Consider the following 111,398-nt stretch of genomic DNA (forward strand, 5'->3'; position numbering starts at 1 on the left):
CGTCCCCCTCCTTGGCGGCGGCGGTGGCGTGCGCGCCGAGGTGGAGCTCGACGCCGTCGGCGGCCAGCGCCTCGCCGAGCGCACGGCCGACCGCCTCCGGTTCGCGGGGCAGCAGGTGGTCCGCGCCGTCGACCAGCGCGACCGACGCGCCGAGGCGGGTGAACGCCTGGGCCATCTCGACACCCGTCGGCCCACCGCCGAGGATCAGCAGCCTGGCGGGGATCTCCTCGGCACCGGTGGCCTCGCGGTTCGTCCACACGTCCAGCTCGCGCAGGCCGGGGATCGGCGGGATGAACGCTTCCGAGCCCGTGGCGATCACGATGTGGTCGGCCGTGTGAGTCTCGTCGCCCACCGCGACGGTCTTCGGCCCGGCGATCCGGCCGTCGCCGCGCAGCACGTCGATACCGGTGTCACGGGCCCAATTCTCGGCACCCGCGTCGTCGTAGGACGAGACCATGAAGTCCCGCCACGCCAACGCCGCCCTGGCGTCGACCTGACCGGTGACCGCCTCCCGTGCGCCGGGCACGTCCCGCGCGCCGGCGACGGCCTCGCCCGCGCGCAGCAGCGTCTTCGACGGGATGCACGCGTAGAAGGTGCACTCACCGCCGAGCAGCTCGCGCTCGACCAGCGCGACGCGGAGACCTCCGTCGGCGACGGCGGCGGCGAAGTGCTCGCCGGGTGACCCGCCGCCGATGACGATGACGTCGTAGTGGGTCATCACACCCGTCCCGGCAGACGCGTCGTGACTTCCTGCAGGACCCAGCCGTTGCCGTCGGGGTCGCTGAACGAGGCGTACGAGGAGTAGCTGCGACGCTCCGGGTCAGGGCCCTCCACCCGCGCATTGGTTCCCGCGTGGTGGAACACACCGCCCTTGTCGTGGAACACCTCGCTGATCTGCACCCCACGGCTCGCCAGCTCCGCCCGCGCGGCCACGACGTCGTCGACGATCAGGTACAGGCCCTGCGCGCTGCCCGGCTCGGCGTCGGACACGCCGCTGCCGAAGATCACCGACGCTCCGGATCCCGGCGGGGTGAGCTGCACGACGCGCAGGCCGTCCTCGGCGGTGAAGTCGGCGTCCAGGCGCCAGCCCAGCGTCTTGTAGAAGTGCTCCGCGCGGTCCACGTCGGCGACCGGGATGACCACCACTTCGAGCTTGAAGTCCATCAGGACCATCTCCTTCGTTGTCGATGACACGAGACTGCTCGCGCCAGGGGGCCGCTCGAACCCGTGGAACACCCTGGTCACTCCCTGGCACGTAGGCTCGGGGCCGTGTCGGACGATCTCCTGGGCAGACGCGCTGAGGGCGAGACGCTGGACCGCCTGCTGACGCGAGCGAAGTCGGGCAGCGGCCAGGTGCTGGTGCTGCGCGGTGAGGCGGGAATCGGCAAGACGGCGCTGCTCGACCACGTGTCGGCGCGGGCGTCGGGGTTCCGGGTCACGCGGGCCGCGGGCGTGGAGGCGGAGAGCGCGTTCCCGTACGCCGGCCTGCACCAGCTGTGCGTGCCGTTCCTCGACCGGCTCGACAAGCTGCCCGCACCCCAGCGCGAGGCCCTCGGCACCGCGTTCGGCCTGACGTCCGGACCCCGGCCGACGCGGTTCATGGTGGGGCTGGCGGTGCTGACGCTGCTCGCCGAGGTCGCGGACGAACAGCCGCTGGTGTGCCTGGTCGACGACGCGCAGTGGCTCGACCCGATGTCGTCCGCGGTGCTCGGCTTCGTGGCCCGCAGGCTGCTCGCGGAACGGATCGTGCTGGTCTTCGGCCTGCGCGAGGGCAACGACCACCTGGACGGGCTGCCGGAGCTGCACGTGCGCGGCCTCGACGACACCGACGCCCGCGCGTTGCTCGACTCGGTGATCAAGGGGCCGGTCGACGGCCGGGTGCGCGACCGGATCGTCGCCGAGGCCCGCGGCAACCCCCTCGCGTTGCTGGAGCTGCCGCGCGAGGTGGCCGACGGGCTCGACGCCGGGCCGCTGACCAGCAGGATCGAACAGGCCTTCGTCCGCCAGATCGAACCCCTGCCCGCCGGCACGCGCCTGCTCATGCTGACGGCGGCCGCCGAGCCGCTCGGTGACGCGACCCTGCTGTGGCGCGCGGCCGGGCTCCTCGGGCTCGGTGCCGACCCGGCGGCCGCCGCGGTGGGCACCGGGCTGATCGAGTTCGGGGCACGGGTCCAGTTCCGGCACCCGCTGGTGCGGTCGGCCGTGTACCGGTCAGCGTCCACTGTGGACCGTCAGCGCGTGCACCGGGCGCTCGCCGACGTGACCGACCCGGCGATCGACCCGGACCGCCGCGCGTGGCACCGCGCCCAGGGCACCGCCGCGCCTGACGAGGAGGTCGCGGCCGATCTGGAGAACACCGCGTCGCGCGCCCAGGCCAGGGGCGGGCTGCTGGCCGCGGCGGCGTTCCTCGAACAGGCCGCGGTGCTCACCCCGGAACCCGGCCTCCGCGCTTCCCGCGAGCTCGCCGCCGCGCGCGCCAAACGCGACGCCGGTGCACTGGACGCGGCGCTGCGGTTGTTGTCGGCCGTCGAAGCCGGTCCGCCGGACGAGCGCCGCAGTGCCGAGGTCGAGCACCTGCGCGGGCACATCGCGTTCGACCGGCGCCGTGTCGGCGAGGCCGCTCCCCTGCTGTTCAGCGCAGCCCGCCGGCTCACCCCGTTCGACCCGGACCTGGCCCGCGAAACCCACCTGGAAGCCCTCTCCGCGACGATCTGGGCCGGTGCGCCGCTGGCCGACGCGGCCCGCACCGCTCCCCCTCCGCGCACCCCGCCGTGCGCGATCGACCTGGTCCTGGAGGCGCTCAGCACCCGCATCACGTCCGGCTACGCGGCGTCCGTACCGCACATGACCCGTGCGCTGGAAGAGGTACGCGCGCTGAAGGTCGCCGCCGAGGACATCAGCCGTCTGCCGTGGCTCTTCGGCTACCGCGCGGGAGGCATCGTCGCGACCGAGATGTTCGACTTCGAGACGCGCCACGCGTTCGCCCAGCAACAGGTGCGCCTGGCACGCGAAGCCGGTGCCCTCGTACAGCTGCAGTTCGCGTTGAACTTCTTGGCGGACAACGAACTCATGGCCGGTGATCCGGCCGCCGCGCAGGCGTTGATCGAGGAGGACAGGCGCATCTCCGAGGTCACCGGCACACCGCCGGTCGCCTACGCCGTCCTGCTGCAGGCCGCCCACCGAGGCGAGGACCTGGCCACCGCCGTTGGCGCGCAAGCACGTTCGGAAGGCCAGGGACGCCTCGCGGTCATCGCGGACTGGACCCTCGCGATCCTCCACAACGGACTGGGCCGCCACGACCTGGCCCGCGACGCCGCGGCGCGCGTGGTCAACTCCGATGCCCTCGTCTACAGCTGCCTGGCCACCACCGAGCTGGCCGAGGCCGCGTCCCGCACCGGAGACACCGGCCTGGTGACTGAGGCTTTGGAACGTTCATCGGCGTGGGTCGACACCGACTGGTCGTCGGGCCTCAAGGCCCGCTTGCGCGCGTTGAACGGTTCTCCCGACGGTTTCCGGGAGTCGATCGACTTCTTCGCCCGCACGGGTCTGCGGCCGGAACTGGCTCGCGGCCATCTGCTGTACGGCGAGTGGCTGCGCCGCGAGGGCCAACGCGTCGAGGCGCGCGATCACCTCCGCACGGCCCACGAGATGCTGACGTCCTGTGGCATGCCCACGTTCGCCGACCGCGCTCTGCGTGAACTGCAAGCCACCGGCGAAACGGCTCGCAAGCGCACCGCGGAGCCGACCGTCGAGCTGACCGCGCAGGAGTACCAGATCGCCCGGCTGGCCCGCGAGGGCTTCTCGAACCCGGAGATCGGCACGCGCCTGTTCATCAGCCCGCGCACGGTGGAATGGCACCTGCGCAAGGTGTTCGGCAAGCTCGGTGTGACGTCGCGGAGACAGCTCCGCGACGCCACGTTTCCGCTGCCTGGCTGACGACCCGCTTGAACGCCCGCTCGGGGATGCGGCCGTCAGTGCACTACCCGTTGGTGGCTCGTGGGCTCAGTTCCCCGCAGCGAACCAGTCCTGCAGGCTGGTCGGCTGCAGCTGCGCGCCCTCGTTGGGCACGAGCTGCCTGCCCGTCAGGAACGTGCCGAAGTACTTGGCCTGCGGGTCGCTCACGACCTCGCGCTCGTCCTTGCGCTGGGCCAGCACCGTGCGAATCCAGCCGTCCATGGTGAACTCCTCCGGCCCGCCGATCTCCAGCACGCCGTTGACCGGCTCGGTCGCGGCGGTCCTGCCGACCACCGCGGCGACGTCCGAGGCCGCGATCGGCTGCACACCACCGTGCGGGAGGTGTACGACGCCGCCGACGTCCGCCGAGTTCGCGATGGCGCCCGCGAACTCGAAGAACTGGGTGGCGCGGATGATCGAGTACGTGAGGCCGGACTCCTTGATGAGCTTCTCCTGCGCCACCTTCGCCCGCAGGTAGCCGGAGTCGGGCAGCTCGTCCGTGCCGACGATCGACAGCGCGACGTAGTGGCCGACTCCCGCCTTCTTGGCGGCGTTCGTCAGGTTGGTGGTGGCGGCGGTGAAGAAGTTCATGACGTCGTCGTCGGCGAACGACGGCGAGTTCGACACGTCGACGAGCACGTCGGCGCCCTGCAGGACCTCCTCGACGCCTTCGCCGGTGACCGTGTTGACGCCGCTGTTCGGTGACGCGGGCACGGCGTCGTGGCCGTGCTCACCGAGCCGCTTCACGACCTGGCTGCCGATCAACCCGGTGCCGCCGATGACAACGATCCTCATGGGTCCGTCCCTCTCGTGAGCCCGCCCGGTGCGGGTGTTCACGAGCTAAGACAGGACAGCCCGCGCCGTTGTGACAGGCCTACTGGAACGCGTTCAGCTTTTCCCGGTTGACCAGCCACATCACCTGGTCGATGCCCTCCGCGGAGGCCGTCACGGTGATCACCGCGTAGGTCGTGCCGTCCTTGCGCAACCGGACGGCGCTCAGGCCGTTCGCGTCGACGTAACCGACCTCCGCGCCCGCCCAGAACCCCGGTGCCCACGCCGCGAAGATCTTCGCCAGCGCCGCCGCGCCGAACAGCGGCCTGCCCGCCGCCCGCACCGCGCCGTTGCTGTCGGAGTAGCTCACCACGTCCTGCGCGAACAGCTTCTCGAGCGCGGCCAGGTCACCGGCCTGCGCGGCCGCCACGAACGCTTCCAGGAGCCTGCGCTGCTCGGCGCGCTCGACGGGGACCCTGCGCTCGTCGGCCAGGTGCTTGCGCGCCCTGCTGACCAGCTGCCGCGCCGCGACCTCACTGGTCTGCACGATCTCTGCGATCTCCCGGTACGGGTAGTCGAACGCCTCGCGCAGCACGTACGCGGCGCGCTCGGTCGGCGTGAGCTTCTCCAGCAGCATCAGCACCGCGAGCTCCAGCACAGCACCCTGCTCGGCACCGAGCTGCGGATCGGCGGCCGTGTCCACCGGCTCCGGCAGCCACGGGCCGACGTACGTCTCCCGCCGGGCCCGCGCGGTCTGCGACTCGTTGATCGCGAGCCGGGTGATCGCCGTCGCCAGGTAGGCCTCGGGGTTGACCACCGACGCGCGGTCCGCGAGCTGCCAGCGCAGCCAGACCTCCTGCAGGAGGTCCTCCGCGTCGGCCACGCTGCCGGTCATGCGGTAGGCGATGCCGAACAGCCTCGGCCGAGCCGCCGCGAACGCCGACTCGGCCTGCTCCAGCTGTGTCATGCCACCGCTCCCCTCGTCAGACCGCCACGTTAGCGCCGATCGGACGAGGGGATGATGTGGCGCCCCGCACGTGGGGTCAGGCGCACGTCCAGCGCAGTGGCCCGTGGCTGTACGCGTGGCTGAAGAGGCTGTCGTCGTTGCCCACGACGAACAACTCGAAGACGCCGGTGACACCGTCGGGATAGGGCAGCTCGCTCTGGAAGGCCGTGTCCCGCCAGACCGACGCGCGGCCCACGATGTCCGACCGCTCACCGGTGATCAGTCCGCCCGCGTTGACGGCGTACGCGGTTCCGCCGTCCTGGATGTCCTGGACGTTGCCGTTGCTGTCCCACAACAGCGACCAGGTCTCTCCGACGACGACCTGCGCCGCCGCTCGATGCCGCCGTCCACGCTGACGTTGCTCGGCCTCGTGCGGCACATGGCGGAGGTGGAGCGCACCTGGTTCCGCAAGGTGATCAACGGCGAGGACATCCCGCTGGTGTGGTCGGACGACAACGACTACCAGGTCGCCCACGACGCCTCGAAGTCAAGCCGCAGCGAGGCTTTCGCAGCGTGGCAGAACGAGGTCGAGCACGCGCGCCGGATCGTGCGCGAGGCCGAGTCGCTCGATGTGACGGGCTACCAGCCGCGGTGGTCCGAGCAGGTGTCGCTGCGCCTGGTCGTGCACCACCTCTGTCACGAGTACGCGCGCCACAACGGCCATGCGGACTTCCTGCGCGAGGGCATCGACGGCGTCACGGGGGCGTGACGGCCCGATCCGCCTGCGCCGAGCTCCGGTACCCCAGGTCGGCGCTGATCCGTTTCGCGGCGTCCAGCAGCAATGGCACCACATCACGCCGGATCGCCTCAACCGACGATCGCCCGACGGACGTGGAGGACGCGAGCGCCGCCACCACTTCACCGGACCGGTCGCGGACGGGCGCGGACACCGAGAGCAGGCCGATCTCCAGCTCCTCCGCGACGATCGACCACCCGTCCGACCGAACCTGCCGCAGCACGCCGCGGAAGGCGTCGGCGTCGGTGACCGTGTGCCTGGTGAGCGCGGGCAGCCCGGCCGCGATGATCTCGTCGACCACGGCGTCCGGTGCCCACGCGAGCAGCACCCGGCCCATCGACGTCGCGAAGGCCGGGATCCGGGTGCCGATCGACACGTTGATGCTCATGATCCGCCGCACCGGCACGCGCGCGACGTACACCGCGTCCCGCCCGTCCAGCTCCGCGAGCGACGCCGACTCGCCGGTTTTCACCGACAGGTCCAGCAGGTGCGGGTGCGCGACTTCGATCATCGCGTGCGACGCCGAGTAGTGCTGCCCGATGCTCAGCACCCGCGGCGTCAGCGACCACCTGCTGCCGGACGCACGCACGTACCCGAGCCGCTGCAGCGTGAGGAGGATCCTGCGGACCGCGGGACGCGACAGGCCGGTGGCGGCGGCCAGCTCCGCGAGGTTCGGGTTGACCCGCTCCTCGTCGAACGCGAGCAGCACCGCGAACCCGCGCTCGATGCTCTGGATGAAGTCGCGCTCGTCCGGATCGCTCGCCATCGCCTCATCCTCCCGTTGACAGCGCCACGAAGGCAGGGCACCCTCAATGTAACCGCATCGCGTACAAGTTGTACGCATAGCGTACATAAGAGCGGAGATGTCACTTGATCACCGCACGGGTTCGGCACCGCGCGACGGCGGGTATTCCCGCTCACGGTGGCACCTCGATCGACCGGCCTGCCGGTTGTCCAGGCGCGAGGAGCTGCTGCCCACGCCGCCGTCGCGGCCTTCACCAGGAGGTGACCGTTGCTCTTCCACGTGCGCATGGACGTCTCACTCCCCCACGACCTCGACCACAACCGGCGTGCCGAACTCATCGCCGCCGAAAAGGACCGGGCGCTGGAACTGCAGAAACTGGGTGTGTGGCCGCACCTCTGGCGGGTCGTCGGGCACCACAGCACCATCTGCGTCTTCGACGTGCCGTCCAACGACGAGCTGCACGCGCTCCTCTCGTCGTTACCGCTGTGGGAGTTCATGCGGGTCGAGGTGACGCCGCTGGCGCAACACCCCTCCGACCTGGCGGCCCAGCCATGACGGCCGTGCGCGAAAACAGCTAAAAGGAGAATTCATGCGTGACGCCGTCATCTGCGAGCCCATCCGCACCCCTGTGGGCCGCTACAACGGTGCGATCAAGGAGCGCACGGCCCAGGAGCTGGGCGCCATCGTGGTCCAGGAGCTGATGCGCCGCACCGGCCTGGATCCGTCCGATGTGGACGATCTGGTGCTCGGCCACTGCTACCCCACCATGGACGCCCCGGCGATCGGCCGCGTCGTCGCGCTGGACGCGGGTCTCGGTGTCGGCGTGCCGGGTGTGCAGCTCGACCGCCGTTGCGGCTCCGGGCTGCAGGCCGTGATCAACGCTGCCATGGCGGTGCAGACCGGTGCGCAAGACCTCGTGCTCGCGGGCGGGGTGGAGAGCATGTCGAACGCCGGGACTGAGGCTCTGGCTCGCGGCCGGGTGACCGCCGGTGGCGTCAACTTCCCGGTGCCCGGCGGCATGCTGGAGACCGCGGAGAACCTCCGGCGCGAGTACGACATCTCCCGCACCGAGCAGGATGAACTGGCGTTGCGCAGCCATGAGCGTGCGGTGGCGGCGCGGGATCGTTTCGCGGAAGAGCTGGTCGCTGTCGGGGACTTCGTGGCGGACGAGCACCCGCGGCCGGGTTCGACGCTGGAGAAGCTCGCGTCGTTGAAGACCGTCATGGACGTCGAGGGCGCGACCGTCACCGCGGGCAACGCGAGCGGGCAGAACGACGGCGCCGCGCTCTGCGTCGTCACGCACTCCGATCGTGCCGCCGAGCTGGGCCTGCGTCCGCTGGCGCGCCTGGTTTCGTGGGCGTCGGCGGGGGTCGAACCGGCGCGGATGGGGATCGGGCCGGTGCCGTCGTCCGCACGGGCGTTGCAGATCGCCGGCCTGAAGCTCGGCGACATGGACCTGATCGAGCTGAACGAGGCGTTCGCCGCGCAGGTGCTCGCGGTGACGCGCGAGTGGGGTCTCTCCGACTTCGAGCGGCTCAACGTCAACGGTTCCGGCATCGCGCTCGGGCATCCCGTCGGCGCGACGGGTGCGCGGATTCTCGCGACGATGCTGCGCGAGCTGGAGCGCCGTGACGGCAGGTACGCGCTGGAAACCATGTGCATCGGTGGCGGGCAGGGGCTCGCGGCGGTCTTCGAGAGGGTGTCATGAACAAGGTCGTGGCCTCCGCCGCGGACGCCGTGTCCGATGTGGACGACGGCGCGACCATCGCCGTGGGCGGCTTCGGGCTGTGCGGTGTGCCGAAGGTGCTCATCAACGCCTTGTACGACAAGGGTGCCGGCTCGCTCGGCATCGTGTCGAACAACTGCGGCGCCATGGACCAGGGCCTCGCCGTGCTGCTGTCCGCGGGCCGGATCGCCCGCGTCACCGGCTCGTACATCGGCCAGAACAAGGAGTTCGCCCGCCAGTACCTCGCGGGCGAGATCGAGGTGGAGCTGATCCCGCAGGGCACGCTCGCGGAACGCCTGCGCGCGGGCGGCACCGGCATTCCCGCCTTCTACACGCCCGCCGGCGTCGGCACGCTCGTCGCGGACGGCGGCCTGCCGTGGCGATACCACCCGGACGGCACCGTCGCGATCGCCTCGCCTCCCAAGGAGGTGCGCGAGTTCGACGGCCGCGAGTACGTGCTGGAACACAGCATCCGCACCGACTTCGCGCTGGTGCGGGCGGCGCGCGCGGACCGGTTCGGCAACCTGGTGTTCGAGAAGTCGGCCCGCAACTTCAACCCGCTCGCCGCGATGGCCGGCCGGGTCACGATCGCCGAGGCCGAAGAGCTCGTCGACGTCATCGACCCCGACGACGTGCACCTGCCCGGCATCTTCGTGCAACGGGTGGTGGCACTGAGTCCTGACGAGGCAACGGACAAGAGCGTGGAGTTCAGGACGGTGCGCCGTGTGGAGTCGTGACGAGATGGCCGCCCGCGCCGCCGCGGAACTGCGCGACGGCGAGTACGTCAACCTCGGCATCGGCGTGCCCACGCTGATCCCGAACCACCTGCCGCCGGGCGTCGAGGTGGTGCTGGAGTCCGAGAACGGCATCCTCGGCGTCGGTCCCTACCCGCTCGACGACGAGGTCGATCCCGACCTGATCAACGCGGGCAAGGAGACGGTGACCGTGCTGCCGGGAGCGTCGTTCTTCGACTCGGCGCTGTCGTTCGGCATGATCCGCGGCGGCCACGTCGACGTGGCGGTGCTCGGCGCGATGGAGGTGTCGGCGCGCGGTGACCTGGCGAACTGGGCGGTGCCCGGCAAGCTCGTCACGGGCATCGGTGGCGCGATGGACCTCGTGCACGGTGCTCGCCGCGTGATCGTCGTCATGACCCACACCGCGAAGGACGGCAGCCCGAAGCTCGTCGAGGAGTGCACGCTTCCGCTGACCGGCAAGGGATGTGTCGACCGGGTGATCACCGACCTGGGCGTGTTCGACGTGACGCCGGACGGTCTGCGGCTCGTCGAGCTCGCGCCGGGTGTGACCGAGGAGACGGTGCGCGAGCGCACTGCCGCACCACTAGTGGCGTGATCCTCGCGCTCGCGGCGGGTGTGACGCCGTGGAGCACACCGTTTCCGGCGTGGACACCGGCGAGGAAGTCCCGGACGAACTGGACGGCCCACTCCATGAGCTGATCCTTTCGCTGGGCCGGACCGCTGCCCCGAGCAGTCCGACGGCGGCACAGGCGAGGAAAGCGGTGAGGTGGCCGGCGTGGTCGACGACCGCACCGGTCAGCGGCGCACCTGCGGCCTGTCCGGCGGCGATCATCAGGAAGGACGTGCCGACACCGGTGGCGGGCCGGCCGGCGTGCACCCTCGTGCTCCACACCAGGACCAGCCCGCACAGCGCGATGTAGGCCCCACCGAACAGAGCGGCGGCCACGAGCGTCAGTGCCACGCTCGCCGGCCACAACGCGAGTGCCGCGGTCGCCGCGGAGAGCAGGACGAGCACGAGCGTCCACGAGGTGCGCAGCCCGATGCCGCCGGCCAGGTGCCCGCTGAACGCGCCGAGCATCCCGGCCAGCCCGATCAGCGACCACATGATCGTCGCCACGGCCGGGCCCGCCTGCACCACGTCCCGCCCGAACGTCCAGACGGCCGAGCTCGCGAGGCCCAGCAGGAACGCGGCGACGAGCATCACCGGCGCACCCGCCGGCAGCAGGCTCCCCTGCTCACCACGCACGTCAGCGCGGCCGCGCGGCACCGTCGCGATGATCCACCACGTCACGGCGGCGGACAGCACCGCGAACGTCGCCCATGCGAACCGCCAGTCGTCGAGCAGCGCCATCGCGATCGGCCCGGACAACAGCACACCGACGCCGGTCCCCGCGTTCACCACCGACTGCGCCCGGTCCTGCCGTGACCTGTCGGCGGCACGGGCGATCGCCTCGGCCATCGGCGGCGACGCAAGGCCGGTGCTCGCCCCAGCGACCAGAATCCCGACCGCGAGCATCACGCCGTTGACCGACACCGCGACCAACGCCGTGCCGGCCGCCGCGACCACCCCGGCCGCGGCCGCCACCACACGCGGCCCGAACCAGTTCGTCAGCACGAACCCGGCGATGATCGCGATCCCGTAGCCGACGTAGCTACCCGCCGCGATCACGCCGAGCAGCGTGGCGTCCAACGCGAACTGGCGCTGAAACACGGGCGCGAACAGGCCGTAAGCGAATCGCGCGAAGCCATAGCACACCCCGATGAGTGCCGTACCCGCGCAGATCAGCGATCCCAGTCCTGTACGCATCGTCCTCCACCAAGTAGAACCGTGGTTCTAGTCCTACCATAGCCACGTGTCCCTCACGGCGCGAGAGCGCATCCTCACCGCGGCCGACGAGCTGTTCTACGGCGACGGCATCGCGACCACCGGTGTGGACGCCGTCGTGGACCGGGCAGGGGTCGCGCTCGGCTCGGTCTACAACAACTTCGGCGGCAAGGACGGGCTGGTCGAGGCGTACCTGCGGCGGCGCGACCACCTGTGGCGCGCGTTGTGGGAACGGGTCGCCGCTGACGCCGCGACCCCGCGCGAGCGCGTCCTCTCCGTGTTCGACGCCCTGCTCGAGTGGTGCCGCGACCAGGCCGCGGACCAGGGCTGTGCGCAGGTCGCGGGTTTGCTGCAACTGCCGGCGGGACATCCAGCGGTCGCGGTGGCACGTACCCACAAGGAGCACCTGATGCGCCGGCTCACCGAGCTGGCCGCAGGCCTGACCGGGGTGCGCGAGGTCGCCGAGGACGTCGCGATCCTCTACGAGGGCGTCCTGGTCCGGATGCTGCTCGGGTCCCCGCCGGAGGAGGCGATCCCGCGGGCCAGAAAAATGGCGGAAACCGTGATTGCCGCTCGAAGTGGAACCAGCGCTCCATGATTTACCGGTGCCTAACCGGCGGGCGCCATCGTGAGGCATGCGCAAAACGATGTTGATCCTGCCTGCGGTGGCCCTCTCGGTGCTCGCGCTGACGGGCACCGCCCAGGCCGAGCGGGCGCCGGGCTGCGCCGACACCGTGCAGATCGGCTCCACCGGGTACGTGAAGAAGGGCAGCACAATCATCGCGTCGGTGAAGCAGTTCAAGGGTTGCGGCAAGAACTGGGCCTACACCTACGTGTGGGACTCGTACGCCTCCCAGCCGGGCGGCTTCAGCTCCAGCGCCGCGATGGTCGTCAACGGTGACCGCGACTTCAACAGCAACGTCAACGGGCGCAACAAGCAGGACGTCTGGTCCAAGGGCACCAACTCGCTCACCAAGTGCACCAGGGCGTACGGCGAGGTGTGGGGTGACGGCAACGTCTACTGGGGCCAGACCGACGAGCGCTGCTAGGGCCTGTATCGAAGTCCATGTTCGCGATAGCCGGGCCTGAGGCGCGACTCTCATCGAACGGGACTTCGATACAGGCCTAGTAGTTGCTGATCTCGACGAGGTTGCCGTCCGGGTCGCGGACGTAGACGCTGCGGATCGTCCCGGCCGCGCCCGTGCGGTCGACCGGGCCTTCGAGGATCGCGACGCCGTGCTCCCGCAGCGTCGCGATCACCTCGTCGAGCGGGTCCTCGGTGATGAAGCACAGGTCGGCGCTGCCGGGAACCGCCTGGCGGGCCTTGGGTTCGAACTCGCGGCCCGCCTCGTGCAGGTTGATCTTGCTGCGGCCGAACGCGAGTGCCTTGCGGCCGTCTTCGAACGTGACCTCCTCCATGCCGAGGACGCCGGCGTAGAAGTCGATCGTGCGGGTCAGGTCGGCGACGGTCAGCACCAGGTGATCCAGCCGGTCGATGCGCATCGTCCTAGTGTGGCAGGCATGGGGATTCGCTTGTCGGTGCTGGACACGTCGCCGATCGTCCAGGGCTCGACACCGCGAGAGGCGCTGCGCAACACCGCCGATCTCGCGGAGCTGGCGGAACAGCTCGGCTTCCACCGGTACTGGGTACCGGAGCACCACGGCATGCGCGGGGTCGCCAGCTCCGCTCCTGCCGTGCTCACCGGACACCTGGCGGCGGTCACTTCAAGAATGCGCATCGGCGCGGGTGGTGTGCTGTTGCCGAACCACCCGCCACTCGTGGTGGCCGAGCAGTTCGGCACGCTCGCGGCGCTGCACCCCGGCCGGATCGACCTCGGCGTCGGGCGGGCGCCGGGTGGGCCGCCGCACGTCGTCACCGCACTGCGCAGGAGCTCGGCGCCGTACCGCGAACAGCTGGAAGAGCTGCTCGCGTTGTTCGATCCCAGGAACACCACCGCCGTGCCGGTGCGGGGCGGCAACGTGCCGGAGGTGTGGCTGCTCGGTTCCTCCCCAGGAACCGCCGAGCTGGCGGCGGCGTTGAACATCCCGTTCGCCTTCGCGCGGCACCTCAGCCCGGACCAGGCCTGCAGGGCGGATCTGGTCAGCGTGTCGGTGATCGCCGCGGATGACGACGAACGGGCTGAATGGCTGGCCGGGCCGATCAGGACGAAGGTGCGCAGCCGCCGGGAGGGCAACCGGATCCTGTTGCCCAGCCCCGAGGACGCGGCCACGCACCTCGGCCCCGACGACGGCCGCGTGCTGACCGGCGGGCCGGAGACGATCACGCGCAAGCTCCAGGCTGTGATCGACGAGACCGGCACGGAGGAGCTGATGATCACCTCACCGATCCACCACCACGCGGACCGCCGGCGCAGCTACGAGCTGGTGGCGGCGATCGCGGGCGGCCTCAGCTCCACTGCGGCTTCCGGTGCAGCGGAGCCGTGATCTGCCGGCTGAACTGAGGCCCGCCGAGGTGCCACACGCGCTCGCCGGAAGGGCACCACCGCCCGTCCGCGGCCCGGTGGGGACCCAGTTCCTGATGGAGTCGGTCGTCCTGTGCCTGGCCGGCGTCGTGCTGGGGCTGCTGGGCACCGCCGGTTACGCGGCCGCGCACGGCTGGCCTGCGGTGATCCCCGTCGAAATAGTCAGCGCGGGGCTGGCCGCGGCCGTGCTGACCGGCGTCTACCCGGCGGTCAGGGCGTCCCGGCCCACCCCGACGGAGGCGCTCGCCGCGCCGTGAGAAAACTGTCGTGCTCGAATGTCGAGTTCCAGAGGGTTCGTTCGTCCTCGGAAGGACGACTGGAGGGCATTGATGCACTACATGTTCCTGATCTACAACTGCGAGGACCGGCCGGGGCCCGGCGACCCGCGGTTCGAGGAGATCCTCACGCGGGTCAACGCCTTCGCCGACGAGTGCCGGCGCCGGGGCGTGTTCGTGGCGGGCGACCCGCTCAAGCCCGCGAGCACCGCCACGACCGTGCGGGTGCAGGCGGGCAAGGCGATGTTGACGGACGGGCCGTTCGCCGAGACGCACGAGCACCTCGGCGGGTACTACCTGCTCAACTGCCGTGACCTCGACGAGGCGCTGGAGCTCGCCGAAATGGTTCCGCAGGCGCACTTCGGCTCCACGATCGAGGTGCGGCCGGTCGACCACATCCCCGGTTTGAACCACGGGGTGGCATGAGCGACCTCGCGTCGGCCGCGGTCGAACGGGTGTACCGCGAGCACCGGTCCCGGATGCTCGCGGCACTCGTGCGAGCGCTCGGCGACTTCGAGCTGGCCGAGGACGCGCTGCAGGAGGCGTGCTCGCAGGCGTTGCGCAAATGGCCACGTGCACAGGTGCCGGACGACCCGTTCGCGTGGCTGCTCACCGTCGCCCGCAACCACGCGCTCGACCGGCTCCGGCACGCGCGGATGGCCCGCACCAAGCTGCCCACGCCTCCGGAACCGGTCACGATGACCGAGAAACAGCTGGCAGACCTGGGCGACGAACGGCTGTCGCTGATCTTCACCTGCTGTCACCCCGCACTCAACGAGGAGGCACGGGTAGCGCTCACCCTCCAGGCGGTCGCGGGGTTCACGGCCGCGCAGATCGCACGGTCGTTCCTCGTCGCCGAACCCGCGCTGGCCCAGCGCCTGGTCAGGGCCAAGCGCAAGATCCGTGACGCGGGCATCACCTTCGAGGTGCCGGCGGACCACCTGCTGCCCGAACGCCTGTCCGGCGTCCTCGCGGTGATCTACCTGATCTTCACCAGGGGCTACACGACGGCCGACGCCGATCTGCGGCTGGAAGCGCTGCGGCTCGGCAAGCTCGTCGCCACCCTGATGCCCGACGAACCCGAGGCGCACGGGCTGGTGGCGTTGATGCTGCTGCACAACTCGCGCAGCGCGGCTCGTCTAACGTCCGACGGCGACGTCGTGCTGCTCGAAGACCAGGACCGCGCGCTCTGGAACGTCGAGGAGATCGCAGAGGGCATGACGCTGCTCGACCGCGCGCTGCGGTTCGGCGCGCCCGGCCCGTACGTGCTGCACGCCGTGATCGCGGCCTTGCACGTGCAGGATCCCGTGGACTGGTCCCGGATCGCCGCTCTGTACGGCGAACTCCTCGTGGTGGCACCGACTCCGGTGATCGAGCTCAACCACGCTGTCGCGGTCGCGATGGCCGACGGGCCGGAGGCGGGGCTCAAGCTGATCGACGGGATCGCCGGGCTGGAGTCCTACCACCTGCTGCACTCCGCCCGCGCCGATCTGCTGCGCCGCCTGGATCGGCGTGAGGAAGCCGTTGCCGCGTACCGGCTCGCGCACGAGCTGGCGGTCAGCCCCGCCGACCGGCGTTTCCTCGCCGGGCGGCTGCGTTCACTGGAGGTGCCCTGATGCGACTCACCGTGCTCGACCACGGCCACCGCCTGCCCGCCCGGATGTTCTTCGGCTTCACGAAGCTCGTCTCGCGGGTCCCCATGTCGGACGTGCCGAAAGCCCTGTTGTACCGCCCCGATTTCTTCGGCGGCGTGTTCCTCGACCTGACCGCGAAGACGATGCGAGGACCGTCGTTCTGGACGGCGGGCGAACGCGAGTACCTGGCGATGCGCACGTCCGAGCGACTGCAGTGCCCGTTCTGCGCCGTCACGCACGCCGAACTGATCCAGATCGCCGGTGATCCCTCGCCGTTGCGGCCGGAGCTGCTGGCCGCCTCGGCTTTTCTCGACGACTTCACCCCGCCCGACCTGCCGCGCGACGCCGCGGTGGACGCGCTGAACGTCAGCCTGGTCTTCCAGGTCGTGAACCGGCTCGCGAACGTGTTCGGGTTCGAGCTCCAGCCCGGCCAGCTGAAGTCCGGCACCCGCTCGCTGCACCGGTTCGGCTACCGGTTCCCGCGGTTCCTCACCGGTCCCGGCGAAGGCACCACGGCCGAACTGCGCCGCGCGGTGCTGGAGGCCCCGGCGCACACGCCGCCGGAACTACGCCGGGCCGCTGCGAGTGGCGAGGCCTGGGGTTCTTACGCCGCAACCGTTCGCACCGCGTCCCACCTCATCACCGACGACGACATCGCGCGGCTCAAGCAGGACCACACCGAGGACGAGATCTTCGAGGTCACCGTCGCGGCCGCCGTTGGCGCAGCTCTCAGCCACTACGACACCGGCAGGAAATTTCTCGGCGACTGATGTCGAGTTCCGGACCGCTCGCTCGTCCTTCGCTCAAAAGCAACGACAACCCCGAGGAGCGAGAGATGTCCGGACAGGTCAACTGGTTCGAGCTGCCCGCGGAGGACACCGCGAGGGCACGGGCGTTCTTCGCCGGCGTGTTCGGCTGGGAAACGAGCCTCATGGGCGACGACTACCACGTGATCACCAACGGCGCGTCGGGCGCGATCGCCGTCAAGGACGCGCAGCTCACCCAGCCGCGCATCTACTTCCACACCACCGACATCGACGCGTCGGTGCGCAAGGTCGCCGAGCTCGGCGGCAAGAGCGACGACGTCCAGACCGTGCCGGACGTCGGCCGCATCGCCCACTGCTGGGACGACCAGGGCACGGCGTTCAGCCTCTACGAGCCGCAGGCCTGAGCGCGTTGGGGTGGCCCGCCATCAGGTGGGCCACCCATGCACCGCTGCACTTTCAGTCCTCTTCGGACTGACGTCCCGACGCGTTACCATGCTGGGCATGTCGGACATCGGCGTGCTCTCCGCGCACCTGCTCTCGGGCTTCCAGAAGGAGCTCTTCACCCGCCTCGCCGAGGCGGGCCACGAGCACCTGCGCCCACGCCACGGCGCGGTCATGGCCTACCTCGCCCTCGACGGCAGCCGCGCGAGCGAGCTGTCCGAGCGCTCCGGCCAGCACAAGCAGGTCATCGGCACGCTGATCGACGAGCTCGAACGCCTCGGCTACGTCGCCAGGCAGCCCGATCCGGCGGACCGGCGGGCAAAACTGGTGGTGCCCACGAAAATGGGCCGCGACCAGATGGTCCAGGCCGCGAGGATCATCAAGGACATCGAGGCCGGGTTCGCCCGCCAGGTCGGCGCCGAGCGGTTCGCCGCCTTCAAGGAGGTGTTCGGCGAGATCGCCGCGCACTACCGCTAGCGGTGTGGCCGGAACGGTGCCGGGAGAATTCGCGGTCAGACGGGTGCATCGGGGGCGGTGCCGCGAGGCGCCCTGCTGAGCGTGAATCACCTCGCCACCGTTCCGGGACGCGCCACTAGCTTGAGTTTTAACCAGTGGGTTGTGGGAGGGCGCCCCTGGTTGATCATGGGTGAAGCCCTTGGTTGATCATTCTTCTTGTCTAGGGAAGAAGATCGCTACCGAGGGCTTCAGTTGATCAGTGTGCAGGATGCCGGTGAGTCCGGTGCGGGCGGGGACCTGTCCTGGTTCCGGCAGGAGTTCTACCGGTGTCTGTCGCGGCGGGCGGACGCGTTGTATGAACTGTGCGACGCGGCGCTGTGCGCGGACGGGCCGGTGCGGTCGATCGCGGAGTTGTCCTTGACCGGCGAGCACCGTCGCGGGCATGGCAGCGGCTATGCCGCGCTGTCGCGCGGCCGGGTCGAGATCGACCGGCTGCGGACCACGCTCGCCGGCACGCGGTTGCCGCGGGCCGCTGACGGCAGGCTGGTGCTGGCGGTGGACATCTGAGGTTCCCCCGAGAACTCGGAGGGGTGATTACCAGGTTCCGGTTGGGGATGCCGGGATGATAGCTGGCTCGAGTTGATCGGCGTGCCAGGCGGCCTCGTACTCGTCAGAGCTGAGCCAGCCGAGCTCTTTCTGGATGCGCTGGGTGTTGTACCAGCCGTCGATATAGCTGAAGATCACGTTCTCGGCCTCGTCGCGGGTGCGCCACGAGTTCCGATACACCAGCTCGATCTTCAACGTGGAGAAGAAGTTCTCCATCAGCGCGTTGTCGTAGGAGTCGCCGACCGAGCCCATCGACGGCAGTATCCCGTTGTCCGCCAGGCGTTGCGCGAAGCGGATCGAGGTGTAGGTCGAGCCTCGGTCGCTGTGGTGGATCAGCTGCCCGTCACGGACCTCGCGGGACCAGACGCCGTACTCCAGTGCGCCGAGCACGAGGCTGGTGTCACAGCGGTCGCTGGTCTTCCAGCCCACGATCCGGTTGGAGAAGGCGTCCCGGACCGCGGCCAGCCAGAACACGCCCTCGCCGGTGGGAATGCGGGTGGCGTCGGCGACCCACAGCCGGTCCGGCGCCGGGGCGGTGAAGTCCCGGTTGACCAGATCCGGTGCCGGTGCGGCTCGTGGATCGCGCCGGGTCGAGGGTGTTCGCCACTTCGTGCGCAGGAACGCGCCCTGCAGCTCGTGGCCGCGCATCAGCCGCTCGACCCGCTTGCGCGACACCCGGATCCCGCGGCGGCGCAGGGTGGCGTGCACCCGCGGGCTGCCGTAGGTGCCGCCGGAGATGGTGTGGATGTCCACGATCTCGGCTACCAGTTCCTCGTCCTGGCGCTGCCGCGGTGACGGGTCTGCCCGGCGCTGGACCCAGCCGTAGTAGGTGGAGGAGGCGATACCGAGGACCCAGAGGATGGCTCGACCCCGAAGCGGCCACGAAGCTGCGAGACGAGCTTCACGACCGTCGCCGGGCCGGGTCGAGTTCCGAGGCGAAAAAAGCACTCGCGGCCTTGAGGATCTCGTTGGCACGCTTCAGTTCCGCGTTCTCCCGCCGCAGCCGGCGCAGCTCCTCCGACTCACCGGTGGTCGGTCTGTCATCCCGCTCCCCGCGGCCGGCCTCGTCCTGCCGGATCCAGTTGCGCAGCGCTTCGTGATGACCCCCGAGCTGCTCGGTCAGCCGCCGGATCACCGGCTTCGGATCCGACTCCCGATACAGCCGGACCGCACGAGCCCTCAGCTCGTCGGGGTACTTCTTCGGTGGTGCCACAGACGACTCCCTTCAGGTCCTATCGGACCATGTTCGAAAGTCTCCGAGCTACCGGGGGAACCTCAGCCAGACGAAGTACCCGCGTCGCGCACGCTGGCCACGACCGTTGTCAGGGGGCCGGGTCGAGCACGACTCCGGCGCCTGCCTGCTGCGCAACCTGGCCGGTTGGCAACAGCGGCGGCCGGTGCCGTGACCGACGGGCCGGTGTGCGCGGCGCACACCGGCCCACCCCCTACGTTGGAGATCGTGAGAATGGATGAAATCGGCCTGGCGGAGTCTCTTGCGGTCGCCGGGCTCGACTACATGGGGATGGTCGCCACCACCGCCACCTACGCGCCGCCAACTCTCGTCACGTTCGCCCGCGCCGGAGGCGGCGGCGAGTTCGTGTGTGCTGAGGAAGTCGCCTATGACGACCCACAGCGGGTGGCGAAGCTGAACGCTGCCTGGATGCAGATGTGCACAGACGCGGGTCTGTTCGACAACAGCCATCGGTTCCTCGTCGGCGTCAAGATCGAGGAGAACGACGACGAGGATCCCGTGTGGTGGTGGGCTGAGGTCGCGCTGATGGACAGGTGGGACCTCGCGGGTGCTGGTGCGGCAACGGGCGTGCTCGGGACCGGAGCCGGCTACCCGGCATTCGTGATGCTGTCGTTGGACGGGAATGTGGTTGTGCGCGCTGCTCGTGAGCAGGGCGGAGTTGGCATTGGTGTACATCGCTGTCCGAACCGCATGCCCGTCCTGCGAAGCCATGGTGAGTGGATGGCCGCTTGGCCAGATTCCCCGGAATTCACTCGGAACGCGATCCGGCGGTGGCTCGACGCGCATCCGGAGTGACCCGGTCGGTCTGCTGGACGGAATCCAACGCGCGGACTCTGATCGACAGGTGCTTTGCTGATGGCCTGCCTCCACCTGGAAGCATATACAGCTCTGAAGGACGCCGCACGCAGAGCTGTGGCCGAAGTGGCGGCCCGCGCGGCCGCCATGGCAGCGATCACCAAGCGTGCCAAGGCAGCCATCGCCTACGCGGCCAAGAACAACCCGCTGCCGCTGCTGCAGGCTGCTCTGAAGCCGCGGATCGCGATGAAGGACCTGGTGTCGTCGGCGCCCAACCTGCCGGCGCGCAAGGTGTCGGCGCTGGCGGAGACGTCCAGGACGTCAACAAGACGTGGGAGATCATCAAGGCGACGGTGGTGAAGCCGGGTACCTCGGTCATCCAGACGGTGGCGGAGGAAGCGGTCTCGGACCTCGCGAACAGCCAGATTCCTGGGCTTGGGGATGCGCTGTCGTTGCTCGGGTAGAAGAAGAAGCGGAATAACGACGCCGCGAAGGACTCCGGCCGCAGCGGCCGCAGCAGTGCATGTCTCGACTCGAACAGCTTCGACGGTGCTACGACGGTTTTGATGGCTGACGGTTCCCGTAAGCCGATCAAGGACGTCAAGCCTGGCGATCGTGTCATCGCCACTGATCCGACCACGGGCAAGACCTCGGTCAAGGTCGTGACGGACCAGCGGGTGCACGAGTCGGAGCGGGAGCTCTACGAGATCTCGGTGCTGACGCTGAAGGGCGTCGGGAAGATCACCGCGACGGATGCGCACCCGTTCTGGGTTTCCTCGCTGCGGAAGTGGAAGCACGCGGAGGACCTGAAGCCCGGGTACCGGTTCACCACGGCGGACAACCGCCCGGCGACGGTGCTGGGGACTCGGTCGTTCTCCAAGGTTCAGCTGGTCTACAACCTGACGGTCGACGGGACTCACACGTACTACGTGGGTGTCGCCGGACGTGGACAGACTGCCGCTGCCGACGTGCTGGTCCACAACTGCGAGACGGGCCCCAGCAGGCCTAAGGCCACGGACCTGCTCCGTTCCTCAAGAACGATCCGTCCTCTACCGAGTCGGTTGAGAAGAACCATGCCAGGTGGAGGGAGCATTTCGGCGACAGCGCCGTCGAACCCGCTGCAGAGCCTGCACGCACCTTTATCGGGGACAACGGCACGATCACTGAAAGAGGTAGCGTCACGCTGTGGGAGTACGGCCAGTACCGGATCGACGTGGAGAACTTCCGCGGTAGAGACGGGTCTCTGCACTTCCAGGATCACGCGGACGACGAAAGAAAATTTGAGTACAACTTCGATGCGGGCGAGTTCGACGGCCTTCCTCGTGCGATCAGCAGAAGAGTCAGGAACAATCCTGGTTATCAGCGAGCCATTCACGGAGGCCTGAGGATCGTCGGCATGGACTGACGTTGCGTGGTATGAAGTAGATCTTGCGCCTGGGGGTGTCGTGGACACACCCCCAGGCATCACCCCAGGGGGGCAGTTGATCTCTGAGATGCCGAACACGCCGATGGTGAGGTATCTCCTCGCCGCAGAGCAGACGGACGTGGAGCTGCCGCGATCGCTCGCTCGAGCAGCGGCTGATGGTTGGGGGGTGCATGAGTCGGGTGCGTACCTGTTGAAGTCCAGGTACGCCGGTTACCACGGCTCAGGGCCGTCCTCCGATCTCATCGGCTACGAGGCGAGGGTGAATGCGTGGGGCATCCCCCATCACGACGATGTGAACGTGCTGGTGATCTGGTCGACCCGGTATGCACGTGAGTGCCTGCGTCAGGCTGATCGGCCGGTGAACGCGCTGGTCTCGTTCTCGGAGCCGCATGACGACGTGCCGAGAACGGCAAGAGTTACGTTCTGGAGTGAGCACCCAGGCCAATTGCCCTATGCGGACGACTTCGAGCAGTGGGACTCAGCCGCGATGCTGTTGACCACCCAGCCACGGACTTTCCTCTATCCACTCGACGACGAGCAGCGTCAACTGATGGAGGAGATGACGGGTGTGATCGTGGCGACTACAGATCTGAGGCCGGCGGAGGCGGTAGCCAGCGTCAATTCCTTCTGGGGTGACCATCGCAGGCTTCTTTACAGCGGTGCGGCAGGTCGCGAAGATGCGACGCATTGGGCCGCGATGGCTCTGAGAACGTCGTGAGCGGACTTGTGGTGCACGACGCGCGGACCACGATCGACAGGTGCTTTGCTGGGCATGCGTCCACAGGGGAGCATGCGCCAGCCGTTGGAGGAGAGCTTGATCTCGGAGAAGGCCAATTTCCGCATGCGGGCGGCACTGCACGCGATCAGGCCCGGCGAAGCACCCCTGCCAGCCTCCCTCGCCACCACAGTCGCCCACGGCTGGACCGAACACGAGTCCGGCGCCTACCTGCTGCGCGAGATGGCCGACCACAGCACCGGACCGAAGAGCGACCTGCACGCCTACGAGGCCCAGAGCAACAGCCAGGACATCCCACGCGGCGACGACCTGGCCGAACTGCTGGGCGTCTCACTGGCCTATGCACGGGCATGCCTCCGACAAGCACAAAAACCGGTCACCGCACTGTTCTCCATCTCCGAGCCGTACGACGACGTCATCCCAGTAACCACCACAGTGACGTTCTGGGCCGACCGCGGCACACGCCCAGAAGGCTTCGAGCACGATCTAAAGCCGTTGATGCTGCTGAGCACCGCGAAGACCGACTTCCTGTACGCGTGCACCGAGGACCACGAGAAGGTCATGGCCGACACCGCCGAGGCCCTCACCGCGCAGGGCTTGTCGCGTGAAGAGTCGGTGAAGCGATCCGCCTGACCAACGGGCACGTGTACATGAGCGGGAGCAGCAAGTCGTCCATCTATGTGCATCCCGCCGTCCAATCGGTCCTCAACGACGTGACGAAGAACGGTGGGCAGGAGTCCAACAACCACGGCCGCTATGGTCTGATCGCGTGTCTGTCGGATGCGATCTACCGTGAGGGGGTGGACGCGGTGCGTGGTGCTGATGTCGCTGCCTTCATCGGCAGACCGCAGGCGCATTCGAGTTACCTGAACGAAATGTTGCCCAGCTCGACCGCGGCGGGGAACCCGAGCGCCCGGAAGTCGTTGTGCGACATGGGCTCGTAGGTGACCTCCTCGGCGAGCACCTCGCTGAACGCCCGCGCCACCTCGTCCCCGGTGAGGTGCTCGGAGCCGAACCCGACCGTGTGCCCGATGGTCTCCGCCGGCCGCTTGAACACACTCGTGACCGCCTTGCCGATGTCCTCACCCGCGATCCCGGAGATCTTGCTCTCCCCCATCGGCAACGACAGCCTCAACCTGCCGTCCTCGCCCCGGTGCGGCGCCAGGTCGCGCAGCAAGTTGTTCCAGTAGAACGACATCCGCACGTACGTCGTCGGCAGCCCCGCCTGCTCGAACAGCGCGTCCGCCTCGCCACCCTTCACGTCGAAGTGCGGCACCTTGTACTTCTCGTCCAGCGTCGGCATCCGGTCGTCGTCCAGCGAGATCACCTCGCGGGTGTCCTCCAGCGTCGACCACACCACGTGCCGCAGCCCCTTCGCCGCCTCGACGAGGTTGCCGACCTCCTCCAGCTCCTTGGCCGCCGACAGGTGCGTGAAGAACGGCGTCACCAGGTAAGCCCCGTACGCGCCGTCGAACGCCCTGCGCAGGCTGTCGACGTCGTACAGGTCCGCCGCCACGACCTCCGCCCCCAGCGCCGCGAGCTCCCCGGCCGCCGCGGAGTCGGTGTTGCGGCTCAACGCCCGCACCGCGAACTCCCCGTCGGCGAGCAACGCCCGCGCTACCGCCCCGCCCTGCACGCCGGTAGCGCCCACCACAGCCACGATCTTCTTCTCGGTCATGCCTCCACAATATAGTCACCGATTAGTGACTATCAACTTGAGTGACCAAAGCGACTCCGCGCCTCCTCGATCTCGCCCAGGTACCGCGTCGTCCACGCGCACATCGCGTCGACCGTGGCCCGCAGCGCCCGTCCCGGCTCGGTCAGCGTGTAGTCGACGCGCGGCGGCACGGTCGGATGCACGACCCGCACGACCAGCCCGTTGCGCTCCAGCAGCCGCAGGTTCTGGGTCAGCATCTTGTGACTGATGCCGTCGACCTCGACCTTCAGCTCGGTGAAGCGCTTCGTCGAGTCCCCGATCGTCTCGATGATCAGCAACGCCCACTTGTTCGCGATGTCGGAGAAGATCTCGCGCGCGAGCGAGTCCGCCCGCGCCAGATCCCCGCTGAGCTGCTTGCTCACCTTCAGGTTCCCCACTCTCGAAAAAGTGCGTTCTTCCAGGTCAACCCTCACTCTCCTACGGTTACCGAGTAACCACAAGAGAGGAAGCCATGTCCATCACGCTCATCAACCCGGACGGCCTGCCGACGATCGACGTCTACCACCAGGTGGCCGTCGCGACCGGCACCAGGACGATCTACGTGGCCGGCCAGGTCGCCTGGGACGCCGAGCCGGATCTCGCCGTCCAGGTCGAGCAGGCCTACGTGAACGTGCACACCGCGCTGAAGGGCGCGGGAGCGTCGTTCAAGGACCTCGTGAAGGTCACCATCCACGTCGTGGACTGGACCCCGGACAAGATGCCGGAGCTCCTCAAGGGCATCGAGAACGCGATGGCCCGCGTCGGGGAGACCGCGAAGCCGCCGGCGACCCTGATCGGTGTGGCAGCGCTCGACGTGCCGGAGCACCTGGTCGAGATCGAGTCGATCGCCGTCATCTGACCGCGTGCGCTCAGCAGAACTCCGCGAGGCCGTCGGTCACCGTGACCGTCACCGTGGTGCGCCCGGCCGGACTGTGCCGGCCGGGCCCGTGCTCCGGCAACCGGGTCTTGTTCGCCTTCACACTCGTGTCGTAGGCCCGGATGTGCTGCGCGCACTCGCACTCGTGGTTCAAGGGCGACGGGCACGCGAAGTCCGACCGCAACCGCGAGACGTCCGAAGCCGACAGCACCGACGACCACACCATGACGTCGTCTTCCTCACCGAACACCACGAAGCCGTCATAGCTGAACGTCCGCAGCTCCCCGACATCGCAAGCCGCGCAGAACAGCACGCGCGTGTAGTCGTGCAGCTGCTCGTACGGCCCGCGCTCGCGAACACCGATGACGATTTCCTGGGAACCGCGGCAGATCAGGCAGTCGTCCGACGGCTCGTGCCACTTGCTCATCGGCGCAGGCCGACGAGCAGCGCGAGCCCGGCCGACAGAGCGATCAACCCCGAGACGACGAGCTGGTTGAGCCAAACGACCCAAACACCATCATCGTCCGCACGCAACGCCACGATGAACAGCCACACGGCGAGAGCGATCGTGATCAGCCGCAGCAACGGCACGTCCAACGGCGCCATCGCCCGCACCATGCCGACCAGCATGACGACGACCGCCAGGCCCATCGACCACCAGTAGGGCCGGAAAGCGTGCAGGGACGCGCTGAAGTGCAGGACCGGTGGCGCGGCGATCAGCCACACACCGGCCAGAAAGGCGGTGACACCGGCCCTGCTCTCGGCAGCTCGTCCGTGTAGATCCCCCACGCGGCAATTCTCACCTCCGGACGACCGGGAGGGAACACCTCATTCGTCGCGGAACGCCTTCATGTTGCGCAGCAACAGATAGGTGTCCTGCAGTTGCGCTGAGTCGCCGAGCGACCGGTAGATGCCCCATTTCGGATGCGCCTGGTCACCGCCCAGCCACGTGTCGAAACCGGACCGCGACGCGTCCACCACCGTGGTCGCCCCGTCCTTCAACGTGAAGCGCAGGCGGCCGGAGTCGGCGACCTTGAGCTCGATCGCGACGTCGATCCACTTGTTGCGCAACGACGCCAGCGGGGTGCTGCCGAGCTTCGCCTGTCCCGCACCGAAGAGCCTCATCTCGACGGTCTCCGCGGAACCGGAACGGAACAACGACATCGTCACCACGGGCGAGGCGACGGCGGTGTGCTTGACCTGGAAGATGTGCGTGAAGCTGGTGGTGCCCTTCAACGAGCTGGGGATGTACATCTGGTAGGTGAAGCGCCAGGTCTCGCCCTTCTTCATGTCGTGGCGGGTGCCGCCGGTCTGGATCGCGCGGACCTCCTGGCGCTGCCGGTCCGATCCGTCCCTGTCGGACTTGTGCATCACGAACCGGTACTGGTCCTGCTCGGCGAAGATGTGCGTGGCGGACGGGTGCGAGTTGGCGCGGTCGTCCTCGATGCCGACGAACGCCTTCAGGCCGGCCGTCGCGGGGTTCGCCGCCCACTTCTGCACGAACGCCGTGGCCCCCACGTCAGCGGACGCTACACCTGCGGCGAACGGCGTGGCCGCGATGGCGAGCGCTCCTCGCATCGCCGTGCGGCGGTTGAACAACTCCATCGGTTCCTCCTCGAACCCAGAAGTTCGAGGCGGCGGTACAGACCACTCTCGGCGACAGACCTCCGATGTGTCAAGGTCCCCACATTTGTGGAGGACTCGTGCAGATCCCGTGAAGGTGTTGCGGGAAACCGAAAACCGGCCGGTCGACCAGTTCTACGGTCCAGGCATGGACACCGTGGACGTACTCGTCGTCGGCGCGGGGCTGGCCGGGCTCAACACCGCCCGCCTGCTCGCGGAAGCAGGCCTCGACGTGGCCGTGTGTGAACGCAGGACGAGCCTGGAGACCGGCATCCGCACCACCGGGATCTTCGTCCGGCGCACCCTCACCGACTACCGGTTGCCGCACCTCGGCCCGGCCGTCCGGCGCGTGCTGCTCTACCCGCCGTCGCTGAACGAGCCGGTCGAGCTCGTGAGCGCGCGCGACGAGTTCCGGGTCGGCGACATGGCGGGCATCTACGCCCAGGCCGTCAAGGACGCCGAACGAGCGGGGGCGCAGGTCAACCTCAACGCCAGTTATCCGGCGAAGGCGACGAAGGCCCGCTTCACGATCGGCGCGGACGGTGCCCGTTCCACGGTCGCGAAGCAGCTCGGCCTGGACGTCAACCGGCAGCTGATCACCGGCATCGAGGAGGTCTACCCGATCAGGACCGGTTCGACGCCGACGTTCCACTGCGTTGTCGACCCGCGGCTCGCGCCGGGCTACATCGCGTGGGTCATCGACGACGGGGAACACGCGCACGTCGGCCTGGCCGGGCGCGCCGACCGGTTCACCGCGCCACTCCCCCAGCTGCTCCAGCGCTTCCGCGACAGCTTCCCCACGCCGGAACCCGCCGGGCCGGTCCAGCGCCGCGGCGGGCCGATTCCCGTGGGCGGGCTGTTGCGCAGGATCGTGTCGCCGCAAGGGTTGCTCGTCGGCGACGCGGCGGGCGCGGTCTCCCCGCTCACCGCGGGCGGGCTCGACCCGTGCATGCGGATGTCCGAGCTCGCCGCCTCGGTCACGTCCGACTACCTGCGCAGCGGCAACAAGTACGTCCTGGAGCACTACGACGCCGCCGCGATGCGGCGCCGCTACCTCCTCCGGTCGACGATGCGGCGCGGTCTCTCACTGGTCCGCGGGCCGGGTCTGGCCGAGTTGGCGTTCACCGGACTGCGCACACCCGTCGGCAAGGCCGTGGCCAAGCGGATTCTGTTCACCTGAGCTCCAATCGGCGGAAGCCTGGTCGCTCACGGCCAGGAGGCGCCGATCCCGGCTTGCCCGGCCTGGGCGGCGGGCCGTCAGCCGGGACGCTTCTGCTGGTCGATGTACTCCTTGATGATTGACACGGGCGCGCCTGCGCACGACCCGGCGAAGTAGGAGGGCGACCAGAAGTGCTCCCCACAGGTACCGGCGGATGTGCGGGAGAATTCCTGCCGCAGGCGTCGAGAGGAGACGCCTTTGAGACTGTTGACCAGTGTGGACAGGGCCAGGCTGGGCGGGTGGTGCACGTGGTCGGTCTCGCCGTTGAACTCGCGCAGTTCTGCGCCCAGGCCGACGCACACGTCCCGCATGATCTCCTCGCAGCGGCGCAGGATCTGATCGGTGAACGCGCCACGCCGGTACTTTGTGACGAGGATCAGGTGGACGTGAGGGTTGTAGATGACACTGCGTCCCCTGCGTATGTCGGGGTCGGGTTTCCACCGTGGTGACATGGACCAACGCTGTGGTGATCGACGTGAAACGGGTCGTGCAGGTGCGGTTGCCACCGACGCCCGAGCAGGCGTCGGCGCTGGGCGATACCCTGCGCGCCTGCAACACGGCAGCTTCCTCGCTGTCTGAACGGATGTACACCGACCAGGTGTTCCGGAAGTTCGACGTGCAGAAACGCCTCTATACCGAGCTGCGGGAACGGTTCGGGCTGGCAGCCCAACCGGCGATCCGGGTCATCGGCAAGACCGTGGACGCCTACACGACACTGCGGGCCAACCTCAATGCAGGCAACTACGGGCCCCCTGGGTCGGACCGGCGCCGAAAGGTCGAGGACACCCCGATCAGGTTCCGCCCGCAAGCGGCGCAGCCGTTCGACGCTCGCTGTCTGTCCTGGCAACTCGGTGACGCGGGCCGCGACGGGACAGTGCCGATCTGGACGGTCGCTGGTCGACTCCGCACCGTGCGGATCGTCGGAAACCCCAGGCATCTCGCCCTGCTGCGCTCCCGACCGGCGATCGGGGTAACCGATCTGCTGCACCAGAACGGGGTGTGGCTGCTGCACGCGGTCGTCGACAGTCCCGAGGCCGCCCAGTCCGAACCGGCGAACGGGTTCCTCGGAGTCGACCTGGGCATCGTCAACATCGCGACCACCTCTGACGGTGACCGGTTCTGCGGGGCGCGCCTGAACCGCTACCGCGAACGCCAGAACCGAATCCGGAAACGGTTGCAGGTCAAGAAGACATCCTCCGCGAGACGGCTGCTCAAGAAGCGCCGCCGCAAGGAGGCACGGTTCGCGGCCGACGTGAACCACCGGATCAGCAAGAACATCGTGGCCGAGGCTGAACGCACCGGACGCGGGGATCGCCGTCGAGGAACTGACGGGAATCCGCGCGCGGGTACGGCTTCGCAAGCCCCAACGGGCCACGTTGCACTCCTGGGCGTTCGCCCAGCTCGGTCAGTTCCTGACCTACAAGGCCCAGCAGGCGGGTGTGGTGGTGGTGGTGGTGCAGGTCGATCCGGCCTACACCTCGCAGACCTGCCAAGCCTGCGGGCACGCCGACTACAACGCAGCGCACAACATCGCGGCTCGCGGTGTTGTGCGCTGGGGCGAAGTCATGCGCCCAGACGCAGCGCCCATCCTGGCAGCCAGCTAGGACGGCAGCAGCAAGCCTGGAACCGCCGCTCGCGGCGATTGGCAAGCTCGTTCCTTCAGGGACGAGTTCATGACTTAGGACTCGGCGGCGCGCTTCAAGGCGGCGTTCTCGGCCTGCATGCCGTCGCGCATCGCCTTGCCCACGAAGTGATCCGTGCCGCCGGAGAGGATGCCGTCGATCAACAGCTCGTTGGACACGAGCACGGTTCCGTCGGGCTGGGTTGTGAGCGTGCGGCAGCGCTGGCCGTAGACGAACCAGGAGTTCCAGCCCGCGTCCTTCCAGCAGAACCGCTGACCGGGCACGCCGTTGAGCACGATGTGCTTCGCGGCCATCGTGCGCGAGCCCAGGATCACGTCGACCTTCACCTCGTCGCCCGGCGAGGTGCCGCCCGCGGCCCTGACGACCCACGGGTTCCAGCTCGCATAGCCGGGGAAGTCCGTGATCAGCCCGTAGACGCGCTCCTGGGACGCCGAGATCACCGTGTCGACGCGATAGACCACCGAGTGCTCGCCGGGTGCACGAGGATCGAGCGGGGAACCGCTCGTCAGCACCGCGAGCACGAGACCTGCTGCCAGCACGTGACCACCTCGAAAGATCCGCCGGGACGCAGACGTGAAGAAAGTACGCGTTTGCGTCCCGGTGGACAACGACCGATCAGGCAGTCAACAGCCGCAGCCCGTAAACACGCAGAATCTCGTTGACGGGCTGGAACCACGTGCGGCCGCCGGTGGAGCAGTTGCCGTAGCCGCCGGACGTCACGCCCTGCGCCTGGTCACCGGTGATGAACGAGCCACCGGAGTCGCCGGGCTGCGCGCACACGCTGGTGCCGACCATCTCGTAGACCGGGCCCTGCTGGTAGTTGACGGTCTCGTTGCGGCCCTGGATCACGCCGCAGTGCCAGTGCGTGGTCGAGCCGGACCGGCACACCGAGGTGCCGGGCGGGGCCTCCCACGAGCCGCGCACCAGGGCGTCGCTCACCTGGCCCCAGCCGAGCACGACCGGCACGTTCCACCAGCCGCCGCCGGTGCGGACCCAGCCGTAGTCGTTGGTGGGGAACGAGGAACCGACGAACTCACCCTGCCACGAGCGGTCCCAGCCGTAGACGTTCCAGGCACCGACGTTGCAGTGCCCGGCGGTGACATAGCCGCCGTGCACGGAGAAGCCGATCGAGCAGCGGACGTTGCCCGTGTAGAACGGGTCACCGCCCACGGTGCCGGCCGCGAACGGCTGCGGCCGCTGGACGCCCGCGGTGTTCACGACAACATCCTTCGGCAGCCCCGAGACATCGGCTCCCGGCAACGCGTCGACCACCACGGCACCGCGCTGGACGTCGACCCGCCACCCGACGACGTCCTTGGACACCGCCCCGGCCTTCGACAGTCTGTCGATGCCTTCCTTCACCGCGGTCAGCGAGGCGTAGGTCCTCGTCCGCAGCACGGGCTCGGCACCCTTGGCGCGCACGGCGTCGGCCTTCGCCGGGTCGGTCACCGCGACGACCAGCTTGCCGCCGTCGAACCAGCTGCCGCCGTACGCGTCGGCAGCGGCCTCCTGGGCGGCCGGCGCGATCTTCAGCGCGACCTTCTCCTGGCGGATCCTGGTCAGCGCCTGCGCTGCGGTGATCCCGAAGTCGCGGCTCATGGCGTCGACGACCTCGGTGGAAGCGGCTGCGGCAGGGATGGTGATCGTGCTCAGCACGATCGCGGTCACGGAAACTATGCGTAGCAGCATGTTTTCTCCTACGGTGCCCAAGGTGAGCCCACGGCCCAGCTCACGTCTTGGAGGTACGAGGCAGGGTTGTCGTACGTGTGTGCGCCGCCGTTGGAGGCGACCCAGACCTCCTCCTGGTAGTGCCGGATGTTGGTGCCGAGCTCGTTGACCGACTCCAGCCGCACGCCACCGTCGCCCTGCTGAGCGCAGAACGTCGCGTCGCGGCGGAAGAGATCGGTGTTGTCGTTGCCGCTCAGGCGGACGCGGAAGTCCGCGTGCCGCAGGTAGCTGTTCGGGAAGTTGCGCGACTCGAGGGAGTAGCAGGTCGGGTCGGCGAGTCCGCGCCTGATCACGAACGTCGCGTCCGCCTTCAGCAGGGCGTCGCTCGTGCCGGTGACCACGTCGGTGCGTGCCAGGCTGTCGCGGTGCCGCAGGTAGCGGTCCGTGAAGCCGGGCGTGGTGACCCGGAACGACCTGGCCTGGTCGAGCGGCAGGTCGGCGCCGCTGCGCCACAGCGCGACGCTCACTGCCCACGTCGTGTCCGCGGCGAACGAGTTCGACGTGTCCCAGGGGTTGGGGCCACCGGACCGTGCCAAGTAGACGTTCTCGTTGAAGTGCCGGATGAAGGAGCCGCGCAGGTTGAACGACTCCAGCGCACTGCCCCCCGAGCCTTCACGGGCGCAGAACGTGGCGTCGCCTGCATTCGGGTTCGGCGCGATGCCGATGCGTGAACCCGCGTGCCGCAGGAAGTGCCCGGGAAAGTTGCGCGCCTCGAACGACAGGCAGGACGCGTCCGCGAGGCCAGGACGCGCGAAGAACGTCGCGTCCAGGCGATCGAGATCCGAGCCGGGGACGTCGGTGCGGGCCAGGCTGTCCCGGTGGCGCAGATAGCGGTCGGTGTAGCCGGTCGTGGTGACGCGCAACGACACCAGGTCGTCCGGTCCCACCGCGGTGCCTCGCGCGACGGCGAGCACCTTCTGGTTGATGTCCCGCACCCGTGCCTCGGTCATCTTCAGCACGCGGCGGTCGTACGTGTAGAAGCCGTTGACCTCGTTCTCCACGTCGTACGGCTCGGTGTAGACCGACGCGGACAACCCGCGCGTGTGCACCAGCCGTGCGACCTGCTTGGTGATCTCCTCGTACCGCCTGGTCAGCGACTGTTCGTCCGGATACAGGGCCCCGTAAGCGAATCCCTTGCCCGGCTCGTACTCGTGGCCCACGACCCGCCGTCCCAGGCCGCCGAACTCGCCCAGCACCGCGACTCTGGCGGCGTCGGGCGGCCGGTTGGCCGTCGTGATCTGGTAGGCGTGGTCGTCGATCACGTCGCCGTTGCCGGGGTCGGGATCCGAGACGCAGCAGTTGGAGCCGGAGTTGTGGTTGACCAGGCGGGTGTTGTCGATCGACCGGACCAGGTTCACGATGCGGCCGGCGTCGTACTCGCCCCAGCCCTCGTTGAACGGCACCCACTGCACGATCGACGTGATGCCCTTGAGCTGGTCGAGGATTCGTCTCAGCTCGGACTCGAAGTTCGCTCGCCCGTTCGGAACCTCGTCGACGGCGTCGAGCGACGGCATGTCCTGCCAGACCAGCAGCCCGAGCCGGTCGGCGTGGTAGAACCAGCGCGCCGGCTCGACCTTGATGTGCTTGCGGACCATGTTGAACCCCAGTGCTTTCTGGCGTTCGAGGTCCCAGCGCAGCGCCTCGTCGGTCGGCGCGGTGTAGATGCCGTCCGGCCAGTAGCCCTGGTCGAGCGTGCCGATCTGGAAGACGAACTTCCCGTTCAGCAGCGGCCGCATGACACCGCCGACCACCGCCTTGCCGAGCGAGCGCATGCCGAAGTAGCCGGTCACGACGTCACCGCCGGCGAGCGTCACCCGCAGGTCGTAGAGGAACGGGTCGTCCGGCGACCACAACCTCGCGTTCGGCACGGGAATCCGCAGATGACTCCCGGTCGTGCCGGTGCGCGAGCCGATGATCGTGTTGCCCGTGCGGACCTCGGCGGTGACGGACTGTCCCGCGGTGCCCTGGACGACGAGGTCGAGCACGCCCGCCGCCACGTCCGGAGTGGTGTCGAGGCGCGTGATGTGAGCGCTGCGCACGGGTTCCAGCCACACCGTCTGCCAGATGCCGGACGCCGCGGTGTAGAAGATCCCGCTGGGATCGCGGCGCTGCTTGCCGATCGGGTAGCGGCTGCCGTCGATCGGCGAATGAACGCCCACCACGATCTCGTTGACCCCGGCTCTGAGCGCCGGCGTGATGTCGAACGAGAACGCGTCGAAGCCGCCGGTGTGGGTGCCGACCTGGGTGCCGTTGACCCAGACCCGCGTCTCCCAGGTCACCGCGCCGAAGTTGAGCTTGACGCGGCGACCGTTCCAGGTGGACGGAATCGTGAACGTGCGGCGGTAGAACATGTTGTCCTCGTGCCTTTTGATGCCCGACAGCGCTGACTCGATCGGGTAGGGCACGAGAACGCCTTCGGCCAGCGGCCTGCCGATGGGCGGGTTGTTCAGGTTCGGTGCTCCGGTGAACTCCCAGACGCCGTTGAGGTTCTGCCACTCGGTGCGGACGAGTTGCGGGCGCGGGTACTCGGGCAGGGCGTTGGTGGGCGACACCCGGGCCGTCCAGGGTGTCGTGAGCGGAGGGACTTTCGGTTGCCACTCCGCGGCTTGTGCACTTGTGGGGCTGATGGTGGCTGCGATCAGGATTCCGGCCAGTACGCCCAGGACGCGTCTGGTCACGGTGCCTCCCTATCTCCGGAGTATTCGTTGCAGGACGACGACGATGAGCAGGAACACACCGCTCACCACGGACTGGTAGTTGCTGTCGAGCGTGCCGATCTGGTTGATCACGTTCTGGATGACCTTGATCAGGCCCACACCGATCACGGTGCCGAGGACCGTGCCCATGCCGCCGGTCAGCAGGGTGCCGCCGATGACCACGACCGCGATGGCGTCGAGCTCGGTGCCGACACCGATGACCGTGACACCGCTTTGCAGATAGGCGGCGGTCAGGGCTCCCGCGAGGCCGGCCAGCGTGCCGCTCATCGTGTAGACGAGGACCTTGGTCCTGGCGACGGGAACGCCCATCAGGATGGCGGACTGCTCGGCGCCACCGGTGGCGAACACGTTCTGGCCGAAGCCGGTGCGGTTCAGGATCGCACCACCCAGGACGCACAACGCGGCCGCGATGAAGATCGGGTAGCCGAAGCCGGCCACCGTGCCGCGGCCGAGCTCGACGAACGCGCTGTCCGGCGCGACCTGGTAGGTGTTGGCACCCTCGTCGGTGATCGCGAGGAGGAGGCCGCGGGCGAACAGCAGGGACGCCAGCGTGACGATGAACGGCGCCATGTTCGTGCGGGCGATCAGCAGGCCGTTGATCAGCCCGATGCCGCCGCACACCACGAGCGGCAGGAGCAGTGCGGTGAGGAACCCGTGCTGCGAGCCCCAGGCGGCGAGAACACCTCCCAGGGCGTAGAGGGAGCCGACGGACAGGTCGATGCCGCCGGTGATGATCACGAACGTCATGCCGAGCGCGATCACCGCGAGGAACGAGCCCTGCAGGGCGAGGTCGCGCAGGTTGTCGAGGCTGCCGAAGCGCGGGAAGGTCAGCCAGGACACCACGACCATCACGGTCAGTGCCACGGCGGCGCCCTGGCGTTGCAGGACCTTGGTTCTCGTTGCCGCGGTCAGGGTGGTCATCGGCGCTCCCGTGCCACGTACACGGCGGCGACGATGATCGCGGCCTGGATCATCTGAGCGATCGAGTCGGGCAGGTTGTGCTTGATCAGCGTGGCTCTGACGAGCTGCATCAGCACGACACCCATCACCGTGCCGAGCACGCGCACCTTGCCGCCGGTGAGCGGGGTTCCGCCGACGACGACCGCGGTGATCGCGGACAGTTCCATGAGCAGGCCCATGTCGGCGGGGTCGCTGGCGGCGAGCCTGGACGTCGCGAGGACTCCGGCGACCGCCGCGAGCACACCGCAGATGGCGTAGACGCCGACCAGCACCCGGTTGACCGGCAGGCCGGCCAGAGTGGCCGCCCTGCGGTTGCCGCCGACGGCGACGAGCTGGCGGCCGAACGTCGTCCTGCTGGTCAGCCCGGCGATCGTCAGCGCCAACAGGCCTGCGATCAGGACACTGATCGGGATGCCGAGCACGTCGTCGGTGCCGAGTGCGAGGAACGCGGGGTCGTGCAGTGGCACGAGCTGGCCGTTCGCGATGACCAGTGCCAGTCCCCTGCCGCCGACCAGCAGGGCGAGGGTGGCGACGATCGGCTGGATGCCGACCCTGGCGACGAGGAAACCGTTGAACGCGCCCGCCGCCAGGCCCGCCACGAGGGCCATCAGGATCGCGGGCACCGGACCGGCACCCAGGTACAGCGGGATGATCGCGGCCGCCAGCGCCATGACCGCGCCGACGGACAGATCGACGCCTTCGGTGCCGATCACGAGCGCCATGCCGAGCGCGACGATCAGCACGGGTGCGGCCTGGACGAGCTGGGTGGTGAAGTTGCCCAGCGTCATGAAGTTGGCCGTGAACAGCGCGTTGAAGAGCAGCAGTGCTCCGACCGCGACGTAGACACCGTTGTCCTGGAGCCAGCGCCTTCTAGCGGCTGTCAGCGTCATCCATCACCTCCGCCGCGATCGCCGCGAGCACGTGCTCACGGGTGAGCTGGGCTCCCTCCAGCTCACCCGCGACCGCCCCGTCCCTGAGCACGACGAGCCGGTCCGCGCCGTCGAGCAGCTCGTCCAGCTCGGAACTGATCAGCATCACCGCCAGGCCTTCCCGCGCGAGCTCGTCGATGAGCGCCTGCACCTCCGCTTTGGCGCCGACGTCGATGCCGCGCGTGGGTTCGTCGAGCAGGAGGATCCTGGGTTCGGTGCACAGCCATCTGGCCAGCAGCACCTTCTGCTGGTTGCCGCCGGACAGCTCCGCAACCTTCTGTTCCGGGCTGGACACCTTGATGCGCAAGCGTTTGACGAACGTGTCGACGATCCGGTCCTGCTTCTTCCTGCTGGTGACGCCGAACCTGCTCAGCCTCGGCAGCGCGGCCAGCACGATGTTCTCCCGCACCGACAGGTTCGGGATGATCCCCTCGGTCTTGCGGTCCTCCGCGAGCATGCTGATGCCTGCCCTGGTGGCCGCTTTGACGTTGCGCGGCACGGGTGTTCCCGCGACGAGCACCGTGCCGTCGTCGAGCGGCAGCGCGCCGATGATCGCTTTGGCGGTCTCCGTGCGTCCCGATCCGAGCAGCCCTGCCAGGCCCACGACCTCGCCCGGCCTGATCGTGACGTCGACGCCGTTGATGCGGGGTCTGCTGGTCAGGTTCCGCGCTTCCAGCACCGGCCGGGTGTCGGCGTGGTGGTCTTCACCGAACGCCGTGGTGCCGTGTTTCTGGATCTCGTTGACCGAGCGGCCGAGCATCAACGAGACCAGTTCGATGCGCGGCAGCTCCCTGAGTGGTCCACTGTGGACGTTCTTGCCGTCGCGGAGGACCGTGACCGTGTCGCAGATCCGGTAGAGCTCGTCCATCCGGTGGCTGACGTAGATGATCGCGATCCCCGCCTCGTGCAGCTTGTGCACGACCTCCAGCAGCGTCTCGACCTCGCGCGGTTCGAGTGACGACGTGGGCTCGTCCATGATCACGACGTCCGCGTCCGCCTCGACCGCCCTCGCCAGCGCGACCATCTGCTGCTCACCGACCGCGAGGGTCCCGAGCGGACTGCTCACGTCCGCGGTGATGCCGTAGCTCTTGAGCAGTTCGGCGGCCTCTGCGTCGCGGCGGGCGCGGTCGATCAGCCCGATCCGGTTGCGCGGTTCCCTGCCCAGGAACAGGTTCGCGGCCACGCTCATCAGCGGGACGAGGTTGACCTCCTGGTAGATGGTGGAGATGCGGCCGTTGCGCCGGATCCGGCCGCCGTCCGGGGTGTGAATGCCGGTCAGGACCTTGATCAGCGTGGACTTGCCGGCGCCGTTCTCGCCGACCAGCGCGTGGATCTCACCCCGGTGGAGCGTGAGGTCCACGTCGTCGAGTGCACGGACGCCGGCGAAGGTCTTGGTGACGCCGGCGACCTCGATCACCGGATCAGTAGGCATTGCCGAGCTTCTGCGCGGCGTTCGACGTGTCGTACTCGTCGTCGGAGATCACGATGCTCTGCGGGATCTCGTCACCCCTGGCGAACTTCTCCAGCGTCTCGAAAGCGAGCGGCCCGAACCGCGGGTTGGACTCGATCACCGCGGTGTAGCTGCCGTCCGCGACGAGCTGCACGGCGCTGCGCGTCCCGTCGACCGACACGATCTTGACGTCCTTGCCGGGCGTCTTGCCGGCAGCCTTGAGCGCCGTGACGGCACCGAGGCCCATCTCGTCGTTCTCGGCGTAAACGGCGGTGATGCCGGGGTTGCTCTGGATCAGCTGCTCCATCACGGCCTGCCCCTTGGACCTGTCGAACTCGGCGGTCTGCTCGGCGACCACCTGCAGGCCGGAGTTCGCGATCCCGTCCTTGAAGCCCTTGGTCCGGTCGACCGTGACGTTGTTGCCGGAGCTGCCGAGCAGGATCGCGACCTTGCCGCTGCCGCCGGTCGCCTTGATCATCTGCTGCGCGGCGCGTTTGCCCTGTTCGACGAAGTCACTGCCGATGAACGTCAGGTAGTCCGTGCAGGGTTGCGAGGTCACCTTGCGGTCGATGGTGATCACCGGCACCTGCTTGGCCTTGGCGGCGTCGAACGCGGGCTGCAACCCGTCGGAGTTCAGCGGCGCCACGATCAGCAGCTTGGCCCCGCGGTCCAGCAACGACTTGATGTCGCTGATCTGCTTGTTCAGGTCGCTCTGCGCGTTCGTGACAAGCAGGTTCACGCCCTTCTTGGCGGCCTCGTCCCTGATCGACTGCGTCTCGGCGGTCCGGAACGGGTTGGCCTCCTTCTCCGACTGGGAGAAGCCGACCGTCGCACCTTTGACGTCGACCTGCGGATATCCCGTCCTGCTCCGCGTACACCCCGGACCGGCGCTCTGCTGCTGCGCGGCGGACGCGGCGGGCCCGCCGCTGGCGGCCGTCTGCGGACTCTCTCTGCTGGTACACGCGGTGACAAGCAGGGCGGTTGCGGCAATGAGCAGCATGCGAGACATCGTTGGCTCCTACACGGGCTGTGCGTGGTCGCGCTCTCACCGCTAGATTTGCATCGTTGTTCCAACGATGTAAAGACCGTGACTTCCCGGTCCTTTTCCCGGTACTTCTCAGGAGGCTGCGTTGGCCACGCTCAAGGACGTCGCCCGGCTGGCGGGCGTCTCGGTGAAGACCGTCTCGAACGTGGTCAACGGCTACTCGTTCGTCAAACCCGACAACCGCCGCCGAGTCGAAGAGGCCCTCGAGGCCACCGGCTACCGCCCCAACCTGGGCGCCCGCAACCTGCGCCGAGGCCGCACCGGCTTCATCGCCCTGGTGCTCCCCGAACTCTCGATCCCGTACTTCGCGGAGCTGGCCGGCCTCGTCATCGCCGCCGCCCAGGAACACGAGTGGAACGTGCTCATCGAACAGACCTTCGGCACGCTGTCCGGCGAACGCCAGGCTCTGGCCTCACTGGGCCCGCACCTGGTGGACGCCGCGATCCTGAGCCCGGAAGCGTTGCAGGTGGAGGACTTCCAGCTGTCCGTGCCCGCCGTCCTGCTGGGCGAACACGACGTCGAGGTGCCGATCTCGCGAGTGGGCATCGACAACGTGGCCGCCGCCATGACCGCCGTCCGCCACCTGATCTCGTTGGGCCGCACGCGAATCGCCGCGATCGGCGCCCACCCCCAGCGTGGCACCGCCGCCTTGCGCCTGGAGGGCTACCGGGCGGCTCTCGAGGAAGCCGGGCTGCCTTTCGTCTCGTCGCTCGTCGTTCCCGCGGTGAACTACCACCGCGCGGACGGCGCCGCCGCGATGAGGGCCTTGCTGGACCTGCGAAACCCGCCTGACGCGGTGTTCTGCTTCAACGATCTGCTGGCCGTCGGCGCCATGCGGACTGCCGCCGAGCGTTTTGTGCGCGTGCCTCACGACCTCGCCATCGTGGGCTTCGACAACAACGACGAGAGCGCCTACAGCTCGCCTTCCTTGACGTCCGTCGCCCCCGACAAGGCCGCCATCGCGCGGGCAGCGGTCGACCTGCTGCGTCAGCGTGCCGACTCGCCCGACCTTGCTCTGGACGACGTGCAGACGCCGTTCTCGTTGCAGGTCAGGGAAAGCACGGTGGCCCGGTGAGCTACGGCCGCGCGTAAGCCTCGTACGCCGCCCGGTCGAACAGCACGAACCGCACCAGCTCGACCGGTGCGTCCGCCACCGCGGCCCGCGCGATCTCCGCGGCCGACTCCACCGGCCACCGGTAGATCCCCGTCGAGATCGCCGGGAACGCCACCGACTTCGCTCCGAGCTCGGCGGCGACTTTCAGCGAGTTGCGGTGGCAGTCGGCCAGCAGCTCCGACCGGTCCTCGGTGGCCGACCACACCGGGCCGACGGTGTGGACGACCCACCGCGCGGGCAGGCGCCCGGCGGTCGTGGCGACGGCCTGGCCGGTCTTGAGGCCGCCGCCGTAGTGGCCCGCCCGCAGCTCGCGGCACTCGGCGAGGATCTCAGGGCCGCCCTTGCGGTGGATCGCGCCGTCCACGCCACCGCCGCCGAGGAGCGACGAGTTGGCGGCGTTGACGATCACGTCGACGTGCTGCTCCGTGATGTCGCCCAGGACGTACTCGATGGTGGCCACGTCGTCGATTGGATCACGACAGCGGACAGGTGGCCACGTCGTTCGGCCTGGGCACCGTCGCCGACCTCGGCGGATCAATGCCGTCCAGCCAGCCCTCCAACGCGACGAACGCGGAACGGTGGCACGGCGCGAGCGGCCTGAGCCGGTCCGGGTACGCGTCGACGAGCCCGTCCGTGTGGGTGCCCTGCTCGATCCGGTAGTACCGGTGCAGCCGAGCGGGCGTCATCGCCGCGTACACGTCCGAGTCCTGGCTGATCGGCAGCAGCACGTCATAGGTCCCGTGCACCGTGAGCAGCGGCTTCTTCACCTTGCCCGTCAACGCAACGGGTGCGATCGACGGCCCGGCTATGCGACGTCGCGCGGCATACGAGTAATCCGCGTCGCACGAAGGCGTTCCCGAGGCGCAGAACGGGATGCCGGCCTCCAGTTCGCCGTCGAAGCCCGGATCGAACTCCTCGCGGAGGATGCGTTGCGTGAGGTCCCAGTAGTAGCGGTAGTGGTAGTCCCACAGGAACTCCGTGCCCGCAGGGAAGCCTGCCGCGACCATCGCGGCGTGCGCCGAGGGGTCGCCGGCGAGGTGGGCCGGGTACGCGCGCAGCACCGGGGGCAGGAACGTCAGCGGGTTCGGGCCTGCGACCGTCCACAGTGTTCCCTCCCAGTCGACGCCGCCGTCGTAGAGGTGCGCGCGGTTCTCCAGCTGCCACCTCACCAGGTAGCCGCCGTTCGAGATGCCGGTGGCGATGGTGCGGCGTGGGGCGCGGCCGTAGCGTTGGGTGACGGCGGCGCGGGCCGCGATCGTGAGCTGGGTGAAGCGGTGGTTCCACTCCTCCATCGCGCGGCCGTCGCGGTAGAACTGGGCGCCGGTGTTGCCCTTGTCGGTGGCGGCGAAGGCGTAGCCGCGGGAGAGGACCCAGTCGGAGATGGCTCGGTCGTTGGCGTACTGCTCGCGCACGCCGGGGGCACCGGTGACGACCAGGCCGCCGTTCCAGCGGTCGGGCAGGCGGAGCACGAACTGGGAGTCGTGCCAGCCGTGGTTGGTGTTGGTGCGCGACGTGTCCGGGAAGTAGCCGTCGATCTGGATGCCCGGCACGGCCGCGGGCACGGGCAGGGCGGCGCTCGTGAGGCCCGCCCAGTCGGCCGGGTCGGTGTGGCCGGACACCGTGGTGCCGGTCGTGGTGAGGTCGGCGAGGCGGGCCAGTTGCTGATGTTCGGCGCCGGGGACCGTCACGGCGGCCGTGGGCGGGGTCAGCGCGAGTACGAGTACCAGCGGGAGCAACATAGCTGGTCAAGCTAGTGATCGTGGACTCTCGGCGACATGGTCGACTCCCACACAAGGCCCGCTTTGAAGGTGGTGAAGCCGAACAGGTCGAGCACTCGGCGCACCTGGGGCTGGGTGCGGTGCAGGTCGAACGACTTGCCGTTGTAGTGCGCGGCGCACAGCAGGAGCAGGAGGCTGCGCAGGCCGCTCGCGGACAGGAAGGTCACCTCGGCCAAGTCGATCGACACGCGGTTGACGGTGGTGTCGGTGATGCCGGGCAGCACGGCGGCGAAGAACAGGTCGCACGTCGTCACGTCCATCTCGCCGCGGCAGGTGGCCACGAAACGAGTGCCCGTGCGCTGCGTCCGCACGGCGAACGGGCTGGTCTCACAGGCGGTCATCGGGACCTCACATCGAAGAACGGAACTCCACTTCACCGCACCGGGAGACCGAGCGATAGCACCGGAAGCGAAGGTCGCGAACCCGAAAACGAAGTGTCTCAGCCTGACCGCAGCGTCTGCGACGGCGAGACTCCGTAAGCGGCACGGTAGTGCGCGGCGAAAGCACTCGGACGGGCGTAACCCCAGCGGGCCGCGATCGTCGTCACAGAGCCGTCGCGCGCGCACAAATCGGCATGAGCACACGAGATTCGCACGCGTCGGAGGTACGCCATCGGCGTTGTGTCGAGGTGGCGGCGGAACGCGAGTTGTGTCGCACGGATGGACACTCGTGCCGCGCGGGCGATGTCGGCGGCGGTGATGTCCCGAGCGGCGTTGTCCTCGATGAACGCGATGGCGCGCCGCAAGGCCCGAGGGCGCGCATCACGACGATCGGCAGCCGTCGTACCAGCGAAGGTGGTGTTCGGGAAAGTGGCCAGTGTCGTGGCCACCAGCAGACGTGCCGCGTTCGCCACGACCAGCGAGTTGCCTTCGAACACCGGCAACAGTTCGTTCTCCAGATGTTCGCACGTCGACCGCCACGCGGCGGCAGCGTGAGGCGAGACGGGCCGGAAACCGTCGAAGCGGACGTTCTCTGCGACCTCGTCGACGGCGGCCTGGCTGAACACGACCATCGACGCCTGCGGATCTTCCGCCCCTGCCGTGTAGGGGCGGTCGGGAAGAGCGGTCAAAAACGCGTCACCGGCCGAGTAGAACCGGTCCCCGTCGCCCGAGTTGTACCAGGTCCGGCCGGAAGCCAGATACCCGAACAGGTAGGTGCCCATCGGCTCGCTGTCGACTTCGAGACCGAGGTGACCGCCGAGCTGGTCGAACCGGACGGACCCGACCGTCCTGCTGGCCATCCTCAGCGTGGATCGCTGTTCACCCGCACTGAGCCGCATCCGGCCATATGCCGCGCTCAGCAACTCGTGTGCCGCGTCCAAGTCCATCGCCTCGACGACTTGTTCCACGGCAGCAGGATGCTCGCCCGCACCGGCGGTGTCCATCACCAGGACGGCCCCTTCCTCTGGCACCGTGGTCCGCATGCCGCTGCACACCGACGAGGCCACGTTGCGCTGGGCCGCCCAGGACTACGGCGACCTGGTCCACCACCGCCCGGCCGCGGTCCTGCGCACCACCGACATCACCGAGATCAGCGCGCTGCTGCGAGAGAACGTCCTGGTGGTACCGCGCGGCGCCGGCCACTCCCTGGGCGGCCAGGCCCAGGCACCAGACGGCGTGGTGGTCGACATGACCGCACTCCACACCGTCCACGAGGTCCGTCCCGACCGGGTGATCGTCGACGCGGGCGCGAAGTGGAGCGACGTGCTGCGCGCGACCCTCCCCCTGGGCCTGACCCCACCTGTGCTCACCGACTACCTCGAACTCACCGTCGGCGGCACCCTGTCCGTCGGCGGGCTCGGCGGCGCCAGCCACCACCACGGGGCCCAGACCGACAACGTGCTCGCGCTCGACGTCCTGAGGCCGTCCGGTGAGCTCGTCACCTGTGGGCACACCGATGGGGCGCTGGCCGGGAAGGGGCGTCACGGGATCGTCGTCAGGGCGACCCTGCGGCTCGTGCCGGCGCCCGAAACCGTGCAGTGGCACAAGCTTCGCTACAAGTCGGCCTCGGAACTCGTCGCCGACCAGCGCGTCCTCGTCCAGGCAGGTTCGTTCGACTACGTGGAGGGGCAGCTCAAGATTCGCAACGGGCGCCGGGTCGCCGAACTGGAGGCGGTCAGTTACCGGGGTGCGAGTCTTGACGGGCTGGAGTTCGAGGACGCTGACACGCGGATCACGAGCTACTGGGACTTCGTGAACCGGCTCGCGGTCGGTGAGCCGCTGCTCAGGGAGGCGGGGCTCTGGGACTCGCCGCATCCGTGGTGCAACCTGCTGGTGCCTGATCACGCTGTTGAAGAGGTGTTGCAGCACTTGGAGTGCGAAGGTCCGGAGTTGTACAGCGACTTCGGGCTGGTGCTCGCCTATCCGTTGCGGTCGGAGCTGATCCGCGCGGTGGAGCTTCCGGAGGGCGAGGTCGTCTTCCTCGTGGCGGCGCTCAGGTATGCGCGCGGGGACGATCCCACCGCGGTCAACGCCATGCAGGAGGCCAACGACGTGCTGGTCGAGAAGGCGCTGCAGATGGGCGGAGTCCGCTATCTGGATCAACTGTAGACAATGCGCGCGTACACACACGGCGCGGCCATAAGGTAACTCAATGATCCATAGCGCCGATGAGCAACGTATGCGGGCAACAACAGACGCTGGCGACGTGCTCGACGCGGAGTTCGAGATCGAGGCCGAAGGCGATCGACTCTCGTTGATCATGAGAAGCATGGGCGGCAAGTCCAGCAGCCGTCCCAACGGCACGAATCCCGACTACAACGCCGCCCTGGAGCTGTTGCTGAGCCGGCTGCGTGATCTCGGCGCGGTGCTGGAGAACGGCATCGTCGACTCACTGCGAGTCCAGCACCTGCCGGAAGACCAGCGCACGATCATCGACGAGCCCGTACGGCTGGCGGATGTCCAGGACATCGATGCGCTTCGCCGAAGGCTCGGTCGACAACAGCGGAAGTTCACGCCGTCATCGGGCGGCAACAACACCAGGCAGATCCGGTTGCGGCTGAAGGTCCCCGGTTACTCAGCCGGCGACGCCAGCCGTCTCGCGGCTGATCTCGCGCAGCCAGCCGTCCGCGCGTCAGGCCCCGTCCAGTTGAGCGTTGACGTCGAGGCTCTCGCCGCACTGCTGCACTTCGACCAGGACGAAGTGGAGGAGATCGTCACGCTTCTGCGGCACCGCAAGCAGATCATCTTTTACGGACCGCCTGGCACCGGCAAGACATACCTCGCACGGGCCATCGCCCACCACATCGCCGGACGCACCGCGACGCGATTAGTGCAGTTTCACCCCTCCTACTCCTATGAGGACTTCTTCGAAGGCTTCAGGCCTCACGGCGAGGGCGATCACGCCACCTTCAGCCTGAGGCGGGGCCCCCTGCGCAAGTTGGCCGCCGAGGCCTCGCAGAACCCAGAACGCCCGTACGTCCTGATCATCGACGAGATCAACCGGGCAAATCTCTCGAAGGTGTTCGGCGAGCTGTACTTCCTGCTGGAGTACCGCGACGAACTGGTCGACCTGCAGTACTCCGATGTGCAGTTCCGGTTGCCGGACAACGTGTTCATCATCGGGACGATGAACACCGCCGACCGTTCCATCGCGCTGGTGGACGCGGCGATGCGGCGAAGGTTCGCGTTCGTCGAGCTCCACCCGGCCGCCCCACCAGCCAGCAGGGTGCTGGAACGATGGCTCGCGGCCACCGGCAGGACCGACGAGCGGGCCGAACTGCTCGCCAGGCTGAACGAACGCATCGGTGCCAGCGACCGCGACTTCCAGATCGGCCCCTCGTACCTGATGAAGCCGGACGCCGACCACAATCTCGATCTCGTCTGGAAGCACTCGATCCTGCCGCTCCTCGAAGAGCACTACTACGGCCGGATGGAACGACAAGAGGTGCACAACAGGTTCGGGCTCGACACCATCAGGAACGCTGGGTGATCGAGCTTCACGAGAACGCCAAAGCTGGCCACAAACTGCGGCTCACACCGCTTCAGCTGGCGTTCCTGGAGAAGTGCGACCTCATCGACGTGAAACCGGCCGGCGATGGCCATCGGCTGGTGCCCAAGTCCAAACGGGTCGGAGCCGTGCACGCGCACGGGCTCGACATCGTGGTGACGCCGAAGGTCAGCATTCCGCGGCTGCTGTTCATGATCGGGTACGCGGTCAACCCCGGCTTCCGGCCCGAGAACATCGAGGGTGTCCAGGCTGACGGACTGTGGGGCATCGTCGCGGAGACCCTGTGCCGGCACGCGGAACGAGCGCTGCTGAACGGCGTGCTGACCGGCTACGCCACCGAGGACGCGACCAGCACGGTGATTCGCGGGCGGATCCGCGTCGGTGACCAGATCGCCGCGCGCCCAGGGCGGCTGCTGCCTGTGGAGATCAGCCACGACGAGTACACGATGGACATTGCGGAGAACCAGATCCTGCGAGCCGCGGTACGGAGAATGCTCGGCGTACCGCGGATCGACGAGAAGGTCCGGCGGCGGCTCGGGCACGTGGAGAGCCAGCTGTCAGCCATCTCACCGCTGCGTCCGGGGGCACCGGCTCCGAAGTGGCGGCCGAGCCGACTCAACGCGCGGTACCAGCCCGCGCTCAGGATCGCGGAGCTGGTGCTGAACACGCTCTCGTTCGAGGTCGGTGAGGACGGGCTGTCGATCGCCACGTTCGTCGTCAACATGGAGAAGGTGTTCGAGGACTTCGTGACCACCGCGCTCACCGAGGCGTGGAGCACGAGTCCTGGCCACACCCGAGGTCAGTACGCCGCCAAGCTCGACACCGGTGGCGCGATCTCGACGAGGATCGACGTGGTGCACCTCGTGGACGGGAAGCCGCGGTTCGTGGTCGACGCCAAGTACAAGCGGCCGAGTCCCCGAGGAAACTATCCCAACGCCGACCTCTACCAGGTCCTTGCCTACTGCACGTCGCTGCAGGTCGAACAGGGCTGGCTGGTCTACCCGAGCGGCACGGCCGGGGTGCGGCCGCGGCGGGTGCTGAACTCTCCGATCACCATCACCGAGTACCCGCTGAACCTGGACGTGCCACCGCGCGAGCTCCTCGTGCAGATCGAGGAGCTCGCACGGTCGGCCTGGAACTCAGGCTCGGACTAGCGTGGCCAGTGCGGCCTGCCCCTGCTGGTTCGGGTGGAACACCGCCTCCGGCCCCTCCTGCCCCGGCGCCAACGCGTCGAAGCCCCGCAGGTACGGCGTACCGGCCTCGCACAACGCGTGGCCCTCGAACCTCTCCGGGTACGCGAACGGGCTGGCGAAGGTGACGCGGGCCGCCCTGGCTGCGGACCTCAGCGTGGCGTCCAGACCATCGGCCACCTTGTTGCCCTCACGGCGTTCCGCGGTGGTGAGGATGCCCTCGCCGCAGATCGGGTCGAGAGTGGCTCCGGGAGGGTTGTCCGAAGTGGACACCTGGCGGCCGTAGCCCACGAGGATGACGCGGGCGTACGGGCTGCGCTTGTGGATCTCGGTCAGCAGCGCGGTGACGTTGCGGCCCATCTGGGGCAGCTTGGCCAGGATCGCCTCGGTCGGGGCGCCGGTGCAGTCGGCCTGGACGCACATGCCGCCGTAGGCCGCGTAGTCGATGTCGTTGGTGCCCACGGTGAGCAGCACCAGGCTGGTGTCGCGGCGCAGCGCGTCGAGCTGGGCCGGACGGTCCTTGAACGGGCGGGCCAGGTCGGCGGTGGCGGCGCCGCTGCAGCTGACGTTCGCGAACGAGCTGAGCCTGCCCTGGGCGCGCAGGCGGGCCGCCACCAGTTCGCCGTAGGAGTTGTTGCTGCGCCAGCAGTTGCCGGCGGTTCCGTCCTGATAGGAGCCGGCCCCGGTGCCGGAGGCGTAGGAGTCGCCGAGCACCACGAGGGAAGCCGGGCGGGCGGCGTTCGCGGCGGGCGCGAGGCCGAGGGCCGTCAGGACCGCGGTGAGGACGACGATGGTTCGTTTCACTGAACCCCCAAGGTTGATGTTGTGCCAACACCATTCTGCCGCAAACGAAAGCGGGGTGAGACGGCTTCGCGAAGGAGGTGCCCGAACCCCCATGACAAACGTCCTACGGGTGGCACGATCCGCCGGACAGTTCGTCTCCAGGGGATCATTGAGATCATCTGGCAGGCCCTGGCGTGGCGCCGGGGCACTCGTCGTCGCCCTCACCGCGAGTCTCGCGGTGGTTCCCGGCACCGCGCACGCCAAGCAGCAACTCAGCTGGGCCAACCTGAGCCCGGCGGAGTGGTCACGACCGACTTCAAGCGGCCGTCCGAGTCGATGACCACGGGTGACGCGCGGGTGGGGGCCTGGCGGGACGACAAGCACCACCTCGGCAAGTCCGACTTCACGTACGACCTCACGCCGCTCAAGGACAAGCAGCTGTTCACCGCGATCGTGCGCACGCCGGAGAAGGCCGCGAACGACTGCGCCAAGCCGCGCGCGACGCGGCTGTGGCTGGTGGAGCCTCAGGGCGCGATCACCTGGACGAACCAGCCCGCGGAGATCTCGAAGGTCGACGGGCCCAACGCCGGGCAGGACTGTGTTGCGCCACGGCTCAACTGGAACGTCGCCGAGCTGGTCGAGAATGCGCTCGCGCAGGGCAGGACGAAGATCACGTTCGCGCTGCGGATCGCCGAGGAGTTCCAGGGCGAGGTCGGGCACGGCCGCACGTACGACCCGGCCGCGGTGCTCGCGACCGAGTTCAACACGCCGCCCGGCACGCCGACCGGCCTGAAGCTCGACATCCACGACTGCGGCAGCACGACGCCGTTCCTGTCGAGCACGCAACCCCGGGTCAGGGCGATCGTGCACGACTCCGACGGCCACTACGGTCTCGAGGGGACGGTTCGCGTTCTGGCCGGTGGACGCGCCGGAGCAGCGCGTCGAGTCCGCGTTGCTGTGGGCAGGGGCAGGAACGCTCGACAGCTACTTCCCCGCGGGCATGGTCGAGGACGGCGGCACGTACGGCCGGGTCAGCCGATCGAGTTCGTGGTGACGCCGGCGCTGCCCGGTTCGCACGAGGTCCTGTGGTACATCGCGTTCAACACGCCGCAGGTCGTGCCGGTCGGTGCGGATGGCAGAGCGCGGTTCACCTACGCCTCCGGTGGGTCGTTCGAGCTGACCGTGTCGAGCAGGACGCCGGACGGCATCGTGTCCGGTGACGTGCGGCGCAGCTACCAGGTGCCGCAGCAGTGAGTGAGGTGGCCCGCCGGCGACGACCGGCGGGCCACCTGCTCAGACCGCGGCCAGCACCGCGGAGATCTCCTCCAGCAACGAGGTCTTGCGCCTGTTCGGCAGGAACGAGGCCAGCACCGCGTTCTCGGCCAGCCGCGCGACCTCCGCGTGGCCGAGTTCCGACGCCGAAGCCACGGCCAGGTACTCGCCTTCCAGCGTGGCGCCGAAGAACGGCGGGTCGTCGGTGTTCACCGTGACGACCACCCCTGCCTCCAGCATCTGACGCACCGGGTGCGCTTCGATCGACGTCACCTGCCGGGTGCGAATGTTCGAGGTCGGGCAGACCTCCAGCGCAATCCCCTTCCGCCCAAGGTGTTCGACCAGCGCCGGGTCCTCCACGCAGCTCGTGCCGTGCCCGATCCGCTCGGCCTTCAGGTCCCGCAACGCCGACCAGATCGTCTCCGGTCCGCTGGTCTCCCCCGCGTGCGGCACGCTGTGCAGGCCCGCATCCCTTGCGGCGTCGAAGAAAGGCGCGAACTGGGCGCGGCCGATGCCTGCCTCCGGGCCGCCGAGACCGAAGGAGACCAGGCCCTCCGGCCGCTCGGTCAGCGCGAACGCCAGCGTCTCCCGCGCGGCGTGAACGCCCTTCTCACCCGGAATGTCGAAGCACCAGGCCAGCTCCACGCCCAGCTCCGCCGCCACCGCACGACCGGACGCGAGCCCGGCCAGCACGTCATCTCCGGAAACGCCGTCCAGCAGGTGGTTGTACGGCGTCACGGTCACCTCGGCGTACCGGACGTTCTGCCGCGCCAGGTCCCTGGCCAGGCCGACGACGAGCGCGTGGACGTCGTGGCGGTCCTTCAGCATCGACTGCACCGCCCAGTAGACCTTCAGGAAGTGGTCGAAGTCCCGGAACGTGTAGAAGCGCTCCAGCTCGTCGCGGTCGGCCGGCACGCCGGCCTCGGGATGGCGGCGGGCGAGCTCCAGAACGGTGTCGACGCCGGCCGAACCGACGAGGTGGACGTGCAGCTCCACTTTCGGCAGTGCGTGGATGAACGAGCGCATGGCAAAGCTCCCTGAGCGAGAAAGGTGAAGGGTGTCGGGACGAGCGCGGGGCGACTCAGGGAGCGAGGTCGCCTCGTTCGGTGTCGGCGCCGTAGAGCGGCAGCTTGAAGTCCGGCACGATCTTCAACGTAGCAGCTGATGTGGTGGACCCGCTTACGCCATTTGCACCCATGACCGATCAGCAAGATCAATGGCAAGAGCCGCTCACGGTGATGTGCTCGGTGATCGCCACCAACCGCGATCCCGCCGAGTGCGAGCAGCCGGAGGAGTTCCGCATCGACCGGCCGCGCAGCAGCACCTGTCGTTCGGCCACGGCGTGCACCAGTGCCTCGGCAACGAGCTCGCGCGCATCGAGATGTCCGTGAGCTTCCGCGAACTGCTGCGGCGCCTGCCGGGCATCCGGCTCGCCGTGCCCGCCGACGAGGTGCACGTCCGCACCACGTCCACGATCTTCGGTGTCAAGCGCCTGCCCATCACCTGGGACGCGGGGACGGCGGAAACTCGGTAGCCACCGTGGCTGGCGTGGGAATCGTGAAGGGATTCAACCCGAGCTTCGGTCCCGAAACAGCCAGCACCTACGACAACTCGCCCCGTGGCGACGAGGCCGACAGCGTCCGGTTCCTCGCGAGATTCGGTGACTCCGCACTGGAGTTCGCGATCGGCACCGGCCGCATCGCCTTGCCGCTCAAGGAAGCCGGTGTCGACGTCGACGGCATCGAGCTCTCCCCCGACATGGTCGCGCGCCTGCGGGACAAACCCGGCAACGACAGCATCGACGTGGTGATCGGCGACATGTCCCGCGCAACCACCAGCCGCACCTACGGGCTGGTGCACCTGGTGTACAACACGATCACGGACCTGCTCACCCAGGACGACCAGGTCCGCTGCTTCGAGAACGCCGCGCGCCACCTCACGCGCGGCGGCGTGTTCGTGGTCGGGTGCGGCCTGCCGAGCTGGGCGGCGCGGCAGCGGCACCAGTTCATCGACGTGGAAAGTTCGGAGCTCGACCGCGTCGGGTTCGACGTCAACCGCTACGACCCCGTCACGCGGATCCTCGACGAGAACCACGTGGAGATCAGCGCGGACGGTGTCCGGTTCGGACCGATCCGGCAGCGGCTGGCCTACCCGGCCGAGTTCGACCTCATGGTGAGGATCGCGGGGCTGCGGATGCGCGAGCGGTGGGGCGGCTGGAACGGCGAGGAGTTCACGGCGTCCAGCACGCGGCACGTCAGCGTGTACGAGGCCGCCGCGTGACGTCGGAGGAGGTGGCCGCGCTAGGCGTTGAACGCTTCCAGCGCCTCGGCCTTGATCTGGTCGAACTGCGCGGCCATCGCTTCCGACAACGCCTGGGCGGCGGAGAGCGGCCGCACCATCACGGTGAACTCGTCGATCAGCCCGTCCTCGTCGAGGTGGAGGAAGTCGCAGCCCTGGATCTCCTTGCCGCCCACCTCGGCGCGGAACACCAGCGCGTGGTTGGAACCGTCGATGATCTCGCGCTCGTAGCGGAAGTTCTCGAACACGCGCATCACGCCGCGCAGGATCGCGGCGGTCAGCGGCTTGCCGGGGTACGGAGAGAAGGCGACAGGGCTCGTGAACACCACGTTGTCCGCGAGGCAGGCCGCCATCGCGTCGGTGTCCCGTGCTTCCACTGCTTTCCGGAATGCGTTCACGTCGACGCCCCACATACTCAACTTGTTGACTAGGTTGCCCGACCGTAACCTGCTCGTATGTCGCTGCGCAACGCCGTGATGGCCGCCCTGCTCGACGGGGAGGCGTCCGGCTACGACCTGGCCAAGGCGTTCGACGCCTCCGTGGCCAACTTCTGGATGTGCACGCCCCAGCAGCTCTACCGCGAGCTGGATCGGATGGAGGCCGACGACCTCATCCGGGCCCGGACCGTCGAACAGGAACGCCGCCCGAACAAACGCCTGTTCTCGCTCACGGGCAAGGGCCGGCGAGCGCTCGAGGCGTTCACCGCGGAACCGCACAGGCCCACCGCGATCCGCGACGAGTTGATGGTCGCGGTCATGGCGGCGGATGCCGGTGACGTCGAGAGGGTCAAGGCGTCACTCGTGGAACGCAGGCAGTGGGCCGAGGCGAAAATCGCGCGGTACGAACGCCTGAAGGCCAAACTGCTCGACGGCCGCACCGAGGAGGAGTTCCTGACCACCGCCGAACGCGTCGGACCGTACTTGACCTTGTTGCGCGGCTTGTCGTTCGAGCGGGACAACGCGCGGTGGTGTGCGCGCTGCCTCACGGTCCTGGAGCGGCGTGGTGCGCGGCTCGACGCGTCCACGTGAGGTTGAATCAGGTTCATGAACGGCATTTCGGTGTTGCAGGAGGCTCTCAGCGCACCCGCGGAAGAGGCGCGCAACCGGTTCGCGGGGCGGCTCAACGGATATCTCGACGGATCCGACGTCGTGCACGCCGTGCGGCTGCAGGGGTGGCTCGGGCTGGAGGTGCCCGGTCCGGGTTGCCACGTCGGCACGGGCAGCTGGGACTTCACCCGCTTCAAGCCCACGACCTCCCCGGTCTCGTGCGGGCGGTGCCGCAGTGCGGGACTGCTCACCAGCTCGTTCACGGGTGGCCCACATCAGCAAACCCTCGACCTGGAAGGGATCTGACGGCGGGCACGACCACCGGTACCAGGGGTGTGCAGGTGGAGCGGCCGAGGAACCGCTTCTGGCACGCCTCGACGGAGAAGCCGTAGGTGCGGTGGGGATCGGCGTCACGCACGGTGTAGCGGCGGGCCGCGACCTCGACGCCCTTGCGCGGCCGGCCTCGTTCCTCCCACCACTGGACGTTGAACGCGTCGGCGTCCGGATAGCTCCACACGACCGCGAGCGTGTCTTCGGTGCGTTCTGCTGCCACCACACACGGCCGGTCCGTCATCGGACAGTCGCCGATCTTGCTCACCGGTTCGTAGCGGTGGCCGATGATCGCTCTCGTCGACCCGCTGCCGTGGGCGATGTGGCCGCGTTCGAAGTTCAGGAACCAGGTCTGAGCGTCCGGGTGCGGGAAGTCGATCGGAGTACCCAGATCCTTCAGCTGCGCGTGCCACGCACGGGCCATGTCATCTGGAATCACCAACGTGCCGAGGCCAGGTATCGCGTAGACGTGGTCGCGCACGATCCGATCGCCGATCGGTGTGTGGCGGAAGCCGGTGATGTCAACGGCCGTGTCAGCCAACGGGCACCCTGCGACGTCCTCCGCGTAGTTGAGCACATCCTGATCGACGGTTACGGCCGGACACCGCGGCCCGAACGATCAGCGTGATCAGAACACCAGCGGCGGCAACGAACGCAATCGCTTGCACGGCCATCCACGCGCGTGAACACCGACGCCGCCAGCACCGGCAGGGCCGTCAACAACGAGTAGTGCGCCATCACGCTCTCATCCTTGCCGTCAAGCGCAACAACGAGCACGGACGCACACCCCAGCACGGCCACAGCACCGAGCATCAGCACCCTCGTGAGGCGCCACCACCACGGCGCGGCGAGCACCTGATGCGACCACTCGCGGGGCCACGACCATCACATCCGGCGCCGCCTGCTGCTTCAGCGCCGCGCGGCCCCGGAATCCGAGCCGCCACCACGCGACCTGCGCGCCGACGATCTGGCTCAGTCGCATGGCCGCGGGGAAGCGCTTCGGGCGGCCGTTCGTCCACTTTTGTTCCGTTGTAAGGAACTCTTCTTGCCGAACAACCCGAATCGTCCGCACGATCGGGGGTGATGCGCGCGCAACACCCGGCTCCGCGAACGATTCCCCCAACCGGAGGTTCACGATCTCCGATCCTGCGGCGGAACGACGAGATCAGCCAGATCCGGTCGTGCCCACTCCGTTGTGGGTGCGTTCACCCACAGGCGTCGCGGTTGCGAAGGATCATGCCGGTCAGCGCCGTCATGCCGAGGCGCTCGTAGTACGGCTTCAGCGACTCGTCACAGACGAGGTCCACGGAGTACAGGTGCTCGGTCCCGGCCAGGATGCGGCGCATCAGCTCGGTGCCGATGCCCCGGCCCCGGAACTCCGGCCGCACCTCCAGCCACGGGATGAACGCGGTCAGCACCCCGTCGCTGATCATGTTCACGAAGCCGGCGACGCTGCCCTGCGAACGCGCGATCACAACGCGGTAGCTGCCTCGCAGCACGGCGAGGTGCTGGGCGGGAGAGGGTGACTTGGGCCACCCCGCGAAGAACCCGGTCAGATCGTCCTCTGCGAGGTCGCTGACGTCGCTCGTGTACGAGATCATCACCGCAGCATCTCACCAGCTGAATTGAACCGTTCGGCCAGATCTTTCGTGGGTGTGAATCCGCCTCACCCGGCGGTTAAGCTCCGCGCGTGACCCAGTCGACAGCTCCGCTGCGCCGTGCGCGCTGTGCCGCTGTCGGCGTCGTCACCGGGTCGCTCGCCGTTCTCGCGCACTCGAGCGCGGACGGCCACCTGCCCGACGCAGGTCTGGTCTTCTCGCTCGTCGCGCTGCTGACGTGGGCGTGCTCCGGCTTCGCCCGGCACGAGCTCACGCCCGGCAGGCTGCTGCTGCTGGTCGGCGGCGGCCAGCTGGCGATGCACCTCATGGTGTCGCTCGCCGCGTCCCGTCACGAGCACGAGACCAGCCCTGCACGCATGGTCGCCTCGCACGTCGTGGCCACCGTGCTGACCGTCGTCGTCCTCGCCGTCGCCGAACGCACGGTGCTGACGGTGGCCCGCGCCATCGCGTCGGTCCTCCCCCGCAGGCTCACTCCCCTGCCCGCGTCGGCCCCTCTGGTCGTCGCCACACCGCGGCTCGTTCCCGCCGTGGTCGTCTGCCTGGACGTGCTGTCGTGGCGCGGTCCTCCGGCTGAACAGGTCTGAATCCCCTTCACAGGGCCGTCTTCCGGCGGTCCCTGCACCTGTTCACGCCCATTGGAGCCGTGCCATGACCACCACAGCCGCTCCGCCGCGCACATCGTTCGCGTGGCGGGGACTCTTCCTGCGCCTGCACTTCTACGCCGGCGTCCTCGTCGGCCCGTTCGTGCTGATCGCCGCACTGACCGGCGTTCTCTACGCCCTGACCCCGCAACTGGAGTCGTGGGTCTACTCCGACCAGCTCCGCGTCCCCGTCTCCACCCAGCAACTCCCGCTCTCCCAGCAGGTCGACGCCGCTCTCGCGACCGCACCGCAGGGGACGCTCGTGGCCGTCCGCCCCGCCCCCGAACCCGGTGACACGACCCGCGTGCTGTTCGCCGAGGAAGGCCTCGGCGAGTCCGAGCGCCGCGCCGTGTTCGTCGACCCCGGCACCGGGCGCGTCACCGGTGACCTCGTCGTCTACGGCACCAGCGGCGCGCTGCCGTTGCGGATGACGTTGAGCCAGCTGCACCGCAACCTGATGCTCGGCGAGCCGGGCCGCCTCTACAGCGAGCTCGCCGCGTCCTGGCTGTGGGTCGTCGCGCTGGGCGGTCTCGTCCTGTGGATCACCAGGCCACGCAACAGCAAGCGCGTCCGCACGCACGGCCTGATCGGCGTGTGGGTGCTCGCCGGCGCGCTGCTCCTGTCCGCCACTGGCCTCACGTGGTCGGCCTACGCGGGTGAGAACGTCGCGACGCTGCGCCAGTCCCTCGGCTGGACCACGCCGTCGTTGAAGATCCCCGGCGGCAGCGGTGATCACGGCGACCACAGCGGGCACTCCCCGGCCGGCTCCGGTCACGGCGACGTCGACACGGTGCTCGGCACCGCCCGTGCCGCGGGCATCGACGCCAAGCCGCTCGAGATCGGCCTACCCACCGCGCCCGGTGGCGCGTGGAAGGTCACCGAGATCGGCCGTGGCTGGCCCACGCAGGTCGACGCGGTGGCGATCCAGGACGGCGACGTGGTCAGCTCGGTGAAGTTCGCCGACTACCCGATCGCCGCGAAGCTGACCAGGTGGGGCATCGACGCGCACATGGGTGTGCTGTTCGGCTGGGTCAACCAGCTCGTGTTGCTGCTGCTCGGCGGCGGGATCGCGGCACTGGTCGTGCTCGGCTACCGGATGTGGTGGAAGCGAAGGCCGACTCAGGGCTTCGGCCGCCCTGCACCGCGCGGCCAGTGGCGCAAGGTTCCTCCGGCCGCGCTGGTCGGTCTTGGCGTCGGCGCGCTGGTGATCGGCTGGTTCGTGCCGTTGCTCGGCATCAGTCTCGTGGTGTTCCTGGCGGTCGATGTCCTGCTCGGCAGGCGCGCGAAAACGGCCTGACACAACGGATCGGTGTGGCGCGCGGGCTCGGGCGCCACACCGTCCACAGTGGACAGGGCTTGCCTGAGCTGGACATTTACGGCATATTTACGGGCAGGTGCGCCGGGAAGCCTGGTCGGCCCGCACGTCACACCTCGTGACGGCGGCGAGCTGACGAGGGGCGCGCCGATGACACTCATTCCCCACGCCATTCCTATGACCAACGATCCTCAGGTCGTGCACGCGCTGGCCGCCCGATGGCGCCGCACCAGGACGTTGCTGCTGCTCGCCGCCGGTGTTCTGCCCGTGGCGATCGGTCTCGTCTGCATCGTGCTCGCCGGCATGACCTCGGCCGGGCAGCGGATCATGCCGTGGTGGTCGGCGATTCCGGCCGTCGCCGCGGCAGCGTGCGCGTGGGCGTTGCTGACCTGGTTGCGCCGCAACGGGTTGAGCGACCCGCACTCGTGGTTGCCCGCCACCACGCTGATGACGGGCGCGCAGCTGGTGCTCGGCGTGCTGCCGGGCTCTGGCATCGCGTTGCGGCTCAGCCCCGGCGCGGCGCTGGCGGTGAAGGCGTTGTGCGCGGCCGGTGTGCTCGGCGCGGGCTCGGCGGGTGTGCTCGCCCGGCTGGCCAGGCGCTCGCTGCTCGGCGCTCCCGTGCTCGAACTGGGCTCCACCGCGTTCCCCCTCGTGCTGGCCGGCCGGGGTGCGCGCATGGTGATCGGCACCGACCGCGTCGACTGGACGACCCGGCAGGGCGGACGAGTCGACACCGGGGTGTCCTTCGCCCGGATCCAGCGCGTGACCACCGAGGCGAACGCCGTCGTGCTGCACACCGCGTCGGGAGCGTGGACCGTGCCGGTGTCCGATCCGGCGACCGCGCTCGCCTTGCTGCGCCGCCGGCTCGAGTGGTGGGAGGAGCGCCGCGTGGCCGCCGTTGAACGCGAACGCCGCCGGTACGACGACCTGGTCCGGTTGCTCGTGGCGATCAGCGGCGAGGCGACGCGTGGCGGTGTCACGGTGACCGTGGACTCGAACGGCGTGACCACGGGCATCTCGCTCAGCCCGGCGGTGCACGACCTCGACCCCGACGTGCTGGCGGCACATCTGATGGCGTGTGTCGAGCGAGCCCGGTCGGACGCGCGGCGGCAGGTGCAGGACCTCGTGCTCGGCCACGCCTCCTCCGACGACGAGCTGATCGAGGACGTCACCGTGATGTCGGCGGCCTGACCCCGCGAAAGCCAGCCACAAGTCGGTTGCCCGGACACACCCGTCCTGCCTACGTTCGCGGGGCTGGTACATCGGGAGATGGGGGACGACATGCGCAGACGTGACTTCCTCGCCGCGGCGGCAGGGGTCGCCGCCGTGGTGGCCAATCCCGCGAGCGCGCTCGCGGCGACCGAACAGAGACCGGGGGCGACGGGCCTGCCGGACCTGGACCTCGGCGACTTCCCCGTCGTGGCACGGGTCCGGGCCCGCAAGGCGCTGGAGCATCTGAAGGTGCTGAGCGACAGGATCGGGCCGCGGATCGGCGGTACCGCGTCCGAGCACCGGGCCCGCGACTACCTGGTGCGGGAGCTCAGGTCGCTGCGCTACCAGGTGTCGACGCAGCCGTTCACGGTGCCGGACAAGTACCTCGCCGAGATCAACTCGACCTGGCAGGCCGGCGCCTCGCGGTTCGGCTCTCTCGGCGTCACGGTGACGGCGCCGTTCGTCGAGGTGGTGGACGGTCAGCTGCCGGACCTGACGGGCAAGATCGCCTTCTACGTCAACGCTCCCACCGGATCCGCGCCGACGCACGCGGCGATCGAACGGGGCGCGGTGGCGGTGATCCTCGGCCGGATCTCCTCGGGGACGGGCAAGTCCAGCGCGTTCTCGCCCACCCTCGACCGCAACGTCACGGTGCCCGTGATCGGGCTTGCCCAAGTGCACACGGAAAAGCTGCGCACACAGGGCTCCGGCCAGCTGACGATCAGCACCACGCACCACCCGAACCTCACGTCCTACAACGTGATCGCTGAGCGGCCGTCAACGTTCCCGTGGCAGGACAACGGCGTTGTGATGGTCACCGCGCACTACGACAGCGTGCCGGGCTCACCGGGTGCCAACGACGACGGCAGCGGCACCGTGCTGTGCCTGGAGCTGGCACGCGTGCTGCGCTATCTGCCCACGCACAGGGCGATCCGGTTCGCGTTGTGGGGTTCGGAGGAACAGGGGCTGCTCGGGTCGCGGTACTACGTCTCGCAGCTCCCGCCGGAGGAGATCGCGCGGATCAAGGGCGTGTTCCAGAACGACATGGTCGCCACCAGCCACGACCCGGCGACGGCGTACTGGTTGCTGTCGGTGGACGGCGCGGACAACGCCACCACCAGCGCGGTGCGCGCGGCGGCCCAGCGACTCGGCTACGACCCGCGGGTGCACGGGCCGGTGGCACGCGGGTCGAGCGACCACGTTCCGTTCCACGAGAAGGGCATGGCGTCGGCGAACTTCAGCTGGCGCGGCGAGGGCGGACCGGCGCAGCTGGAGCCGATCTACCACACGCCGGAGGACACGATCCGCGACAACATCAGCCTGGAGCGGTTGCAGGTCTCGCTGGAGCTGATCGGCGCGGCGGCCTACCGGCTCGCCTGCCAGCGGTAGACGTCGGCACCCGCGCGGTCAGCGGCTCACGTCGAGCACCGCGCGGGTGAACGCCTCCGGCGCCTCCTGCGGGACGTTGTGCCCGATGCCGTCGAGGATCCGGTGCTCGTAGCGTCCGGTGAACCTGTCGCGGTAACCGGCGCCGCTCTTGTTCGGGCCGTCGAAGTCGCTGGCGATCGTGATCGCCGGCACGCTGATCACGGGCCTGTTCTGGAGCTTGCGCTCGAACCCGTCGTAGCGGTGCTCGCCTTCTGCGAGCTGTGAACCCCGACCGCGCTGACCGCGCCCAGACCGAGCTGCTGCCGCTGATGTCCAAGTTGCGCAGGGCGAACCAGCTCGTCGGTCCGCTGCGCGAGGCGCTCGGAGACGTGCTGGGCAGAGGAGGGTGTCGGCGGCGTCGGGAGCCAGCGGTTCCACGGTGAGCGCCGGCACGCCCGCGAACATCGGGATGCGGGCGGCGGCGATGAGCGTGGCGCCGGACAACCGGCGGGCCACGAAGCCCAGGACGTCCTGGCTCGCCTGGTCGAGCCAGTGCGCGTCGTCGACCAGGACGACAGGCTTGGCCGTGCTCAGCAGGTCGAGCGCGGCGAGGCCGACCAGGTGGACGGGCGGTGCTGCGCCGTCGGAGAGACCGAAGACGAATTCGAGCGCGTCCCGCCGCGCACCGGACAAGGTGGACAGATCGAGGAACGGGTGCAGGACCTGGTGCAGACCGGAGTACGGCAGGTCCCGCTCGGCCTCGACACCGGTGACCAGATGACCGTCGAGCGACCGCAACAACGCGGACTTGCCGACTCCGGGCTCGCCGACGACCAGCAGAGACCCGCCCGAGGCCCCCAGCGCGGCCAGCCGTTCCTGTTCCCGTTCACGTCCGACCAGCGACACCGGCACCCCGTTCGTTGCTCCGTGTGGACCAAGAGTGTCAGAAGGTCCAGGCGGCGTGCGCGCCCGGACCGACGACCAGCGTCGAGTTGCCGAGCCGCTGCACATGGCGCTCCGCCGCGTGGTTCAGCTCGAACTCCACCCGCTTGAGCCCGGTCTGCCCCAGCGCCACCTCGTCGAGCCGGATCGTCACCCCGCCGCGCGACGCCACGACACCACCCGGCTCCGTCCGCACGAAGAACCCGCCGGTCCGCAGCAGCGGCCTGGTCGTGGCGAGATCCCGCGCGGTCACCGCGATCCGGATGAAACTGATGTTGCGCATCAGCTTGTCCCGGTAGCGCTCGGGGAGGTAGCGCTCGCGGGTCACGTCACCGGGGAAGCGCGCGGGACCCGTCTGGCTGCGCGGATCGGCGAAGTACTCGTCGCGGTACTCCATCGCCCAGGCGCCGAACCTCTCGTACCGCTCGACCGGCAACAGCGCGTCGAACCACGGCACCGGCTTGTGGTCGCCGAAGTCGCGCGTCTGCAGGAAGTCGATCGGCGTCACGCCGGAGGCGACGAGGCGGGCCTTCACCGTGTCGATGTCGCCGTCGCGTTCGGTCGAGAGAGCGAGGGCCGCCGAGCCCAGTTCACCGTCCTGGCCGGCGATGTCACCGACGCCGAAGATCTCCAGGTAGGTCTCCTGGCCGCGCAGGTAGCGGCCGGTCCACTTCTCACCGCCGGCGCCGGTCGTCGTGCGCACCTCGAAGTCCGCGAAGTCCCGCAGGTACGGGGAATGCTCGATGGCGTCCGCCGTGGCGCGGTCGAGCGTTCCCCGGGCGTGGTTGTAGTACAACAACTGCCGCTCCATCGCCTGCGCCGGCCCGGCACCGACCACGACCAGCAAGAGGGTCAGGATCATGCAGAACAAGCGTCGGTTCCCCATGGAACGATCCTAGGACCGGGGCACTCAAGCCAGGCTCAAGTCGCACGAGGGGGACTTTGTGTTCGACACCGCACGGTGGACGGTTCTCGCGCCGCTGCTGCAGGCCGCCGGCGCGGGCCGCGACCTGCTCGACGACACGATCCGCCGGCTCACCCCCGAAGCCGTGACGCAGGTGGTGCTGAACGAGATCGGCGAGCACGGCGTCCGGCTCGACCTGCACTTCGACGGACGCACCACGAGCCACCTGCGGACGGACGCCGACGTCGTGGTCTCGCTCAGCCTCACCGACGCCGTGCGCGGCCTGTACGGCACGGACGAACGGCCGTGGCCGAGTCTCGCCGTGCGGACCGCGTTCGCCGAGCTCGACGAACGCGGCCCCGGCGCGTGGTTCGCGGGCCGCAAGGGCATCGCGCGGGACGTCCAGAGCCTGCTGTCCGCGCTCAAGCCGGGCAGGCAGGACCTCGGCGAGCTGTCCGTGACGTTCGGCTCGGACAAGTGGGGCGACCTGCACTGGTACACCCAGCACTACGAACGGCACTTCGCCCGCCTGCGCGACGAACCGGTGCGGGTGCTGGAGATCGGCATCGGTGGCTACGCCGACCCCGACTCCGGCGGAGCCTCGCTGCGGATGTGGCAGCGGTACTTCCGGCGCGGACTCGTGCACGGCCTCGACATCGCGGAGAAGAACGTCACCGGCCCGCGGATCATGACCGTGCGGGGCGACCAGTCCGACGCGGAGTTCCTCGGCAGGCTGGGCGAGGAACTCGGCCCGTTCGACGTGGTCATCGACGACGGCAGCCACCTCAACGAGCACGTGCGGATCTCGTTCCACGCGCTGTTCCCGCACGTCCGGCCGGGCGGGCTCTATGTCGTCGAAGATCTGCAGACCGCGTACTGGCCGCGCTGGGGTGGCGACCCCGAGGCGGGTCCCGGCACCTCGATGGGCATGCTCAAGTCCTTTGTGGACGGACTGAACCGGGCGGAGGTGCGCGACCCGCAGGGCGAGGGTTCGCACCTGGAACGCGACATCAGCGGAATCTCGTTCCACCACAACATCGCGTTCGTCGAAAAAGGACTCAACGCCGAGGAGGGCGGGCCGGTCTTCCTGCGCACCCTCTTCTAGAGCGCCGCGGGCGACGTGGACCCGCTGGAACCCCGCTCCCAGGTCGAGGTCGACCTGGGAGCGGGGCGGAGTGACTCGGGTCAGGGCACCCAGTGGTTGCCGGTCACCGTGATCATCACCTGGAGCTGGATGCTCGACGCGAAGTAGTCGTCACCGCCGATCGGCGTCGCCAGCATCTTGTTCCACAACGCGTCCAGCCACGCCTGGCTGCCGGAATCGGTCGCGGCCGCCACCGCGAACGGCGCGGTGTACGCCGCCGAGACCTCACTGGAGAGCTGCGTGCCGTTCAGCTGGTAGCCGACCCGGATGTTGCCGGGATTGCCGCCGGTCTTGGACTTCACCCACGAGTTGAGCTTGCGGGCCGCCGCGAGCGATGTGGGGTCACCGCTGGTCACGGCATCCGCGCCGATTCGCCACGGCACCCGGCAGGCGTTCCACCAGTACTTGCCGTCGCCCAGCTCGTCCTCCAGCACCTTGCCCGCCGGCGGGCGTGGCGTGGAGTTCGTGTTCTCCACGAAGTCCGGCAGCAGTCCGGTGCCCGGCGCGAAGTTCTGCTGCATCCTGGTGATCAGGTTCTGGTGGGCGGTGCGGATCGTGTCCCACGCCGAGTCGCCGGTCGCCTTGCGGAACGCGCGGAAGTGGTCGGCCATCCAGTCCGACGACCGGGTCACGTAGTAGCGCGGGTCCGAGCTGGTGGCCCAGTCGCCCGGCCGCAGCAGCTTCGTCGTCGGGTTGATCTCGCTGCGCTTGATGGCGTTGATGTGCCGGATCGCGAGCTCTTTGTAGTTGTACGTGCCCGCGCTGCCCCACTGGCGGTCGGCGAGCAGCAGCCCGTACGCGACGTCCATGTCGCCGTCCGTCGCGGCGTCACCGCCGTTGACGCTGACGCACCGGTCGTCCTGCTCGGCCGCCATCAGGTCGGGGTCGATCACCGACGGGTGGTCGATCTTCCACTTCACGAAGCCGTCGAAGATCCTCTTGGCGTCGGGGTCGGCACCCGCCATCGTGGCGACGATGACCATGCCGTAACCCTGCGCCTCGGCGACGTAGTCGTGGTCGGCGTCGGCCGCCAGCACCTGGGACCAGGCGCTGTTGCAGTTGTGCCTGAGGAACGCGGACTTCCAGCGCTGGTAGTAGTCGACCACGGCGGCGTCCAGAGTGGACGTGCTGCCGGACGGGCGCAGGATGCCGGCCGCGTAGGGCTGTTTCCTGCTGCCGAACGGGTAGCCGATGCCGGGCGTCGGTGGCGTGGTGGTGGTGGTGGTGGTGGTCGTCGTCGTCGTGGGCGGAGTCGTGCCGCCGGCCACGCCGTAGATCTCGAGTTCCCACAGCGAGTAGCCGTAGGGCGTTCCGCGTGCCGTGCCGTAGACCCGCACGTACCGGCCGGAACCGGACACGGTCAGGTCGTCGACCGCGCCGTCTCCGGTGGTGGTCGAGAAGATGTCACTCCACGCGGAGCCGTCAGGGGACGTCTGCACGCGGTACGCCCTGGCGTACGCGACCTCCCAGTTCAGCTTGACCCGGCTGATCGAGTGCGTCGAACCGAGATCGACCCGGAGCCACTCGGGATCGTGCCCTTCCACGGAGGCCCAGCGGGTCGACGTGCTGCCGTCGACCGCCTTGGCCGCCTCGAACCCGGAGCCCTCGATGGAGGACGCCAGGACCGTCTTGCCGCGGGAGACCAGTGGATCCGCCGCCGATGCACTGGTCATCCCTGCCACGACGAGGCCGAGCACGAGCCCGAACGCCGCTAACGCCCCTAAAGCCGATCTTCTGCCCACGATCGCCTCCGGCAATTGGTTAACAAACCATCCAATGCGAGTGGATGGCGACCGTAAGCGCGGGAGACGCCGCAGACAAGAGGTATTGACCAGTTACCACCTGCGAAAACGGTTACAAACAGCAGCACTGCTCGATCGGACAGCGGCTAGGCCCAAACCTCACGGACCGCCTCGGCGATCGAGGCGGCCTGCTTCCTGCCCGCCTCGGCGGCGGGCCTGCGCCTGGCCGGATCCAGCAGGTTCGGCCCGATCGCGGCCAGCGCGGCCCGGTCGGGGCTCACCACGACGGACGGCACGCCCAGCCGGGCGGCCTGCGCTCCCGGTGTCGCCGCCCGGCTGGCCGCACGGGTCAGCGGTGCCACGACCACGACCCGCGAGCACCCGGCGGCGAGATCGACGTTGGCCGCGGACCGCATGCCGCCGTCCATGTACCGGTGGCCGTCGATCGTCACGGGCGGCCACACCAGCGGCACCGCACAGCTCGACGCCACGGCCTTCACCAGCGGTACCCCGCTGTCGCGGTCGAACGCGACGAACCTGCCGTCCGCGGTGTCGACGGCGGTGACCTTCAGCGGGCGGTCCGGCCAGTCCTGAATGGACAGGCGGTGCTTGAACACCTCCAGCCGCGACTCCTCCGACGGCGTGCGGGCCTTCACCGCGGCCCTGCCCAGCCGTGCCCGCTTCCGCGCGGGAGATCCGGGCATCACGTAGGACAGCGCGTAGCGGACCAGCATCCACGTGGTCAGGCGGGCCGGGATCTCCCCGTCGGGCGGCAACAGCTGACCCGCGTACAGGTCGGCGAGCGGGACACCGCCCGCCAACTGCGTGGCCACCACGGACCCGGCGGACGTCCCCACGAACAGGTCCGCATCTGTCAGGTCGACGCCCGCTTCTGCAAGTCCGTGCAGAATCCCTGTCTCCCAAGCGATTCCGGTGACACCACCGCCACCCAGCACCAACGCCCGTTTCCCGGTCACGGAGTCCATCCTAAGAAGTGAGACGGCTTCCTGCCCCATGGTCGTCCTTGGTAGCCTTGAACGCGAGGCCGAGAAGCGCTGCAACGGGCCCTGGAGCCCGCCACGCTCGGCCTTGCACCACCACGAACAAGGGCGCTTCCGACTTTTCGGGAGCGCGCGTGGATGGTCTCAAGTCCCTGCTGAACCGGCGGATCGCCGTGCTCGACGGCGCCTGGGCCACGATGTTCCAGCAGGCGAAGCTCTCCCCCGCCGACTACCGCGGAACCGAGTTCGGCGAGCACCACATGGACGTCACCGGCGACCCGGACCTGCTCAACCTCACCCGCCCGGACGTGGTGCTCGACGTGCACCGGCAGTACCTCGCGGCGGGCGCGGACATCACGACCACCAACACGTTCACGGCGACGTCGATCGGCCAGGCCGACTACGGCCTGCAGGACCGCGTCCGCGACATGAACATCGCCGGCGCCCGGCTCGCCCGCCAGGCAGCCAACGAGTTCGGCGGGAGGTACGTGGCCGGCTCGGTCGGACCGCTCAACGTCACCCTCAGCCTGTCGCCCAAGGTCGACGACCCCGCGTTCCGCACGGTCACGTTCGACCAGGTCAAGGACTCCTACGCCGAGCAGATCGCCGCGCTGCACGCCGGCGGCGTCGACCTGCTGCTCATCGAGACGATCTTCGACACGCTCAACGCCAAGGCCGCCATCACCGCCGCCCGCGAGGTCGCCCCCGACCTGCCGCTGTGGATCTCCGTGACGATCGTCGACCTGTCCGGCCGCACGCTGTCCGGCCAGACCGTCGAGGCGTTCTGGAACTCGGTCGAGCACGCGAAGCCGCTCGTCGTCGGCGTGAACTGCTCGCTGGGAGCCGAGGAGATGCGCCCGCACGTCACCGAACTCGCGCGGCTCGCGGACACCTACGTCGCCTGTCACCCCAACGCCGGTCTGCCCAACGCGTTCGGCGGCTACGACCAGACGCCGGACGAGACCGCCGCGCTGCTGCGGGACTTCTCCGGCAAGGGCATCGTCAACATCGTCGGCGGCTGCTGCGGCACCACCCCCGCGCACATCAGGGCCATCGCGGAGGCGGTCAGGTCCGAGCAGCCGCGTGAAGTCGTGGAACCCCGCAACACCAGCAGGTTCAGCGGCCTGGAGACGTTCGAGATCGGTCCGGACACCGGCTTCGTGATGATCGGTGAGCGCACCAACGTCACGGGTTCGGCGAAGTTCCGCAGGCTCATCGAGGCCGACGACCACCAGGCGGCGCTCGCGGTGGCGCTGGAGCAGGTGCGCGGCGGCGCGAACCTGCTGGACGTCAACATGGACGCCGACCTGCTCGACGGCGAGCAGGCCATGACGACGTTCCTGAACCTGATCGCGACCGAGCCCGAGATCGCCCGCATCCCGGTGATGATCGACAGCTCCCGCTGGGGCGTGCTGCGGGCCGGCCTCAAGTGCGTGCAGGGCAAGGGCGTCGTCAACTCGATCAGCCTCAAGGAGGGCGAGGGCCCGTTCCTGGAGCAGGCGCGCACGATCCGCGACTACGGCGCCGGCGTCGTCGTGATGGCGTTCGACGAGCAGGGCCAGGCCGACACGACCGAGCGCAAGGTCGAGATCTGCGGCCGCGCCTACGACCTGCTGACGCAGCAAGCCGGATTCCCCGCCGAGGACATCATCTTCGACCCGAACGTGCTCGCGGTCGCCACCGGCATCGAGGAGCACAACGGCTACGCCAAGGCGTTCATCGACGCGTTGCCGCTGATCAAGCAGCGCTGTCCGGGTGCGCGCACCAGCGGCGGCATCTCGAACCTGTCCTTCTCGTTCCGCGGCAACGACGTCGTCCGCGAGGCGATGCACTCGGCGTTCCTGTTCCACGCCGTCAAGGCGGGCCTCGACATGGGCATCGTCAACGCCGGCCAGCTCGTGGTCTACCAGGACATCCAGGCCGAGCTGCTGGAACTGGTCGAGGACGTCATCTTCGACCGCCGCGAGGACGCCACCGACCGGCTCGTCGCACACGCCGAGACGGTCAAGGGCCCCGGCCAGAAGCGCGTCGTGGACCTGTCGTGGCGCGAGGCTCCGGTCGCCAAGCGGCTGGAGCACGCGATCCTGCACGGCGTCGTCGACTTCATCGAAGAGGACACCGAGGAGGCCCGTCAGGCGCTGCCGCGTCCGCTGGACGTGATCGAGGGTCCGCTGATGGACGGCATGAAGGTCGTCGGCGACCTGTTCGGCGCCGGCAAGATGTTCCTGCCCCAGGTGGTGAAGAGCGCCCGCGTCATGAAGCGCGCGGTCGCGTACCTGGAGCCGTTCATGGACGCGGAGCCCAAGGCAACGGCCGGCGGCAACGGCAAAGTCGTGCTCGCCACGGTCAAGGGCGACGTGCACGACATCGGCAAGAACATCGTCGGCGTCGTCCTGGGCTGCAACAACTACGAGGTGATCGACCTCGGCGTGATGGTTCCGGCCGCGCGGATCCTCGACACCGCGATCCGCGAGCACGCCGACGTCATCGGGCTGTCCGGGCTCATCACACCGTCGCTGGACGAGATGGTCTCGGTCGCGGAGGAGATGCAGCGGCGCGGCATGAAACTGCCGCTGCTGATCGGCGGCGCCACCACGTCCCGCCAGCACACCGCCGTGAAGATCGCCCCGGTCTACGACGAGCCGGTCGTCCACGTGCTCGACGCGTCCCGGGTCGTCGGCGTCGTGTCCGACCTGCTGGACGACCGGCGCGGCCACGAGCTGAACATCGCGAACCGGGCAGAGCAGGCACGGCTGCGCCACCAGCACGAGAACCGCAAGCAGTTGCCGTTGCTGAGCCTGGAAGCCGCGCGCGCAAACGCGGAAAAGGTCGATTTCAGCGAATTGCCGACGCCCGCGTTCACCGGTACCCGCACGATGACTCCGGCACTGGCGGAACTGCGCGAGTTCATCGACTGGACGTTCCTGTTCCTCGCCTGGGAGCTCAAAGGCAAGTTCCCCGCGATCCTCGACCAGCCGGTGGCGCGCGAACTCTACGACGACGCCACCGCGTTGCTGGACGAAATCATCGCAAAGGACCTGTTCGAGGCAAAGGGCGTCTACGGCTTCTGGCCCGCGCATTCCGCCGGTGACGACATCCAGCTCGACAACGGTGTGCTCATCCCGATGCTGCGCCAGCAGACGCAAAAGCAGGTCTCGCGCCCGAACCGCTCGCTGTCCGACTACGTGGCACCGGAAGGCGACCACATCGGCGGCTTCGCGGTGACGATCCTCGGCGCGGAGAAACTGGCCGCCGAGTACGAGGCCAGGCACGACGACTACCGCGCCATCATGGTGAAGGCGCTGGCAGACAGGCTCGCCGAGGCGTTCGCCGAATGGATTCACCTGCGGGCCCGCCGCGACTGGTTCGAGCCGGACGCCGAGCCGGTGGTGGCGGACCTGCACGCCGAACGGTTCCGCGGCATCCGGCCCGCGCTCGGCTACCCGGCCTGCCCGGACCACACGGTGAAGCGGGAACTGTTCGATCTGCTGGGCGCGGAGGAAATCGGGGTCGGCCTGACGGAGTCGTTCGCGATGAACCCGGCAGCGAGTGTGAGCGGGCTCATCTTCCAGCACCCGGACGCGAAGTACTTCACCGTCGGACGCCTCGGCCGCGACCAGGTCGAGGACTACGCGCGCCGGTACGGCAAGCCGCTGGCCGAAGTGGAGCAGTGGCTGCGGCCGAACCTCGGTTACGAACCTTCCTGATGTTCCCGTAACGTGAAAGCGCTTCCCGTTATTGGCAGGCGTCATCCCGATTTGGCACCGAGCGATGTAGCATCGGCCGCTCTGGAGAGATCACTCACCCGTCTTCTCGAGCGAGCCCGAGGTCATCCATGCGAGCTGCGGCGCTGGCGCTGAGTCTGGTGCTGTTATCCGGGTGCGGTGGCGCCGCGAAGTCCGACGCGCTGCCGCACGTGGGATTCGTCGTCAAGAGGACCGGTGGTTCCTTCGCCCAGGAGATGACCAGCGGGTTTCACGAGGGTGTCGGCCGCATCGGCGGTGTCAGCGCCACCGTGACCGGGCCGCCCGGCCAGGACGGGCACAAGGAAGTCGAGTTGTTCGCCGATTTGACGCTCGCCGCGAAAGGCGGAATCGCGGTCGCCACGTCCGAACCCGCGCTGATGGCGCCCGCCATCGGGGACGCGCTCGGCCAGCACGTCGCCGTGGTCGGCGTGGACATGCGACTCACCGCGAGTTCCGGCGTGAAACTGCACATCGGTAACGACAACTACGAACTCGGCGAAAAGCTGGCTGACGAGTTGATGCGCCGATTGCCCCCGGACGCGACCGGAACAGTGGTGCTGGGAAACACCTCGCCGGGACTCGCCGGGTTCGACGACCGGGCAGAAGGCATTCGGGGGCGATTTGCCGAGAAGCTACCGGGAGTATTGGTGCTGGGGCCGTTCGACACGCAACGTGACGATGAAGCGAATCGTGACGCGTGGCGCCGGCTCGTGGCCGCGAACCCGGACGCACTGGCGTTCGTTGGGACCGGTGACTGCGACGGGGTGAACCTCGCAGCGATCAAGACCGAGAAGTCGGCGAGGTGGCTGGTGGGCGGTTTCGGGGTCGACCCGAGAACGTTGCAGGCGGTGCGGGACGGGGCCATGGTGGCGACGATCTCGCCTGAGCACTACCTCAAGGGCGCTGTGGCGGGCTGGCTGCTCGCGCGGCACGCGACAGGTGCTGAGCGGTTACCCGAGGGCTGGGTCGAGACACCGGGGCTGACGGTGACCACCGCGAACCTCGAGCAGATCCTGCACCGGCAGGAGTCGGAGAAGGCGCGCAGGGCGTTCTTCCAGCCGCAGATCGACACCTTCGTCGAGGACCCGGCGAGCTGGGTGCGACCGTTGGAGCAGGCACGGTGAGGCTTTGGGAGGGCCGCGCCACCGCACGGGTGGCGACGGCAGGGCTGACGACCGGGCTGCTGGCCCTGGCGGGACTGGCGCTGTGGAGCAGCGTCAGCGCGCAGGCGACCACCGCACACGTGCGGCAGCTCAACGACTCCAGCGAGCGGTGGAGCCGCGTGCTGGAGCACATCGACATCGCCGACAACGCGTTGCGGGACCTGCAGGTCGCCCGCACACCGCAGACCGTCGAGCCGTTGCAGAACTCGGTCGGCTCCGCACGTGGTGAGCTGGAGTGGCTGCGCACTCAGGGCCAGCCCGACGACATCGCGGAAGCCACCAAGCTGCTGCCGCTGTACGACCAGACCTCGGACATGCTGCGCAAGGTGATCGCGGGCCAGGACCCGCTGCAGGCCGACCAGGCGAACCTCGCGCACTCGTCGTTGCGCCGCCAGATCTCCTCGACGATCGGCGACAAGCGCCTCGACACCACCGAGTACCTGCGGACCGCCGACGAGAAGAACTCGAGGCTGCGGGTCGCCCAGATCATCGCGTTCGTGCTGGACGCGTTCCTCGTGGCGCTGTTCGGCATGGTGCTGCTCGGCCATCGCCGCAAGATCCTGCGCCAGGCCGCCAAGAACGAGCACGAGGCCCACCACGACGCCCTGACCGGGCTGGCCAACCGGACGCTGCTCGCGCGCCGGATGGAACAGGCCGTCACCAAGGCGTGCAAGAAGAACGAGCCGCTTGCCCTGCTCATCGTGGACCTCGACCGGTTCAAGGAGGTCAACGACTCGCTCGGGCACCACTCCGGTGACCTGCTGCTGCGTCAGGTGGCCAACCGCCTGTCGTGGGCGGTGCGGGACACGGACCTGGTGGCGCGGCTGGGCGGCGACGAGTTCGCCGTGCTGCTGCCCGGCGTCGGCTCGGCGGACAACGCCCGCATGGTCGCGGACAAGATCCTCTCCGCGCTGGCCATGCCGGTCACGCTGGAGGGCCTGGAGCTGGAGATCGCGGGCAGCGTCGGTGTCGCCATGTGTCCCGTGGACTCGATGGACGGCCACGAGCTGTTGCGGCACGCGGACATCGCGATGTACGCGGCCAAGCGCGACAAGTCCGGTGTGGCCGTCTACGACGCACGCCTGCACGAGCGGGGCGCGTCCCAGCTCACCGCCGTCACGGAACTGCGCCACGCGATCGACCGCGGCGAGCTGTTCCTGCACTACCAGCCCAAGGCCCTGGCCGACACGGGCGCGGTGTGCGGCGTCGAGGCGCTGGCCCGCTGGCAGCACCCGACGCGCGGCCTCGTGCGCCCCGACGAGTTCATCCCGGTCGCCGAGGAGAACGGCCTCATCGAGCCGTTGACCCGCTACGTGATCGACGCCGCGCTACGCCAGTGCCGTGCCTGGCAGGACGCGGGCTGGGAGGTCCCGGTCTCGGTCAACGTGGGCGCGGCGTGCCTGCTGCACGCCGAGTTCCCCGGTGACGTCGCCGACCTGATCAAGCGCCACGGCCTGCCCGCTCGCCTGCTGACGCTGGAGATCACCGAGTCGGCGATCATCTCCGACCCGGACCGCGCGGTGGAGGTGCTGCGGGGCCTGACCGAGCTCGGGGTGCGGCTGTCCATCGACGACTTCGGCACCGGCTACTCGTCGATCTCCTACCTGCGCAGCATGCGCGTGCACGAGATGAAGCTCGACCGTTCGTTCGTCACGCACATGTGCACCGACGCTGGTGACAGCGCTATCGTGCACGCGCTGGTGGCTCTGGCCCGGAACTTCGGTCTGCAGGCCGTTGCCGAGGGTGTCGAGGACCAGGACACCTGGACGGCTTTGGCCGAGGCCGGCTGCGACGTCGTCCAGGGGTACTTCCTCAGCGAGCCGTTGCCCGCCGAGGAAGTCGTTTCCTGGCTGGGAGATCGGGCGGCGGCTCACGCGTAGTGCGGTGAGCACTAACCTTTGCCGCGTCTTTCGCCCCTCAGACGGGTGCATCGCGGTGCTGAGCGGTGAAAGACGCGGTGAAGATCGTGGTCACCGCACGTAGGGTTCAGTGCCCCGCCACTGGTTGATGAACGGCTTCATGAACTCGACCATGGCGGGCAACTGGTCCGCGCACGACAGGTAGGCCATCACCCGGATCGCGCCGACCGCGTTGACGAACCTGAGGACGTCCTTGTCGAGCGGCCTCAGGCCGTTCTTCGCGGCACCGCGGTTGTAGGCGGCTTCGAGCTCGGGGCCGAGGCCGCCCAGGTCCCACTCGACCGGGCCCTTGGTGACGAGCTCGAAGTCGGAGAACAACGGCCCGTTCGTGCTCGCGAAGATGTTCGCCGGCGGCGAGTCGCCGTGGAAGGGCTGCAGGTCGATGCCCGGAAATGCCTTCTGGAACTCGGTTTCGTCGCTGACGAGCGGTTCCAGCACCTGCCACTCCTGCTTGGCCCGCTGGAGATCCGCGGGGTCGACGACGTCCGGCTGGCTCTCGAGCCGGTCGAGGCCTTCCCGGACGAACCGCGGTTCGGCGGAGGACAGGAAGTCCAGCTCGCCGGGGTAGTCCCGCAGCGCCTTGTGCAGGTCGGCGGCGAGCTCGGAGTTCCTGACGTAGTCGGGTTCGCTGCTCTTGTCCTCGTCGGTGAACGGCCAGAACGTGATCGAGAAACCGTCCCGCTGCACGGGCTTGCGCGGCACGAGCGGGCTCGGCGCGATCACCGGTGTGCCCTGGTCGTGCAGCCACTGCGCGACATCCAGTTCCTGCTGCTGGCGCCTGGCAAGGTCTTCGAGGGTCGTCGTGTGCGGCAGGACCGTCGGGATGCGGGCCACCACCGGCGACGGCGCGAGGTGGACGACGACGGAGAACAGCTCGTAGAGCACCTTGCCCTCGGTGATCTCCAGGCCGAGCTCGCGACCTGCTGCCACAGCGGCTTCCTTGGCCGCGTTGCTGCGCTTGGCGATGTCTTCCGGGGTCGCGAAGTCTGTCATGGCACGATCGTGTCACGACCCCGCGGACGGATGCAGATCATTTGTCGAGGGCCTGCGGGAGCCGCCGCTCAGGTGGGGCTGCAGGTCAGTCTCGGTGCCGCCGCCGGACCGGTGGCCGCGAACCCGAAGGTGGTGCTGCCACCCGCGCCGATCGAGCCGTTCCACCCGGCATCCGCGGCGACCACGCCGGTACCGTTCTGCTTCAGGGCGGTGTTCCACGAGTTGGTGACCTGCTGGCCGGCCGGCCACGTCCAGCTGACCCGCCACCCGGCAATCGCGGTGCTGCGGTTGTTGGTCACCGTCACCGTCGCGACGTGTCCAGTGCCCCACTCGCCGTTGGTCTGCAGGCTCGCCGTGCACCCGGCCGGCGGCAGGACCAGCAGCGTGATCGAGTTCGCCGGATACGTCGCCTCGACACGGCCGTTGGTCACCTGGAGATCGCTGCCGCGCACGATCGCACCCAGGTTAGCCGGACCGTAGGTGAACCGCTGCGCCGCACCGGTGCTGTCGAACCCGGCCACCGACAGCGGTGAAGTCAGGTCGTCGCCGGTCTTGTTGACGACCATGACGGTCAGGGCGTTGTCGGACGAGCGCTGCGCCGCGTACACCGCCAGCTTGCCCTGGTCGCCGGAGTTCGCCGACACGCTGGTGTCACCGAACCGGCTGCCCGCGCCGTCGTAGTTGCGGTACATCCGGAACGCGTACGCACCCGGATCGGTCGGCTTGGGCTCGCCCCACATCGTGGCGAGGTCGAGGCCTTCACGTCCGAAGATGCCGAGAACGTCGGCCTGCGCCAGCGCGCCGTTGATGTCGTCCAGCGCGCCCCAGTTGTACTCGGTGATGGCGGTCTTGGTGCCGGGGTAGTACTGGTTGATCCACGACTTCATCGTGCGGATGAACTGCAGCGGCGGCGCGTTGACCCCGCCGGGGCCGATCCAGGACTCCTCGACGTACGTGGGGTCCCACAGCGACCGGGTGGACCGCAGCCGCCACGCGTTGGCCTCCGGGTCCTTGCCGCCGCTGATCTGCGGGTAGAAGTGCTGGTCGAAGTAGTCGAGGTAGCGCGTACCACCATGGGCGTCGCTGTAGTCCTTCATGTTCTTCAGGTACCACTGGGAGAGGTTGAGCCCGCCGTGCGCGGCCGAGTCGGCACCCGGCCCGCAACCGTCCACTCCGGACGCGACCCACTCGCAGTAGCCCCAGCCGGACGGGCCGAGGACCGCCGCGCTGGGATCGGCGGCCTTGATCGCGGCGGCGGTCGCCGTGCCCTTGCCGCCCAGTTCGTCGTACGAGACCAGCTCGGGGTGCACGTCACGATGCGTGTGGGCCCACAGCACCGGCTCGTTGTCGAGCTCGTAGATCGGCACGCCACCCTGCGCCGCCGTGCCGAACCTGTCGACGAGGTGAGACACCATCTCGCCGGCGAACGCCGCGTCCGCCCGGATCGAGGTGTCGGTGGGCACGCCGGTGAGGTTCTGCCCGTTCAGCTGGCCGTTGCCGCAGTTGGGGTCCCACTCGTCGAACCTGTCCTGCTGCGGGAACCGGGTCGCCGGGAACCCGCAGGCGAACGGGTGGGACGACGGCGAGTCCTTGGCCACCCAGCCGATCATGGGCACGGTGACGACCGGCTTGATGCCGCGGTCGAGGTTGGACCCGACCATTCCCTCGAGGGAGCGCGCCTCGTCGGCGACGATGTTCTCGAAGAACCAGTCACTGCCGGTGTTGTAGGTGCGGTTCTTGAAGTTGTAGCGGCTGGACGTGTTGCCACCCCAGCGCGCCACCGTCTGGCCGATCTCGGCGTTGAACGCCGGATCGCCGCCGTTCAGACCGTAGATGCCGGGGCTGATCGCGTGCCGCGCGGCGGACACGTCCACCGACAGCTCCGGCCCGGTCGCCGCCGCCGCCGCGGTCGTGGCTGCGTGGACCGTGAACGTCGCTGCGACAAGAGACGCCACGAGACTCGTGGCCGTGACCGCTCGCACCTTCTGCCATCGACGAATACCGGCCACAGACGCCCCCGACCCAGTGCGCGGATATTTGCCCACAGGACGCTCGCGGGAAGTGCGGAATGCGTCAAGCACTGGTAGTCGAATCGATGGCGTTCGAGTCGAAAAACGAGATTCACCACGGTGAAAATGACACGTTTTTCGTCGTGGCCAAGAATTTCCGCTCTCTGCGCCCAGCGCTCCGACCCGGAACCGCCGAGTCACGCGCTGCTTCCGGCACGGCTCAGGACGGGCGCAGCCGGTCGAGGTGGTGTGCCAGCAACCGCCGCACGAGCGTCTGCGGCATGTGTTCCGGCACGGTCACCGCGTGCAGGGCGATGCCGTCGAACAACGCCTGCAGCAGGCTGGTTTCGAGATCGAGGTCGGCGTCCGGGGCGATCTGCCCGGCGCCGGCCATTCCTTCGAGCAGCTCGCGGCACAGGCTGGTCACCTGGACGTGGGCTGCCGAGTTGAGCTCGCGGGCTTGAGCGTCGATCCGCACGAGAGAGAGGAACGCCACCCAGATCTCGGTGGCGACCCGTGAGTCCGCGTCCATCGGAAGCAGGCGTTCCAGCTGGGTCAGCGCCCGCTCGCGGGGGTCGGTAGGCGTGTCGGGAACGGCCAGGCGCAGCTCGGCGGCCTCCGAGATCGCCTTGAGCGCGAACAGCAACAGCTCCGCCTGGGTGGAGAAGTAGTACTGGACCGAGCTCGGTGACCAACCCGCCTCCCGTGCCACAGCACGGACGGACGCGCCTTGGACGCCTCGCTCGCGGATGACCGCCCACACCGCGCGGACCAGCTCCCACCGGCGTTGCTCATGATCGACGATCTTCGGCACGTCCACCTCCTCACCCGGTAGTTCTACTCCAGAGCTTGGTTTCTGTACAGTTGACCGAAATAAGACCGAGGGGGAACTGATGGTCAACACCCAGTCGCAGAGACCGCTGAAGGAGCCGTCCCGGATCGCAGCCATCGCACGGGCCGTGGCGGGTGCTTGCGTCATGGCGGTGGCGCTCGGCACCGCGGGCGCGGTCGCCACCCGCACCGGGCTGAGCGGCACTCCGCGCCAGGCGCTGGCCGCCGTGATCTGTCTCGCGCTCGCCGTGTCGCTGATCGTGTTGCTGCGCAAGCGGATCGACCGCCGGCCGCTGTCCGGTCTCGGGCTCACCGGCGGTGCGGCGGGCCTGCGCGCGTTCGGGCTCGGCCTGCTGGTCACGGGCGGCGCGGCGGCGGTCGTGTTCGGCGCGGGCACGGCGGCAGGCTGGCTGTCCTGGGGGACGCTCGACCTGCCGAAGCTGGTGAGTTTTCTGGTCGTCAACGCGCTGATCGCCTTCGCACTGGAGGCGTTCCCGGAGGAGCTCGTCTTCCGCGGGTACGTCTACACCACGCTCGACGACGCGCTGCGCAGGTGGACGGCGTTCCTCACCACCGTGCTGCTGTTCACCTTCGCCGGCGCGGCCTCGTCCGTCGTGCACGCCGCAGTGGGCACCCTGCTGGGCGAGAACGTGCCGGCGCCCGGCTTCGCCCCGGCCGGCGAGGACCCGGTCGCGTACGCGGTGCTGTACCCCGTCTTCGGCGCGGCTCTGCTGGTCGCCAGGATCACCACCGGTTCACTCTGGGCGTCCATCGCCCTGCATCTGACCTACCTGACCGTCATCCGCGTCACGATCGACGGCGCGTCCCGCGACGCCGGTTGGTCGGCCACCCCGGCCGGGCCGGACACCCTGTGCTCGTGCCGGTGTTCCTGCTGGTCGCCATGGCGGCGTTCCTGGCGATCTCACGACTGCGCAGGTAGGTCAGTGGTCGCAGCAGACGTGCTCGGCCCACTCCGGTTCGTGCCACCACGGCTTGTGTTGCGCTGACGGCAACGGTTCCAGAGTGTCCGTTGTGGACATGGACTGGGCCTGTTGGTACGGCTTCAGCAGATCCGCGATCTCGTGCACCCGGCCGCCGACCATGACCTGCCTGACGTTCGCCGCCGCCTTGATGTCGGCGAGCGGGTTGCCCTCGACGAACGAGATGTCCGCGGGCGCGCCCGGCTTGATCGCGCCGAGCGGCAGGCCGAGCCAGCGGGCCGGGTTGCGGGTGGCGGTGACGAGGGCTTCGCGTGGGGTGAAGCCGTACTTCACCATCGCGCGCAGGTTCATGTGGGTGGCGGTGGCCGGGGCGTCGAGCGGTGCGTCCGTGCCGCAGATGACCAGGCCGCCGCCGCGGTGCACGGCGAGCGCGAACTCGACCCAGTTCCGCAGGATGTGGGCAGAGGAGGCCGCGCCGCCGCTGTTGGCGTCGGCGAGGTAGCGCTCGTACTCCCACGGCGGGAAGAGGACGCGGGTGCGTTCGTCGGTGGCCAGCGACTTGTCCTCGGCGAACAGCGCGCGGTTGTGGAAGAGCGTTGGTGTCATGGACATGCCGGAGCTGGTGAAGAGCGACACCACGTCCTGGTAGGCCTTGCCCTGCCGCGTCACGGTGTGGGAGTAGCCGAGGCGGTTGGTGGCGCCGACGTGTTCCATGCCGTCCATGCCGAGGTTGGCGGCCGGGTAGAGGTAGTGCGAGGACAGCGGGACCTTCGAGCGCTGGACGGCGGCGCGTTGCAGTTCGACGGGCAGGCGGACGTAGGTCTTGATCATGTCGTAGCCGAGCTCGTGCGCGCGGCGCAGCTCCAGGTCGAGCTGGGCCTTGCTGAGCGTCGGGCGCATGAAGTTGTAGTAGACGCGGGAGCCGTCGATGGCCTCGCCGGTGGCGTAGAAGCGTGGCCCGGTCAGGGTTCCCGCCGCCAGGGCTTCGCGGGTTTCCACCATCTGGTAGACCGGGTCACCGGGTGAACGGACTGTCGTGATGCCGTACGCCAGCCACACGTTGCCCTGCCGCGCGCCCCACTGGCGGCCGCGGAGGTGCCAGTGGTTGTGGGCGTCGATCAGGCCGGGGATGGCGGTCAGCCCCGAGGCGTCGACGTCCGCGCGGCCATGGTGCGGGCGGACTTCCTTGACACAGCCGTTTTCCACGACGATGTCGACGTTCTGGCGGAGGTCCTGCGCTTCACCGTCCCAATAGGCGCCGACGCGGACGACCTTGCGCTCGGGGGCCCCGGGCTTCCTCCAGTCGAGGTTCACGCGGATCGTGGAGGCTTTGCCGTCCAGAGTGGACTTCCGGAGCCTGCCGTTGTTGAGATACACCAGGGCGTCGTTGCCGTGCCACGCGAGCGAGTCGGTGACCTCACGGGTGACTTGCCGCGGTTCGCCGAGGAAGTTCCCCTTGGCGTCGACGGGAACGACCCAGGCGACGCTTTCCACGACGAACGCGATGTGCTTGCCGTCCGGGGACCAGACGGGACCGTCGTCGCCGCGCGTGGCGATGGAGCGGAACGGCATGGGCTCGGTGTACTTGAGCTCGCCGCTCGCCAGGTCGACGCTCAGGATTTGGCTGGTTCCCTCGCGAAACCTGCGGGAGAACGGCTTCACCGCGGCCAGTGCGACGACCGTGCCGTCCGCGGACCACGTCGGCCTGCCCGGCTGGAAGAGCGTGGACGTGATCTGGCGGCGGCCGGCGGCGTCGGCGATCCAGACCTGGCCGTCGTGGTCCACGTAGGCGACCTTGGTGCCGTCCGGGGAGAAGCGCGGGGTGGTCTGGGCACCCGGTGCTGGTGCGAAGAGCTTGTCCTCGCCGGTCTTCAGGTCGCGGACCCAGAGCTGCGCGGCGCCGGTGCGGTCGCTGGCGTAGACGAGCTTCGTGCCGTCCGGGGAGAAGTCCGGGTCGGAGTCGAAGTACCTGCCGTCGGTCAGCTTCGTGGTCCTGCCGTTGCTGAGGAGGTAGAGCGCGTTGAGGGCCCGGAACGCGATCTTCCCGTCGCTGGAGACCACCGGCCCCGCGATGCCCTTGACCGGCCCGCCGCGGAGGTTTCTCGTGCGGTGCCGCTCGACCTTCCGCACCGGCACGGTGGCCTCGAACGGGATGTCTGTGACGGAACCGTTGGCGTACCAGCGAATCTTGCCGTCCGCGGTGTAGAGGACGCGGTCGCCGTCCCACACGGGTGCGAACCCGAAGACGTCCTGCCCGGTGACGACAGCGCTGGTGCCCAGCATCAGCTCGGCCTGACCGGGCCGCATCAGCGTGTAGCTGGGCTGGTCACCGGGACCGAACGCGGCCCCGAACAGCTGCATTCCCGTGGGCGCCGTGACGAGCCGTTCCCGCTTGCCGTCCAACGAAACCACGTCGACCGTGGTGTTGCCGGAGATGAAGATGATCCGCCGGCCGTCCCTGGACCACTGCGGCGCCGCGGCCTCGTCCGGCGCACCCGTCAGTTGCGTGATGGCTCCGGAAGCAACGTCCAGGACGTGGACGCCGTAGCTGCCGGCGCGGTCGCCGACGAACGCGATCTTCTTGCCGTCCGGCGAGAACGCGGGTTCGCGGTGGTCGTACCTGCCCCGCGTGAGCTGCCTCAGCCCCTTGCCGTCGAGACCGATGACGTGGAGGTGGTAGTTGCCGTCTCGATAGGACTGGAACGCGATCTGGTTGCCGGGACCGAACGACGGCAGCGTGGCGTCCTGCAGCTCGTCGGTCAGCTTCCGCGCCGTGCCACCCGCGGCCGGCAGCACCCAGATCGCCGTGACGAGGTCGATCGCCAGCCACTTGCCGTCGGCGGAACGGGAAACCGAGATGTTGGTGCCCTGCGTCAGCTTCACGCCCGGATCGGCCTGCGCCGTACCGATCGTGAGCGTGGACGCGGCGGTGGCGACCGCGGCGGCCTGGCCGGTGCGGGTCAGCAGTTCACGGCGCGACAGTTCCATGGCGGCACTCCCCCGAGAGTCGATCCCCTAGGAGATCCACCCTGCCACCGGGCAGGCCGCACACATCGGCCATTCGGTCTAGCCCTCGAGGTTTTCCTTCAGACGCCGGAGATCCGCGGCGATGCTGCGCCGCACCTGCCACCGCATCAACGGTTCTGCCACCGCGAAGAACCCACCGGGCGACCCGGTCGCCCCGATCGCGACGTTCGTCCCCTCCGGCACGTCCGCCAGCTCGTACCGCACGATCATCGGGAACGGCTTGTCGACCTTCATCTCCACGAGCCGGTCCGGTTCGTGCGCGGTCACCACGTAGCCGTAGTCGAATGTGCGGCCGAGGAACTTCGCGGTGCGTACGACGGTCGCACCCTCGGCGAGCAGCCCCGGCTGCTCCGGCCTGCTCGCGGTGATCCCGCCCGTCCACGCGAGGTCGTTGGCGGGATCGAACATGTAGGCCGCGACCTCGGCCCGCGGCCTGCGCACGACGACAGTGGGCCGCACATCCACGCTCATGGCCGGAGGTTAGTCCCGTCGGAACGCTTCCGCAGGACGTCGGGGGCTCACCCGTGCCTGGCAGCGGGATGATGAGCCCTCACGTTCACCGCGGCCAGTTCGACGGTCTCGGTGATCCGCCGCTGCCGGGTCTCCGGCCTGCGCGCCTGCGCGACCCATTCCAGGATGAGCCTCCGCGAGGACGGCGGGAACGCGTCGAAGTTCTCGCGCGCCACGGGGTTGCCCGCGAAGGCCGCGTCGAGGTCGCCGGGGGCCTGGATCTCCCACGTGCCCGTGGCCCTGGCGTGGTCGACCAGCGCCTGGCCGCGCGGTGTCATCAGGCCCGCCGCGATCATCCGCGCGGCGCGCTCGCGGTTCACGGCGCTCCAGCCGCTGCCGGACCGGCGAGGGCTGAACCTGAGCGCGGAGCTGGCGTGGTCGTGTTTGCGGTGGTGGCTGTCGATCCAGCCGAAGCACAGCGCGTGCTCGATCGCTTCCGCGTAGCGGATCGTGCGCACGGGGCTGTCCTTGTGGTGGATGAGCAGCCACACCTCCTTCTCACTGCCGGAGTGCTGGGCGAGCCAGGAACGCCAGTCGTCGGCGGTGGCGGCGAGGAACGTGTTCATGAATCCAGGATCACGCCCAAAGTGCTCACCGAATGAGCACTTTTCCGCCTGTCTTTCAGAGGACGAGCGCGCCCTCGATGCGAGCCACCATCGCGTCCTCCGCGTCCACCACGACGCCGTCGGCCTCGGCGACCTCACGGCAGATCGCCAGCACCGAGCGCGGGAACGACACGGCGTCCTCCGGCGAACGGGCGGCGAGGATCTTCATCGAGCGGCGCAGAGCCTCCAGGACGACCGGCTCGATCTCCTCGTCGGTACCGGCGGGCACGGACGGGCGGGCGGCACCCATGACACCGCGCAGGTCGGGCGACAGGTTCTGGAGCGCGCGCAGGCCGGCGAACCGCTCCTCCAGCACGGGGCCGGGGTCGGCGTGGGAGACCAGCAGCATCGCGCCGTACACGGCGGTGCGCAGCGTCCGGCTCTCCTCGTCGGTGTAAAAGATCATGGGCCCTACTCCGCGTCGGCTTGTCGGTGAACGGTTGTGGCCGTTCCGGCACTTGTCCCGGAACGACGGCCGCCGGAAGCGTGACCTGCATGAAAACGTTTCGCAGGTCTGTGCTGGCGACGGCCGTGGTCTTGATATCAGGACTCGCGGTCGCCCCGGCGGTTGCCTCTCCAACGCAAACTGGGACCGTCCTCATCACCGGCGACCGGGTGAACGTCGTCACACGACCCGGCAAGCCACCGAACGTCGTCATCAAGCCCGCACCCGGACGCGAGCGGATCCCGTTCCTCAAGACCGTCGACGACGGGCGGGTGTCGGTCATCCCGTTCGACGCTCAGCAGCTCGTCATCAACGGCGTGCTGGACATGCGGCTGTTCGACGTCACCAAACCGACGAGCAAGGTCATCATCCGCCACACCGACGAACGGCTCACGGCCACAAAACTCACCGAGGACCTGTGGCGCCGGCTCAACCCGCACGCGCCGAACCAGGCCCAGGCACTGCCGGGCATCGCGAAGATCTCCCCCGACCGGATCCTCAAGCCGCTCGACCGCGACAGCGTGCGGCAGATCAAGGCACAGAAGGCCTGGCAACGCGGCCACACCGCGAAGGGCGTGAAGGTCGCCGTCCTCGACACCGGCGTCGACCAGAACCACCCCGATCTCAAAGGCCGCATCAAGGCCACCAAGGACTTCACCGAGCAGGACGACGTCACCGACGAGCACGGCCACGGCACGCACGTCGCGGGCATCATCGCGGGCTCGGGGCCGGAGCCGGGCACGGCACCGGACGCGGACCTGTTGATCGGCAAGGTCTGCGGGCCGCACTTCTGCGAGGAGTCCGCGGTCATCGCGGGCCTGCAGTGGGCCGCGGAGCAGGGCGCGCGAGTGGTGAACCTCAGCCTGGGCGGTGACGCGACGGACGGCACCGACGAGCTGAGCCAGCTGCTGAACGCGTTGAGCGCCAAGCACAACATGCTCTTCGTTGCCGCGGCGGGCAACGAAGGGCGGGAACACTCGGTCGCCTCACCGGCGGCCGCGGACGCGGCACTGGCGGTCGCGAGCGTCACCGAGGACAACCAGCTCAGCTACTTCTCCAGCCGCGGCCCGCGCCCCGACGGAACCGTGAAGCCCGAGATCAGCGCACCCGGACACGCCATCGCGGCGGCACGAGCGCAGGGCACGAGCATGGGCTACCCGATCAGCGACCGGCACACCCTGGCCAGCGGCACGTCGATGGCCACCCCGCACGTCACGGGAGCGGCCGCGATCCTGGCCGGCCAGCACCCCGACTGGTCCCCCGCACGCCTCAAAGCCGCCCTCACGAACACGGCTGACCCGATCGGCGCCACCGTGTTCGAACAGGGCACCGGTGTCGTGAACCTCGACAGGGCGACGAAAACCCGGCTCACCGCCGAACCGGCGACGCTGAAGGACACCGGTACCGTCACCTATCGCAACGACGGCCACCAGCCGGTCAAGCTCACCCTGCACCTGCCCGCCGGCGTGGAAGCCGACCGCACCACCGTCGAGGTTCCGGCCAGTGGCACCGCGACCGCCACGTTCAAAGCCACGAAACCCGGCGTCATCATCGCGCGCGACAACAACAACGTCATCCGCACGGCGATCTCGAACCAGCAGAAAGCCGAGGCCACCGCTCAGATCAAGGTCCAGTCGCGGGACCGCGCCAACGCGCCGAACGGCACCGGCGGCTACGGCTTCCTGGTCGCAATGGCCAACCACACCAACAAGAAGCTCTACGCGGGCGGCATCGGCAACGGCCGTGCGCTCCAGGGTGAGATCCCGCAGGGCCGCTACACCGTCTTCGCCTGGGTCCCGAGCCCGGTCGACGGCCGACCGCCGTGGGAACCGTCGCAAACCCTCGTCAGCAAGGACGTCACGATCGGGCCGGACGGCGCCGAAGTCACCCTGGACGCCAGGCAGGGCCAGCGGGTCGAAGCCACCGTCAACGGCAAGAAGGGCACCGGTTACATCGGCACCAGCCTCGGCACACCGAACGGCTCCGCGTTCGCGAGCCAGGGCCACGAGGTCTACGTGGTGCCGGGCAGCGCGGACAGCATGATCTACACGGCCGTCCAGTTCGTCAGGAACGTCCCCGGCAGCACGACCTGCGGCGGCGAAGCCACCACGTGCGCGATCGCCGTCAGCGAGGAGAACGCGGTCACCGCCACGCTTCCCGGCGTCAGTGACGCGGACCTGGCCAGGTCCACGGCCACGATCGCGGGTCCGGAAGCCATCGGCGAGTGGATCACGTTCGCCGAACACCCGCTGTCCACGCCACCGCCCGGCGACAGCGCGGAGAACGTGCGGTTCCCCGGCAAGCACACGACGTACCACCACTCGACCGGCGACATCGAGTGGTGGGCGGGCCAGCTGCACGACCAGGCCGTCCGGCAGGCACAGACCTGGCGCGGGTACACGAACGGCCGCAGCTACGAGGAGAAGTGGGGTCACGGCGCACTCGGCCCGTCCGTCACGTCGACCCGGCATCACCGCAGCGGCAACGTGATCACCGCGAACCTCGCGCTGCTGTCCGACTCGACGCCCGGCCACTATGGCATCGCGGGCGACGCCGGCCTGGCAGGCACCACCGAGCTGCGCCGCGACGGCAAGCTCGTCGACGGCACCCCGCACCCGGACGGCGGCGTCTTCCAGGTGCCACCTGGCAAGGCCAGGTACCGGCTCGAAGCCACCACGGCCGAGGTGCACACCGCCTGGGAGTTCGAGTCGGAGGAGGGCACCGACCCGCTCCCCCTCACCTCGGTCCGGTTCGACGACCGCAACGGCGGCAACATTCCGTTCCGCCTGGACAAGACGACCACGGCCGGCCGCACCAGGAACCTCACCGTGGACGTGTCCTACGACGACGGGAAGACGTGGCAGCCCGGCCCGTACGTCCTGTTCGGCGACCGCGGAGTTCTGCTCAAAGTGAAACCCGGCCCGGTTTCCCTCAGAACACGTGTGACGGACGTCTACGGCAACTCGGGCGCACAAACCATCATCCGCGCGTTGACATAGATTGGAAATGACAACTCAGGAGGATGAGCGATGGCGACCACCGCGACCCGGCCCCGCATCACGGTACGGCGCGTGGTCTTCACGCTCGTCCTCCTGACGGTCACCGCGCTGCTCTTCTGGGTGCCCTTCGAAGGACTGTTCGCGGCGAGCGCCGAATGGCCGGACCCGGTTCGCCCGATCGCCGGCATCGTGTTCGCCGGAGCCGCGATCGCGATGATCGTGCTGTTCACCCAGCGCAACAGCGACCGGGCCGCGCGCATCTCCCAGTTCCTGCTCGGCTTCGTCTGGATCGCGTTCGTCTGGACGCTGATCACCGACGTGCTGCGGCTCGCCCTCGCGATCGGCGGCGTCGAGAACCCGTTCCGCTCCCGCCTGATCGCGGTGCTGCTGGCCGGAATCATCGTCACCGTGACGGTCTACGGCGTCTACGAGGCCATGCGCGTGCCGCGGGTCAAGCGCCAGGACGTCACCATCCCGCGCCTCGACCCGGCGTTCGACGGCCTCACCGTCGCGGTCATCACCGACACCCACTACGGCGCCATCAACCGCGCGAAGTGGTCGCGCGGCATGGTCGAGGCGGTCAACGGGCTGGGCGCCGACGTCGCCGTGCACGTCGGTGACATCGCGGACGGCACCGCCGACCAGCGCCTGGAGCAGGCGACCCCGCTCGGCGACGTCGACACCGAGCACCGCTTCTACATCACCGGCAACCACGAGTACTACTCGAACGCGCAGGGCTGGATCGACCTGATGACCCGCCTCGGCTGGAAGGCCCTGCACAACGAGCACGTGGTGCTGGAACGCGGCGACGCCCGGCTGGTGTTCGCGGGCATCGACGACATCACCGCCGACCACTCCGGCGAGCCCGGCCACGCCGCCGACCTCGCCCTCGCCCTGCGCGGCACCAGCGGCAGCGACCCGGTCGTGCTGCTCGCGCACCAGCCGTCCGAGATCCGCAAGGCCGTCGAGGCGGGCGTGGACCTGCAGCTGTCCGGGCACACGCACGGCGGCCAGATCTGGCCGTTCCACTACCTGGTGCGCCTGCAGCAGCCGGTGGTCGCCGGCCTGAGCAGGCACAGCGACCGCACGCAGCTCTACACCAGCCGTGGCGCCGGCTTCTGGGGCCCGCCGATGCGCGTGTTCGCACCGAGTGAGATCACCCTGCTCACGCTCAAAGCGAGCTGAGGTGCCCCCCGGAAAGATGTCCGCTGTCGTTGAACCTGACCAACTGCGGTGACTTGCCCGTCGCGTAGCGGATGACGGTCAGCGCCGCGTTGTCGTGGTTCAGCGACAGCCACCGCTCCGGCGGGGCGTCCAGCGCGTCCCGCACCAGCCAGCCGATCAGGAACGAGTGCGTCACGACCAGCACCGGGCCGTCGCCGGGCCGGGCGAACCGCGTCTCGGCCTCGTGCGCCAGTGCCGGGCCGCGGGTGCGCTCGGACTCGGGGAACCGGGTGAAGAACTCGTCGTGGTCGGGGACGAAGTGCGGCACGTAGTCGTCGGCGGCGGCCTCGACGCGGCAGGGCACCCGCAGGACCTCGGCGATGATCGACGCGGTCTCCGCCGCGCGCGGTAGTGGACCGTGGTGCACCGCCGCGAAACCGAGGTCCCGCAACCGTTCCGCGAGCAGCTCCGACTGCCTGCGGCCGCGTGCGGTCAGCCTCGTCCCGTCCTTCGTCGCCTCGCCGTGCCGGACCAGGTGAAGATCTCGAGTCACGCCGTGCAGTCTGCCTTGACGGCACTCGCGGCGTGATGGGCGTAGGTCGGTCCGGAGTTGTTCCAGTCCTGACCTCGGGTGAGCAGCTGCACGGTGAGGTTTCCGCTGGACTTGAACTTGCCCGCGCTGACCCACTGGCCGCGCTTCTCGACCTGCTTGATCGCGAACGACGCCATCGGGGTGCCGCCGACGCCGTTGCGGTCGTAGACGTAGTACACGGTCGGGTTACCCCCGACCTCCTCCAGGTTGCCGTTCGGGACGTGCACCGAGACTTCGCACGTGCCGGACACGGCGAACGTCCACTGCGCGTAGGCGGAGGGGTCGTCGCGGCGCGGGTCGCCGGACATCGGGATCGACACGAACGTCGAGCCGCACTTGCCGTCGCCGTGGTCGACCCAGCCCTTGCGGCCGTCGCGGTACGAGCCGACGCCGGTGTAACCGCCGCAACCGGGCCCCATCGTCAGCGACTTGGCACCGCTGGGCGCGCGGTTGTTGTCGACGGGCGGCGGGGCGGGCTGGGTCGTCGTCGGCGGGATCAGGCCGAGCGCCGAGGACGCGAGCGTCGGGTTCATGCTGTTCGACGGCGCAGACGACGACTCGTCCGGCAACGCTTCCGGCGGCGTGATCAGACCGGGCACGTAGCTGTGCGAGGGCTGCGCCGTGTCCGTGCCGGCGTCGCCGGACCCGCCACCGGACGTCACGGCCACCACTGCGGCGAGGACGAGAAAGGCGGCCACGGCGACGATGACGGCGATGCGTGGCTTGAGCTTGAGCTGACGGCCCGGCGGCTTCTCCTCCGGCGCCGGAAGGTCACCTGCGGCGGCCCAGCGTTCGCGACCCCTGGCGCGGGCAGCCTCCATCAACGCCGGATCGGGCGCGAGATGACGCTCGGTGGGTTCCTCGGGGGAGTGGGTCGGCACGGAGCGCAGTGTGCCAGGGACACAGCGCCACTCGAACGCGTGGTTCTTTCACGAACATGTCGTTTGACGTCAATTAACCGCACGCTGTGTAGACCGCTACGCCATTTTGTCCACACTCCGTCACAGCCACCGGTCCAGCGCATGTCCGAAAACTGACTCGTGAGTCAAGCTAAGTACCGCCTCACACCTGCGCACACCCGTCCGGAACACGGGCAAGAACCGGATCTTGTCCCGGTTTCTGGGTCACGTTCGGGAAACACCTGCAGCACGCCTTGATCTCACGGCGTTTCCGTGCGCACTTTGCCCGCCGCGACAGGAGGTTTAGGGTGCCCGCCATGTCAGGTAGACAGGTGGTCGTGCTGCTGGCCGTCCTCGTGGCGGGCTGCGGCACGGCGATCCCCGGCAACCCGGTCGCCGCACCGTTACCCGCGGCGTCGTCGCCGCCGACCGTCTCGGTCGTGACCACGACGCCACCTCCGAGCAGCAGCGCCGCGGCTCCGACGCCCGCTCCCCCGCCTCCACCTCCGCCTCCTCCCGCGAGGTTCGGCAACCCGAACGGCTCCGCAGCCGTACCGGCCGCGGCCGCCGCCGAGGACACCTCCAAGCCCACCCGCGTGATCGGCACCGGCACGCCCGCGAGCTGCACGTCGCAGGCCGTGGTCGACGCGGTCGCAGCCGGCGGGGTCATCACGTTCAACTGCGGGCCGAACCCGCACACCGTGCCCCTGGCGGCCACCGCGAAGGTCCGCGCGAAGACCGTCCTCGACGGCGGCGGCCGGATCACCTTGAGCGGCCAGGGACAGCGCCGGGTGTTCGACCAGAACGGGCCGCGGCTGGTGGTCCAGAACATCACGCTCGCCGACGGCAACTCGACCGGCGACACGGCCGACGGCGGGGGCGGCGGCGCGATCATGGTGCGCGGTGGTCAGCTCAAGGTCGTGAACTCCCGTTTCGCCAACAACAAGTGCGACGCCAACGGCCCCGACCTCGGCGGTGCCGCGATCCGCGTGACCGACTGGGCCGACAAGGTGCCGGTCTACGTCACCAGCAGCACGTTCGAGGGCGGTGTGTGTTCCAACGGCGGTGCGTTGAGCAGCATCGGCGCGTCGTGGGTGGTGCTCAACAGCCTGATGAAGGGCAACAAGGCCATCGGCCGTGGCGCCAACCCGGCGCGCGCGGGCACGCCGGGCGGCGGCAGCGGTGGCGCGATCTACAACGACGGCAACACGTTCACGCTGCGGATCGCGGGCTCGCTGATCGAGGACAACCACGCCAACGAGGGCGGTGGCGCGGTGTTCTTCGTCAGCAACGACAACTCGGGCTCGATGTCGGTGGAGGGCTCCACGTTGCGCCGCAACCCGAGTGCCGGCTTCGAGACCATCAAGGGGATCTTCTACCTGGGCGTGGGAGAGAAGCCGAAGGTCACGGCCTCGACGATCCAGTGACCCTGCCCGCGACGACCAGCAGGACCAGCCCGAACGCGACCATCGTCAGGCTGAACCCGTAGATCCAGCGGAAGCCCAGCTGCTGGGACACGCCGGTGAGCGCCCCCGCGATCATGCCGCCGACGATCTGGGTGTTGCTGAACATCGTCGAGGCGTGGCCGGGGCGGCTGGGTTCGAGGCTCTGGAAGTACGTGAGGCCGACACCCATCACGAGCGAGATGACGGTGGCGTGCAGCAGCTGCGCGGCCATCACCTGCCAGACGGCGTCGGTCAGCAGCATCAGGCCGTGGTAGCTCAACCCGATCACCGCACCCAGGATCACGAGCTTGTGCTGGGACATCCGGTTCGCCAGCGACCCGAACCACAGGATCATCGGGATCTCCAGCGCCGCGCACAGCCCCATCGCGAGCCCGGCGTCCCCCGCCGTGCCGCGCAGCTCGGTCGTGACGAACAGCGGCAGGCCGCTCACCGCGAGCCCGACCGAACCCTGCAGGAACACGAACGCCGCGGCGACGACCGACATCCCGCCCCGCGACGGCCCGGCCTCCTCCTCGGTCTTCTCCTCCTCCGGCTGTGCCACGGGGACCGGAAGCGTGAAGGCGAGCACCGCGACGCCGAGCTGCAGCAGCGCCGTGGCGGCGAAGAGCCCGATCCACCCGGTCTTGGCGACCATCAGCGCGGCCAGCGGCGGCCCGGCCACCCACGCGACGGAGAGCAGCGTGCGCAGGACGCTGACCATCATCGACGGTCCCCGCGACACCGCGCGGCCATAGGCGAAGATCTGCGGGAGCAACGACGACGTGATCGCCACGAACACCACGGCCGTGCCGAGCAGGAACCAGTAGTCGCGCAACACGGCGAACAAGCTGTACCCGATCGTGCCGGCCACGCCGCCCGCGACGAGCAGGTAGCGGCGCTGCACCCGGCCGTCCGACAGCTTGCCCATGATCGTGCTGGCGACCACGGACGCGAGCGGGCTCGCGATCAGGAACGCGCTCAGCTGCACCGGCGTCACCCTGACCTCGGAGGTCAGGAACAACGAGTGGAACGGCATTGCGAACGCCATCGAGACGCCGGACACGACGCTGATGGCGGAGAGTTGGAGGAAAGTCCGGGAGAGGAGCGGCGAGGAGGATCGCTCGCTGAGTGCCGTCACCACGCCATCGTGCGTGCCGGCCGGTGAATCAAGAAACCGGATTTCCCATTATGCGGTCAACATCTCACACGATGACGACGGCGCCGTCCCGACGGTGATCTCCCCCACCCCTGAGCAGGCCGGATCCGGTCATCTCGACCACCTGGCAGCCGCCGAAGAACATGCTCGGCGCGCGGAAGTACGTGACCGGCAGTTCGGTTTCCGGCCGAATTCCCGGTTCCACGTGGAGGTGGTCTCCGCCGAGGTGCAGCCGGGGCGCGTCGACGGCGTCCTGGGCGGGCATGCCGCGGTCGAGGACGTTCACGAGCACCTGCAGGATCGCGCCGCAGATCCGGCTGGAACCCGCGCTGCCGAGCACGAGCTCGGCCTGCCCGTCGTGGGTGACGACGGTCGGGGACATCATCGACGGCAACCGGTCGCCGGGCGCGTGGCTGAAGAACCCGTCGGGCGACAGGTCCTCCTCCCCCATCATGTTGTTCAGGTGCACGCCCGCGATCGAGATCCCGGAGTTCGCGCCGTTCGTCGTCGTGACCGAGCACGCGGTGCCGTCGGCGTCGAGCACGGAGATCTGCGTGGTGGAGCCGAGCCGGTTCAGGTGTGCCTTCGGGGCAGCCATCGCGCGAATGAGGTCTCGTTGCGACGGGTTGTCCGGCAACGCTTCCAGCATCTGCATCAGCAACGCGCCACCCGCAGCGGGTGGCGGGTTCGTGTGGACGTCACGGCCGCGGTGCCGCGCGTGCAGCGGTTCGCGGGCGATGACCTCGTACGCCGCGAGGTCGGCACGGCTGAGCTCGCCGCCGTTCGCGGTGATCGTGTCGGCGATCGCGGCCGCGATGTCGCCGGTGTAGAACGGGGCGGCGCCGTCCCGGCCGAGCCGTCCGAGTGACTCGGCGAGCTCGGGCTGGACGAGGACCTCGCCTTCCTCGAAGGCGGTCAGGCCCGCGCTGCGGGCGAGGGGCAGCAGCAGTGCGGTGACGTAGGCCTGGTACCGGTTGACGCGGTGGCCTTCGCGGGCGTGTTTCACCGCCGTGGCCACGAGTTCGTCGAGGGGCGCGCGGCCGTAGGTGGCGGCTTTCGCGGCACCGGCGGGCATTCCGTAGGCGGCGACGGACGACGGTCCGACGTGGAACTCCTGCTCGGCGTCACCGAAGTGGACGGTGATGGGGTCGAGCGGCGCCCGTTCGCCCGACGCGGCGCGGCCCGGTGCCTCGGCGGAGAAGTCCAGCAGCACAGGGGTTTCCCCCGCAGGGGCGATGAGCATGTAGCCGGCGGCACCGAGCCCGGTGAGCAGCGGCTCCGTGACGCACGACGTCAGCATCGCCGCGACGGCCGCGTCGACCGCGTTTCCCCGGCGCGCAGCATCGCCGCGCCCGCCTGTGCGGTGAGCGGGTGGCCCGCCGCGATCGCGCCTCGCACCGTCTACCTCCACGAAGAGAAGGCAGACAACGGTAGACCTTGGTGCCGTGACCGGCAGCCTTGGCCCCGTATTTCGACGGCCAGACGGGTGCATCGTGGCGCGGCGCCCTGCTGAGCGCCGGAAGACGCGGCTGAGGTTGCCGGTCACGGCATCATGGATCAGCGGACCACCTGGGCTGGTTCTACTTCTTGGTCGCGCTGTAGTTCCGGAAGTTGATGTAGGTGTCGATGATGTCGGACGAGGCGCTCTCGACCGAGCGGTAGATGCCCCACTTCGGGCGGACGTAGTCGCCCTCGTCGGGGATCCGCACGCCGGAACGCCTGCCCTGCACCGCGATCGGCGCGCTCGCGCCCGTGCCGTTGCGCAGCACGAAGCCGACGGTGCCGCTGGACCCCGGCGTGATCGTCCACTCGACGGTGACCCACTTGTTGCGCAGCGGGGCCAGGTTGGTGGAGGCGATGTCCGGGGCGCCGGACGTGGCGAACGCGCGCGCCCGGATGGTTTCGGTGCTACCGCTGCGGCTCAACGACAGGGTCGTCCACGGCCCGCCGTTGGTCGACGGTGTCTTGGTCTGGAAGATATGTGTGAACTTGCTCGTGCCGTGCAGCGAGGACGGCATGTACATCTCGTAGGAGATGACCCACGTCTCGCCGTTCTTCATCTTGATGGCGCTGCCGTTGGTCACCATGCCCTTGGACTCGGTGCGCTGGCGGTCACCGCCACCGGTGGTGTCGCGGTCGTTCTTCCAGATGTTGAACCGGTAGTGGTCGCCCTCGACGACGATGTACTTGCCCTTGCGTTCGGGGAACCTGTTGCCGCGGTCGACCTCGATGCCCTCGAACGCCTTGAGGCCGTCGGTCGCGGGGTTGGGGTGCCACGCGGGCGCGAGAGCCTCCGCGGGGCTCACGGTGACGAGCATCAGGGCGGCCGCTGTGAGAGCTGCCCTGCGGGTGATGCGCGATTCCATCGTTCGGTGCGTCCTTCCTGGCGGCGTACGACAGGCGGGCGGCGGAGAGCGATGTCCTTACGTCAACGAAGGTAGGAGGTCTCGACCGGCGGTGTCAACGAAAGTGCCGCCGGATGACCAAACTTGACAAGATTCATCGGAGCTTGAGCGCCAGCCGGACCGCGTCGGCGCGGGAGAGCCGGCTCCACCGGAGGTTGAGGAGCCGGGCAAAACGGGTAACTCGACAGCCATGGAGTGGATCACGCGGCTGATGGAGGCGTTGGGCTCACCCGGTGCGGGGCTCGCGGTGGCGCTGGAGAACGTGTTCCCACCGGTGCCGAGCGAGGTGATCCTGCCGCTGGCCGGGTTCACCGCCGGCCAGGGCAAGATCTCGCTGATCGCCGCGATCCTGTGGACCACCGCTGGTTCCGTCGTCGGCGCGCTGGTGCTGTACGGCCTGGGTTCGTGGCTCGGACTCGAGCGGATGCGCCGCATCGCCGACAAGCTGCCGTTCGCCACCGTGTCCGATGTGGACAAAGCGGACGAGTGGTTCGACAAGCACGGCACCAAGGCCGTGTTCGTCGGGCGGATGGTGCCGGTCGTGCGGAGCCTGATCTCCATCCCCGCCGGGGTGTCCGGGATGCCGATCGCGAAGTTCACGCTCTACACCGCGGCGGGCAGCCTCGTGTGGAACACCGCGCTGATCCTCGCCGGCTACGCGCTCGGCGAGAACTACGAGCTCGTCGACCGCTACCTGGGGTGGGTCTCGACGGCGGTGCTGGCCGCGCTGGCCATCGCCGTCGTGTGGTTCGCGGTCTCCCGCGTGAAGGCACGCCGTTCGTAGACGACCGAGGCGACCGCGATCGCCAGACCGGCCAGCGACAGAGCCACCCCGACCCACGCCGTGGACGTGTAGCCCCAGCCCGCCGCGATCGCCAGGCCACCGAGCCACGCGCCCGCGCCGTTCGCGACGTTGAGCGACGAGTGGTTCGACGAGGACGCGAGCGACGGCGCGTCCGGTGAGGCGTCCATGAGCCGGATCTGCAGTGCGGCCGCGAGGATCTGCACGACGAAGCCCAGCAGGAACAGGAACACGAACATGAGGAACGGGATCGTCGCGGTCAGCCCGAACAGGACCAGGATCAGGCAGACGGCGACCAGGCCGCCGAACACCGAGCCCATCGAGGAACGGTCCACGAACCGGCCGCCGAACGTCGCACCGAGCGTCATGCCGAGGCCGAACACCGCGAGCATCCACGGCACCGCGCTCGACGGCAGCCCGGCGACCTCGGTCGTGAGCGGGGCGACGTAGGAGTAGACGGCGAACATGCCGCCGAATCCGATCATGCCGGTGAAGATCGCGAACCACACGGTCGGACGCCCGAACGCGCGAACCTCGCCCTTCATCGACGCGCCCTCGGCCTTCGGCACCACCGGCACCCAGGCCGCGATCGCCGCCGCCGTCACCAACGCGATCACCGCGACCGCGAGGTACGCCGTGCGCCAGCCGATCTGCTGACCCGCGGCCGTCGCGAGCGGCACACCCACGAGGTTCGCCACGGTCAGACCGACCATCACGCGCGCAACCGCCGTACCGCGCCGTTCAGGAGCCACGAGCGTCGCCGCCACCACGGCCGCGATGCCGAAGAACGCACCGTGCGGCAGCCCGGCGACGAACCGGGCGACGAGCAGAAGCGTCTTGTCCTGCGCCGCGGCCGACAACCCGTTGCCCAGCGCCACCGCGAGCATCAGCCCGATCAGCATGCCCTTGCGCGGCAGCTTGGCGCCGAGCACCGCGATCAGCGGCGCACCGACGACAACGCCGGCGGCGTAGAGGCTGATGGCGTGACCGGCCTCGTAGTCGGGGATCCGGAAGGTCTCCGCGATCTGCGGCAGCAGGCCCATCGTCGCGAACTCGGTCGTGCCGATGCCGAACCCGCCGAGCGCGAGCGCGGCCATGGCGCGGGTCGTGTTCAAAGGCTCCCCCGGAGTTAGTTAGCTACCGGAACGATTTTACGGTCGTTCTGACGCGCTTCAGAAGACTCCGGGGCCGTGCCACTCCTCACACGCCTCTCCAGCGCGATCGAAACACCCGCCACCACGAGCCCACCGACCGCCAGCAGCGCGCCGATCCAGTTCGGCGCCGTGTAGCCGAGCCCGTTCCCGATCGCGAGCCCGCCGAGCCACGCACCCCCGGCGTTGCCGAGGTTGAACGCCGCGATGTTCGCCGCCGACGCCAGCGCCGGCGCACCCTCGGCCGTCTGCATGACCCGCATCTGCAACGGCGGCACCGTCGCGAACCCGGCCGCGCCGAACAGCACGATGGTGATGGCGGCGAGCGGCATCGAGTGCGCGGTGAACACGAAGGCCGTCAAGATCGCGGCCAGCACGACCAGGATGACGACGATGCTCTTCATGACCGACCGGTCGGCGGCCTTGCCGCCCAGCAGGTTGCCCGCGAACAGCCCCACGCCGAACAGCACCAGCAGCCACGTCACGGCGCCCGACGAGAAGCCTGCGACCTCGGTCATCATCGGCGCGATGTAGGTGAACGACGCGAAGACGCCCGCAAACCCGAGCGCGGTCATCAGCAGTGCGAGCCACACCTGCGGGTTGCGGAACACGGCCAGTTCGCCGCGCAGGTTGCCGGCCTGCCGTTCTTGCTGTGGCACCAGGAACAGGACGCCGAGCAGGCCGATCACACCAAGCGCGGTCACCGCCCAGAACGTCGAGCGCCAGCCCAGTTCCTGGCCGAGCGCCGTACCCATCGGCACTCCCAGCACGTTGGCCACGGTAAGACCGGTGAACATCAACGCGATAGCGCTCGCCTTGCGTTGCGGCGCAACGAGGTCAGCGGCGACGACCGACCCGACGCCGAAAAACGCGCCGTGCGCCAGTGCCGCGACCACCCGGCCGCTCATCAGCACGCCGTAGGTCTCGGCCACGGCGGAGAGCAGGTTGCCCGCGATGAACAGCACCATCAGCGCCAGGAGCATCTTCTTCCGCGGCAGTCGTCCACCGAGGACGGTCAGCAGCGGTGCGCCGATCACGACGCCGAGTGCGTAACCGGAGATCAGCAGACCGGCCGAGGGGATGGAAACGCCCAGGTCCGTTGCCACTTCCGGGAGGAGGCCCATGATCACGAACTCGGTCGTGCCGATGGCGAAGGCGCTGATCGCCAGGGCGAGCAGAGCGACAGGCATGTCACACAGTCCTTGAAGTCGTAGGTTGCCAGCGTGAGCAATAGTTGCATACGCGGGCAATTGCACGCGACTCCTGTATCGGTGAAGCTCGTCACGGCAAGGGGCGGCGCGGGTGCGTGACGGCTTCAGCCCTCGCCAGGTCAGCCCATGGCGGTCACCTCACTCCACGCCACACCGGCACCAGGCCTCACACCTCGCACATCACACAATCCACCGCCCGTCACACCCCAGCGCGCACACGTCGCGCCACCACACACGTCATGCCGCTGCGGCACGTCACGCCGGTGCGTACGTCACACCCCCACGCCATGCGCGTCCCACCGGCCCCGTCACGCGAAGAAGGCCGGCCCCACAACGGGAACCGGCCTTCTCGGCTGACGGTGGATCAGATGCGCGGGACCTCGACCACCGTCCGACCGTTCAACGGCTGCGTCGCACGAGCGTTGCCCGCGCTGAACAGACCCTTGAAGCGCGCGATGGTCTCGGCCGTCACGTGCTGCTCGGTCGTGAGGTACCACTCGACACCCTCGGTGAACGGTGCCGTGGTGAGCGAGCCGGTGTAGTGCAGCGTGTGGTGGTTGAGCGGCAGCAACCGGTTGAGGTTGATGGGCTCGATGTCCACCGGGTCGCCGCACTCGGGGGCGAGCTTGGCCAGGACGTCGTCCACGGCGGAGTGCGAGCCGACCACCAGCGGAACGCCGACGACGAGCAGCTTGCCCTCCGCGCTGCGGTGCACGAGGTGCATCTCCAGCGGGGTGTTGCGGCCGCCGAACTGGTGCTCGGACGGCGTGTGGAAGTGGAACTGCACCAGGTCGTATCTGGTGCCGGCCACCGTGACGTGCCCTGATCCGGGCTGTACCTCCGCTTCCTCTGTTTCCTCGTGGTCGCGGACCGTGCAGCCGTCTGTCTTGGCCGCATCCTTGCGGACGTACTTCAGTTCCAGCGCGGAGTAGCCGTACGTGACGTCGAGCTTCGGCGCGTGCGGGTCGAACCGGATCGCGTTGGCCGTGACGTTGACGGGACTCTGCTTCGGTGTCCCCGACTCAGCCGTGCCGCCCGCGAAGAAGGACGCGGAGAGCACCAGCGGAAGAAGAGCCGGAAGGGACCGTTTCAAGTTCATTGGCACACTTTTCACCCGATCGAGTGAAAAGAGGAGAGAAGTGTGGCCACGCTCTCACTGTTCCGGAATTAGTTCCGGTCTCAATTGGCGGCGAGCCTCCACAAAGTCCGGTATGGGTGGAATCCGACTAAGCCGACCGGGCGCCGCAAGGTGCCGGATGCGCAGGTGACGACGCTGGTGAACGGGTCAGGAAAGCGACGTGGCGCAACAATTTGGTGAACGAGAAGGTTCTCAATCTCAATTGTCCGATTCGCTCCTGTTTGCCAGATTTGGAATTGGGTGACCCGAATGCCGCAAAGTGGTCACCGCAACACCAGCACACCGGGCAGGATTGCGTGATGGACCTCAGCGAGCTGATCGCGAAGTACGACGTACCCGGCGCACAGGTCGCCGTGCTGACCGACGGGGAGATCCAGGACCACGCCGCTGGAGTGCTGAGCACGCGCACCCGCGTCGAGACCACGACCGGCTCGGTGTTCAAGATCGGCTCGATCACCAAGGTCTGGACGGCCACGCTGGTCCAGCAGCTGGTGCGCGGAGGCGTGCTGGACCTCGACCGGCCCGTCCGCGACCACCTGCCCGGCTTCCGGCTGAGCGACCCGGCCGCGACCGGCGCCGTGACCTCCCGCCACCTGCTCACCCACACCAGCGGCATCGCGCCCAACCACTTCACCGACACCGGCGGCAACGACGACGCCATCGAGAAGTTCGTCGCCACCCTCGCCGAGGAGGAGCACCTCCTCCCGCCCGGCACCCTCCTCTCCTACTCCAACACCGGGTTCACGGTGCTCGGCAGGCTCGTGGAAGTGTTGCGCGGCAAGCCTTTCCACGACGTCCTCCGCGAGCGCCTGGTGACACCGCTGGGCCTGGACACCGTCGCCACCACCCCGTACGAGGCGATCCTGCACCGTGCCGCGGTCGGCCACACCGGGACCGTGCCCACGAAGAAGTGGGCGGTCTCCTGCTGCACCGCCCCCAGCGGCTCGCACCTCGCGATGAGCGCCCGCGACCTGCTCGCCTTCGTCCGCCACCACCTCACCGACCCGGCGCTCGCGGCCCTGCGCGAACCCCAGCTCGACGCGGTCCCGGACTTCGGTGACGGCATCGCCGGCTGGGGACTCGGCTGGATGATCTACCCCGGCGGCGTCGTCGGCCACACCGGCGTTTCCAAGGGGCAGAAGGCTTTCCTGGAGTCGACGCGTCCGCGGGCCTCGCAGTGGCCGTGCTGACCAACAGCACCAACGGCGAGCCGCTGGCCCACGAGATCTTCAACGCGACCGGCATCGAAACGGCACCACCACCCACGCCACCCGCGAACCCCGCACCGATCGACGACTGGATGTGCGGCACCTACCGCAATCCCTTGTACGACATCACGCTGAACGGCACGACGTTGCTCTACCGTCCGCGCAACGAACTGGCTGCTTCCTTCCTCGGCGACCGCAAGGACCCCGTCGATGTCGTCCGGCTCGGTGACAGCACGATCATCACCACGAGCGGCCACGAGGTCATGTCCCTGATCGGTTCCGACGAAGGCGGTCGCGCCAAGTTCCTGCACAACGGCGCCGCGGCGTACAGGATTGCCTGATGGTCACCGTCGCCGACATCCGTGCCGTGGCGCTGTCGCTGCCGCGCACCACCGAACACCTGATCCGGGACCGCGTGAAGTTCCGCGTGGGCCAGATCGTCTACGCCGCGCTGTCCCGCGACGAAACCGTGCTGGGCTTCGGCTATCCGCGCGAGGAACGCGAGGCCCTCGTCGCCAGCGACCCGGTGAAGTTCGCGTTCCCCAGCCAGTCCGACATGCGGTTCCAGTGGGTGCACGCCTCGATGGCCGAGCTGGACGTCGAGGAGATGACCGAGCTCGTCATCGGGGCCTGGACGATGTGCGTACCCAAGAAGGTCATCCGTGCCCACCTCGGGGAGGACTATCTTTAGTCAACACTGAAGCAATCGTGCGAGCTGACCATTCAGCGCACAGGCACCCGACCCCGCGTTCGATCCACTCCCGCCCGGTCCACTCGGGATACCTGCCCACCAGGACTTCCCGCACCTCGGCCACGACGCCGGGAGAGTCCCGCCGCCGCCAGGTCTCGTCCCGCGACTCACGCAGGTAGTCCCTGACGCCGTCCAACACCTCGCGGCCACCCGTCGTGCCGTGCCCAGGCACCACGATCCGCGGCTCGGCGGCGATGAGCCGGTCCAGCACCCCGATCCACGACAGCGCACGCACCAGGTGGACGTCGCCTGACCCGCGGCCCGTTCGACACGACGGGCCTGAAAACCCTTGTGCTGCGCCAAGATCCGATCGGCGCGGTCCTGAGACCCGACGATCCGCTCGCCCGGCGCGACCGGCTCACCACCGGCGATCTCGCCGGCCGGGACTGGTTCCAGTTCCAGGAAGGCACCGACGAGATCTGGCGGAACCACTGGAACGGCGGCGAACCGCGGCAGGGGCCGGTCGTCCGCGCGGTCCAGGAGTGCGTCCAGTCCGTGCTGTGGAGCGGAACCGTCGGCCTGGCCCCGCTCGGTCACGACCTGGGCGAGCTGGCGGTCGTGCCGGTGACGGACCTGCCGCCCAGCCCCGTCGTGACCGCGTGACGGAAGGACGAGCCGCTCGTCAGGAGCTTCGTCGAGGCGGCGGCTCAGGCGTACCGGTGAACCGAGAAAGACCACTTTACAACTAGCGCTCTCTTGTCAAATCGGTTTTACATCTCCTACGGTTTTGTAAAGTCGGTTTGACGGGAGGAACGCGATGACAGGCACTGTCACGCCCGGCTCGACCGAGCAGTGGAAGGACCGCAAGCGGTACCTGTGGCTGATCGGCCTGGTGGTCCCGTCACTGGCCTTCGTGGCGCTGGGACTGCACTCGCTGACCGGGTGGGGTGTGTGGCTGTGGACCGGGCCGGTCGTCGTGCTGGTCATCGTTCCGGCCATCGACCTGATGGCGGGCCTGGACCGGTCGAACCCGCCGGACGAGCTGATCGAGGCGCTGGAGCAGGACAGGTACTACCGGTGGATCACGTTCCTGTTCCTGCCGATCCAGTACGCGGGCTTCGTGGTGGCGTTCTGGGTGATCGCGACCGGTGATCTGTCCGTTGTGGACAAGATCGGCCTCGCGGTGTCGATCGGGTGCATCGGCGGCATCGGCATCAACACCGCGCACGAACTGGGGCACAAGAAGGAGAGCCACGAGCGCTGGTTGTCCAAGATCGCGCTGGCGCAGAGCTTCTACGGCCACTTCTACATCGAGCACAACCGCGGCCACCACGTGCGCGTCGCGACGCCGGAGGACCCCGCCAGCGCGCGGATCGGCGAGAGCTTCTACCGGTTCTGGCCGCGCACCGTCGCCGGGTCCGTGCGCAGCGCCTGGCGCCTGGAGAAGAAGCGGTACGGCCGCCGTGATCGTCACCCGTACCGCATCGGCAACGACGTGCTCAACGCGTGGCTGATGTCGGCGGTGCTGTGGGGTGCGATGCTCTGGTGGCTCGGGCTCGGGATCCTGCCGTACCTGGTGTTGCAGGCCGTGGTCGGCTTCTCGTTGCTGGAGGTCGTGAACTACATGGAGCACTACGGCATGCTGCGGCAGAAGGTCGGGATTCCCGGCCGTGTCAGGTACGAGCGGGTGAACCCCAGCCACAGCTGGAACTCCAACAACATCGCCACGAACGTCCTGCTGTACCACCTGCAGCGGCACAGCGACCACCACGCGAACCCGGTGCGGCGCTATCAGACCCTGCGGGACTTCGAGGAGTCGCCGGTGCTGCCCACCGGCTACGCGGGCATGATCGTCCTCGCGCTGGTGCCCCCGTTGTGGCGCCGTGTCATGGATCCGCGGGTGCTCGCCCATTTCGGCGGCGACGTCAGCCGCGCGAACATCCACCCGCCCGCGCGGGAGAAGGTGCTGGCCCGCTACCCGCTGCCGCAGGCACCGGCGGCGGCACCCGCGCCGGACACGGTCGCGGTGCTCGACCGGGATGCCGAGGGTGGCCGTTGCCCGGGGTGCGGTTACGTTTACGACTCCGCAGTCGGTGCGCCTCGCGAGGGGTTCCCGGCGGGAACGCCGTGGTCGGCGGTGCCGGACTCCTGGTGCTGCCCGGACTGCGGGGTGCGGGAAAAGATCGACTTCGTCTCCATCGGAGCCCCATGACACCACTGCGTGACGCGATCCTGTCGGTCACCGCGAAGCTCATCACCGACCAGGGCTGGCAGGCGGTCACCATGTCCCGCCTGGCCGGCGAGCTGGGCGTGAGCAGGCAGACCGTCTACAACGAGGTGGGCGCCAAACCCCAGCTGGCGGAAGCGGTCGTGCTCGCGGAGCTCGACCGCTTCCTCGCGGTGGTGACCGCCGCGTTCGACGAGCACCCCGGCGACGTCCTCACCGCGATCAACGCCGCCGTGCGGGGCGTGCTGGAATTCGCGCAGGACAACGCCTTGCTGCACGCCGTGGTCTCGGCGACGCACGGCGCGAACACGGAACTGCTGCCGCTGCTCACCACCCACACCGAAGGGCTGCTGGACGCGGCGAAGGCCGTGGTGTCGCGCTCCCTGCAGAACTACGAGCTGCCGCTGGAGCAACCCCAGCTCGACATCGCGGTCGACCTGGTCGTCCGGCACGTGCTGAGCCACGTGATGCAGCCTTCCGGCTCGCCCGCCGACACGGCCGCCGCCGTCACGTGGGCGGCCGCGAAGATGCTCGCCTGACCACGCTCAGCAAGGTTGCGCGCGAGTTCCTCTCGAAAACGCGCTAGGCGAGTGCGGCCTCGAGAAGGTCGCCAAGCTGGTCGAGCTGCTCCGCCGACAACCCCGAGAACGAGGACGCGAAGACCGCGTCGACCGCGTCCTGGCCGGCGGCCCGCAGTCGCTCCCCGTCCTCGGTGAGCCGGTGGCGCACCGCCCTTCCCGGCCCGGGAAGGCGCTCGATGAACCCGCGCTCGGCCATGCGCACCGCCAGCGAGCCGAAGGACTGGTCGGTCTGGAAGGTCAGGACCGCGAGGTCGTGCAGGGACGCGTCCGGCTGCCGGTGCAGGTGACGCAGGGTGTCCCACTGCACGAGGGACAACCCGAGCGGGGCGAGCGCCTGGCTCAGCGCGCGGTGGTGGCGGTGCTGCAGGCGTTTCACGGCGAGCGCGACGTCAGCGGGGCGGTGCTTCACGACGGAGATCCTAACCATGTTGCTTACATAAGGAAGCTTATCTAAGGTTCCTTATATGGACACCATGGAACCTCGGACCTACCTGCTGCTGCACGGCGGAGGCGGCGTGCACACGATGACCGCGTTCGGAAACCTGCTGGCCGAACGCGCCGGCGCACGCGTGCTGGCGCCCACCCACCCCGGTTTCGGCGGCACTCCCCAGCCCGCGGAACTGACCGGCGTCACCGGCCTCGCCCGGCACTACGTCACGATGCTGGACGAGCTCGGCCTCACCGGCGTAACCGTGCTCGGCAACTCGTTCGGCGGCTGGCTGGCCGCGGAGATCGCCCTGTGCGCGAGCGCCCGCGTCAGCGCGGCCGTGATCGTCAACGGGATCGGCGTCGAGGTCGACGGCCACCCCGTGACCGACATCCGCGGCTTCACCCTCGCCGAGATCCAGGCGCACTCGTGGCACGACCCCGCCAAGGCACCCACGCCGTCCGGCACGGGACCGAGTCCTGACGTGCGGGCGCTCATCGGCTACACCGGCCCGTCGATGTCCGACCCGACCCTGCTCGACCGGCTCGGCGACGTGCGGATTCCCGTGCACGTGCTGTGGGGCGAGAGCGACCGCATCGTCGACGCCGCGTACGGCAAGGCCTACGCCGCCGCGATTCCGGGGTCGACGTTCACCCCGCTGCCCCGCACCGGCCACCTGCCGCAGCTCGAAACGCCGGAAGAACTGCTGGAGGCGCTCCTCGGCTAGAAGTGGTCCTTCTCCGTCAGCTCGTGCTCGATGGCGTCGGCACGGGCCACCAGCAGCGCGAGCGGGCGCTCGAACTCCTCCCGCACGCTCAGGTCCTCCAGCGGCACCACGTGCTTGAGCAGCGCGAGGCCGTCCACCACGGCCCCTCCGCCCACCTCCGGCGATCCGGCCAGTTCGAGGAAGCGGCGCAGGTCGACGTCGTCTGCGCGGCCGACGGGCGAGGAGATCTCCACCCACGCCGTGCCGTCCATGTCCGGCAGGTGGTGCACGGCGACCTGCTGCGTCCGCTCCCCCGTCGTGCCGAGCCGGAAGCGCAGCCAATCGTCGGTCTCCTCCAGCACCTCGTGCCGGAGCCGGACATAGTTGATCACTTCGATCCACGACGCCACGCCAGGACCCGCCCCTCACGCCACTTTCGCCGCTCTGCCGGTGACCACCGTAGAGCCAGGAGCCGCGTCAGTGGCGGAGACGCCCCGCCGCGAGCCTGCCGGAGATCAGCACCGGCGGGATGCCGACGCCCGGCGTGGTGCCGCTGCCGGCCAGCACCACGTTGCCGTCGCGGAACGGCAGGTTGCGCGGGCGGAACGGGCCGGTCTGGGTGAACGTGTGGGCCGCGGAGAACGGGGTGCCCGCGGCCTGGCCATCTCCGGCCCAGTCGTCCGGCGTCACCACGGCGAGTGGTTCGGCGTCGACGACGAGCTTGCGCGCCGCCATCTCGGCGACGAGTTCCCCGGCGTAGCGGTGGGCCGTCACGTCCCAGCGGATCGGGGCGCGGTCGAGGTTCGGGCACGGTGCCAGCAGGTACTGCAAATGCCTGCCAGGGGGCGCGAGGGCCGGGTCGGTCAGGGTCGGCGTGGTCAGCAGCAGCGACGGATCGCTCATCAGCTCGCCCCGCCGGATGATCTGGTCGAACGTGCTGTCCCAGGCACCGCCGAACGAGATCGTGTGGTGGGCGAGACCGTCGGCCACACGGGCGGCGGACAGATGCACCACGACCGCCGACGGCGACCACCGCAGCGACCTGATCCTGCGCGGCTCGCCCCGCAGCAACCGAGTGCTCTGAGCGGGACCACAAGCGAGCACGACCGCGTCGCACGGGAACCGGGTTTCGGCGGTCAGCACGGCGGACACGCGGTGCCCCGAACGTTCGAGCCGCACCACCTCCACGCCGTACTCGAACCGCGCACCCGCGCTCGCCGCCGCGTCGGCGAGCGCCTGCGGTACGGCACGCATTCCTCCGCGCGGGAACCAGACGCCGGCCACGGTGTCCATGTAGGCGATGACGGCGTAGGCGGCGAGTGCGTCTCGCGGTGCGACGCCGGCGTAGAGCGACTGGAAGGTGAAGACGCGCCGCAGCCGTTCGTCGTGCAGGAACCTGCCCACCGCCTTGGCGAGCGAGCCGAACCCGCCTAGCCCGGTCAGCGTGACGAGCTCCGGCCCGAGCAGGTCGAGCGGCGAGTCGAAGCTCGTGCCGATGAACTTCTCGCGTTCGGCCTCGTAGAGCCGGTGCAGCCACGCCCGCAGCTCGCGGTAGCCCCGCGCCTCCCGGCCACCGGCGAAGTCGCGGACCTCCTGCTCCATGCGGGCCGCGTCGGTGTGCACGTCGAGCGCGCTGCCGTCGGCGAACACCGCCCGGTAGGCCGGGTGCAGCGGCAGCAGCTCCAGGTGGTCCTCGCGCCGCGCGCAAACCGCGGCGAACGCCTCGTCCAGCAGCTCCGGCATGGTGAGCACGGTCGGGCCGGTGTCGATCAGATGGCCGGCGACGTCGAGCCTGCCCGCCAGGCCACCGGGGTGCGGGTGCCGTTCGACCACGGTCACCTCGTGCCCCGCCCCGCGCAGGTGCAACGCGGCCGACAGTCCCGCGAGACCGGCGCCCACGACGACCACGCGGTCCGTGCGGCCTTTCACGACGTGCACCACGGAGATCTCCCGTCGGATCGCTTGGGTCAGGCCGTTCGCGTGACGGCGCGGTTCGCCAGCCGGACCAGCACCCGGCGTGCCTCGTCCTCGATCACCGCGCGCTCCAGCGCGGCGAGGCCGGAGGTCGCGAGCAGGTCGATGTGCTCCTCGACGACGGCGACAGCTCCCAGTTCCACCAGCAGCGCGCGCACGTCGTCGACGGTCCGGTCGCTCACCGGGCCGCTGTCGAGGCAGCGCCGCAGCAGTCTCAGCGCGGCCGGCCTGTCCTGCGCGCGGGACAGCGCTACCGCCATCAGCGGCGTTCGCTTGCCCTCCCTGAGGTCCTCGCCGACGGGTTTGCCCGTGACCGAGGTGTCGCCGAACACGCCGATCAGGTCGTCGCGCAGCTGGAACGCCACCCCGATGTCGTGCCCGAACTCGCGCAGGCACGCCACGACGTCGGGACCCGCCCCGGCGAGCGCGGCACCGAGGTGCAGCGGGCGTTCCACCGTGTACGCGGCGGTCTTCAGCGCGGCCACCCGCACCGCGTGCTCCAGCGACTCGTCCCGCCGGGCGACGGCCAGCAGGTCGAGGTGCTGACCCACGATCATCTCCGTGCGCATGGCCTGCCATGGTTCCCACGCGCGGTGCAACGCGTCCGCGGGCAGCCCGGCGGTCACCAGGGCGTCGTCGGCCCACGCCAGCGCGAGGTCGCCGACCAGCATGGCCGCCGAATCGCCGTACTGGCGGGCACTTCCGGCCCACCGCTCGCGCCGGTGCCGCGCGGCGTACAGCTCGTGCACCGAGGGCCTGCCGCGACGGGTCGGTGAGCGGTCCATCACGTCGTCGTGGACCAACGCGCAGCACTGCAGCAGTTCTAACGCCACTAAGGCGCGCACCACGGCGTCCACCCGGGCCGTGCCACCCGCCGCCCGCCATCCCCACCACGCGAACGTCGGCCGGATTCTCTTTCCACCGGCCAGTACCATCCCCCGCAGGTGCGCGGCGAGCTCGGGCGCGTGGTCGAGCCTCGCGTGCAGGTGGTCATGCAGCGCCTGGTCGAAGAGGACGGCGAATTCGTCCACCTGCGACGTGCGAGCGTCCGCGCTGGTCAGCAGCGACATCGTCGCCCCCTCGGAAGTCGGCCTGGGTGATTTCGAGCTAAGCAGCGCCCTGAGCGGTCTGCATGATGAGTGCTGCTGTTGTGCGGACCGCAACTCGCGGACTTAGCGTTGAAGAATGTCGGCTGAGCGCGAACTGAACGCCGCGGGCGTCACCGCACCCGCACTGCGTGAGGCGTACCGGCGGTGCCGTGCGCTCAACGCCGAGCACGGGCGAACTTATTACCTGGCAACGAAGTTGCTCAGTGCGGAGCAACGGCCCGCTGTCCACGCTTTGTACGGGTTCGCCCGCTGGGTGGACGACATCGTCGACAACGTCCACAGTGGACTCGCGGAGAAGGCCGCCGCGCTCGACGGCATCGACGCTCGCCTCGGCGCCGCGCTGACGACCGGAACCACGGACGACCCGGTGCTGGCGGCGTTGCTCGACACCGTGCACCGCTACGACATCCCGGCGATGCATTTCCACGACTTCATGGCCTCGATGCGGATGGATCTCACGGTCACCGACTACCCCACCTACGCCCACCTCGAACGCTACGTGCACGGGTCCGCCGCCGTCATCGGGTTGCAGGTGCTGCCGGTGCTCGGCACGTGCGCGCCCCGCGAGGAAGCCGAACCCGCCGCCGCGGCGCTCGGCGTCGCCTTCCAGCTGACCAACTTCATCCGCGACGTCGGCGAGGACCTCGACCGGGGCCGGGTCTACCTGCCCGCGGACGAGCTGGCCGCGTTCGGCGTCGACAGGGAACGGCTGCTGCACGCGCGAGCCTCGGGCCGTGCCGACGGCCAAGTCCGTGCGGCGCTGCGTGACCAGGTGCGACGAGCGCGGGATGTGTACGCGAAGGCGTGGCCGGGTGTCGAGATGCTCGCGCCGCGCTCCCGGCCGTGCGTGATGACCGCGTACCGGCTGTACGGACGCATCCTCGACCTCGTCGAGAACGCCGACTGCGACGTGCTTTCACGCCGTGTCGTCGTTTCCAACGGCAGGCGGCTCGCCGTCGCACTGCCTGCACTCGCACGGGCGGTTCTCGCCCGCGCGGCTTGAAAGGAAGCTCATGCGCAACCGCATTCCGTTGCGGATCTACTCGAGCCCGCCGTGGCGCGAGCAGCGGCCGACGTGGCAGGACGCGAAGCCCGCGCTCATCGAGGCCGCGCTCAAACGCGCCACCGCCCGCCCGTCCGGCAACTGGTACGTCGCGGAGGCCAGCAGGGACGTGGTGCGCGGCAAGGTGTGCGGCCGCACCATCGCGGGCAGGGAGGTCGTGCTCTGGCGCGGCCCGCACGACGTGCTGATGGCGGGCTCCGGCTCCTGCCCGCACCTCGGCGCGCCGCTGTGCGACGGCGCCGTAGCCGGCGGCGAGCTGATCTGCCGCTGGCACGGGCTGGCGTTGAACGGCAAGCGCTTCGGCGCGTGGACGCCCTATCCCGCGCACGACGACGGCGTGCTCGTGTGGGTCCGGCTGGACGAGGCGGGCGGCGAGAAGCCACTGCCCGCGCCGGTGCTGCCCGCACGGCCGCCGGAAGGGTCGATCGACGCGGTCGCCACGCTGATCGGCCGCTGCGATCCCGAGGACGTGGTCGCGAACCGGCTCGACCCCTGGCACGGCGCGTGGTTCCACCCGTACTCGTTCGCCAACCTGCGGGTGCTGGAGACGCCGACCGAGGAGCTGGACCGCTTCCTGGTCGAGGTCACCTTCCGCCTGGCCGGACGGGTCGGCGTGCCCGTCGTCGCCGCATTCACCTGCCCCGAGCCGCGAACCGTCGTGATGCACATCGTCGAAGGCGAGGGTGAGGGCAGCGTCGTCGAGACGCACGCGACACCGATTCGCGAGGGCAGGACCGCCGTCGTGGAGGCGACCATCGCGCACTCGGACCGGCCGGGGTTCGCCCTGGCCAGGCCCCTCGCGGGCGCGCTGCGGCCGGTGATGCGGTGGGCGGCGGCCCGCTTGTGGCGCGACGACCTCGCCTACGCCGAACGCAGGTACGCCCTGCGGCGCGACGGCCGATTCCCGGACTGAGCCTGGCCGAGTTGAAACGATTTTGAGTCGATTTTAGGATGGTCACGTCACCGGGGGTTCCATTCGACGAAGGACGTGAGCCATGCCCGAACTGTCCCGTTTGCCACAGCCCGTCACCGAATCGTGGGACTGGCAGCTGTCCGGCCTGTGCCGAGGCATGAACAGCTCCGCCTTCTCCCACACGCCCAACGAACGCGGCGCCGCGCGCGACGCACGGGAAGCGGCGGCGAAGGCCATCTGCCAGCGGTGCCCGGTCATCGAGCAGTGCCGCGCGCACGCGTTGGAGGTGCACGAGACGTTCGGCATCTGGGGTGGACTCGGCGAGAGCGAGCTGCGGGCCGTCCTCGCCGAGCGTGCCCGCAAGTCGTGACCTCAGCCGTGTGTCCCGAGCACGGCGCGCGCCGCCCGGCGGCCCGAGTACAACGCGCCCTGGATGGAACTGGTGTCGCGGTGGTCGCCGCACACGTACCGCCGCTCACCCGCGCGAACGGACTGACGCAGCCGATGCGGCGCGTCCATCGCCGGCAACGCTCGTGGAATCTCGTAGTGCCGCAACACTTCCCACCGGCTCGCGTCGGTCCCGTAGAGGCGGCTCAGGTGCGCACGCACGTCCTGCTCGCTGGCGTCACCGAGCACGGAAGCCTGCACCAGCGGCGCGTGCGGCGAGTACGGACGCGACACCTCCGACATCACCGCCGTGTTCACCACCGGGCCTCCGCCGGCGTCCACGACCAGGCAGCCGTCGCGCAGCGGTGACCGCGTCGGCCGGAAGTACCAGGTGGTCACGCCGTTCCAGCGGGGTTCCGCCAGCCCCGGCAACAACCTGGCCGCAGTGGTGCCGTCCGTCGCCACCACAACCGCGTCGGCGGCGATCCGCCCGCCGTCCTCCAGATCCACTCCGGTGTCGTGCACAGCCCGCACGGCGGTCTCCAGCTGGACCGTCCCCGCGGGCAGACGTTCCGCCATCGCCTTGGGCAGCTCGCCCATGCCGAGCGCGGGCACGGCCGCGCCACCCCGCGCGAAGCTGCGCCAGACGAGGTGGAAGAACCGCGACGAGGTCCTCAGGCGCGGCTCGAGGAACACCCCGGCGAGGAACGGCCGGAACACCGCGTCCACAGCGCTCTCCGTGACGCCGAGGCGCCGCAGCTCGTCGCGGGTGGGGCGGTCGGGTGCGGCGAGCAACGGCCGCACCGGGCCGAAGGCGTCCCGCGCCGAGAACCCGGACAGCGCGGCCAGGTCACGCGCGCTCAGGACGTGCTGGCGCAGCAGGCCGTCCCACGCGCTGGGCCCGCTGCGCGGATCGGCCAGCAGGTCGTGCCTGCCGTTGTCGTGCACGAACACGCCGGGGCGCAGGTACCGCAACGGGAACGGTTCCAGCGCCAGCCGCTCCAGTTCCGGGTAGGCGGGCAGCAGGATCTGGAAGCCGCGGTCGAACCGGACGCCGTCCACCACGTCCGTGCGCACGCGGCCACCGACCTCGTCGCCCGCCTCCAGCACGGTGACCTCGGCGCCTGCCGCCACGAGTTCGAGCGCGGCGCTCAGGCCTGCCAGACCAGCTCCTACGACGACGATCACGGCTTCCTCCAGCGACACGCCACCGCACACAACAACGGCACGCGTCCCTTGGCCCGCGCACCCACCACGATCACAACGTTCCCCAACGGCGCGCCACCGCACACAGCACCAGCACCCCGCCCCTCACGCCCACCACGATCACAACGTCCTCCAACGCCGCGCCACCGCACGCAGCAGCGGCACCCGCCCCTGCGTAGGCACCGACCACAGATCAACCCCACCGACTCCCCAGCGGCTCAGCAGCTGGTTGGCGGCCGCGAACCCGGTGGTGGCGGCACGTTCCATCAACGCGACCGGCAGATCGACGCGCACCAGGTCACCCGCGACCACGAGGAACTCGTCCGGCGTCCGAACACCGGGCCGATCCGCGTATCCACCCGCCGGAAACAGCGGGCAGTCCTCGCGCAGCTCGTGCCGCTCGTCGACCACACCGGCGCGCTTGGTCTCCGGAAACACCTCGGTGAGCTGCTCCCAGAGCCGCCGCCGCGCGTCCTGCTCGTCCACATCGGACGGAAGGGCGTAACCGTGCAGCTCCACCACGGATCCGCCGGTGCGTGCCGACCACGCACGCGCCTCGTGCTCGTAGTGGTCGAGCACGCTGATGTTGTCGAGCAGGTCGAAACCGCTCGTGCCGACGAATCCCGGCCGGTCCGCGTCGACCGGCCAGTCGAGCCAGTACCGCGAAACGAGGAAGCGCGGCGCGGTCCGCAACGCCGCGACCCGGTCCCGCCACGCCGTGTCGCCGAGTCCTGGTGACGCCTCGACGACACCACGCAGGCCGCGGACGTCCGCGGCGAGCACCACGGCGTCGGCCTCGATCGCGCCGCTGCCGATCGTGACCGAGAACCGCTTCTCCTCGCCCGGCAACACCGACCTGACTTCGGCGCCGAACCGGATCGTCGCGCCCAGCGCGGCGAGATGGCGCCCCAGCGGCTCCCACAGACCGTGCGGGAACGGGTCCGCCGCCACGTCGAACAGCAGTCCCTCGCTGGAACCGAGGAAGTAGATGTGGAACATCACCGCGAGCTCGGCGGCCGACATCCGGCTGGGAGGGGCGAAGAAGCTGCGGGAGAACACCTCGAACGCGAGCGCGTGCGCGGCGCGGGGAAACCGCAGGCTTTCCAGGTAGGTCGCGGCGTCGATGTCGTCGAGCTCCTCGTACACCCGCGGCACCGACACGTCCAGCAGCGACAGCGCGGCGCGGGCGTCGACGTCCGGCAGGTCGCGCCAGCGGAACGTGGGGCTGCGGCGCAGGAACGCCAGCGCGTTGCGGGGCACGGCGGTCGGCAGCCCGGCGAACGAGTCGCGGTGGCCGGAGGCGTGCCACAGCGGGTAGTCCGGCAGGCCGGTCAGCGCGCGGCCGGACGGGTCCGCCCGGCGCAGCAAGGCCCGCAGGTTGTAGTACTGCCGGAAGAACGCGTGGAAGCCGCGCGTCATGGTGACTTCACTGCCGTCCGCGAGCCGGGTGCTCCAGCCGCCGGCACGTCCGCCGAGGTAGTTCTCGCGTTCGCAGAGCACGACGCGTGCCCCGCGTTCCGCGAGCGGTGTCGCCGCGGCGAGACCGGCGATCCCGCCGCCCACCACGACCACGACGGGAGCGTCACCGGAGAACTGCGCTCGGCCGGCGGGCGCGGGAACGCGCACCGCCCTGGGATCTCTCACCGCGGCTGCTCCTGTTCTGGTGCGTGACCGGCGAAGGTGTGCACGACGCCGAGCTGCAGGCCCGGCACCGGTGCACTGCGCACGCCGACGAAACCGTTGCGCCGCAGACGATCTCGCAATGCACCTGCGCCGTCGAAGTCGAGCACGCTGCGCCAGAGGTAGGTGTAGAGCGACCGGTCGCCGGTCACGAGCCAGCCGACCGGCACGATCACCCCGCACAGCAGCGTCCACAACGCCGTGCTGAGCCACGAGTCCCGCACCGAATACTCGTGCAACACCAGTGGTGCACCGGGTTTCAGCAGCTCGCGCACGTGCCGCAGGGTGGCGTCCGGGTCCGGCAGGTTCCGCACCAGGTAGGCCGCGAACACCGCGTCGAACCGGCCTTCGTCCACGTCCTCCGCCCGGCTGTGCACGAACCGCACGTTCGGCGGCCAGCGTTTCAGCCGCGCCCGCGCGAGCATTCCCTCCGACGCGTCCACCGCGACGATCTCCAGGCCGCGCACGGCCGCCACCAGCGCCGCGGTCGAGGCACCTGTGCCGCAGCCTAGGTCGAGCACCCTCATGCCCGGCAGCAGCCCCAGCTCCCGTGCCGACCGGCGCAACGCCTGGTGGTAGCCGGGGTTGAGCCCGACGAGAAGATCGTAGCCGCGTGCGGCCCGGTCGAACTTCCCCGGCACCTCAAGCTTGTTCACGTGCCGCCCTTCTCCGTTCCCACAGGAGCAACACCGCGGTGATCATGGCGAAGCCGTAGAGGAAGTCCTCGACGGGAATGTCCCAGGGCGCGCGCACTCCGCTGATGGCCCAGTCGGCGTACAGCACGACCGGCGCGTCGAGCTTCGTCAGCCACCCGTCCACGGGCACCTGGAACCCGAGCACGATCACCATCGTGATCCAGTAGGCGGGCCTGCGGAACAGCCCTGTGCGCAGCACGCACAGCTCCAGCAGGACGACGGCGACGGCCGCAGCCGAGGCGGCGAACAGGTACTCCTCAACCATTCGGCAGCCAACGTTCCGAAGGCCCCCGCACCGCCTCGTACGTCAGCAGCGCGCAGAGCGGGATGGCCACGAAGAAGAGGACCTCCTCGATCGGCAGCACGCCGCCGATCGCCACGCCCGTGGTGGCCTCGGGGTGGAAACTCCAGTGCCCGCGCAGGATCGCGACGACGTCCCACACGACGAGCACGACCAGCACCGGCGCGACCGCCCGCACCACGTCCGGCGCCCGCCGGTAGACACCGCGGCCCATCCACTCCAGCGGCATCGTGATGAGCAGGCACACGCCCAGCACCGCCAGGTACTCGTACTGGCTCCGCATCACTCACCTCCTGCAACGACCGTATGGGCGCGGCGGCGGGTCTGCACAACAGCGCGATTCCCGGCCACCCGGACCACAGAGGACTGGGCCGTACGCCTCGCGGACCAATTAGGCGCGAAACTTCTTGCATCGCTTCCCGGTAGGGCCCCGGACTGGTACGACCGGGTGAACAACCCTGCAGCAAGGAGACAACGTGGTTTCCTCGGCTCTTCGCGTCCTGCTCATCTCCGTGCTGGTCGCCGCCGTGTGCACACCCGTGCAAGGATTTGCGGCCCCACCGGGCAACAAGGACGTCACCGTCACCCTGTTCCAATGGCCGTTCGCCCGCGTGGCGTCGGAGTGCACCGGCGTACTGGGCCCCAAGGGCTACGGCTACGTGGAGGTGTCCCCTGCCACCGAACACGTGCAGGGCCCGCAGTGGTGGACCTCGTACCAGCCCGTCAGCTACCGGCTCGCGGGCCGCCTCGGCGACGAGACCGCCTTCCGGAACATGATCACGACCTGTCACGGCGCGGGCGTCAAGGTGATCGCCGACGCCGTGATCAACCACATGAGCGCCGGATCCGGCGCGGGCACCGGTGGGTCGAGCTACTCCAAGTACAACTATCCGGGCGTGTACAGCGACTGGGACTTCCACTCGTGCCGCTCGCACATCAACAACTACCAGGACCGCTACAACGTCCAGAACTGCGAGCTCGTCGGGCTGTCCGACCTGGACACCGGCAGCGAGTACGTGCGGGGTGCGATCGCCGGGTACCTCAACCGGCTCATCGCCATGGGCGTGGACGGCTTCCGGATCGACGCGGCCAAGCACATCCCCGCCGCCGACATGAGCGCCATCAAGGCCAAGCTGACCAACCCGAACATCTTCTG

The 111,398-nt window shown here is 69.2% G+C and carries 118 protein-coding genes, 2 pseudogenes and 1 riboswitch (2 of these 121 cut by a window edge); of the genes and pseudogenes, 58 read left to right on the forward strand and 62 right to left on the reverse strand.

What is annotated here, in order from left to right:
- Positions 1-718: the 5' portion of a dihydrolipoyl dehydrogenase family protein gene (locus C8D87_RS06245; RefSeq protein ID WP_112225855.1), read on the reverse strand. Its footprint begins 623 nt before the window's first position; only the first 718 of its 1,341 coding nucleotides appear in the window; it begins with the start codon at positions 716-718; its stop codon lies beyond the left edge, outside the window.
- The gene (locus tag C8D87_RS06250; protein WP_112226298.1) at positions 718-1,164 is read right to left on the reverse strand and encodes a VOC family protein; all 447 of its coding nucleotides are present in this window, start codon (positions 1,162-1,164) and stop codon (positions 718-720) included. The genes C8D87_RS06245 and C8D87_RS06250 overlap by 1 nt, the downstream gene beginning before the upstream one ends.
- Positions 1,165-1,269: 105 nt before the next feature.
- Here C8D87_RS06250 and C8D87_RS06255 point away from each other — a divergent pair, with 105 nt between their 5' ends.
- Positions 1,270-3,936, forward strand: a complete 2,667-nt coding sequence (locus C8D87_RS06255; RefSeq protein WP_215732193.1) for a helix-turn-helix transcriptional regulator — start codon at positions 1,270-1,272, stop codon at positions 3,934-3,936.
- Between the two features lie 66 nt (positions 3,937-4,002).
- Here C8D87_RS06255 and C8D87_RS06260 read toward each other — a convergent pair whose 3' ends face one another.
- The 3 genes from C8D87_RS06260 to C8D87_RS46795 form a co-directional block, all read right to left on the reverse strand.
- Positions 4,003-4,749, reverse strand: coding sequence for an SDR family oxidoreductase (locus C8D87_RS06260; protein WP_112225856.1), 747 nt, complete (start codon positions 4,747-4,749; stop codon positions 4,003-4,005).
- A 79-nt stretch (positions 4,750-4,828) separates the two neighbouring features.
- On the reverse strand, positions 4,829-5,692 hold the full coding sequence (locus C8D87_RS06265; RefSeq protein WP_112225857.1) for an RNA polymerase sigma-70 factor: 864 nt from the start codon (positions 5,690-5,692) through the stop codon (positions 4,829-4,831).
- Between the two features lie 76 nt (positions 5,693-5,768).
- On the reverse strand, positions 5,769-6,110 hold the full coding sequence (locus C8D87_RS46795; protein ID WP_215732274.1) for a hypothetical protein: 342 nt from the start codon (positions 6,108-6,110) through the stop codon (positions 5,769-5,771).
- Here C8D87_RS46795 and C8D87_RS06270 point away from each other — a divergent pair.
- Positions 5,991-6,440 carry a DinB family protein gene (locus C8D87_RS06270; protein WP_233441997.1) on the forward strand — a complete coding sequence of 150 codons (450 nt, stop codon included), beginning with the start codon at positions 5,991-5,993 and terminating at the stop codon, positions 6,438-6,440. The genes C8D87_RS46795 and C8D87_RS06270 overlap by 120 nt on opposite strands.
- On the opposite strand, the gene C8D87_RS06275 is transcribed toward C8D87_RS06270, so the two are convergent.
- The gene (locus C8D87_RS06275) at positions 6,427-7,233 is read right to left on the reverse strand and encodes an IclR family transcriptional regulator domain-containing protein (RefSeq protein WP_112225858.1); all 807 of its coding nucleotides are present in this window, start codon (positions 7,231-7,233) and stop codon (positions 6,427-6,429) included. The two genes, C8D87_RS06270 and C8D87_RS06275, sit on opposite strands and share 14 nt — an antisense overlap.
- Positions 7,234-7,479: 246 nt before the next feature.
- Between C8D87_RS06275 and C8D87_RS06280 the strand changes: the two genes are divergently transcribed.
- Genes C8D87_RS06280 through C8D87_RS06295 form a run of 4 tightly spaced genes read left to right on the forward strand, consistent with a single transcriptional unit; the run spans position 7,480 to position 10,288 of the window.
- Positions 7,480-7,767: a muconolactone Delta-isomerase gene (locus C8D87_RS06280; RefSeq protein ID WP_109636288.1), complete on the forward strand. Its 288-nt coding sequence runs from the start codon at positions 7,480-7,482 to the stop codon at positions 7,765-7,767.
- 34 nt (positions 7,768-7,801) lie between these two features.
- Complete coding sequence (locus tag C8D87_RS06285; RefSeq protein WP_112225859.1) at positions 7,802-8,920, forward strand: acetyl-CoA C-acetyltransferase; 1,119 nt, start codon at positions 7,802-7,804, stop codon at positions 8,918-8,920.
- Positions 8,917-9,675, forward strand: coding sequence for a CoA transferase subunit A (locus tag C8D87_RS06290; RefSeq protein ID WP_109636286.1), 759 nt, complete (start codon positions 8,917-8,919; stop codon positions 9,673-9,675). Before C8D87_RS06285 ends, C8D87_RS06290 begins: the two co-directional genes overlap by 4 nt.
- 4 nt (positions 9,676-9,679) lie before the next feature.
- Entirely contained in the window at positions 9,680-10,288 is a 609-nt protein-coding gene (locus C8D87_RS06295) for a CoA transferase subunit B (RefSeq protein WP_112225860.1), read from the forward strand.
- Here the strand turns inward: C8D87_RS06295 and C8D87_RS06300 are convergent.
- Positions 10,277-11,500, reverse strand: a complete 1,224-nt coding sequence (locus tag C8D87_RS06300; RefSeq protein WP_112225861.1) for an MFS transporter — start codon at positions 11,498-11,500, stop codon at positions 10,277-10,279. The two genes, C8D87_RS06295 and C8D87_RS06300, sit on opposite strands and share 12 nt — an antisense overlap.
- Before the next feature lie 46 nt (positions 11,501-11,546).
- Here C8D87_RS06300 and C8D87_RS06305 point away from each other — a divergent pair, with 46 nt between their 5' ends.
- A complete protein-coding gene (locus C8D87_RS06305; protein ID WP_112225862.1) occupies positions 11,547-12,116 on the forward strand; it encodes a TetR/AcrR family transcriptional regulator in 570 nt (189 codons plus the stop codon).
- Between the two features lie 37 nt (positions 12,117-12,153).
- Entirely contained in the window at positions 12,154-12,567 is a 414-nt protein-coding gene (locus C8D87_RS06310; RefSeq protein ID WP_112225863.1) for a hypothetical protein, read from the forward strand.
- Positions 12,568-12,643: 76 nt separating this feature from the next.
- Here the strand turns inward: C8D87_RS06310 and C8D87_RS06315 are convergent, their stop codons facing one another.
- Positions 12,644-13,021, reverse strand: a complete 378-nt coding sequence (locus C8D87_RS06315) for a VOC family protein (RefSeq protein ID WP_112225864.1) — start codon at positions 13,019-13,021, stop codon at positions 12,644-12,646.
- Between the two features lie 18 nt (positions 13,022-13,039).
- Between C8D87_RS06315 and C8D87_RS06320 the strand changes: the two genes are divergently transcribed.
- The 8 genes from C8D87_RS06320 to C8D87_RS06355 all read left to right on the forward strand — a co-directional run bounded on the left by C8D87_RS06320 (position 13,040) and on the right by C8D87_RS06355 (position 18,141).
- Positions 13,040-13,963, forward strand: a complete 924-nt coding sequence (locus tag C8D87_RS06320) for an LLM class flavin-dependent oxidoreductase (RefSeq protein WP_112225865.1) — start codon at positions 13,040-13,042, stop codon at positions 13,961-13,963.
- A 94-nt stretch (positions 13,964-14,057) separates the two neighbouring features.
- A complete protein-coding gene (locus C8D87_RS45045; protein ID WP_146771635.1) occupies positions 14,058-14,258 on the forward strand; it encodes an ABC transporter permease in 201 nt (66 codons plus the stop codon).
- A gap of 72 nt (positions 14,259-14,330) precedes the next feature.
- On the forward strand, positions 14,331-14,702 hold the full coding sequence (locus C8D87_RS06330; protein WP_112225867.1) for a YciI family protein: 372 nt from the start codon (positions 14,331-14,333) through the stop codon (positions 14,700-14,702).
- Positions 14,699-15,892 (forward strand): RNA polymerase sigma factor, encoded by a 1,194-nt coding sequence (locus C8D87_RS06335; protein ID WP_112225868.1) that lies wholly within the window; start codon positions 14,699-14,701, stop codon positions 15,890-15,892. Before C8D87_RS06330 ends, C8D87_RS06335 begins: the two co-directional genes overlap by 4 nt.
- The gene (locus tag C8D87_RS06340) at positions 15,892-16,680 is read left to right on the forward strand and encodes a carboxymuconolactone decarboxylase family protein (RefSeq protein WP_112225869.1); all 789 of its coding nucleotides are present in this window, start codon (positions 15,892-15,894) and stop codon (positions 16,678-16,680) included. Before C8D87_RS06335 ends, C8D87_RS06340 begins: the two co-directional genes overlap by 1 nt.
- Before the next feature lie 65 nt (positions 16,681-16,745).
- On the forward strand, positions 16,746-17,081 hold the full coding sequence (locus tag C8D87_RS06345; RefSeq protein ID WP_109636486.1) for a VOC family protein: 336 nt from the start codon (positions 16,746-16,748) through the stop codon (positions 17,079-17,081).
- A 97-nt stretch (positions 17,082-17,178) separates the two neighbouring features.
- Positions 17,179-17,595: a MarR family winged helix-turn-helix transcriptional regulator gene (locus tag C8D87_RS06350; protein WP_233441928.1), complete on the forward strand. Its 417-nt coding sequence runs from the start codon at positions 17,179-17,181 to the stop codon at positions 17,593-17,595.
- 240 nt (positions 17,596-17,835) lie between these two features.
- Complete coding sequence (locus tag C8D87_RS06355; RefSeq protein WP_233441998.1) at positions 17,836-18,141, forward strand: transposase; 306 nt, start codon at positions 17,836-17,838, stop codon at positions 18,139-18,141.
- Between the two features lie 27 nt (positions 18,142-18,168).
- Here the strand turns inward: C8D87_RS06355 and C8D87_RS06360 are convergent, their stop codons facing one another.
- Together C8D87_RS06360 and C8D87_RS06365 are read right to left on the reverse strand one after the other, a co-directional pair.
- Positions 18,169-19,155 (reverse strand): IS3 family transposase, encoded by a 987-nt coding sequence (locus C8D87_RS06360; protein ID WP_112225871.1) that lies wholly within the window; start codon positions 19,153-19,155, stop codon positions 18,169-18,171.
- Positions 19,082-19,393 (reverse strand): transposase, encoded by a 312-nt coding sequence (locus tag C8D87_RS06365; RefSeq protein ID WP_112225872.1) that lies wholly within the window; start codon positions 19,391-19,393, stop codon positions 19,082-19,084. Before C8D87_RS06365 ends, C8D87_RS06360 begins: the two co-directional genes overlap by 74 nt.
- A gap of 165 nt (positions 19,394-19,558) precedes the next feature.
- Here C8D87_RS06365 and C8D87_RS06370 point away from each other — a divergent pair, with 165 nt between their 5' ends.
- The 5 genes and pseudogenes from C8D87_RS06370 to C8D87_RS06390 all read left to right on the forward strand — a co-directional run bounded on the left by C8D87_RS06370 (position 19,559) and on the right by C8D87_RS06390 (position 23,022).
- Positions 19,559-20,227, forward strand: a complete 669-nt coding sequence (locus tag C8D87_RS06370; RefSeq protein WP_215732195.1) for a hypothetical protein — start codon at positions 19,559-19,561, stop codon at positions 20,225-20,227.
- A 60-nt stretch (positions 20,228-20,287) separates the two neighbouring features.
- A complete protein-coding gene (locus tag C8D87_RS06375; protein WP_146771637.1) occupies positions 20,288-20,587 on the forward strand; it encodes a hypothetical protein in 300 nt (99 codons plus the stop codon).
- A 164-nt stretch (positions 20,588-20,751) separates the two neighbouring features.
- Positions 20,752-21,612, forward strand: a pseudogene (locus C8D87_RS06380) (Hint domain-containing protein); the annotation flags it as partial.
- Positions 21,613-21,708: 96 nt separating this feature from the next.
- The gene (locus C8D87_RS06385; RefSeq protein WP_146771639.1) at positions 21,709-22,371 is read left to right on the forward strand and encodes a hypothetical protein; all 663 of its coding nucleotides are present in this window, start codon (positions 21,709-21,711) and stop codon (positions 22,369-22,371) included.
- A 72-nt stretch (positions 22,372-22,443) separates the two neighbouring features.
- On the forward strand, positions 22,444-23,022 hold the full coding sequence (locus C8D87_RS06390) for a hypothetical protein (protein ID WP_112225877.1): 579 nt from the start codon (positions 22,444-22,446) through the stop codon (positions 23,020-23,022).
- Between the two features lie 229 nt (positions 23,023-23,251).
- Here C8D87_RS06390 and C8D87_RS06395 read toward each other — a convergent pair whose 3' ends face one another.
- Both C8D87_RS06395 and C8D87_RS06400 read right to left on the reverse strand, forming a co-directional pair.
- Positions 23,252-24,067: an NmrA/HSCARG family protein gene (locus C8D87_RS06395; protein ID WP_112225878.1), complete on the reverse strand. Its 816-nt coding sequence runs from the start codon at positions 24,065-24,067 to the stop codon at positions 23,252-23,254.
- Between the two features lie 32 nt (positions 24,068-24,099).
- Complete coding sequence (locus C8D87_RS06400; protein WP_233439465.1) at positions 24,100-24,483, reverse strand: winged helix-turn-helix transcriptional regulator; 384 nt, start codon at positions 24,481-24,483, stop codon at positions 24,100-24,102.
- 74 nt (positions 24,484-24,557) lie between these two features.
- Between C8D87_RS06400 and C8D87_RS06405 the strand changes: the two genes are divergently transcribed.
- Positions 24,558-24,944, forward strand: coding sequence for a RidA family protein (locus C8D87_RS06405; protein WP_112225879.1), 387 nt, complete (start codon positions 24,558-24,560; stop codon positions 24,942-24,944).
- 10 nt (positions 24,945-24,954) lie between these two features.
- On the opposite strand, the gene C8D87_RS06410 is transcribed toward C8D87_RS06405, so the two are convergent.
- Genes C8D87_RS06410 through C8D87_RS06420 form a run of 3 tightly spaced genes read right to left on the reverse strand, consistent with a single transcriptional unit; the run spans position 24,955 to position 26,567 of the window.
- The gene (locus tag C8D87_RS06410) at positions 24,955-25,389 is read right to left on the reverse strand and encodes a hypothetical protein (protein ID WP_112225880.1); all 435 of its coding nucleotides are present in this window, start codon (positions 25,387-25,389) and stop codon (positions 24,955-24,957) included.
- Positions 25,386-25,751, reverse strand: a complete 366-nt coding sequence (locus C8D87_RS06415; protein ID WP_146771640.1) for a hypothetical protein — start codon at positions 25,749-25,751, stop codon at positions 25,386-25,388. Before C8D87_RS06415 ends, C8D87_RS06410 begins: the two co-directional genes overlap by 4 nt.
- A gap of 39 nt (positions 25,752-25,790) precedes the next feature.
- Entirely contained in the window at positions 25,791-26,567 is a 777-nt protein-coding gene (locus tag C8D87_RS06420; RefSeq protein ID WP_112225881.1) for a heparin lyase I family protein, read from the reverse strand.
- Between the two features lie 166 nt (positions 26,568-26,733).
- Here C8D87_RS06420 and C8D87_RS06425 point away from each other — a divergent pair, with 166 nt between their 5' ends.
- The gene (locus tag C8D87_RS06425) at positions 26,734-27,765 is read left to right on the forward strand and encodes an FAD-dependent oxidoreductase (RefSeq protein ID WP_112226301.1); all 1,032 of its coding nucleotides are present in this window, start codon (positions 26,734-26,736) and stop codon (positions 27,763-27,765) included.
- A 77-nt stretch (positions 27,766-27,842) separates the two neighbouring features.
- Here the strand turns inward: C8D87_RS06425 and tnpA are convergent, their stop codons facing one another.
- Positions 27,843-28,256 (reverse strand): IS200/IS605 family transposase, encoded by a 414-nt coding sequence (gene tnpA, locus C8D87_RS06430; RefSeq protein ID WP_112225882.1) that lies wholly within the window; start codon positions 28,254-28,256, stop codon positions 27,843-27,845.
- 131 nt (positions 28,257-28,387) lie between these two features.
- Here tnpA and C8D87_RS49100 point away from each other — a divergent pair.
- Both C8D87_RS49100 and C8D87_RS46805 read left to right on the forward strand, forming a co-directional pair.
- Positions 28,388-29,089: pseudogene (locus C8D87_RS49100) on the forward strand (transposase); the annotation flags it as partial.
- A 25-nt stretch (positions 29,090-29,114) separates the two neighbouring features.
- On the forward strand, positions 29,115-29,408 hold the full coding sequence (locus C8D87_RS46805) for a zinc ribbon domain-containing protein (protein ID WP_267899845.1): 294 nt from the start codon (positions 29,115-29,117) through the stop codon (positions 29,406-29,408).
- Between the two features lie 74 nt (positions 29,409-29,482).
- Here the strand turns inward: C8D87_RS46805 and C8D87_RS06440 are convergent, their stop codons facing one another.
- The 7 genes from C8D87_RS06440 to C8D87_RS06470 all read right to left on the reverse strand — a co-directional run bounded on the left by C8D87_RS06440 (position 29,483) and on the right by C8D87_RS06470 (position 38,240).
- Entirely contained in the window at positions 29,483-29,986 is a 504-nt protein-coding gene (locus C8D87_RS06440; protein ID WP_170166324.1) for an SRPBCC domain-containing protein, read from the reverse strand.
- 76 nt (positions 29,987-30,062) lie between these two features.
- Positions 30,063-31,136 carry a S1 family peptidase gene (locus tag C8D87_RS06445; protein ID WP_112225884.1) on the reverse strand — a complete coding sequence of 358 codons (1,074 nt, stop codon included), beginning with the start codon at positions 31,134-31,136 and terminating at the stop codon, positions 30,063-30,065.
- Positions 31,137-31,144: 8 nt separating this feature from the next.
- Positions 31,145-33,853, reverse strand: a complete 2,709-nt coding sequence (locus C8D87_RS06450) for an AbfB domain-containing protein (RefSeq protein ID WP_112225885.1) — start codon at positions 33,851-33,853, stop codon at positions 31,145-31,147.
- A 9-nt stretch (positions 33,854-33,862) separates the two neighbouring features.
- On the reverse strand, positions 33,863-34,813 hold the full coding sequence (locus tag C8D87_RS06455; RefSeq protein WP_112225886.1) for an ABC transporter permease: 951 nt from the start codon (positions 34,811-34,813) through the stop codon (positions 33,863-33,865).
- On the reverse strand, positions 34,810-35,742 hold the full coding sequence (locus C8D87_RS06460) for an ABC transporter permease (protein ID WP_112225887.1): 933 nt from the start codon (positions 35,740-35,742) through the stop codon (positions 34,810-34,812). The genes C8D87_RS06455 and C8D87_RS06460 overlap by 4 nt, the downstream gene beginning before the upstream one ends.
- Positions 35,723-37,213 (reverse strand): sugar ABC transporter ATP-binding protein, encoded by a 1,491-nt coding sequence (locus C8D87_RS06465; RefSeq protein ID WP_112225888.1) that lies wholly within the window; start codon positions 37,211-37,213, stop codon positions 35,723-35,725. The genes C8D87_RS06460 and C8D87_RS06465 overlap by 20 nt, the downstream gene beginning before the upstream one ends.
- A complete protein-coding gene (locus C8D87_RS06470; RefSeq protein ID WP_112225889.1) occupies positions 37,203-38,240 on the reverse strand; it encodes an ABC transporter substrate-binding protein in 1,038 nt (345 codons plus the stop codon). The genes C8D87_RS06465 and C8D87_RS06470 overlap by 11 nt, the downstream gene beginning before the upstream one ends.
- A gap of 121 nt (positions 38,241-38,361) precedes the next feature.
- Between C8D87_RS06470 and C8D87_RS06475 the strand changes: the two genes are divergently transcribed.
- On the forward strand, positions 38,362-39,351 hold the full coding sequence (locus C8D87_RS06475) for a LacI family DNA-binding transcriptional regulator (RefSeq protein WP_112225890.1): 990 nt from the start codon (positions 38,362-38,364) through the stop codon (positions 39,349-39,351).
- Position 39,352: 1 nt separating this feature from the next.
- Here C8D87_RS06475 and C8D87_RS06480 read toward each other — a convergent pair whose 3' ends face one another.
- The 4 genes from C8D87_RS06480 to C8D87_RS06495 form a co-directional block, all read right to left on the reverse strand.
- Positions 39,353-39,850, reverse strand: a complete 498-nt coding sequence (locus C8D87_RS06480) for an O-acetyl-ADP-ribose deacetylase (protein WP_170166325.1) — start codon at positions 39,848-39,850, stop codon at positions 39,353-39,355.
- A 13-nt stretch (positions 39,851-39,863) separates the two neighbouring features.
- Positions 39,864-41,129, reverse strand: coding sequence for an alpha/beta hydrolase family protein (locus C8D87_RS06485; protein WP_112225891.1), 1,266 nt, complete (start codon positions 41,127-41,129; stop codon positions 39,864-39,866).
- A gap of 11 nt (positions 41,130-41,140) precedes the next feature.
- A complete protein-coding gene (locus C8D87_RS06490) occupies positions 41,141-41,509 on the reverse strand; it encodes an STAS domain-containing protein (RefSeq protein WP_109636259.1) in 369 nt (122 codons plus the stop codon).
- Between the two features lie 98 nt (positions 41,510-41,607).
- Entirely contained in the window at positions 41,608-42,591 is a 984-nt protein-coding gene (locus tag C8D87_RS06495) for a helix-turn-helix transcriptional regulator (protein WP_112225892.1), read from the reverse strand.
- Between C8D87_RS06495 and C8D87_RS06500 the strand changes: the two genes are divergently transcribed.
- From C8D87_RS06500 to C8D87_RS06510, 3 genes are all read left to right on the forward strand, one after another.
- Complete coding sequence (locus C8D87_RS06500) at positions 42,590-43,717, forward strand: FAD-binding protein (protein WP_112225893.1); 1,128 nt, start codon at positions 42,590-42,592, stop codon at positions 43,715-43,717. The genes C8D87_RS06495 and C8D87_RS06500 overlap by 2 nt on opposite strands.
- Before the next feature lie 70 nt (positions 43,718-43,787).
- Positions 43,788-45,098: an McrB family protein gene (locus C8D87_RS06505; RefSeq protein WP_215732196.1), complete on the forward strand. Its 1,311-nt coding sequence runs from the start codon at positions 43,788-43,790 to the stop codon at positions 45,096-45,098.
- On the forward strand, positions 45,095-46,270 hold the full coding sequence (locus C8D87_RS06510) for an McrC family protein (protein WP_170166326.1): 1,176 nt from the start codon (positions 45,095-45,097) through the stop codon (positions 46,268-46,270). The genes C8D87_RS06505 and C8D87_RS06510 overlap by 4 nt, the downstream gene beginning before the upstream one ends.
- Here C8D87_RS06510 and C8D87_RS06515 read toward each other — a convergent pair.
- Positions 46,256-47,110, reverse strand: coding sequence for an SGNH/GDSL hydrolase family protein (locus tag C8D87_RS06515; protein WP_170166327.1), 855 nt, complete (start codon positions 47,108-47,110; stop codon positions 46,256-46,258). The two genes, C8D87_RS06510 and C8D87_RS06515, sit on opposite strands and share 15 nt — an antisense overlap.
- A 279-nt stretch (positions 47,111-47,389) precedes the next feature.
- Here C8D87_RS06515 and C8D87_RS06520 point away from each other — a divergent pair, with 279 nt between their 5' ends.
- The gene (locus C8D87_RS06520; protein ID WP_112225897.1) at positions 47,390-48,343 is read left to right on the forward strand and encodes a hypothetical protein; all 954 of its coding nucleotides are present in this window, start codon (positions 47,390-47,392) and stop codon (positions 48,341-48,343) included.
- A 39-nt stretch (positions 48,344-48,382) separates the two neighbouring features.
- On the opposite strand, the gene add is transcribed toward C8D87_RS06520, so the two are convergent.
- Positions 48,383-49,387, reverse strand: coding sequence for an adenosine deaminase (gene add, locus C8D87_RS06525; RefSeq protein WP_112225898.1), 1,005 nt, complete (start codon positions 49,385-49,387; stop codon positions 48,383-48,385).
- A gap of 250 nt (positions 49,388-49,637) precedes the next feature.
- On the opposite strand from add, the gene C8D87_RS06530 reads away from it, so the two are divergent.
- Both C8D87_RS06530 and C8D87_RS06535 read left to right on the forward strand, forming a co-directional pair.
- A complete protein-coding gene (locus C8D87_RS06530) occupies positions 49,638-49,895 on the forward strand; it encodes a cytochrome P450 (protein ID WP_233441929.1) in 258 nt (85 codons plus the stop codon).
- Positions 49,896-49,909: 14 nt separating this feature from the next.
- Complete coding sequence (locus C8D87_RS06535) at positions 49,910-50,641, forward strand: class I SAM-dependent DNA methyltransferase (RefSeq protein ID WP_215732197.1); 732 nt, start codon at positions 49,910-49,912, stop codon at positions 50,639-50,641.
- 20 nt (positions 50,642-50,661) lie between these two features.
- Here the strand turns inward: C8D87_RS06535 and C8D87_RS06540 are convergent, their stop codons facing one another.
- Positions 50,662-51,057, reverse strand: coding sequence for a nuclear transport factor 2 family protein (locus C8D87_RS06540; RefSeq protein WP_112226304.1), 396 nt, complete (start codon positions 51,055-51,057; stop codon positions 50,662-50,664).
- A gap of 57 nt (positions 51,058-51,114) precedes the next feature.
- On the opposite strand from C8D87_RS06540, the gene C8D87_RS06545 reads away from it, so the two are divergent.
- The gene (locus C8D87_RS06545; RefSeq protein ID WP_112225900.1) at positions 51,115-51,687 is read left to right on the forward strand and encodes a PadR family transcriptional regulator; all 573 of its coding nucleotides are present in this window, start codon (positions 51,115-51,117) and stop codon (positions 51,685-51,687) included.
- A 15-nt stretch (positions 51,688-51,702) separates the two neighbouring features.
- Entirely contained in the window at positions 51,703-52,011 is a 309-nt protein-coding gene (locus C8D87_RS06550; protein WP_051783962.1) for a hypothetical protein, read from the forward strand.
- Here C8D87_RS06550 and C8D87_RS06555 read toward each other — a convergent pair.
- From C8D87_RS06555 to C8D87_RS06565, 3 genes are all read right to left on the reverse strand, one after another.
- A complete protein-coding gene (locus C8D87_RS06555; protein ID WP_146771641.1) occupies positions 51,965-52,576 on the reverse strand; it encodes a fibronectin type III domain-containing protein in 612 nt (203 codons plus the stop codon). The two genes, C8D87_RS06550 and C8D87_RS06555, sit on opposite strands and share 47 nt — an antisense overlap.
- Before the next feature lie 50 nt (positions 52,577-52,626).
- Entirely contained in the window at positions 52,627-52,890 is a 264-nt protein-coding gene (locus tag C8D87_RS06560) for a hypothetical protein (protein ID WP_112225902.1), read from the reverse strand.
- Positions 52,891-53,240: 350 nt separating this feature from the next.
- Entirely contained in the window at positions 53,241-53,636 is a 396-nt protein-coding gene (locus C8D87_RS06565) for a GNAT family N-acetyltransferase (RefSeq protein ID WP_112226305.1), read from the reverse strand.
- An 89-nt stretch (positions 53,637-53,725) separates the two neighbouring features.
- Between C8D87_RS06565 and C8D87_RS06570 the strand changes: the two genes are divergently transcribed.
- From C8D87_RS06570 to C8D87_RS06585, 4 genes are all read left to right on the forward strand, one after another.
- Positions 53,726-54,238 (forward strand): hypothetical protein, encoded by a 513-nt coding sequence (locus C8D87_RS06570; protein ID WP_233441930.1) that lies wholly within the window; start codon positions 53,726-53,728, stop codon positions 54,236-54,238.
- A gap of 64 nt (positions 54,239-54,302) precedes the next feature.
- Positions 54,303-55,592, forward strand: a complete 1,290-nt coding sequence (locus tag C8D87_RS06575) for a PepSY-associated TM helix domain-containing protein (protein WP_112225903.1) — start codon at positions 54,303-54,305, stop codon at positions 55,590-55,592.
- Positions 55,593-55,787: 195 nt separating this feature from the next.
- Positions 55,788-56,801 (forward strand): YbaB/EbfC family nucleoid-associated protein, encoded by a 1,014-nt coding sequence (locus tag C8D87_RS06580; protein WP_170166328.1) that lies wholly within the window; start codon positions 55,788-55,790, stop codon positions 56,799-56,801.
- Between the two features lie 90 nt (positions 56,802-56,891).
- Positions 56,892-58,211 (forward strand): M28 family peptidase, encoded by a 1,320-nt coding sequence (locus tag C8D87_RS06585; RefSeq protein WP_112226307.1) that lies wholly within the window; start codon positions 56,892-56,894, stop codon positions 58,209-58,211.
- A gap of 18 nt (positions 58,212-58,229) precedes the next feature.
- On the opposite strand, the gene C8D87_RS06590 is transcribed toward C8D87_RS06585, so the two are convergent.
- Complete coding sequence (locus tag C8D87_RS06590; protein WP_170166329.1) at positions 58,230-59,096, reverse strand: AAA family ATPase; 867 nt, start codon at positions 59,094-59,096, stop codon at positions 58,230-58,232.
- A 37-nt stretch (positions 59,097-59,133) separates the two neighbouring features.
- The gene (locus C8D87_RS06595; protein WP_112226308.1) at positions 59,134-59,994 is read right to left on the reverse strand and encodes a DUF5829 family protein; all 861 of its coding nucleotides are present in this window, start codon (positions 59,992-59,994) and stop codon (positions 59,134-59,136) included.
- Positions 59,995-60,076: 82 nt separating this feature from the next.
- Between C8D87_RS06595 and C8D87_RS06600 the strand changes: the two genes are divergently transcribed.
- Entirely contained in the window at positions 60,077-61,141 is a 1,065-nt protein-coding gene (locus tag C8D87_RS06600) for a class I SAM-dependent methyltransferase (protein WP_112225906.1), read from the forward strand.
- Between the two features lie 80 nt (positions 61,142-61,221).
- Here the strand turns inward: C8D87_RS06600 and C8D87_RS06605 are convergent, their stop codons facing one another.
- Both C8D87_RS06605 and C8D87_RS06610 read right to left on the reverse strand, forming a co-directional pair.
- The gene (locus C8D87_RS06605; protein WP_215732198.1) at positions 61,222-62,922 is read right to left on the reverse strand and encodes a glycosyl hydrolase family 8; all 1,701 of its coding nucleotides are present in this window, start codon (positions 62,920-62,922) and stop codon (positions 61,222-61,224) included.
- A gap of 146 nt (positions 62,923-63,068) precedes the next feature.
- Complete coding sequence (locus C8D87_RS06610) at positions 63,069-63,899, reverse strand: patatin-like phospholipase family protein (protein WP_233439462.1); 831 nt, start codon at positions 63,897-63,899, stop codon at positions 63,069-63,071.
- A gap of 64 nt (positions 63,900-63,963) precedes the next feature.
- A riboswitch (S-adenosyl-L-homocysteine riboswitch) is annotated at positions 63,964-64,044 on the forward strand.
- A 13-nt stretch (positions 64,045-64,057) separates the two neighbouring features.
- Here C8D87_RS06610 and metH point away from each other — a divergent pair.
- The 3 genes from metH (at position 64,058) to C8D87_RS06625 (ending at position 70,712) form a co-directional block, all read left to right on the forward strand.
- Positions 64,058-67,630 (forward strand): methionine synthase, encoded by a 3,573-nt coding sequence (metH, locus tag C8D87_RS06615; RefSeq protein WP_112225907.1) that lies wholly within the window; start codon positions 64,058-64,060, stop codon positions 67,628-67,630.
- Between the two features lie 128 nt (positions 67,631-67,758).
- The gene (locus tag C8D87_RS06620; RefSeq protein ID WP_109636228.1) at positions 67,759-68,793 is read left to right on the forward strand and encodes a sugar ABC transporter substrate-binding protein; all 1,035 of its coding nucleotides are present in this window, start codon (positions 67,759-67,761) and stop codon (positions 68,791-68,793) included.
- Positions 68,790-70,712, forward strand: coding sequence for a putative bifunctional diguanylate cyclase/phosphodiesterase (locus C8D87_RS06625; RefSeq protein ID WP_146231511.1), 1,923 nt, complete (start codon positions 68,790-68,792; stop codon positions 70,710-70,712). The genes C8D87_RS06620 and C8D87_RS06625 overlap by 4 nt, the downstream gene beginning before the upstream one ends.
- Positions 70,713-70,802: 90 nt before the next feature.
- Here the strand turns inward: C8D87_RS06625 and C8D87_RS06630 are convergent, their stop codons facing one another.
- From C8D87_RS06630 to C8D87_RS06640, 3 genes are all read right to left on the reverse strand, one after another.
- The gene (locus C8D87_RS06630; RefSeq protein WP_112225908.1) at positions 70,803-71,744 is read right to left on the reverse strand and encodes a phosphotransferase; all 942 of its coding nucleotides are present in this window, start codon (positions 71,742-71,744) and stop codon (positions 70,803-70,805) included.
- A 68-nt stretch (positions 71,745-71,812) separates the two neighbouring features.
- Positions 71,813-73,699: a glycoside hydrolase family 44 protein gene (locus C8D87_RS06635; protein WP_112225909.1), complete on the reverse strand. Its 1,887-nt coding sequence runs from the start codon at positions 73,697-73,699 to the stop codon at positions 71,813-71,815.
- 274 nt (positions 73,700-73,973) lie between these two features.
- On the reverse strand, positions 73,974-74,567 hold the full coding sequence (locus tag C8D87_RS06640; RefSeq protein WP_170154900.1) for a TetR/AcrR family transcriptional regulator: 594 nt from the start codon (positions 74,565-74,567) through the stop codon (positions 73,974-73,976).
- A 79-nt stretch (positions 74,568-74,646) separates the two neighbouring features.
- Between C8D87_RS06640 and C8D87_RS06645 the strand changes: the two genes are divergently transcribed.
- Complete coding sequence (locus C8D87_RS06645) at positions 74,647-75,591, forward strand: CPBP family intramembrane glutamic endopeptidase (RefSeq protein WP_109636217.1); 945 nt, start codon at positions 74,647-74,649, stop codon at positions 75,589-75,591.
- On the opposite strand, the gene C8D87_RS06650 is transcribed toward C8D87_RS06645, so the two are convergent.
- The 4 genes from C8D87_RS06650 to C8D87_RS06665 all read right to left on the reverse strand — a co-directional run bounded on the left by C8D87_RS06650 (position 75,526) and on the right by C8D87_RS06665 (position 80,073).
- Positions 75,526-78,513 (reverse strand): amidohydrolase family protein, encoded by a 2,988-nt coding sequence (locus C8D87_RS06650; RefSeq protein ID WP_112225911.1) that lies wholly within the window; start codon positions 78,511-78,513, stop codon positions 75,526-75,528. The two genes, C8D87_RS06645 and C8D87_RS06650, sit on opposite strands and share 66 nt — an antisense overlap.
- Before the next feature lie 78 nt (positions 78,514-78,591).
- Positions 78,592-79,023 carry an SRPBCC family protein gene (locus C8D87_RS06655; protein ID WP_112225912.1) on the reverse strand — a complete coding sequence of 144 codons (432 nt, stop codon included), beginning with the start codon at positions 79,021-79,023 and terminating at the stop codon, positions 78,592-78,594.
- A gap of 47 nt (positions 79,024-79,070) precedes the next feature.
- A complete protein-coding gene (locus C8D87_RS06660; protein ID WP_109636210.1) occupies positions 79,071-79,628 on the reverse strand; it encodes a YdeI/OmpD-associated family protein in 558 nt (185 codons plus the stop codon).
- Between the two features lie 55 nt (positions 79,629-79,683).
- Complete coding sequence (locus C8D87_RS06665; RefSeq protein WP_112225913.1) at positions 79,684-80,073, reverse strand: hypothetical protein; 390 nt, start codon at positions 80,071-80,073, stop codon at positions 79,684-79,686.
- A 209-nt stretch (positions 80,074-80,282) separates the two neighbouring features.
- On the opposite strand from C8D87_RS06665, the gene C8D87_RS06670 reads away from it, so the two are divergent.
- Together C8D87_RS06670 and C8D87_RS06675 are read left to right on the forward strand one after the other, a co-directional pair.
- The gene (locus tag C8D87_RS06670; protein ID WP_170166330.1) at positions 80,283-83,111 is read left to right on the forward strand and encodes a S8 family serine peptidase; all 2,829 of its coding nucleotides are present in this window, start codon (positions 80,283-80,285) and stop codon (positions 83,109-83,111) included.
- 30 nt (positions 83,112-83,141) lie between these two features.
- Positions 83,142-84,296, forward strand: coding sequence for a metallophosphoesterase (locus C8D87_RS06675; protein WP_112225915.1), 1,155 nt, complete (start codon positions 83,142-83,144; stop codon positions 84,294-84,296).
- Here the strand turns inward: C8D87_RS06675 and C8D87_RS06680 are convergent.
- A complete protein-coding gene (locus tag C8D87_RS06680; RefSeq protein ID WP_215732200.1) occupies positions 84,283-84,828 on the reverse strand; it encodes a histidine phosphatase family protein in 546 nt (181 codons plus the stop codon). The two genes, C8D87_RS06675 and C8D87_RS06680, sit on opposite strands and share 14 nt — an antisense overlap.
- The gene (locus tag C8D87_RS06685; protein ID WP_112225916.1) at positions 84,825-85,748 is read right to left on the reverse strand and encodes a hypothetical protein; all 924 of its coding nucleotides are present in this window, start codon (positions 85,746-85,748) and stop codon (positions 84,825-84,827) included. The genes C8D87_RS06680 and C8D87_RS06685 overlap by 4 nt, the downstream gene beginning before the upstream one ends.
- 335 nt (positions 85,749-86,083) lie before the next feature.
- Here C8D87_RS06685 and C8D87_RS06690 point away from each other — a divergent pair, with 335 nt between their 5' ends.
- Complete coding sequence (locus C8D87_RS06690) at positions 86,084-87,193, forward strand: hypothetical protein (RefSeq protein WP_112225917.1); 1,110 nt, start codon at positions 86,084-86,086, stop codon at positions 87,191-87,193.
- Here C8D87_RS06690 and C8D87_RS06695 read toward each other — a convergent pair.
- The 3 genes from C8D87_RS06695 to C8D87_RS06705 all read right to left on the reverse strand — a co-directional run bounded on the left by C8D87_RS06695 (position 87,171) and on the right by C8D87_RS06705 (position 90,733).
- Entirely contained in the window at positions 87,171-88,349 is a 1,179-nt protein-coding gene (locus C8D87_RS06695; RefSeq protein ID WP_146771642.1) for an MFS transporter, read from the reverse strand. The two genes, C8D87_RS06690 and C8D87_RS06695, sit on opposite strands and share 23 nt — an antisense overlap.
- 64 nt (positions 88,350-88,413) lie before the next feature.
- On the reverse strand, positions 88,414-89,778 hold the full coding sequence (locus tag C8D87_RS06700; RefSeq protein ID WP_170166331.1) for a gamma-glutamyltransferase: 1,365 nt from the start codon (positions 89,776-89,778) through the stop codon (positions 88,414-88,416).
- Between the two features lie 169 nt (positions 89,779-89,947).
- Entirely contained in the window at positions 89,948-90,733 is a 786-nt protein-coding gene (locus C8D87_RS06705; RefSeq protein WP_233439461.1) for a hypothetical protein, read from the reverse strand.
- A 229-nt stretch (positions 90,734-90,962) separates the two neighbouring features.
- Between C8D87_RS06705 and C8D87_RS06710 the strand changes: the two genes are divergently transcribed.
- Positions 90,963-91,556: a DedA family protein gene (locus tag C8D87_RS06710; RefSeq protein ID WP_112225920.1), complete on the forward strand. Its 594-nt coding sequence runs from the start codon at positions 90,963-90,965 to the stop codon at positions 91,554-91,556.
- Here C8D87_RS06710 and C8D87_RS06715 read toward each other — a convergent pair.
- The 3 genes from C8D87_RS06715 to C8D87_RS06725 form a co-directional block, all read right to left on the reverse strand.
- Complete coding sequence (locus tag C8D87_RS06715; protein WP_233441931.1) at positions 91,463-92,689, reverse strand: MFS transporter; 1,227 nt, start codon at positions 92,687-92,689, stop codon at positions 91,463-91,465. The two genes, C8D87_RS06710 and C8D87_RS06715, sit on opposite strands and share 94 nt — an antisense overlap.
- Before the next feature lie 14 nt (positions 92,690-92,703).
- Positions 92,704-93,915, reverse strand: a complete 1,212-nt coding sequence (locus C8D87_RS06720) for an MFS transporter (protein ID WP_112225922.1) — start codon at positions 93,913-93,915, stop codon at positions 92,704-92,706.
- Between the two features lie 385 nt (positions 93,916-94,300).
- Complete coding sequence (locus tag C8D87_RS06725) at positions 94,301-95,035, reverse strand: carbonic anhydrase family protein (protein WP_112225923.1); 735 nt, start codon at positions 95,033-95,035, stop codon at positions 94,301-94,303.
- Between the two features lie 338 nt (positions 95,036-95,373).
- On the opposite strand from C8D87_RS06725, the gene C8D87_RS06730 reads away from it, so the two are divergent.
- The 3 genes from C8D87_RS06730 to C8D87_RS06735 are packed head-to-tail and all read left to right on the forward strand — an operon-like array spanning position 95,374 to position 96,973.
- Positions 95,374-96,264 (forward strand): serine hydrolase domain-containing protein, encoded by an 891-nt coding sequence (locus C8D87_RS06730; RefSeq protein ID WP_215732201.1) that lies wholly within the window; start codon positions 95,374-95,376, stop codon positions 96,262-96,264.
- Positions 96,258-96,623: a hypothetical protein gene (locus C8D87_RS46810; RefSeq protein ID WP_215732202.1), complete on the forward strand. Its 366-nt coding sequence runs from the start codon at positions 96,258-96,260 to the stop codon at positions 96,621-96,623. The genes C8D87_RS06730 and C8D87_RS46810 overlap by 7 nt, the downstream gene beginning before the upstream one ends.
- A complete protein-coding gene (locus C8D87_RS06735; protein WP_109636178.1) occupies positions 96,623-96,973 on the forward strand; it encodes an MmcQ/YjbR family DNA-binding protein in 351 nt (116 codons plus the stop codon). The genes C8D87_RS46810 and C8D87_RS06735 overlap by 1 nt, the downstream gene beginning before the upstream one ends.
- Here C8D87_RS06735 and C8D87_RS06740 read toward each other — a convergent pair.
- Positions 96,939-97,268, reverse strand: a complete 330-nt coding sequence (locus C8D87_RS06740) for a hypothetical protein (protein ID WP_233441932.1) — start codon at positions 97,266-97,268, stop codon at positions 96,939-96,941. The two genes, C8D87_RS06735 and C8D87_RS06740, sit on opposite strands and share 35 nt — an antisense overlap.
- 14 nt (positions 97,269-97,282) lie before the next feature.
- Here C8D87_RS06740 and C8D87_RS06745 point away from each other — a divergent pair, with 14 nt between their 5' ends.
- The 3 genes from C8D87_RS06745 (at position 97,283) to C8D87_RS06755 (ending at position 99,739) form a co-directional block, all read left to right on the forward strand.
- Positions 97,283-97,636 (forward strand): LysR family transcriptional regulator substrate-binding protein, encoded by a 354-nt coding sequence (locus tag C8D87_RS06745; RefSeq protein ID WP_112225924.1) that lies wholly within the window; start codon positions 97,283-97,285, stop codon positions 97,634-97,636.
- Between the two features lie 154 nt (positions 97,637-97,790).
- Positions 97,791-99,185 carry a fatty acid desaturase gene (locus C8D87_RS06750; protein WP_112225925.1) on the forward strand — a complete coding sequence of 465 codons (1,395 nt, stop codon included), beginning with the start codon at positions 97,791-97,793 and terminating at the stop codon, positions 99,183-99,185.
- Entirely contained in the window at positions 99,182-99,739 is a 558-nt protein-coding gene (locus C8D87_RS06755; RefSeq protein WP_109636172.1) for a TetR/AcrR family transcriptional regulator, read from the forward strand. The genes C8D87_RS06750 and C8D87_RS06755 overlap by 4 nt, the downstream gene beginning before the upstream one ends.
- A gap of 43 nt (positions 99,740-99,782) precedes the next feature.
- Here the strand turns inward: C8D87_RS06755 and C8D87_RS06760 are convergent, their stop codons facing one another.
- The gene (locus C8D87_RS06760; RefSeq protein WP_109636170.1) at positions 99,783-100,190 is read right to left on the reverse strand and encodes a MarR family winged helix-turn-helix transcriptional regulator; all 408 of its coding nucleotides are present in this window, start codon (positions 100,188-100,190) and stop codon (positions 99,783-99,785) included.
- Between the two features lie 55 nt (positions 100,191-100,245).
- On the opposite strand from C8D87_RS06760, the gene C8D87_RS06765 reads away from it, so the two are divergent.
- A complete protein-coding gene (locus C8D87_RS06765) occupies positions 100,246-100,935 on the forward strand; it encodes an alpha/beta fold hydrolase (RefSeq protein WP_112225926.1) in 690 nt (229 codons plus the stop codon).
- Here the strand turns inward: C8D87_RS06765 and C8D87_RS06770 are convergent.
- From C8D87_RS06770 to C8D87_RS06780, 3 genes are all read right to left on the reverse strand, one after another.
- Entirely contained in the window at positions 100,932-101,324 is a 393-nt protein-coding gene (locus C8D87_RS06770; protein WP_109636167.1) for a hypothetical protein, read from the reverse strand. The genes C8D87_RS06765 and C8D87_RS06770 overlap by 4 nt on opposite strands.
- 67 nt (positions 101,325-101,391) lie before the next feature.
- Positions 101,392-102,852, reverse strand: coding sequence for a phytoene desaturase family protein (gene crtI / locus C8D87_RS06775; protein ID WP_215732263.1), 1,461 nt, complete (start codon positions 102,850-102,852; stop codon positions 101,392-101,394).
- Positions 102,853-102,881: 29 nt separating this feature from the next.
- Positions 102,882-103,958, reverse strand: a complete 1,077-nt coding sequence (locus tag C8D87_RS06780; protein WP_112225928.1) for a polyprenyl synthetase family protein — start codon at positions 103,956-103,958, stop codon at positions 102,882-102,884.
- 115 nt (positions 103,959-104,073) lie between these two features.
- Here C8D87_RS06780 and C8D87_RS06785 point away from each other — a divergent pair, with 115 nt between their 5' ends.
- The 3 genes from C8D87_RS06785 to C8D87_RS06795 all read left to right on the forward strand — a co-directional run bounded on the left by C8D87_RS06785 (position 104,074) and on the right by C8D87_RS06795 (position 106,343).
- Entirely contained in the window at positions 104,074-105,000 is a 927-nt protein-coding gene (locus tag C8D87_RS06785) for a phytoene/squalene synthase family protein (RefSeq protein ID WP_109636163.1), read from the forward strand.
- A 10-nt stretch (positions 105,001-105,010) separates the two neighbouring features.
- The gene (locus tag C8D87_RS06790; RefSeq protein WP_112225929.1) at positions 105,011-105,973 is read left to right on the forward strand and encodes a DUF5914 domain-containing protein; all 963 of its coding nucleotides are present in this window, start codon (positions 105,011-105,013) and stop codon (positions 105,971-105,973) included.
- An 82-nt stretch (positions 105,974-106,055) separates the two neighbouring features.
- Positions 106,056-106,343: a WhiB family transcriptional regulator gene (locus C8D87_RS06795; protein WP_112225930.1), complete on the forward strand. Its 288-nt coding sequence runs from the start codon at positions 106,056-106,058 to the stop codon at positions 106,341-106,343.
- 2 nt (positions 106,344-106,345) lie between these two features.
- On the opposite strand, the gene C8D87_RS06800 is transcribed toward C8D87_RS06795, so the two are convergent.
- The 5 genes from C8D87_RS06800 to C8D87_RS06820 form a co-directional block, all read right to left on the reverse strand.
- Positions 106,346-107,566, reverse strand: a complete 1,221-nt coding sequence (locus C8D87_RS06800) for an NAD(P)/FAD-dependent oxidoreductase (RefSeq protein WP_112225931.1) — start codon at positions 107,564-107,566, stop codon at positions 106,346-106,348.
- Positions 107,567-107,686: 120 nt separating this feature from the next.
- Positions 107,687-109,210 (reverse strand): FAD-dependent oxidoreductase, encoded by a 1,524-nt coding sequence (locus C8D87_RS06805; RefSeq protein ID WP_112225932.1) that lies wholly within the window; start codon positions 109,208-109,210, stop codon positions 107,687-107,689.
- Positions 109,207-109,902 (reverse strand): class I SAM-dependent methyltransferase, encoded by a 696-nt coding sequence (locus tag C8D87_RS06810; protein WP_112225933.1) that lies wholly within the window; start codon positions 109,900-109,902, stop codon positions 109,207-109,209. The genes C8D87_RS06805 and C8D87_RS06810 overlap by 4 nt, the downstream gene beginning before the upstream one ends.
- The gene (locus tag C8D87_RS06815; RefSeq protein WP_109636150.1) at positions 109,889-110,206 is read right to left on the reverse strand and encodes a lycopene cyclase domain-containing protein; all 318 of its coding nucleotides are present in this window, start codon (positions 110,204-110,206) and stop codon (positions 109,889-109,891) included. The genes C8D87_RS06810 and C8D87_RS06815 overlap by 14 nt, the downstream gene beginning before the upstream one ends.
- Positions 110,199-110,525, reverse strand: a complete 327-nt coding sequence (locus C8D87_RS06820) for a lycopene cyclase domain-containing protein (RefSeq protein WP_109636148.1) — start codon at positions 110,523-110,525, stop codon at positions 110,199-110,201. Before C8D87_RS06820 ends, C8D87_RS06815 begins: the two co-directional genes overlap by 8 nt.
- Before the next feature lie 193 nt (positions 110,526-110,718).
- Here C8D87_RS06820 and C8D87_RS06825 point away from each other — a divergent pair, with 193 nt between their 5' ends.
- Positions 110,719-111,398 carry the start of an alpha-amylase gene (locus C8D87_RS06825; protein WP_112225934.1) on the forward strand. Its footprint extends 685 nt past the window's final position, so the window shows 680 of its 1,365 coding nt (coding positions 1-680); it begins with the start codon at positions 110,719-110,721; its stop codon lies beyond the right edge, outside the window.

The sequence above is a fragment of the Lentzea atacamensis genome, assembly GCF_003269295.1.
Lineage (GTDB): Bacteria > Actinomycetota > Actinomycetes > Mycobacteriales > Pseudonocardiaceae > Lentzea > Lentzea atacamensis.

Coding starts and splice junctions, on each gene's coding strand:
- C8D87_RS06250 (WP_112226298.1), bottom strand. CDS start 1,164: ATGGACTTCAAGCTCGAAGTGGTGGTCATCCCGGTCGCCGACGTGGAC.
- C8D87_RS06260 (WP_112225856.1), bottom strand. CDS start 4,749: ATGAGGATCGTTGTCATCGGCGGCACCGGGTTGATCGGCAGCCAGGTC.
- C8D87_RS06265 (WP_112225857.1), bottom strand. CDS start 5,692: ATGACACAGCTGGAGCAGGCCGAGTCGGCGTTCGCGGCGGCTCGGCCG.
- C8D87_RS06275 (WP_112225858.1), bottom strand. CDS start 7,233: ATGGCGAGCGATCCGGACGAGCGCGACTTCATCCAGAGCATCGAGCGC.
- C8D87_RS06285 (WP_112225859.1), top strand. CDS start 7,802: ATGCGTGACGCCGTCATCTGCGAGCCCATCCGCACCCCTGTGGGCCGC.
- C8D87_RS06290 (WP_109636286.1), top strand. CDS start 8,917: ATGAACAAGGTCGTGGCCTCCGCCGCGGACGCCGTGTCCGATGTGGAC.
- C8D87_RS06295 (WP_112225860.1), top strand. CDS start 9,680: ATGGCCGCCCGCGCCGCCGCGGAACTGCGCGACGGCGAGTACGTCAAC.
- C8D87_RS06300 (WP_112225861.1), bottom strand. CDS start 11,500: ATGCGTACAGGACTGGGATCGCTGATCTGCGCGGGTACGGCACTCATC.
- C8D87_RS06310 (WP_112225863.1), top strand. CDS start 12,154: ATGCGCAAAACGATGTTGATCCTGCCTGCGGTGGCCCTCTCGGTGCTC.
- C8D87_RS06315 (WP_112225864.1), bottom strand. CDS start 13,021: ATGCGCATCGACCGGCTGGATCACCTGGTGCTGACCGTCGCCGACCTG.
- C8D87_RS06320 (WP_112225865.1), top strand. CDS start 13,040: ATGGGGATTCGCTTGTCGGTGCTGGACACGTCGCCGATCGTCCAGGGC.
- C8D87_RS45045 (WP_146771635.1), top strand. CDS start 14,058: ATGGAGTCGGTCGTCCTGTGCCTGGCCGGCGTCGTGCTGGGGCTGCTG.
- C8D87_RS06330 (WP_112225867.1), top strand. CDS start 14,331: ATGCACTACATGTTCCTGATCTACAACTGCGAGGACCGGCCGGGGCCC.
- C8D87_RS06335 (WP_112225868.1), top strand. CDS start 14,699: ATGAGCGACCTCGCGTCGGCCGCGGTCGAACGGGTGTACCGCGAGCAC.
- C8D87_RS06340 (WP_112225869.1), top strand. CDS start 15,892: ATGCGACTCACCGTGCTCGACCACGGCCACCGCCTGCCCGCCCGGATG.
- C8D87_RS06345 (WP_109636486.1), top strand. CDS start 16,746: ATGTCCGGACAGGTCAACTGGTTCGAGCTGCCCGCGGAGGACACCGCG.
- C8D87_RS06350 (WP_233441928.1), top strand. CDS start 17,179: ATGTCGGACATCGGCGTGCTCTCCGCGCACCTGCTCTCGGGCTTCCAG.
- C8D87_RS06375 (WP_146771637.1), top strand. CDS start 20,288: ATGGCCTGCCTCCACCTGGAAGCATATACAGCTCTGAAGGACGCCGCA.
- C8D87_RS06390 (WP_112225877.1), top strand. CDS start 22,444: ATGCGCCAGCCGTTGGAGGAGAGCTTGATCTCGGAGAAGGCCAATTTC.
- C8D87_RS06395 (WP_112225878.1), bottom strand. CDS start 24,067: ATGACCGAGAAGAAGATCGTGGCTGTGGTGGGCGCTACCGGCGTGCAG.
- C8D87_RS06405 (WP_112225879.1), top strand. CDS start 24,558: ATGTCCATCACGCTCATCAACCCGGACGGCCTGCCGACGATCGACGTC.
- C8D87_RS06410 (WP_112225880.1), bottom strand. CDS start 25,389: ATGAGCAAGTGGCACGAGCCGTCGGACGACTGCCTGATCTGCCGCGGT.
- C8D87_RS06420 (WP_112225881.1), bottom strand. CDS start 26,567: ATGGAGTTGTTCAACCGCCGCACGGCGATGCGAGGAGCGCTCGCCATC.
- C8D87_RS06425 (WP_112226301.1), top strand. CDS start 26,734: ATGGACACCGTGGACGTACTCGTCGTCGGCGCGGGGCTGGCCGGGCTC.
- tnpA (WP_112225882.1), bottom strand. CDS start 28,256: ATGTCACCACGGTGGAAACCCGACCCCGACATACGCAGGGGACGCAGT.
- C8D87_RS06445 (WP_112225884.1), bottom strand. CDS start 31,136: ATGCTGCTACGCATAGTTTCCGTGACCGCGATCGTGCTGAGCACGATC.
- C8D87_RS06455 (WP_112225886.1), bottom strand. CDS start 34,813: ATGACCACCCTGACCGCGGCAACGAGAACCAAGGTCCTGCAACGCCAG.
- C8D87_RS06460 (WP_112225887.1), bottom strand. CDS start 35,742: ATGACGCTGACAGCCGCTAGAAGGCGCTGGCTCCAGGACAACGGTGTC.
- C8D87_RS06465 (WP_112225888.1), bottom strand. CDS start 37,213: ATGCCTACTGATCCGGTGATCGAGGTCGCCGGCGTCACCAAGACCTTC.
- C8D87_RS06470 (WP_112225889.1), bottom strand. CDS start 38,240: ATGTCTCGCATGCTGCTCATTGCCGCAACCGCCCTGCTTGTCACCGCG.
- C8D87_RS06485 (WP_112225891.1), bottom strand. CDS start 41,129: ATGTTGCTCCCGCTGGTACTCGTACTCGCGCTGACCCCGCCCACGGCC.
- C8D87_RS06490 (WP_109636259.1), bottom strand. CDS start 41,509: ATGACCGCCTGTGAGACCAGCCCGTTCGCCGTGCGGACGCAGCGCACG.
- C8D87_RS06500 (WP_112225893.1), top strand. CDS start 42,590: ATGCCGCTGCACACCGACGAGGCCACGTTGCGCTGGGCCGCCCAGGAC.
- C8D87_RS06495 (WP_112225892.1), bottom strand. CDS start 42,591: ATGCGGACCACGGTGCCAGAGGAAGGGGCCGTCCTGGTGATGGACACC.
- C8D87_RS06505 (WP_215732196.1), top strand. CDS start 43,788: ATGCGGGCAACAACAGACGCTGGCGACGTGCTCGACGCGGAGTTCGAG.
- add (WP_112225898.1), bottom strand. CDS start 49,387: ATGCGCTCGTTCATCCACGCACTGCCGAAAGTGGAGCTGCACGTCCAC.
- C8D87_RS06545 (WP_112225900.1), top strand. CDS start 51,115: ATGTCGCTGCGCAACGCCGTGATGGCCGCCCTGCTCGACGGGGAGGCG.
- C8D87_RS06550 (WP_051783962.1), top strand. CDS start 51,703: ATGAACGGCATTTCGGTGTTGCAGGAGGCTCTCAGCGCACCCGCGGAA.
- C8D87_RS06565 (WP_112226305.1), bottom strand. CDS start 53,636: ATGATCTCGTACACGAGCGACGTCAGCGACCTCGCAGAGGACGATCTG.
- C8D87_RS06575 (WP_112225903.1), top strand. CDS start 54,303: ATGACCACCACAGCCGCTCCGCCGCGCACATCGTTCGCGTGGCGGGGA.
- C8D87_RS06580 (WP_170166328.1), top strand. CDS start 55,788: ATGACCAACGATCCTCAGGTCGTGCACGCGCTGGCCGCCCGATGGCGC.
- C8D87_RS06585 (WP_112226307.1), top strand. CDS start 56,892: ATGCGCAGACGTGACTTCCTCGCCGCGGCGGCAGGGGTCGCCGCCGTG.
- C8D87_RS06595 (WP_112226308.1), bottom strand. CDS start 59,994: ATGATCCTGACCCTCTTGCTGGTCGTGGTCGGTGCCGGGCCGGCGCAG.
- C8D87_RS06620 (WP_109636228.1), top strand. CDS start 67,759: ATGCGAGCTGCGGCGCTGGCGCTGAGTCTGGTGCTGTTATCCGGGTGC.
- C8D87_RS06630 (WP_112225908.1), bottom strand. CDS start 71,744: ATGACAGACTTCGCGACCCCGGAAGACATCGCCAAGCGCAGCAACGCG.
- C8D87_RS06645 (WP_109636217.1), top strand. CDS start 74,647: ATGGTCAACACCCAGTCGCAGAGACCGCTGAAGGAGCCGTCCCGGATC.
- C8D87_RS06650 (WP_112225911.1), bottom strand. CDS start 78,513: ATGGAACTGTCGCGCCGTGAACTGCTGACCCGCACCGGCCAGGCCGCC.
- C8D87_RS06655 (WP_112225912.1), bottom strand. CDS start 79,023: ATGAGCGTGGATGTGCGGCCCACTGTCGTCGTGCGCAGGCCGCGGGCC.
- C8D87_RS06660 (WP_109636210.1), bottom strand. CDS start 79,628: ATGAACACGTTCCTCGCCGCCACCGCCGACGACTGGCGTTCCTGGCTC.
- C8D87_RS06665 (WP_112225913.1), bottom strand. CDS start 80,073: ATGATCTTTTACACCGACGAGGAGAGCCGGACGCTGCGCACCGCCGTG.
- C8D87_RS06675 (WP_112225915.1), top strand. CDS start 83,142: ATGGCGACCACCGCGACCCGGCCCCGCATCACGGTACGGCGCGTGGTC.
- C8D87_RS06690 (WP_112225917.1), top strand. CDS start 86,084: ATGTCAGGTAGACAGGTGGTCGTGCTGCTGGCCGTCCTCGTGGCGGGC.
- C8D87_RS06705 (WP_233439461.1), bottom strand. CDS start 90,733: ATGGAATCGCGCATCACCCGCAGGGCAGCTCTCACAGCGGCCGCCCTG.
- C8D87_RS06710 (WP_112225920.1), top strand. CDS start 90,963: ATGGAGTGGATCACGCGGCTGATGGAGGCGTTGGGCTCACCCGGTGCG.
- C8D87_RS06720 (WP_112225922.1), bottom strand. CDS start 93,915: ATGCCTGTCGCTCTGCTCGCCCTGGCGATCAGCGCCTTCGCCATCGGC.
- C8D87_RS06725 (WP_112225923.1), bottom strand. CDS start 95,035: ATGAACTTGAAACGGTCCCTTCCGGCTCTTCTTCCGCTGGTGCTCTCC.
- C8D87_RS06730 (WP_215732201.1), top strand. CDS start 95,374: ATGGACCTCAGCGAGCTGATCGCGAAGTACGACGTACCCGGCGCACAG.
- C8D87_RS06735 (WP_109636178.1), top strand. CDS start 96,623: ATGGTCACCGTCGCCGACATCCGTGCCGTGGCGCTGTCGCTGCCGCGC.
- C8D87_RS06750 (WP_112225925.1), top strand. CDS start 97,791: ATGACAGGCACTGTCACGCCCGGCTCGACCGAGCAGTGGAAGGACCGC.
- C8D87_RS06755 (WP_109636172.1), top strand. CDS start 99,182: ATGACACCACTGCGTGACGCGATCCTGTCGGTCACCGCGAAGCTCATC.
- C8D87_RS06765 (WP_112225926.1), top strand. CDS start 100,246: ATGGACACCATGGAACCTCGGACCTACCTGCTGCTGCACGGCGGAGGC.
- C8D87_RS06780 (WP_112225928.1), bottom strand. CDS start 103,958: ATGTCGCTGCTGACCAGCGCGGACGCTCGCACGTCGCAGGTGGACGAA.
- C8D87_RS06785 (WP_109636163.1), top strand. CDS start 104,074: ATGTCGGCTGAGCGCGAACTGAACGCCGCGGGCGTCACCGCACCCGCA.
- C8D87_RS06790 (WP_112225929.1), top strand. CDS start 105,011: ATGCGCAACCGCATTCCGTTGCGGATCTACTCGAGCCCGCCGTGGCGC.
- C8D87_RS06795 (WP_112225930.1), top strand. CDS start 106,056: ATGCCCGAACTGTCCCGTTTGCCACAGCCCGTCACCGAATCGTGGGAC.
- C8D87_RS06815 (WP_109636150.1), bottom strand. CDS start 110,206: ATGGTTGAGGAGTACCTGTTCGCCGCCTCGGCTGCGGCCGTCGCCGTC.
- C8D87_RS06820 (WP_109636148.1), bottom strand. CDS start 110,525: ATGCGGAGCCAGTACGAGTACCTGGCGGTGCTGGGCGTGTGCCTGCTC.